The following is a 114,629-nucleotide window of genomic DNA, read 5'->3' as shown; positions in this document are numbered from 1 at the left end:
TCTTCCGAACACCTATGGTGAAAACACCGACCACAGGCTAAATTCCCAATTGTCATTCTGAGCGGCAGCGAAGAATCTGTACGGCTGGATACTACTGTACAGATTCTTCGTCCCTCAGAATGACAACGATATTATTGCTTCGCACCTCGTAATAGTAAGTTTGAAAAATTACATTAAATAAAAAAGGCGAAAGGTAATACACCTTTCGCCTTTCAGCTTTTATTAAGTTTTAAAGCTTAGTTTGCTTTAAATGCTTTTGCTTTTTTAACACCAAAGTGAGGTTTTCCTTGTGGATGTATTTCCGGAGAACCTACAAGGTCCATTGCGCAACGGAAACCAACTTCAGCACTTGACTCGTCCTCATCCATAAAACGGCGGGTTGCAGGGTTTAACCAGTAAGCCAAATCGTTCCATGAACCGCCTTTGTAAACTTTAGACTGATCGTGAACTAAAGTAGTTGTGCCATATAATACACGGTTTACAGTATCGCTATAACCTCTTTGATCGGCGTTATACGCTTTGCCAACTAAATCACTTCTAAGTGGCGCAGCTGCTGAATTTGCATTTGCAGGTTGTCCTGCTACAGTTGGAGCGCCACCTGTAGTTGCTGGAGGAGTACCACCTTGTGAAGCGATAAGCTCAGCATAAGTTAATTTTTTACGTGATGTAGCCGCATCCTTTATAGGGTGGCCGTATTTATCTTTAGCATAGATGCCTTTAACAGGGTCGGCTAAACGTTTGTTAGTATACTCGTTACCACGGAAAGGGTTAAAGTCATCAACTTCTTCGTATGAAGTTTGGCGATAGGTATCCTGTACCCACTCGTTAACGTTACCTGCCATGTTGTATAAACCAAAATCATTAGGTGGGTATGAACGTACAGGCGCGGTTATGTCGGCCTTATCATTCAAATAACCACCAACACCCGCGTTATCACCTTCGCCACGTTTAAAGTTGGCTAATATCATACCACGTGTTGCTTTTTTAGGTGAACGTACGCCAAGGCCATTCCAAGGGTATATTTTACCATCGTTAATGTTTTCAAACTGCGTATTTCCGGCCAATGCTAAAGCGGCATATTCCCACTCAGCTTCTGTAGGCAAGCGGTATGCTTGTTTCAAGATCCCATCCTCTAAACGTACAGGCCTAACAGATTTACCTTTTCCAGTAGTATTACCGGCGTTCAAATCAGGTAACATTTTTTTACCGTCGATGCCTGCGCCTCTGTATTGGCCATTCAGGTACATATCGGTATTGAATGGAGTTTGACCTGCCGGAGCAGCCGGAGCTTTACCTTTATTATCTTTAGCTGATGCTAATATGCCTTTTTGTTGCAAAATAAATTCGTTGGCACGGTCGGTACGCCATTGGCAGTAATCCTGCGCCTGATCCCATGATACGCCAACTACCGGGTAATCCTGGAATGCAGGGTGCCTTAAATAATTTTGTACGTAAGGCTCATTGTATGATAAAGGCCTGCGCCATACCAATGTATCTGGTAATGCATTATAATATAACTCGTGATCCTGAGGGAAAGTAACGCTTATCCAGTGCAGGTAATCTAACCAATCCTGGTTGGAAACCTCGGTTTCATCCATGTAGAACGATGGAATAGTTACACGCTGGCGAACATTGTTGTAGTCAAATGTTACATCCTGATCGGCACTGCCGCCCAAAACAAATGTACCACCCTCAATAGGAACAAGGCCCGGGCCCGGTGAAGGGTGGGTTTGGCGAAATTTGGTGTAACCACCGTTAGCCCTGTCATTATAAGGGATACCAGTTTTTTCAGACTGTTGCTTTTTCGAACAACTGCTTAACAAGGCTACAACACCCAACATCACAAAAGCAGTTTTAGTAAAAAGTATTTTCATATTTTTACAGTTATATTAAAGATTTTAGAAGTGTAAATTTAAAAACATTTGGGTAAAAAGCTAACTTTTATGCCCAACAGGTCAAATTAAAAAACCTATTTAGGCTTTTAAACGTAAAGAGTGCGAGATGTGTTACATTTACACAAATATTTTTGAGGCAAAAGCATTTATGCTTATGCTTGCATGCCCTAAATGTTTTTAAACAAAGATTAAACTTTAAAATGTTTCGATGATATTTTTTACTAAAAAAGGTCTGCTTGTTTCTGTTACGTTGTTATTGCCGGTTTTAACCTTTGCACAAACCACTTTAAATGGTAGTAATGGCAATGCTATCCCTATAGCAGTACCATCCTTAACCATATCTCCCGATTCGCGTTCAGGCGCTATGGGTGATGCCGGTGTAGCGCTTTCTCCTGATGTAAACGCCAATTACTGGAACCCGTCAAAATTAGCTTTCATACCCGACAATGATGTGGTAGGCGTATCATACAGCCCATGGTTGCGTAATTTGGCACCCGATATTAGTTTATCATACCTGAGTTTCGCGCATAAATTAGATGATCGTAATACTATAGGCGCATCATTACGCTATTTTAATATAGGTACTGTACAGCAAACCGGTAACGAAAATGAGCAGTTGGGCAATTTTACACCATCTGAGCTTGCATTTGATGTATCGCTTGCAAGGAAATTTGGCGATGATTTTTCATTGGGATTAACCTTGCGTTATATCCACTCTAATATATCCGATGGTTCTGCATCTACCCCAACACAAGGCGCGGGTAATGCGGTAGCTGCTGATGTATCTGCCTATTATACAAAACCTGATGGTAACGGAAATATTCTTTCACTTGGTGGCGATATATCAAATATAGGCTCTAAAGTAAGTTATTCTACCGCGGGGCCTGCTGAGTATTTACCTACCAATTTACGTGTTGGTGCAGCTAATACCTGGGCATTGGACGATTTGAGCACATTTACGCTAACTGCCGATATTAACAAACTTTTAGTTCCAAGCAACCCCAATAGCGATGTATCGGTTCCGGCGGGTATTTTTCAATCTTTTTCGGATGTTAGCGCTGCTGAAGAGTTTAAAGAGATCTACTATTCGGTAGGTGGCGAGTTTTGGTATAACCAGGTATTTGCATTGCGCAGTGGCTACTACTTTGAAAATAACGCAGTAGGCGGCCGTCATTATTTAACACTTGGCGTTGGTTTTAAATACAACGACTTCGGTTTCGATTTTTCATATCTGGCGGCCAGCCAGCAAAACAGCCCTTTGGCTAATACATTACGTTTTTCATTAACAGCTAGCTTTGGCGGTACTAAATAACAGTGGGAAAAATTAAAGTAGGTTTTGGGTTTGATGTACACCAGTTAAAGGAACAGCACCCTTTTGTTTTAGGCGGAGTTAATTTGGAGCATCATGCGGGGGCCTTCGGTCATTCGGATGCTGATGTGCTATTGCATGCTATTTGCGATGCCCTATTAGGCGCAGCTAATCTGCGCGATATTGGATTTCATTTTTCTAATACGGATGCAAGGTGGAAAGGCATTAGTAGCCTGGTACTATTGCAGCATGTAGTAGCATTATTAAAAGAGAAGAATTGGGGAATTGGCAATATCGATGCCATGGTTTGCCTTGAAGCACCCAAAATAAATCCACACATCCCGGCAATGAAGGTAAATATTGCCAAAGCCGCAGGTATCAGCGAAGAGGATATATCCATAAAAGCCACCACTAACGAGCAGTTAGGTTTTATAGGCAGAGAAGAAGGCGTTGTTGCCTACGCTGTTTGTTTGATAGAGCGGACGGAGCTAAATTGATTGGCGTCAACTTTGTTTGGGCTAAAGCCACGCTTCAATTCTCTTAATCCGTTGACTAAAGTCAACGGCAATGGTCACAAAAACAAGATTTAATATTCATTGCCGTCCCATTTATGGGGTGGATAGCCAAATAAAAAACGAGGGTTTAGCCTAAATATTAGCTAAACCCTCGCTTGAATTATTTTAATAATTATTAAAAATTAATTTTTCGGAGACGATTCCTTCATTGTTACTGTACCTGTACGTTTAACAGTGCCCCAACCACTAAGCTCACCTTTTAAAGCCCTGCGTATTGATTTAAACAATACGTAATACATTAACTGGCGCCATATAAAGCGTTGCGGGATGATGTAAAATAGCTTTCTGTAATCCTCTTTCTCCATCCAGAAAGCAATAACGCCTACAATAAAATCAACCACGATAAAGGCTACATAGTAAAACAATATTTTACCCGGATGACCGCCAAATAAACCGAATACCATCAGCAAATCGGCAATCGGCGAGAATAATGGTAGTATAATCTGGAATAATAAAATGTTAGGCATGCCTATCATTCCAAAGAATTTGTATTTCTTGTTAAACAAGGCATCCTTGTTTTTCCAGAAGCTTTGTATTACGCCAAAACTCCAACGGAAACGCTGTTTAAGCAGGATGCTTACTGTTTCAGGTGCTTCGGTATAAGCGATTGCATCGTCACAATTTTTAACGATATAGCCCGCTTTTAGTATGCGCATAGTTAAATCGCAATCTTCGGCCAGGGTATCGTAAGTAAATCCTCCGGCTTTATAAATTGCTGACTTGCGGAACGCGCCAATCGCACCCGGAACCACCGTAATACTATTGATCAGGTCGAATGCGCGCCTGTCCATATTTTGGGCGGTGATATACTCGATAGCCTGGAAGTTGGTGATCATGTTGTGTGTATTACCAACTTTTACAGTACCTGCCACCGCGCCAATTTCTTCATCAATGAAATAAGTCATCAAATGGAAAACGGCATCTGTTTTTAGCTGTGTATCGGCATCAATACAAACTACAAACGCGTTTTTCGCGTGCGATATGCCAAAGTTTAAAGCCGTTGCCTTCCCACCATTGGGTTTATCAAGTATATGCACTAAAGGGTTATCGCCAAAAGCTTTAGTTACAATTTCAAGCGTTTTATCCTTTGATCCATCATTAATAAAGATGATCTCAAAATCGGGATACTCAGTTTTTAGTAAGCTTTCAATGGTTTTTACAACGGTAACCTCTTCGTTATAACCCGGTACAATAATACTTACAGGTGGTGATTCAACATCTCCCGGCTTTAAAGCAGTATATTTTTTACTATCCGCATATTGCTTTACGGCAAGTATGCCAATTAATACAACCCTGCCCAATGCCAGGAATATAGCAGTAAGGAAAAGGTAGATTAAAAACCAATTAAGATAGAATGAACCGTTTACATAAATGTTGTAAAAGAAACCCACAAACCCGCTGTTTGCATCATCCTTAATAGGAGGCATTAATTCAGCCTTGGTTTTGTGCAATATATCGGCTATGGTAGTAAACTGGTAACCATGGCTTTTAAAGAAGTGGATAATCTCGGGCAAGGCTTTAACAGTTTGCTCACGGGTTTCGCCACCTGCGTCATGCAATAATAGGAATGATCCGGCATCTTTTTGCCTTTCCACACGGGCAATAATACTATCAGCAGTTACACCCGGATACCAATCCCAAGGGTCAATAGATTCACCAACGGTTATATAACTTTGCTGGCGTGCCATAGCTACCGGGATAATTTCGGCCAGTGTTTGCGGTTCCGCATCTGCATTATATGGAGGGCGGAATAAGATGGTACTGCGGCCTGTTACCGACTCAATAATACGGCGGGTTGCATTCAGTTCCAGGTTAACGCGTTCCAAACTGATGGTTGAAATATCAGGGTGATAATAGGTGTGGTTACCAATTTCGTAGCCTTCATCAAACTCGCGGCGTAATATCTGTATATTCTTTTCAGCCATTGATCCTACCACAAAAAATGCAGCGGGTACATGCTCACGTTTTAAAATATCTAATATACGCGGGGTATAATCAGGGTCGGGTCCATCATCAAAGGTTAAAACTATTTTGCCCGGCGCATAGCCATAGCGGCGTATAACATATTTGGTAGGCAGTTTAATGTATTGCTGGTTGGTTATTACATAGGTGGATGTATCTAGTTTTACATCAATTTGGCCGGCTACCGGGGTAGTTACCAAATCCAATACCTCGCCATCGCCGGTATAATCAATACGGTTATTTAAACCAACCTGCGTTAATCCTTTAATATCAACGCCTGTTTTTCTTAATGAATCAATAGATAAGTTCTTTTGGAAGAAAGTCCACAAACGCGGATCTTCTGAGCCTAAGCGCCATAAGGCCACACCGCCTGTTGCCCAATCATCCGCCATACGGATGATGTTAAAATTGGTAGCAGCATCGGTAAAGTAAACGGTATGGGTAAGGCTATCCTCGCCCAAATAACTGTAATGCAGGTTGGCAGAGCTCGGATCATAAGTGATCTTGCTTTTCATTTCCTGCGCGGTACTGATAGCCTGTTGGTAGCCTATTGTTTTACCTATACTTTTAGCAGGCCAGTCATAAGCGCCGCCCTGTATGGTTAAAATAACTTTTTCGCTTGGTATTTTAGAGCATACAGCATCCAGAATTTCCTCTACCCAATGCTGGTTTGAAAGTTCACCCGCATTGCTGTTTTCATCATGCTGGTCAATAGCCATAATGAAAAGGAAGTCATTCATAGCGGCCAATTTTACCAGATCGTACTGCTCATCCTCCGGTATCACATTTTGAGTAACCAGGAAGTTGTGTGCATGCAGGGTAGCATAAAGTTCTTTCTCAAACTCTATATAATTTGGGGTATTGCGGTCGAGGATATTGTCGAAATCAAGATCGATACCCTTGAAATTATATTTAGTTAATGCCCTTACAATACTGCCGATAAATTCGGTACGTGCTTTTTTGCTTTTTACAATACGGTCAACATCTTTAGTGTCAAAATCGCCGGTATTGCTGCTGTAGTTAATGTAATTTGAAATGGATATTAATACCGGTTTTTTATACCGTTTATTAAGCCTTATTAAGCCTGTATCAATACTAGAAGTAATGGTATCGGCATTTTGGGTGATGGAAAAGCCTTCACTCACCACCATATCCAGCTTGCTCATATGGTCGGCAAGTGAATTGTATGCCTGCGGATCCCATGGCATGTAAAAACCGGCGTTTATACGGTCTTTATTATTTGGCTGTTTAAGCTGATGCAAGCGTTTTGCACGCTCCATCTTTTTAATTTCGTTTACCTGTATGGTGAATTTTTTGTATTTGGCCGTCTTTTTCAGGGCCTCAATATTCTCCTTTGTTAAAGCTTTTGGTGCTTCATTTAAATTAGGAAGAGCTGGATACTGTTTTGATGTAATAGCAATTGCAGCAGCAACTAAAGCGCTGGCAAGTACCAATATTAATACACGGCTAACCCATTTAAAACGAAGCCACCGCCCCTTAGAATCAGCTTGAAAAACCTGCTTGTCTGACATTCAGTAAAAAAGTTTTAGGGAAAATTATTGAGTTGTGATTAGAGTTATATGCAATGCTAATGTTTATTTATGTGTTTTAACGGCATCAACGCCCGAAAAATCAACACCACATTTACAGTTGCTGCCGCAGCCTTTTTTTGCAGACAGGCTTTTATATACCATGCGGCCTACATAAAACAATGCGGCGGCAAACAATACAAGAACTATAATTACCTGGAAATTCATGTCACAAATTTAATACATTTTACATTATATATACGTACAGACAAACTAAATAGTATAAGGTTTACTTTTTTGTAAATGCCACAGTACCACCAACCCAGTCAAAATACTGATTATAACTCACACCAACTAGTTTTACTACTTACTACGGCTTAACCTTGCCGGGTTAATAGTACGGGTTGGCTTATCATCGCCGTTTGGCCACAAATATAATAACCTGTACTCAATTTTAGGCCGCCATCGGGCGGCTTGAATAATAGGTTCATAATTTACTTTTTGCTGTAAGATCCATCGTCCTTATTTGGGAAATAGCGGCCCTGCGATGTTGGTAATAATATCCCCGGATAATCCCTGTCGCCAAAAACAAGCATTTCCATATTATGATTCAGGTTAGGTAAATACCTGCGTGATATTTTTCGGTCAAATGAAAAAAAGATTACTGATGTAAGTTAAAGAAATATTTAATGAAAAAGAAATCTTACCGGCAATGGTTTATAAATACCTAACAAAATAGTTACAGCGTGAAAATGAAGGCTGAATTGCGTTATTGGCCATATTTAGTAGTAGTAATCAATTTGTTACAGGTTTGGGATTAACAATAGCCAAATGGGTGAGTTTAACTTACATAAAAGTCACAATAAGTTTAACTTACACCAACAATTTCAAAAGATGAAAAATCCTATTATTATCACAGTTTTTTTAGTGATGTCGTCTATATTAGCCAAGGCGCAAGTAAATCCAAGGCAGCAAGCAAAGGCCGATAGCATTATAAAGATCATTCCGGTTGGAGAAGGCCGGCATTCTTCCTTCCTGTATACTATTGGTGGCCAATTGGCAACCTCTGACGAAGTAAAGTTGCGACTACTGGCGTATGCACCTTCGGCACCCGACATATCCAAAGCAAAAACTGAGATCACCTGGGCACGGGTTTCAGGAGGGATATTTTTAGCTTCGTCGTTAGCCGCCACATTTGAGTTTATACACGAGAGTAAGCTTGACGGCACATCATCTGTTAACGGGCAGCCCACTTACCAGCACCATGACTTTACGGGCGCGTATGTGTTTACCGGTATTGCCACAGGTTTTTTAATTGCCGGGATAATGCACCTGGTAAATGCCAGCCACCATACCAGTAAAGCGGTTGGTATTTATAATGAACGCTTTCAATAAAAAAAGATTGTTAGCCCCGTTAAACGCCCTTAGTGAGGGCGTTTTTGTTTATAAAGCGGTGCCTAAGTTTTTTGGGCTGAGCGTTTGAGAAATAGTTTTTCTGTTGGTAATCTTTGTCATTATTACTCAATAAGTTGCAAACGCTTGAAATTCTCATATATTAAGCGTACCTTTGCGCCAAAATTAGAGGCGCATTTCAATGCAAAAAATAAGAAACATAGCGATTATCGCTCACGTTGACCACGGTAAAACTACTTTGGTTGATAAAATCCTACATGCTTGTTCAATTTTCAGGGACAACGAATCAACCGGTGAATTGATACTGGATAACAACGACCTTGAACGCGAGCGTGGTATTACCATCGTGTCAAAAAACGTGTCGGTAATGTACAAAGATGTTAAGATCAACATCATTGACACACCTGGTCACGCCGACTTTGGCGGTGAGGTTGAACGTGTATTAAAAATGGCTGACGGCGTATTGTTGCTTTGCGATGCTTTTGAAGGCGCTATGCCTCAAACACGTTTCGTAACACAAAAGGCTTTGGCGTTAGGCTTAAAACCAATTGTTGTAGTAAACAAGGTAGATAAAGAAAACTGTCGCCCTGAAGAAGTTTACGAACAAATATTTGAATTATTCTTCAACCTTGAAGCAACTGAAGAGCAACTGGATTTTCCGGTTATCTACGGTTCATCAAAACAAGGCTGGATGAGCACAGATTACAAACAACCTACTACTGATATATTCCCGTTAATGGATGCTATTTTGGCAAACATTCCACCGGCACCAATTAACGAAGGTACTTTGCAAATGCAAATCACTTCGTTGGATTATTCTTCATTCGTAGGTCGTATCGCTATTGGTCGTGTGGCTCGTGGTACTATCAAAGAAGGCATGGCGGTATCGTTGGTAAAACGCGATGGCAAGATTCAAAAAACAAGAATTAAAGAATTATACACTTTTGAAGGCTTAGGTAAGGTTAAAGCTACCGAAGTTAGTGCTGGTGATATTTGCGCGGTTGTAGGTATTGAAGGTTTTGATATTGGCGATACTATTGCTGATTTTGATAAACCAGAACAACTGGAAGTAATACACATTGATGAGCCAACAATGAATATGTTGTTTACCATCAATACTTCACCTTTCTTTGGTAAAGAAGGTAAATTTGTTACTTCACGCCACTTACGTGATCGTTTATACAAGGAAATGGAAAAAAACCTGGCGCTTAAGGTTGTTGAAACCGAATCGCCTGACTCATACCTAGTGTATGGTCGTGGTATTCTCCATTTATCAGTATTGATCGAGACCATGCGTCGCGAAGGTTATGAATTACAAGTAGGCCAGCCACAGGTTATCATCAAAGAAATTGATGGTGTTAAATGTGAGCCGGTTGAAACCCTGATTGTTGATGTACCGGGTGAAGTTGCTGGTAAAGTAATTGAGTTAGTAACACAACGCAAAGGCGACCTGTTAATTATGGAACCAAAGGGCGATTTACAGCACTTAGAGTTTGATATCCCTGCACGTGGTATTATTGGTTTACGTAACAACGTATTAACCGCTACCGGTGGCGAGGCTATCATGGCTCACCGTTTCAAAGCTTACGAGCCTTGGAAAGGTCAGATCCCGGGCCGTTTAAATGGTGTATTGGTATCAATGGATACTGGTAAAACTACTGCTTTCGCAATTGATAAATTACAGGATCGTGGTCGTTTCCACATCGATCCGGGAGTTGATGTTTACGAAGGGCAGGTTTTAGGCGAGCACATCCGCGATAACGATTTGGTTATTAACTTAACTAAAGGCAAGCAGTTAACTAACATGCGTGCATCAGGTAGCGATACCAACGTACGTATAGCACCAGCTATCAAATTCTCGTTAGAAGAATCAATGGAGTACATCCAGGCTGATGAATACATCGAGGTTACACCGCAAAGCATCCGCATGCGTAAAATATATCTGAATGAAAATGAGCGTAGAATTAACGCTAAGAAGTTTCAAGCTCAGTAATTAAAATATACTAAATACAAAAAGGGGCAAATTTATTTGCCCCTTTTTTTGTGTCTGGATATTTTAATTAAAAAAGGTAATGCTAGGTTTTCTTCAACTTCGATAAAAAGCTATTTACAACAATATTAATATCATCAGATAGCTTTAGGTAGTAAACAGACAGGCCGAAGGTTAATGTAATAAATGCACTTCGTACTATAATATCCACAATGTGATTACTCATTTGCGGGATGATTAAGGTAGACACGAAATACACCGCGACACCCACCAATAAGGCAATTGGGCTGCTCATGGTGAAAGGCTGCATTTTGTATACCTTGAGTATAAACAGGTACCTAAAAACGTTAAATATCAAAAACGTAACCGCCGCCGCAATGGCCGACCCCGTGATGCCATAATAAGGGATGAAAAGTAAATTACCACCTACAGTAACGCCTATCAGGAGTACATAAAAAAGCCCGTCGTACCTGTAATATTTTGAGGTACTCAGGATAACACCGTTTATGCCTGTTGCCGAATCAATTAAATTGCCGAGTGCAGTGAAAAATATCACATACTTACCCAATTGATATTTTTCGGGTAGATAGATAAAAAGATCATCAACGCAGGCCCAAATAATAATGAACAGGAACAGTGTTGTAATTAATTGATTGATGCAGCTCTTCTTATATACCGATTGAATGGTGTTCAGATCATTGGTTTTCCAGGCTTCGGCAATTACTGTTGTCGCGATGCTGTATAATGAGCGTACCGGTAAGGTAATTATAATGGCAACGTAGGATGTAATGGTATAAATACCGGTATCGGTCAGGCCAAATTTTTTGTTGATGATGTACTCGTCGATACTTTCAACAATTAAAGGGGATGAACCTACCATTAGTCCCCAAATGCTGATATTGATCAGGTTCCTGGTCATTTCCTTATCCAGTAAGGAGAAGTCGGGATTTAAAAAGAAATGCCCATCACGGATTAAACGAATGAGTAGCAATGCCGTTGGGAAAGCATTGGCAACCAGCCACAACACCATAAATGTTTCAAAGCTTATCAGCTTAAAATATATCAGCGCCAATGGTATAAATATGAATATACGCTTGGTAAACTCCTTTAACACCTTGCCTGATGTGGCATTGTACATTACCCTGGCGTACAGGTCGAATACGTTAAAGTATACCGTAAAAATGATAAGTGGTATCAGGTACCAGTAATACCTGTCGAACAGGGAAGAGTTTTTATGTTTGCTGCCGATGATCTGAGCTTTAAAAACATAAACCGAGATAATAAATATAATGGTGCCCACAAGCGCCACAATGCAAAAGAGAAACAGATAGCCGTGATGCTTTTTTTCTTCACTCCTGAAATAGGGAAAATATCTTGCCGTACCGCCAAAACCCAGCAACGCGAACTGGGAAAATAGCAAAGAGAACGAGAGTAATATCCCGGTAAGGCCAACCTCTTCAGCCGTTAAGGCATGCGGTTGTATAATAATCATCGACACAAAACCAATAACTATACCTATGTATGAATACATAGTGCCTTTTATTGTTTGCTGCTTTATAACTCCCATTTAATTATGGCTAACCGCCTGTATTAATAAAAAATGTACTTTTGAAAATCAATGCCAAAAATAGAAAATAAAACTTGTGCAATTACGGTTACTTACGGCAATCGATGGGGGCTGGTAAGCCAGATAATTGAGCGATTGCGCAGCCATAAATTCATAAGCCATATTGTTGTTGTAAATAACGGATCGACCTATAATGTTAAGGAAAAAATTGACGAGATAGGTGATGGCCGTGTGGTATTAATTGATCATGCAGAAAATCTGGGTTCGGCAGGTGGGTATCATCACGGTATTGCTTATGCGCATCAGCATTTAGATGATGATTTTGTTTGGTTACTGGATGATGATAATTTACCCGATAGCGATGCGCTTAATGTATTGCTGAATACCTGGGTTGACCTTGATGCTAAAGGCGATACTACAGCGCTTTTCAGTCTGCGAACCGACCGTGAAATTGATTCCAAATTCGCGCAGGGTGCCGATCCATATAAATACTATTTAATACCCGATGATTTTTTAGGATTTTCATTTTTGAAGATCGGTCATAACAAACTGGCTAAAATTGCTAAAAAGTTTAAAAAGAGCGAGGATTCATCAATCCCAAAAACTATCGCCCCAAAAGTTAGAATGCCTTACGTGCCTTACGGTGGCTTTTTTCTGCATAGGCAGATGATTGATAAGATTGGCTACCCCGACGAACGGTTTTATTTATATGTTGATGATGAGGAGTATACCTACAGGGTTACCCAAAACGGTGGAACTATTTGGTTAATACCCGCATCAAAGATCAGCGATATTGATACCACAGATGTAAGGGGGGATTATAAACCGGGTACCTTTTCGTCAAATTACCTTGACTTATGGGGTTTCAGGATGTATTACCGGGTGAGGAACAGTGTTTACTTTCATTATAAAACATCGTTAAAAAATGCGTTGGTATTCAATATTAATAAAGTGCTTTTTATAGGTAAATTGAAGGTGCTAAGTATCTTGTCATCCAAACAAAAAGAATACAAGAAATTTTTAGTAGCCGTTAACGATGGTTTAAACGGAAATTTAGGAAAAGCTAATCCAGAGAAGTTTTGAATTATAAGATCAGCATAATAACAGTTACCTACGGCGACCGGTGGGCTTTTTTAAGCCGGGTTATCGGGCTATTGTTAAAATATGAGCAGGTGGGTAATGTTATTGTGGTAAATAATGCTTCCGTTTATAACGTTAGTGAAAAGATTACTGCGTTAAATGATAGCCGTATTACTGTAATTAATAGCGGGGAGAATTTAGGCTCAGCAGGGGGATATAAAGCAGGGATACAATATGCGTTTGAAAATACTAATAACGATTTCTTTTTTCTGTTAGATGATGATAACCTGCCGCGCGAAAACGTAATACCTGACCTTTTAAAACAATGGAATATAATTGCAGGTGCTAATAATAAAAAAGCGCTGTTTTGCTTACGCGAAGACAGGGCACAGCACGTTAAAATTACCAAAGGCGAAGACCCGTACCGCTATTACCTGATGCCGGATAACTTTTTGGGATTTAGCTTATCGAGAGTGTTTAAAAATCAGTTTAATAAACTGCTGGATAAGTTTGACAAAAAAGGAGGAGAGCAACAACCCGCAGTTATTCCGTATGCGCCTTATGGAGGTATGTTTATGCATCGGAAGCTGATTGCCGAGATTGGCTACCCCAGCCAGGAGTTTTATTTATATGTGGATGATTCGGAATACACCTATCGTATCACCCAAGATGGCGGTAAAATATGGATCATCCCACAATGTGGAATTGAGGATATTGATAAATCGCAGGGGATAGGGTATAAGCCTAAGTTCATGCATTCGGCATTGCTGGATCAATGGAATTTCAGGATTTATTATCATATCAGGAATAGGCTGTACTTTTACTCAAGGGTTGCCGTGAAGAATAAGTCGATGTTCAATATCAATAAAACCTTTTACCTGACTTATTTAAAATTGGTGAGTATCATCAGCTCAAAACAAAAAGAGTATCAAAAACTGCTAGGTGCAATTAATGACGGCCTTGCAGGCAACTTAGGCAAGGCCGATGAAAGTAAGTTTTGAAATACTGCACTTATAATTTTACTTTCGCTACAATCAAATTTAGAATGGTGGACAATTAGCAAAAGCTAATACCGTTCTTTGTGTAAATCAACGCTACATCTATCTTTCAACATGCAAAACCTTGCACCTATTGCATTATTTGTTTATAACCGTCCCGAGCATACGCGTCGTACGCTAAATTCTTTACAGAAGAACCTGCTGGCAGATGAATCGCGCCTGTTTATATTTTCCGATGGTGCTAAAGCGCCTGCCGATCAGGCCAAGGTTGATGAGGTAAGGCAGTTGATAAGCGATGTTAGCGGGTTTAAATCGATTAAGGTTATTGAAGGTAAGCAGAATAAAGGTTTGGCCAACTCTATTATTGATGGTGTTACGCAGTTGGTTAAGGATTACGGCAAAGTGATTGTTTTTGAGGATGACCTATTATCATCTAAATATTCCCTGCAATATTTTAACGAGGCGCTGACTAAATATGCCAACGAAGAAAATGTAATGCATATTGGCGCTTACATGTTCGAATTGGGCGATAAAAAGCTGCCAGAAACTTTCTTCTATCGCATAGCTACCAGCTGGGGATGGGCTACATGGGCACGTGCATGGAAAGATTTTGAACCGGATGTCGATAAGTTGATGGGGCAGTTTGATAAACAAAAGATCAGCCGCTTTTCTATTGATGGCACCATGAACTTCTGGAAACAAATGCAGGAATTTAAAACCGGTAAAAATAATTCATGGGCTATACGCTGGTATGCCTCTATCTTTTTGAAAGGCGGTTTAACATTAAACCCATCAAATTCGCTGGTACATAATATCGGGCACGATGGCACGGGGGTGCATTCCAATATTGAGAATACCTACAAGGTTAAGATCTCGCAAAAAGTAGTTAAAAAATTCCCGACGGAAATAAAAGAAAATGAGCAGGCACACGAAGCCATCCGCAGCTTCCTGAAAAATCGTAAAGGCAGTTTGGTTAAACGTGGGATGGTGTTTATAAAACAGATGAGGATAAAGTATTTTACAAAGGCTAAATAGCTTCTTACAAGACTTACGAAGTTTTTAAAACTTCGTAAGTCTGCTTATTCATCTAATTACATTGTCGCCTTCACCACAATATAAGGTGATAAAGCCTTACTTTCAATCGGGATAATTTTGGTGAAAACCTTACCTGCTACCCATATCGCTTTTACTATTGATTTGGCTATTGCGCTTTGTTCAGATTTATTCTCGAGCCAAACGGTAAACTTGCCGTGGTAGTAAGATTCCACCTCTTTTAAGCCTAATCGCTTACAGGTTTCAGCAAGGAACGCCGGTTTCATACAGTCAATATAATGTTTGTCGTAATTCTCTTTGTCGAAATTCTTCTGCACCCAGCCATTAACACCGGTAAAGTTTGGCAAGGTGATGAACAAAGTGCCGCCAGGTTTTAAAAATTGCAGGTGTGTTTTAATGATGGAAGCGGTATCGCTAAAATGCTCTATCAAACCAAAAGAAAGCACCATATCATACTTTTCTTCGGGCGTATAGTTGAACAGATCAGATTCGATAATTTTGATGTCGCCATCTTTCAAACCGTTTTTGGTTAATAGTTCTTTGATTAAGCCTTCATGGATATAGTAATCAAAAAGCGTAGTGGATAGATTCTGATATTTTTTTAGGTAGACAGAATAATATCCTGGGAAGCCACCCAGTTCAATGGCGTTCTTGATTCCTTTTTCTTTAATCAGTCCAGCTAAAATATCGCCAAAAACATAATCAGGTTTTAAATAAAGAATCAGATTTTTTCTTGATTCCCAAAACGATTTCCAAAACGCGCGGTCGGTTAAATTCTGCTCCATTAATAAATAGCCTGTTTAGCTGATGTTCTCCTGTTTCTTTTCCAATATCCTTGCCGGGTTGCCCACAGCTACACTACCCGATGGGATGCTTTTTGTTACTACCGAACCCGCCCCAATGATCACATTATCGCCAACCACTATATCGCCAATAATACAAACATTGGCGCCAATATCAACATTATTGCCAATACGCGGACAGGCACTATAACTACCGTCGACTAATTTTTTGTGGCCGATGGTGGTTGAGTTCCGTAACGCACAGTTTTCGCCTATGATAACGCCCTGGTTAATTACTAAAGCGTGGCCGTGGTACAAACTTAGTCCTTTGCCAACGGTAAGCTTACGCGGCAGCTCAATGCCCCAAACCCAGTCTACCCAATAACGGTATAATAGTAGGTAAGGATATAATATCACCTTCAATATCATTGATCGGTTGATAAGCTGCGCCAACCTGAATAAAAACAGAACCAATTGTGCCTTAAAATTCTGCCGGTTTGCTTGCCGGTCCTGAAATAAATAAGCAAATATGTTCATTTTATGGCGATGTGTTTTATCTGCTATCAAAAGTAAAATATTTCAGCAATGTACCCATACAATATTTTGCGTGTGTAAAAGCAAATTTCTACTGGAACTTAAATAGTATTATACTTGCGTAGATGAAAGTTATCTTGATCAATACCTCTGATGCCGGTGGCGGCGCACCTGCTGCCTGCCTGCGCTTGTTGAAGGCGCTGGAAGGACAGGCGGAAATTGACGCGAAGCTTTTAGTAGAATATAAAAAGACCAATGAGGCAGCAGTAACGGGCATTATAACGAATGCCTGGGGAAGATTTAAGGCTAAATTTGATTTTTTATATGAACGATTACCTTTCATCGCTTTTCATGAGCGTGATAAAACCGTACGTTTTGCATTTTCTACCGCGAATGCGGGCTTCAGTATAAAAAATAATCCTTTGATTAGGGATGCTGATATTTTGCACCTGCACTGGACTAATTCCGGCTTTTTATCAATAAATGATTTGAAGGAACTGGTTAATTTAGGCAAGCCCATTGTTTGGACGCTGCATGATATGTGGACCTTCACTGGCGGTTGTCATTATGCGGGTGCCTGCAATCATTATATAAACCAATGCGGCGATTGCTATTTTTTGCAGGATGAAAACCCTGATGATATTTCGCACAGCGGATGGCTACGCAAAGTTGCCATGTATGCCGGTAATAAAAATATAACTTTTGTAGCTTGTAGCAGTTGGCTGGCCGGAGTAGCCAGGAAAAGTTCGTTATTAAAGAATTTTAATATCACCTCTATTCCAAATCCTATCGATACGGATCTATATTCGCCGAAGGATAAACTGGATATGCGTGAAAATTGGGGAATTAATCCATTTGCTAAAGTGATACTATTTGGCGCTGCCAATATAAACGACAGGCGCAAAGGGATAAGTTACCTGGTTGAGGCCCTAAACCATTTAGTGGTGGATTGCCCCGATAAAGGTTTGGTTGAGGTGGTGATCTTCGGGAAAAATAAGCACTTTGATGTGAGTCAGTTGCCGTTTAAAGTTGTTCAGCTTAGTTTGATCACATCGCAAACAGAGCTGGCGGAGATATACAGCCTTGCAGACGTATTTGTAACGCCGTCAATCGAAGATAATCTGCCTAATACTGTCATGGAGGCCCTGTCCTGTGGAACGCCCGTAGTGGCCTTTAATGTGGGTGGGATACCAGAGATGGTAGATCATCTGCAAAACGGTTATCTGGCAGAGTTTGAATCGGCGCATGACATGGGTAAGGGAATTTTCACCATGCTTTACGCGGATAATAAAGCCGAACTCTCAGCCAATGCAAGAAACAAGGTGCTGAATACTTTTAATAACGAAAAGGTAGCAAGTCAGTATTTGGAAATTTATAATTCGATATTAAATAATGGCTAAGGCTACACCCATACTTTCTGTAATTACCATCGTTTACAATAATGTAAAGGATATTGAGCGTACGATGTTATCGGTGCTTAATCAAACTTATACGGGTATTGAATATATTGTGGTTGATGGGTTATCCAATGATGGTACGATCGATATTATTAAAAAATATGAAAGTCGCATTACCAAATTCATCAGCGAAAAGGATGAGGGTATTTATGATGCCATGAATAAGGGTTTGGGTTTGGCGACAGGCGATTATGTGATCTTCATGAATTCAGGTGATGAGTTTTTTGATGCTGATACTGTAACTGCTGTTTTTGCCAGTGCCGATGATGCTGATATTTATTACGGCGAAACGGAGATGATTGATGACTCGGGGCGAAGCCTCGGTCAGCGCAGGCATAAAGCGCCGAAGCAATTTAACTGGCTTGGGTTTAATTTAGGGATGAGTATTAGTCACCAGGCTATTTATATTAAACGATCATTAATTGAGCCTTATGATCGCAAATACCAATTAAGCGCCGATATCGACTGGATCATCCGCGCAGCGAAAAAAGCCAAAAAGACTGTAAACGTTAACCGCTACGTGGCTAAATATTTGGTAGGCGGCATGTCAAAAACCAAACATCGCCAAAGCCTTGCCGAGCGTTTTGATATTATGAAACACCACTATGGTTTGGTGCCAACTGTTTTTAACCATTTTATTATTGCCGCTAATTTAGGCTGGTATTGGTTGAGGAATAGACGGACGAATGATTAATTAAATAATTGTCATTGCGAGGAACGAAGCAATCGCGAACTATGCAAGGTGGCTTTTCTTTGTGCGATTGCTTCGTTCCTCGCAATGACATAGTTAAAAGTGCGTTGTCATGCTGAGGTACTCGAAGCATAAGCGTAAAGGCCAGCCCACATGCTTCGAGAGCCTCAGCATGACAGCAGTAAATAACATTAAAACAAAAAATCTCTAAGCTGTATAGCTTAGAGATTGCTTCGTGCCTCGCAATGACGCGTGGTGAGTATATTGCAAGATTTAGCTAATTACGCTTTCTTCCCCTTCTTTTTTTCTTCAGGTTTGCCTTTTTTCTTGTTTTCTACATAAGCGGCACCACCTAAGGCAACTACCAATAGTATAGAACCGGCTAATGAAATATCCTCGCCAACATAGTATGATGCCGGGTGGAAAATGAACTCGATTTTGTGGTTACCTACCGGGATAACTGCTGCGCGCAATAGGTAATCAGCACGGAAGTAAGGTTGTTCCTGTCCGTCTATCAGCATTTTCCAGCCTTCTTTGTAGTATATTTCAGAGAATACGGCAACTTGCGTAGTTGTAGACCCGGTTTGATAAACTAAGTGCTCTGGCTCGTAACTGGTTAATGTGATGGTTGATGATGGATCAACGGCTAAGTTTTTTCCGTCGATCAGGCCCTTGTATTGTTTATCAACAATCGCCTCGTCTTTAGGGTCAAATGCGCTGATGGCCTGCATTTCCTGGTCGGCATTATCAACATATTTTACGCTTTTAACAAACCATGCATGACCACAGGCTGTTTCATTTGCCTGCATACCCGCTGCTTGTGTTTTTTGATCAGCAGTAATGATGTATTTGGTGTTTAGCATATCCAAAACATCGTGGTTCGTTGATTTGGTAAACTGGTTATCGATCAACTCATCATAACGTTTTAACTTGGCTGCGTGGTAGCCGCCAATACTCTTGTAAAAATAAGAAGTGTAGGCATTTGTGAAAGGGCTACCCATGCTCAGGTCTAGTACCCTGTAATCAGGATCGGGATCACGTAAAATGATCTGATCTACATCACGCAGTTTAAATGGCTGTTGATAATCTGCTTTTTCTACAAAATTATCGTTGTTCAGGTAACGTTTATCAACGCTCCAAAGATCAATCAACATCAACGCTATAAATGCAACTGAAGCTATTGTTAAATTTATCTTTTGTTTCAGGAATAACCATATAATACCAAATGCGATAATGATAAATATTAGTGAGCGCAAAGCATCGGCACGGAATAAAGCGATACGGTCGGTTACTAAAGCGCTGGCAATGCTGTTTGCATATGCACTGTCGCCCTGTAACGCTTGTGTAAGGCCTGTAACCAGATCCTGATGGTGGGCATTTTTGAAGCTGAAAAATACATCAGGCAGTGCTAATAGTATCAAAACAATACCACCAGTGATGTATAATGCCAATAATGATTTCTTTAAGATGTATGCCTTGTCGGTTGAAGTAATAACCTCGTTAAGGGCCAAAAATGCCATTATCGGGAAGCATAGTTCGGCGATAGCCAAAATAGATTCAACCGTACGGAACTTGTTGTACATCGGGAAGTAATTGAAGAACAAGTCGGATATGACAGGCCAGTTACCACCTAATGATAGCAGCATTACTAAAACAATAGTAGCTAACAGCCACCATTTTAACCTGCTGCGTACAATTAATAATCCCAAAATAAATAAGAAACAAACCGCTGCGCCAAAATAGAAAGGACCGCTGGTTGATGGTTTTTCGCCCCAATAGGTTGACACGCCCATGTTGCCTAATTGCTGCACGGTGCCTTCGGCTTGCTCTTGAGAAGCACCTTTTGCTTCAAATGCTTTTACCAGATTTGAGCTTGGAACATCTAAAGCAGACATTCCTGACGGGCCACCATACGCATTCGGGATTAGGAAGGTGATGGATTCACCTACGCCCTGGCTCCAGCCGTATGCATACTCTTTTGATAAGCCGCTGCTTGGTTCGGTTGTATGTTGTGTTAAGTTTGATGGGCCACGGTTACTTTCCTTTGCATACTCGGAGGTGGTCCACAGCATGGCTGCGTTTACCATTACTGCCAATATTACGGCGGCAACCAGGTAAATAATCGAGGTGCTGAATGGTTTAATCTGTTTGGTTTTTATGGCATTGTAAAGCTCAACTATCACCAATATTAATAACGCTATTAACAGGTAATAGGTCATTTGTATGTGGTTTGAGCGTATTTCCATTGCGAGGGCAAAGGCTGTTAATGAGCCTCCTAATAAATATTTGCCCCTAAAGGTGAGTATCACGCCCGCCACTATCGGTGCGAAAAACGCGATAGCATACATTTGGTTGGCATGCCCGGCATCTATCAAAATAAAATTATAGGATGAGAATGTGAAAGCTATTGCACCGGCAAGCGCGAGCCATGGGTTAAGTTTTAATACGCTAAATAATATATAAGCCCCTATTAAGCAAAGCAAAATGGTATCAACCGGGTTAGGGAATGTAGCTTTCATGCCTTCAACCACGTAGGTGGTGATGCTGTTAGGGAACGAGGTCCAGATTTGGTAGGTTGGCATACCGCCAAACATACTGTTGGTCCAAAGCGGGGCGTGGCCTGTTTTGGCACGTACGTCCATTATTTCTTTTTGGCTTCCCTGTGCTTGTACCACATCGCTCTGACTAAGGGATTTGCCCTGCATTATTGGTGTAAATACGTAGGCGAAAGAAATTACAATTAAAATTGCAACAATAATGAAGTGTATACTATTGCGCTTGAACCAGTTATTCATCTGAATTATTTAAAATTGGATATATATTCTTCAAAAATAGAAATTTGAACGAGAAAAGGAATTATAAATCGGCATAGCGTCAAGTAGTAAGATGCGGAAATCTATATAAATAATTATGCTTTTTGCATTGTGATTTTTTTCTTACGGTTTTCTAAATAGATTGCGCCGCCCAATGCCGCGATTAATAGGATAGAGCCGGCAAGTGAAATGTCTTCTCCTACATAGTATGATGAGGGATGAAAGATAAATTCAACCTTATGATTGCCTGCCGGGATTTGCGCTGCCCGCAATAAATAATCGGCACGGAAATAAGGTTGTTCTGTTCCGTCAATCAGCATTTTCCACCCCCGGTTATAGTATATCTCTGAAAAAACAGCGGTAGAACTTACAGCAGCAACACTTTTATAAATCATGTGATCGGGTGAGTAACTGGTAAGTTTAATTGACGCTGTGGTATCAATACTTGTTGTTTTTGGATTGATTAATGTGCTGTATTGCTGGTCAACAATGGCGGTATCTTTTGCAGAAAATGCCGAAATCGCATTCATTTCCTCGTCAGCATTTTTTACATATTTTACGGTTTTAACAAACCAGGCATTGCCGCATGCACCGGGGTTACGCTGGGCTACTAATGCTTGCGATTTTGGATCACTTGTTATAATGTATTTAGTATTAAGCGCATTTAGTACATCTATATTAACCCGCCTTGAAAACTGATTGTCAATAACTTCGTCAATCCGTTTTAAGCGTGCTGCCGAATAACCCCAAACCGACTTATGAAAAAAAGGAGTTATGAGATCATATTTGGGAGATTGGGTAAGATCAACAACCCTGTAATCCGGGTCTGGGTCGCGATCTATAGATTCATCAACGGGGCGTAACTGAGGTGTAACAGATGCTTGCGGATCACTAAAATTTTCATCTTTTAAATAGCGTTTATCTACTTGCCATAAATCCGCTAAAATAATTGCCATAAAGGCTATAGATAAAACTGTTATACTTATTTTTTGCTTAACAAATGCCCACAATAAGCCAAAAGCAATAATTATAAATATTAATGACCGTACGGCATCCGATTGCTCAAGATTAGTGCGATCCTTAATTAGTGCGTTTCCCACACTGGCTGCCATGGCGGCGTCGCCTTTTAATGCCTGTGTAAGCGAGGCTATGCCCGTTGCCTGATCGTTTGGTCTAAAACTTAGCAATAACCCTGGCAATATTATTAACACCACTGTAAGCCCTGCCGTAATATAAAATGCAAGCTTTATTTTTTGCCAGATGAATGCTTTATCTGTTGAAGTAGTTATTTCCTTTATAGCAAGTAATGCAAGTATTGGAAAACAAAAACCTGTAACCGCAAGTATTGATTCGACCGTACGGAATTTATTATAGAGTGGGAAGTAATTAAAAAACAAGTCGGATACGAGAGGAAAATTGCCCCCAAACGATAATAGCATGGTTAATATAACCGTAGCCAGCAGCCACCATTTTATACGATCTTTTACAACAAATAAACCCAGCACAAAAAGGAAACAGATAACAGCGCCGAAGTAGTATGGCCCGTAAGTAGAAGGCCTTTTATTGCCCCAATACATGGAAAGACCCGGAATGCCTCCTATTTGTTGTACAGCTTGCACCGCTTGGTCATCAGATGCACCTTTTGCAGTGAAAACCTTAGCAGTTTCTGAATTAGGATCAGTTATTTGTGTTACAGAGCCACCACCGGCGGCATTGGGTACCAAGAATGTAAAGCATTCAGCTACGCCCTGGCTGTATTGATAGGCATAATCCTTTGTTAGTCCGGTGCTGGCCTCTGCTGTTATTTGTGTTAAATTGGATTTTCCGCGGATAGAGTCGAGTCCGGTTTCATAGGTGCTCCATAATAACGATGCGTTTATTGCTAGCGCGATAAGAATGGCTCCGCCTAAAAATGCCATTGACTTTAAAAATTGGCCAGTGATTTTATTTTTTATTGCATGATAAAGCTCAATGCCTGCAAGCAGCAAAATAGCTAATAACAAATAATAGGTCATTTGAACATGGTTCGACCTTATTTCCATTGCTAAAAACAAGGCAGAAAGTGAGCCACCTAACCAATATTTACCCCTTAATGTTAAAATGATACTTGCCAGTATAGGCGCAAAAAAAGCAATTGCAAATGCCTGGTTAGCATGGCCTGCAACAAGTAAAATGATATTATAGGATGAAAATGTAAACGCAAAAGCGCCAGCGGCAGCCAGCCAGGAATTAAGTTTTAAAACACAGAACAGAAAATATGTGCCTAGTAATAAGATGAGTACGGTATCTATAGGATTGGGAAAAGTGGACTTTAAAGCACTAACAATATGAGTTGTTATATTATTAGGATAAGGAGCCCATATTTGGAAAGTTGGCATACCTCCATATATTTGATTAGTCCATAAAATGGTAGTATCCTTTGCCCTGTAATCGTTTATTTCCTTTTGGGTAGATTGCGCGCCCATCACATCGCTTTGGCCCAAAGTTTTCCCCTGGAAAGCAGGTGTAAAGTAAAAGAAGCAAATTGCTAAAAAGAGAGCTGCCACGGCAAAGTGAACGCCATTGCGCTTGAGCCAGTTATTCATAATGGGGTTTTAAAATGAGCATGCATCTTCAAAAATAGAAATTTGAATGAGAAAAGGAATTATAAAAGCCAGCTGCGGAAGTTAAGTTTTTAACATATTTTGTAATAATAGATCATTTGTGGTTGGTTCGGGAGCTATCTTAGCATATCAATTACACAGCTTATGCTTTTCCATTTCCGAGATAAATTTCCACTGTTAAATCCTTACTGGGATAAATATCTGGAATACCAGCAGCGACTGGAACTCCCGGCAAAAACAGTTTTACTGGAAGAAGGAAAAGTTTCCGGGCAATATATTTTTATTGAGAAGGGTTGCGTTCGCTTGTTTTTTAATAATGATGGGAATGATAAAACAGTGCAGTTCTTTTTTGAAAATGAAGGCCTTACATCGTTCGAGAGCTTCATCAATAATGCGCCGAGCGCGTTCACTATTGAAACGATAGAACCATCTGTTGTTTATCTATTACCTAAACAATACGTTATCCAATTGATGGATGAGTTAAGCCATGAGCCCGATTTTTTGAAAATGATGATGCAATTGTCGTCAATGCGGCAAACCCATTATATTAATGAGTTTGTTTCCTTTATCAGGGATACGCCCGAAGAACGCTATCAAAAACTGTTAACCGATAGGTCGCACATAGTGCAGCGGGTGCCTCAGCGCTATATTGCCTCATACCTGGGGGTTAGCACCGTGCATTTAAGCCGTATAAAAAGTAAACTGGCAAAAGGTAAATTACATTTTTAAACTTGATAACATATGTTATCGTTAGGGGGCTGTTTGCTGATCTAATTTTGTCTTAACAAAAAAGAAAGCAAATGAAAGCAGCAGTAATGTATCAAAAAGGAGAATTGCCTCAATATGTAGATTTCCCTGAGCCAATAGCTCAAAATAATGATGAAATAGTAGTTACGGTAAAAGCAGTTGCCATTAAGCATCTGGATAAAAGCCGCGCCAGCGGTAAGCACTATTCAAGCGATGCGCCAGTAAGCAGCGGCAGGGTAGTGGGCGGCGATGGTGTTTGCCTGCTTGAAGATGGTACAAGAGTGTATGGCATGGCTGTAGAAGGTATGCTGGCCGAAAAGGCGATCATCCATAAAGATAGGATAGTAAAAATACCTGCCGCGTTGGATGATGTTACCGCGGCAGCATTACCGAATGCGGTTATTGGCGCAGCTATGGGTTTGCATTTCAAAGCTGATATTCAGCCCGGAGATGTGGTGCTGGTTAATGGCGCTACCAGTTTTACCGGCAGGGTTGCCGTACAAATTGCCAAACACTATGGCGCGAAAAAAGTGATCGTAACAGGCAGAAACCAGGAGTCGCTTAATGAGTTGTTGGAGCTTGGCGCGGATGAGATTGTTTCAGTAGGGCAAAGTGATGACGCATTTATCGCGCAGCTTAAAGCAATCCATACGAAAACACCGATAGATGTGATTATTGATTATTTGTGGGGGCATACCGCGGAAATGATATTGGGTTGTATAAAAGGCGATGGTTCATTTACTAACAGGATAAGGTATGTGTCTGTCGGCAGTATAACCGGGGATATTATCCAGTTATCTGCCGCTAATATGAGAAGTGCTGATCTTCAGTTAACAGGGGCGGGGCTAGGCGCATGGTCAAGAAAGCAGGTTGGTTTGCTATTATCAGAAATACTCCCCGAAATGTTTCAATTGGCGGTAGAGGGAAAACTTAAAGTAGAGACCATTGCCGTTAAGATGGAAGATATTGCTGAACTGTGGAAGCTGGATATTCCCGGTGGAAAGCGGTTGGTGGTAACTATTTGAGAGGCTGTTTAAAAAGGATTGGATGTTGTTTTTATAAACGAATCGTCATTGTCTGAACCTGAATTTATTGAATTAAAGAATTTTCAGAATTCAATAAATTCTAAAAACTCGAGTTCAGACAACTTCATCTGCACATTTGCATATTCGCACATTAAATAATCTGTAACAAAAGATATCAATCGTTTGTCATAAAAACAACGTACATCATAACAAAACAATTTTACCGTTATAATCTTATATTTGTACGCTTAACTTAATACAATGGGAGAACTATTAGACTTTCTGATAATTATAATCGCAGTATTATACCTGATCAGAGTGGTAGTGCGTATGTTGTTGCCTATGCTTTTTCAAAAAGTTGTGAATAAAGCGCAACAACAGCAACAAAACTATCAGCAAAATTATACAAACACTAAAAAACCCGAAGGCGTAAAGGTTGATTATATACCACAAACTCCAAAAAGCAAGATCCCTGATTCTGAAGGTGATTTTATTGATTACGAGGAGATAAAATAACATGCTGCCGCCCGAGCTTTATAAACGCAGGCATTACGGTACGCCGCAATCTATACTGCTTCTTATTGCAAATTTTACGGTATTTACGGTATCGGTTTCACTTTTTGCAAGCGGAAAAACTGTAAATAGTTTTTTTTGGGTGGCGATGGGGCTGCTTGCTATTTACAATTTTTTCAATATCCGTAAGGATCGGGAGGAATACAACCGCTTTCGCATAATCGCTTATGTGCTCAGCATTGTAATCATGATAGCGCTATTCTTCATTTTTCGTGCTAAAGCATATTAATTAGCCCGGGTAACATAATTGAAAAACCATGTCATTGCGAGCGACGAAATTGTCTGAACTCGAATTTTGGGAATTTGTTGAATTTTTAGAATTCTGGAAATTCTTTAATTCAATAAATTCAGGTTCAGACAATGACGATTTGGCTTTGTGTTTACCGGAATTAATTATTTTTTCTATTGCCTTCCGAATCGAAAATGGTTTTTAAATAGACGTTCGTAAAAATCAATGATAATATTGGCACTAGTAATAATGAAATAATAAAAAGAATAGTGAATGCTGCTTTATTAGATGGATTAATAATTATTATAATGATTTTTTGCGCTATTAGTATAAGGCTCCCAATAAATAAATATTGGGCAAACTTTTGATTGCCTTCTTTCCAAGTATCAATATTTCTCATTGATAGATTTGTTCTAGACCCATAAGATGAATTGATTTTAGATGGAGGGAATTTAATGATGACTATACTTAAAATCAACAATAAACTACCCATTATAAGTTGAATTGTGTTATAATCCATATTAAGCAATAACTGTTAATGTAATATTATTAAAAAAAAACTTTCATCCGCACATCTGCATATTCGCACATCTGCACATTAATTAAATTTTTCCTCCATCATTTTTTCAAGTGCAAACATTTCGTCGCGCAATTTGGCGGCTAACAGGAAATCCATGTTTTTGGCTGCCGCGAGCATTTCTTTTTTAGTGTTTTCTACGGATTTTTTCATATCGGCTTTGGTCATGTATTGAACAATAGGGTCTGCCGCCAGGGTTATCATTTCATCCTCAATATAAGCTTTTTGCACACCACCTTTAAAGTCCATTACAGATGTTTGCTCAATAATTTCTTCGCGGGATTTGCCTACGGTTGTTGGTGTAATGCCATTTTCAGTATTGTAAGCAATTTGTTTATCGCGGCGACGGTCGGTTTCTTCCATTGTTACCCGCATAGAATCAGTGATCTTATCAGCATACATAATTACCCGGCCACGATCATTTCGGGCGGCACGGCCTATGGTTTGTATCAATGCACGTTCCGAACGCAGGAAGCCTTCCTTATCCGCATCTAAAATAGCTACTAATGATACTTCGGGTAAGTCTAAGCCTTCGCGCAATAAGTTGATGCCTATTAAAACATCAAACTCGCCAAGGCGTAAGCCTCTTAATATCTCCACTCTTTCCATCGTTTTTACTTCGGAGTGTATGTAGCGACATTTGATGCCGAGGCGGTCCATGTATTTGGCCAATTCTTCGGACATGCGCTTGGTGAGCGTGGTGACCAACACACGATCGCCCATTTTAACGGTTTTATCTACTTCTTCGAGCAAATCATCCACCTGGTTAATTGCCGGGCGGACTTCGATCATCGGGTCCAATAATCCCGTTGGGCGTATCACCTGTTCAACCACCACACCTCCTGATTTTTCCAACTCGAAATCTCCCGGCGTTGCGCTTACATAAATAGTTTGCGGCGCTAAACTTTCAAACTCCTGAAAGTTTAGTGGGCGGTTATCCATGGCAGCAGGCAAACGGAAGCCATAATCAACCAATGATATTTTGCGCGACCTATCACCGCCATACATGGCCCTAACTTGTGGTATGGTTACGTGGCTTTCGTCAATCACCATCAGGTAATCCTTTGGGAAATAATCCAGCAAACAGAACGGCCTTGCACCCGGTTGGCGGCCGTCAAAAAAGCGCGAATAGTTTTCGATGCCAGAACAATAACCGAGTTCTCGTATCATTTCGAGATCGTAATTAACCCTTTCTTCCAAGCGTTTTGCTTCTAAGAAACGACCGTCGTCAATAAATTGTTTTTTGCGGGTTTCCAGTTCCTCCTGTATCGCCCATATGGATTGGATGAAACGTTCGCGCGGGGCAACGTATAGGTTGGCGGGATAAACCACCATGTGTGTCATTTTTTCGATGGTTTTGCCGGTGCCTACATCAAATGTGCTTAATTCCTCAATATCATCCCCAAAGAAAGAAACACGGTAAGCGTGGTCCATATAAGCAGGGAAAATATCAACTACATCACCTTTAACCCGGAAAGTTCCGCGTTTAAAATCGGCTGTGGTGCGGGAGTATAAGATCTCCACCATGCGGTGCAGGAAAGCATTGCGGCTGATGCGTGTACCCACCGCGAATTTGAATACCGAATTAGCAAAATCCTCGGGGTTACCCATACCATAAATGCAGGAGATGGACGATACCACGATTACATCGCGCCTGCCCGACATCAGGGCCGATGTAGTGCGTAAACGGAGCTTTTCAATCTCCTCGTTTATCTGTAAATCTTTTTCAATATAGGTATTTGATGAGGGAATAAATGCCTCGGGCTGGTAATAATCGTAATAGGAAACAAAGTAGTTTACCGCGTTCTCCGGGAAAAACTGCTTGAATTCGCCGTATAGTTGTGCGGCAAGTGTTTTGTTGTGACTTAATATCAACGTAGGGCGCTGCGTTTGCTGTATAACGTTGGCAATGGAAAACGTTTTACCAGAGCCTGTTACACCTAATAGCGTTTGAAATGTTTCATTATTATTCACACCTTCAACCAACTGCCGGATCGCTTCGGGCTGGTCGCCGGTGGGTTTGTATACTGACGTTAAATTGAAATCCATAGACTTTTATAAAGGTACAAAATAGTGCTTAGTTAATCAGTTACCAGTGGTTAGTTTACATTATGATAACGCTTTCGGATTTGTAATGTTCCGTTTGATTTTTGCAAAGTAAATGAGGGGGAGTGACATCTGTATGTCAGTAGGGGGAATTAAAAATTGGAGAGGTTACTCACCCCGACTACGCTTCGCTGGTCGACCCTCTCTTCGCCTGAGGCGGAAAGAGGGTAAGAAAAGGGTTTTTGCCCTCTTTCCTGCGAAGCAGAAGAGAGGACAGGTTGAGCGGCTGAGCGAAAACCGGGTGAGTCGATGCGCCAATGTGTTAACGCCGTTGACTCACCCCGACTGCGCTATACTGTTCGACCCTCCTTCGTCTGCGACGGAAAGAGGGTAAGAAGATTATCATACTATTTGTTTTTTTTGAAGGATTGATATTTAACGATCATTAATTCAATCAATAAGCCATCTAAAATTGTACCTATAGTACCACCAGCGAAGAATACACCCGGATTTGATAAAGAATGATATATATATCGGTGAATAAATATGCAGGATAAAAGATTAAGTGTAGCACCCATCCGGCAAGTAAAAAAGGCAGTTCGTTCCCTGTGCCGGTTTCTTCATAGGCAAAGTATACAAAGAAGGCGAAAATTGCTACGGAAGCTATTGTTGAACATGATATTAATAACCGTATGTAATTTATTTTCAAGTTGTAGCTTTGCATGGTTACCCAATTCCGTATTAACATTATGGTATCGGGATCTAATATATAGAATTCAAAATGAAACACTACCGCCACATTTTCTTCGACCTTGACCATACCATTTGGGATTTTGATAAAAATGCCGAGGAAACTTTACAGGAGCTTTATGTGATACATGGGCTGGATAAAATAGGGCTAACCTCGGCTGATGCTTTTATTGAAACGTATACCCGCAACAACCATAGCCTATGGGCGCAGTACCATATGGGTAAGATTACCAAGGATTATTTACGTGAGGCAAGGTTCAGGACTACATTTTTGGATCTGGGTGTTAAGCCGGAGTTGATACCGGTTGGTTTTGAGGATGAGTACGTGAAATTATGCCCTACCAAAACTAATTTATTCCCGGATGCGCATGAGGTGTTGACTTATTTGAAAAGAAAGTATACCATACACCTGATCTCGAACGGGTTTAAGGAATCGACAGAAATAAAGATTGCCGGAAGCAATATCAGTCATTATTTCGACCAGATTATTATATCAGAAGCGGTTGGGATTAATAAACCCAACAAAGCCATATTTGAGCATGCCCTTAACCTGGCCGGAGCTGTAAAGGATGAAAGCATTATGATTGGCGATAGCATTGAGGCCGACATCCGCGGAGCGTTAAATTTTGGTATGGATGCCATTTATTTTAACCCAATGCAATTGCCTAAGCCTGATGATGTGCCTGCGCAGATAAATAACCTGAAAGAATTAATTGGCCTCCTGTAATCAGGAAAAGGCCATGTATGTATTCAAGTTGGTTTGCAGCTGATTGGCTTTGCTTAATAATGATTTATTAAGTATGAATGCATCGGTATTTATAGGCTTGCTGATTAATTTGTCTTTGTATATATCTTTAAACCGGGAGTATTTCAGCGACAGATGCCAGTGGGTTTTTAGGAAGGAGCAAATATGATCGTCTTTAGTATTTAGCAATGAATAATTGATCATTACGTAAGCAGACTCAGGCAGCGTTTTAATGTTTTTCAGGATCTCTTCGTTGTAGGCAATCCAGATCTTTAAATAATCTTCGGCCTTTTGATTGTATAATTTTTTCAGCCTGCGTTTTCTGCGGAGAACATTCCATACTAACCTGTCGAAATAGCCGCGCGCTAAGTATTTCTTTTCAATAAATACAAAATCACGCTGTAATAATGAACTTACTACTGATTGGTAATCCCTTACCACAATCAGGTAGCGGGCATCTGGTAATAGTTCTTTATAAGTATCTAAGAATAGACAGGTACGAGGGTCTTTCCAACCCCACTGCGGGTAAAGCGCGTTTTTAACCCTGATAACGCTTTTTAACTTTTCGCGGTGATATAACGATACATCAATATTATGCTCATCAGTAAGCCCGGTTGGGGGCAGGTGATTGTCGTTTAGTATCTCTTCGTGTAGTTTTAAAAACTCAATATCTTCGTAATGCCCGTCTACATTTCCAACTCCGGCTGGTAAAAAATTTTCGCCCAACTGTAAGCCGCACTCGCTTAACCAATGTGTAATTAGCGATGTGCCTGAACGGTGCATTCCCGCGATAATTAAAGTTTTATTTTGCATAATCGGTTTTAAAATGAAACATTAAATTTTTATCAGGCTTAGGGGCAGCATGACATTTCTTTGACTATAATAAATGAGAAAAGTTTAATCTCATTCTAATAAGTTTGTAAAAGATCATATTGATCCAAAACTAAATTATATATGCTAACGGATTTGTAACGTGTTGATTACAAATTGGTTTGTAACTGTTTCATTACAATTATAGACTATTAAATCCATGGATTTAATAGTCTATAATATTGAAAAGTCTGGCTATCAAGGAATAAATGCCAACCTGACGGATGATCAGCGGTTGGCATTTATGGGATTGTAATATTGAAGATTATTTTTTTAGGCCGATTTCGCGTAAGCGTTCGTCTAAATATTCACCGGCTGTGGTATCAGTGTATTTTTTAGGGTGTGCTTCATCAATGCATGATGGTAGGCAAGCCAAACTCATTCCCGATTTTGGATGCAGGAAAAACGGTACAGAGTAACGTGAGTTTTTCATCTGATCTTTCGGTGGGTTAACCACACGGTGCGTAGTTGATTTTAATTTGTTGTTGGTTAAACGCTGCAGCATATCGCCAACATTTACTACCAAATCCTCGCCAAAAGCAGTAACCGGGAACCATTCATTATCACGGGTTAACAGCTCCAGGCCATCAGCACTTGCGCCAATTAATAGGGTGATCAGGTTAATATCCTCATGGGCACCTGCACGTACCGCGTCATCAGGCAAAGCATCCGGATTAGTTATCGGGAAATAGTGCAGCGTGCGGAGTATGGAATTGCCTTCTTTAACCTTATCCTCAAAATAATCTACAGGCAGGTTAAGGTAAGTAGCTATGGCGCGTAATAAATGTATACCGGCCTGTTCAAGCCTTTTGTAAACTTCCTGCGTGGTTATATTAAAGTCGGGTAATTCGGTTACGAAAATATTATCCGGGTAATCCGCTTTTAATGGCGAGTCGTTACTTACGGTTTGGCCTATCTGCCAAAATTCCTTCAGGTCCGGGGTTTTAAAACCTTTGGCAGTTTCCTTGCTTTTGCCGGTGTAGCCACGCTGACCTGCAAGATCAGGTATTTCGTATTTTAGTTTGGTGTCTTCGGTGAGAGCGAATAACGATTTTACCTCTATATAAAGCTTGTCTATTAAAGCTTTGCTTAAACCGTGGTTTGTAATGGTTACAAAACCTGTCTCGTTAAAGGCTTTTCCAATTTCGTCAGAAAACTGTTTGCGCTCCTGGTCGGTGCCATGTATATAGGCGTTCAGATCGAGCCTGGGTATGTTTACTTTATTCATAACTATTGCCTGATAATAGATGGTTTATTTAATGAGGTAAATTATACTACAATTATAAGGCATATTAAAATACGTATGAAGAATTTTTAATAACATTTAAAACATTTATTAATTTAAACGTTTACTACATGTTAAGTATTGAAACAAGATTGTTACAAAAGAATATAATCACATGAAAACTTTAAAAGGAGCCCTTACGATAAGCATGTTCTCGCTTGCGTTTATGCTGTTTATGCCTAATAAGGGTAAGGCACAGGACGGATATATATCAGACCAGGAATTTTATGATCAATTAGCACCTTATGGTACCTGGGTACAGGATGATTATTATGGGGATGTTTGGATACCTAATGTAGATGAGGACTTTAGGCCGTATGCCACCAATGGCTACTGGGCACAAACAGAATATGGCAATACCTGGGTATCAGATTATCCATGGGGCTGGGCAACCTTTCATTATGGCAGGTGGCATTTTGATGATTATTATGGATGGGAATGGATACCGGGCCACCATTGGGCACCAGCCTGGGTTAGCTGGCGCCATGGCGGTGGTTACTATAGCTGGGCACCGTTAGATGCAGGTATATCCATCAGCATATCAATAGGTGGTGGTTATAATGCGCCCAATAATTACTGGGTGTGCGCGCCTGAACGTTATATGAACAGCCCGCGGATATACAATTATTATGCACCGCATACCCAGGTGGTAAATATTATACGTAACACCACTATAATTAATAATACCTATGTGTATAACAACCAAACGTATGCAACAGGCCCGCGCCCTGCAGATATTCAGCGTATTACACGCCGACCGGTTACTGTTTACAAGATTAACAATGCCAGCAGGCCCGGCGCAGCAAGTGTGGGGCATAATGCTATAAATATTTTTAGGCCGGCAGTTAACCAAACCGCTAATGCACGCCCGGCAAGGGTGGTAAATGCCCAGGCTTACAGGCAGGCAAACCCCAATGCAGGCATAGGCAGAGCAGGTGGCGTGGCAAATAATCGTGCTAACGCGCAAAAATTAGCAACGGTTGCACACAGCACCAGGCCTGATACAAAATTTGTAAATGTACACCCTGCGCCAATACAAAGTAAAGTTGGACCTGAAAATGGCCGCCCGGCACAAGGTGGTGCCAGGCCATCCCTGCCTTCAAATACCAGTGCACCGGGAAGAAATCAGGCTCATGGGCCACAAAAACAGCAACAACCAGCGGCAAATAATCGCCCGGCAACCAATGCGCCTAACAGGGGGCAGCAACCAGCTGTTGTAAAACCAGCTCAGGAGGCGCAGCATCAGCAACAAGCACATCAGGGTCAACAACAGGCGGAACAAAAGCAACAACAAGCCCGTCAGGTTCAGCAACAGGGGCAACAAAAGCAGCAACAGGCTCGGGAGCAACAACAGCAGGCTCGTCAGGTACAGCAGCAGGCGCAGCAAAAACAGCAACAAGCTCGTCAAGTTCAACAACAGGGGCAACAAAGACAACAACAAGCTCAACAGCAGCAGCAAAAGACTCAGCAACAAGCGCAGCAAAGGCAGCAACAGGCCCAACAACAACAGCAGGCCCGTCAACAGCAGCAGCAAGCTCAGCGCCAACAACAACAGGCTCAGCAGCAACAGCAAAGAGCGCAGCAGCAACAACAACAAGCGCAGCAAAGGCAGCAACAGGCTCAACAACAGCAACAGCAAGCCCGCCAACAGCAGCAAGCTCAGCACCAGCAGCAGCAAGCACAACAGCAGCAGCAAAAGGCTCAACAACAGGCACAGCAAAGGCAGCAGCAAGCTCAGCGTCAGCAGCAACAGAAGCAACGCCCGCAGCCTAAGCCCCAACAACAGGATCAGCATTAAGCGAATCCTGATAACAGTGTTAGCATAAGCGCTGAATAAAATTGAATATCCCAAACCTGTAATATTATTTATAGGTTTGGGTTTATTGTTTTATATGAAATTGATTTGTTTTTATAGATGGAGTGCATTTGCACTTTTAGTGGCATTGATGCCGGTATTCAGCTGCGGACAAAGTGTTAAAAATGATAATGCTAAAAATGCTAATGGAATTGTTTTTATTGAAAACTCATGGATTGAAGCTTTGCACCAGGCCCAATTACAAAATAAATACATTTTTGTTGATGCTTATGCTACCTGGTGCGGGCCGTGTAATTTGTTAAAGAACACCACCTTTAAGGATAAAAAAGTAGCGGAGTTTTATAACCAAAACTTTATAAACCTATCGATGGATATGGAGCGTGGGGAAGGGCCTGATCTGGCTAGTCAATGGGGGATAACTGCTTACCCTACTTTAATCGTTTTCGACGCTAACGGTAAACCGGTTTTTGGTACGATGGGTTATATGGGGGCTAAAGATCTGATGAAGTTTGGGAAGCAGGCTTTGAGTAAAACTGCTAATTAGGTGTGGTAATATGCTGTTAGAATGCAGATAGTAAATTAGACTTAAGTTTGAGCATAGTAATAATCAAATATGCAATAAGTGATTAATCGAAAAATGAAAAAATTTAATGGGCGCTCGATTATTTGGGTTTGTTTACTTGTAGTTTTTTATGCTGCATCAAGAATGATTTACACTGCAATACATGACCCTCAAACCACTACAAAAACCCAAATAAGAAGTTATGATAATTTATTTGCCAAACAAATACAAGGTCAATTACGATTTTATTCAACTATAATAAGCGAACATAGGCAACCCGAATCACTTTACATTTACAATGGTAAATATCACATTATTGTTTATAGTGTACTGCTATCACATGCTTTAAAAATTGGAAACATTGTTAACTATACCAATGAGAGTAGTAGGATTAATATAAATGCCATTTATAATGATCGTTTTGGGCTTAATTATGAAATGAATATAAGAGTAGGTAATACAGACACAATATCAAAAGTAAATTTTAAGTTTGATGGAGATTTAATTAAACCCATTGCCCAAAACGACAGTTTACTTTGTTATTACTACAAATTTAAAACGTTTTCTTTAAGCTATAATAATCAAGATGACACGTATGACATTATTGCTAAGGCCAATGATTCGGCAATCCCCGCAAATATAGAATTCATAAGGAAGGGCAAAATATTATATATATTAATATTAACCACGGCTAATGGGACGGAACAAATGCCACCTGAGTTATTATATAATATTACAAACGTTTAGAAGGGCAAATCAGTTGTAGAAACCTGGATGTATTAGTAATGTGAGTTACAGGATTGGCTATGAATTAATATAAACAGGGCACATCAATATATTTTTGAGAAATTTTTAGCATAAAAAAGGCCGAAACACTCTCGCAGTCTTTCGGCCTACATCTACCTATGAAAACAACCCTTTTGTAAGGGACGCTGATATTAATTCAAAGGCAATGCCAATTGCCCGAAATGTTAGTTTGAACCGGGTACCTTGTTTGTTAAGCAACAGATTGTTTTTGCGTGTAGAATTCCTACCAGTTGTTTGGGAAATTTTTTACACAAATTGGGAATATAGGAATTGAAAATACTACGTTAAATATACCGCGTCTTCGTCGCCGTTTTCGGTTAAAAAAACGTCAACACGCTCTTTTAAAACGGTAGATAGGGCCATGCCTGCGTAATCAGTAGTTATCGGAAAATTCTTGTGGTTACGATCAATCAAAACAGCGGTACGCAGCTTTTTTAAACGCACATCAATAAATACCCCAAAGCCATAAGCCAGTGTTTTGCCTGAGTTTAGCACATCATCCACCAAAATAACCGCTTTATCTTTACAGTCATCTACATTAAAATTAATGTTTGATTTAAGGCTGCTGCTTTGTTTATCCAGTTCGATGGTTAGTAGCTTACTTTTAAAGGGCGCTATCTGGTCTAATATCTTCTTTAGGCGTTCGGCAATGTGGTTGCCACGTGGTAAAATTCCTGCTATCAGTATTTCTTCCTCGTCAAAATTATCCTCCAAAATCTGGTAGGCAATCCTGTCGATCTTTTGCTGCATTTGATGCTGGTTAAGAATAAGAAGTTTTTTATCTGACATGATACTTTAGTTGAATGTTAGAAGTGATTTTAATATTCAAATATATTTAACGGCTAAGGTAGAAATTAAGTTTTAAAGCATAAAGTGAGAATTGAATGGCGTAGAAACACACCCCTGCTGCCGCAAGTCTTTCGCGCCCTCTCGAGAGGGGAATTTGAAAATTTTCTTAATCTTTAACGTACGGGAAAAATACAAAGTTGGCGCCTTCGGGTACTATCACAAAAATGCACATAAAGTCTTCGGGCTTTTTATAAGTATCAATAAAGCGTTGTTTAAGCTCTTTTTTGATGATGCCACGCTCCATGAACTCTTCCAGTGTTGAGGCATTGATGCTCCAGTCGCTGTTGATATCGTCTTTATCCAATATCATTTCGCCTAAGGCTACTTCATGCTGGTGGGCTACGAAGATGGGGTATCTGGATAATCCTTCTACCATAATTTCAATAGCCACTTCTCGGATTGATTCGTTAAATAGCTTCAAATCTATCTCCAGACTTAAAAGCGGGCTTTCCTTGTCTTTTCCGTTATTATCGTTTAGCAGTTCTTCGGGTTCCATATTGTCTGAACCAGGATTTAACGGATTAAACCGATTTTCCTGATGTTTTGCAAATTTACTAATCTATTAATTAACTCTAAGTTGTCTGAACCAGGATTTATAGGATTAAGCCGATTTTCCTGATGCTTATAAAATCAATTATTTCTAAGCATTAACAATACCACATTTTCTACGTGCTGGGTATGGGGGAACATATCAACCGGTTGAATTTTAACCGTGTCGTATTTCTCTTTTAGTACCAGCAAATCGCGGGCTTGTGTGGCGGCGTTGCAGCTTACGTATACAATTTTTGGCGCTTCAATTTCCATCAGGCGGGCAACCACATCGGGGTGCATGCCTGCGCGCGGTGGGTCGGTGATGATCACATCTGGTTTGCCATGTTCGGCTATAAAGTCGGCTACCAAAACATCCTTCATATCACCTGCATAAAATTTGGTATTGGTGATGTTGTTGATGGCGGAGTTTATTTTGGCATCTTCAATAGCGGTTGGTACATACTCAACCCCAACAACTTCTTTCACCTGGCTGGCAATAAAGTTGGCTATTGTTCCGGCACCTGTGTACAAATCATAAACCAGTTCGTTACCGGTGAAGCCTGCAAAATCGCGGGTTATCTCGTACAAGCGCTTTGCTTGTGCCGAGTTGGTTTGATAAAACGATTTCGCGCCTATACGGAAACGGATTCCGTTCATTTCTTCGTGGATATATTCCGGCCCGCGGAAAGCGATAACCTCCTGATCAAAAATGGTGTCGTTCTTTTTTAGGTTGACGATGTACAATAGCGAAGTTATTTGCGAAAAAGTATCGCCAACAAAATTCATCAGTTTAGTAATCTCTTCCTCGGTAGGGTAGGCAAAAACCACGATCACCATCAATTCGCCGGTTGATGAGGTGCGGATAATTAGGTTACGCAAAGCACCTGCATGGCCTTTTAAATCGTAATAAGAATAACCCTCGCGTTTAGCAAACTCATCAATGCTGTTGCGGATAGCGTTTGACGGATCGGCCTGTAAGTAGCAGTGGTGTACATCCAAAATTTTATCAAACCTGCCGGGAATATGGAAACCCAGGGCATCCATATTGATATTATCATCTGGTTTGGCCTCACCATCCATCAGCCAGCGTTTGTTGCTGAATGTGAACTCGAGCTTATTGCGGTAATATTTATCCTCGGGCGAAGCCACAATAGGCATCATCCCGGTTATATCAATTTTAGCTAAGCGGGTTAAGGCATCTTCAACAGATTTTTGTTTGAACTTTAACTGTGCGTCGTAGCTCATGTGCTGCCATTTACAGCCGCCGCAGGTGCCAAAGTGTTCGCAGAAAGTTTGCACCCGATATTCGGATGCTCTTTTGAGGTTGAGGATACGGCCCTCGCCGAAATTCTTTTTGCTGCGGTAAACCAACACATCGGCAATATCGCCGGGGATGGCTTTCTCTACAAAAAGTACAAATTCGTCGGTTTTGCCAACGCCTTTGCCCTCTTCGGCAATGTCGATTATCTCAACGTCTTCAAAAATTTTATCGGGTTTGTTTCTGTTACCTCTGCTCATAAAGCTGCAAAGGTAATATTTTGATTTAGGACTTTGGAATTTCGATTTCGGATTTGATATACTGAGTAAACTGCTTTGTAAGCTACAGACATAAAACGCCTAAATAGGCAATGCTTAATTATCGATAATTCTATCATAATTTGTTTTCTTTTGGCGCAATTGATTGCGTTTAAGGAAAAGTTCGGTTAATGAATTAATCTCTGTATTAACCACTTTATTAACCGTTTTGTTAATACCCAACACCTATTCTTGCTAAGCGAAATCCCAGATACGCGCTAAACCAGCTTTATATAAAGCAAATAATAATAAACCAATTCACTAACCTATAATTTATGAAACAAACCTTTATTATGAAAAAACTGATCTGCACTTTACCGCTTACCTTATGGTTTGCTTGTATGGGCTGCGCTAAACCTTACCACATGCCGCCACCGCAAACATTAAAACCGGTACCAACTACTAAACCCGTGAATTTTACACTAAGCGATGCCAGTACCGCTTATACTGCTTTCAACAAATATTTTTATAATCCTACTGCAAAGCTTTATTACAGTACTACCGACAAAAGTGCACTGGGTGCTATATGGACACAGGCCATTTACTGGGATTTGGCGATGGATGTTTACCAGCGTACAAATGATACTGCCCAACTTAAAATGGTAACTGATATATACGCGGGCGGAGCAAATCAATATGATAACTATAACTGGAATAATACTACCACGTGGTTTATTTATGATGATATGATGTGGTGGGTTACTGCTTTAGCCAGGGCCAATCAGCTTACAGGAAATGCGGCTTATCTGCAAAATTCAATTGCGGGGTTTAACCGTGTATGGGCTGGTTCATACGACCCGGTTGAAGGGGGGATGTTTTGGGATTTTGTGCATAGTGGCAAAAATGCATGCATTAATTATCCCACAGTTATAGCAGCTGTGCGCTTGTATCAAATCACTAAGGATACCAGCTATCTTGTAAAAGCAAAATCAGTATACGCGTGGGCAAGGGCAAACTTGTTTAATGCAACTAACGGTGAGGTAGCCGACCATAAGATAGGTGATGGCGCCCCGGGGTATCAGGATTACACGTATAATCAGGGCACTGCTATCGGCGCCGGGGTTATGCTTTATAAAGTAACTAATGATACTTCTTACCTTGCTGATGCTAAGCTGGCTGCCAATTATACCCAAAATAGTATGTGTGTTAATGGGATATTACCTGCCGAAGGGGATTTTAATGAACAAGGTGTGTTAAAGTCTATTTTTGGACAGTATATAATGATGCTGATAAATGACGGGGGGCAAAAACAATATTTACCATGGATACAGCAAAATATTAATACAGGCTGGACCAATCGCGATAAAGCCCGCAATTTAACATACCGGTCTTATGCGGTTGCATGCCCAACGGGTGAAATACAATCGTACGAAGCGAGCAGTGTGGTAACAATGATGCAGATTTGCCCGCCATCTAATTGATTTCCACAATTGCGCTCATTTGTAACGTGTGCAAGTAAGGTAATATTACAGCAATGACGTGCGTGGTGGTTAATACTTATGACTTTCCGCGTTAGGGAAAGAAACGGATACCGGCCAATCGAGGGCCTTTACGCTTAAGTACTCGTGCAGTATAAGCGTACAGCCCGGGCCGGAGGTAACACCCTAACCTTCATTTTAAAGCCACCAATTGTTTGAATTATACAAGCATTGGTTTGATATGCACAAGCTATTACTCACAACATAAGCTGACATTTGTATCATGAAAAGTAAGATGATGAACGCAAAAAAAGTATGGTATGTTACCGGCGCATCAAAGGGTTTAGGCTTGTCGCTGGTGAAAAAGTTATTGGCTGAGGGGTATAGGGTTGCGGCTACTTCGCGGTCGGCTGCGCAACTGCTGGATGCTGTTGGTGTGAATGAGGATTTTTTGGCTTTGGAGGTTAACCTGGCTGATAATGATTCTATCTGGGAGTCGGTACAAAAAACGTATAAGCATTTTGGTAGTATTGATGTGGTGGTGAATAACGCGGGCTACGGTATTGGCGGCGCGGCAGAGGAATTATCGGACAAAGAAATTAAGGACAGTTTTGATATTAACGTTTTCGCGACCATTAATGTGGTGCAGCATGTGCTGCCGTTTATGCGTGCGCAGGGTTCGGGTAGTATTATTAATATTGCCTCGATAGCGGGTTTCGCGGCAGCTACAGGTTGGGGTATTTATGCGGCTACCAAATTCGCGGTGGTTGGTTTTAGCGATGTATTGGCTGAGGATGTGCGTGATTTAGGCATTAAGGTAACGGTTGTTGCGCCGGGTGCTTTCCGTACGGAGTTTTTGAGCGGAGAGTCGCTGGTGGTATCTAAAAATAAGATAGATGCTTACCAATCGGTTAGGGATTCGCATGCGCGTTACCAAACCATGAATGGCGTGCAGGCAGGCGACCCGGATAAAGCGGCTGAAGTTTTTATAGCTTTGGCTGAAAACCCCAACCCGCCGGTACGTTTGTTTATGGGGACAGATGCTTACAACAGGGCTAACGCGAAGTTAGAGTTGATAAAATCTGAATTAGAGCAATGGAAGGAATTGTCCTTCATTACTGATTTTTCGGGTTAATTGAGGAAAACAAGTGTCATTTCGACCGTAGGGGGAAATCTTCTGCGACTTGTATTTGAAGAAGATTTCTCTCTCGTACCTCGTTCGAAATGACAATGGGGATAAAGAGGGATTTATCACCAAATTGTTTTAATTTAGTAATATGGCAATCACAGAAACCCTCGAAGAATTTTATCAGTATAAATTTGATAAAATGCCTTGCGACCTGAATATGGACACGGGGCATTTTAATGTTTTCAATATGGACGATACCCGCAAAAGCGGGGTCACGCCTAAATATGCACGGCGCGATTTTTATAAGATTTCGCTGCTGCGTGGTGAAAATATTTTTCATTATATGGATAAGAGCGTGGAAGTGTCGGGTTCGACACTGATGTTTTTTAACCCGTTGGTGCCTTATAAATTTGAACGGGTTGACGAAGAGAGTACAGGTTACTTCTGTATTTTTAAGGAAGCCTTTTTCAGCGACCATATCCGTAGCCAGGTTAAACACCTGCCTATGTTTGTGCCGGGTGCGAAGGCGACTTATAGTTTGAGTGCTGTGCAGGATGAGCAGATCACCGAGATCTTCAAAAAAATCACCTCGGAGATTGCCAGCGATTACCCTTTTAAGTATGACCTGATCCGCAGTTATATTATGGAGATGGTGCATTTCGCGCTAAAAATGCAACCATCAGAAAGTTTATACCAATATGCTGATGCCAATGCACGGATAACCGCTGTGTTTAATGATTTGCTGGAGCGGCAGTTCCCGATTGAATCAACTTCGCAACAGCTAAAAATGCGCTCGGCGAAGGATTATGCCGAGCAGCTTTGTGTGCATGTGAACCACCTGAACCGCGCCATCCGGGCTACCACCGGCAAAACCACTACCGAGCTTATTTTTGAGCGGATAGTGATCGAAGCCAAAGCTTTATTGCTGCATACCAACTGGAACATTGCCGAGATCAGCAATTGCCTTGGGTTTGATGAGCCCGCTCACTTTAATCATTTCTTTAAAAAGCAAACCAGCGCTACGCCATCTTCATTCCGGTTGTGACCCGCTAATTATGCTGATGAGGTAATTGATCGCCCCCGGCGAATGTAATGCGGCTGTCGATTCTAAAGTTATGGCCGCGATTTCGGATGCTCTTTTGCGCATTTGCTTTTCGTAAGCGGCAATCGCTGATTTGGTATCGGTATAGCTATCGTTCAATAAACATTCTGCTAATTCTACTGCATCCAACATAGCCATGTTCACACCTTCACCGGCGTAGGGTGGCATCAGGTGGGCGGCATCGCCCAGCATAGTTAGATTTGGTAGGGCTTCCCAGGTTTGGTCGAGCGGCATGCAGTATTGGGGGCGGGGAATGAATTTGGGTTCGGCGTTTTCAAATACTTCCTGCCATACTTCATCCCATCCTGTAAATTCCTGTTTGAACCAGGCTAATACCTGCGCTTTATCGTTAAAATCTATCCCGCTATTCTTGCTCCAGTTTTCGGTGGAATTAAAGCCCGGGTAAAAGGTCATGCTGCCATCACCTTTGGAGCTTACGATGAATGATTTAGAATCGCCCATGGCAAATATTTTGCCATCATTTAGCAGCTTATAAATTTTAGGACTGGCTACTTCTGCGTTGTAAACCGCACCTTCAATGGCGGTCATCCCGGCAAAGAATGCTTTGATGGGGGTGATATAAGGGCGGATTTTTGAGTTCGCGCCATCGGCACCAATTACAATATCTGCAATGGCGGAAGTCCCGTTTTTAAAATGGAGTTTCCAACCATTGCCTTCTGGGGTTAACGATACAAAATTGCTATCCCAAACTACCGTATCGGGCTGTAATGATTCGAGCAGGATTTTGCGGAGTGGGCCACGATCAATTTCTGGGCGGTTGGTTTCTTCGCGTGGGGTGGCATCATCATCCCACAAAATATTGGCATCTTTATCGGCTATGCGCAGGGCATCCGCGCCGGGGCGGTAGTTGGCATTGAAGGCGTCCATTAGCCCGGCTTGATGTAATGCGTGTAAACCTGATTCTTCGTGCAGGTCGAGCGTGGCACCTTGTACACGGGCATCTTTGTTGAGGTCGCGGTCGTACACTTTTACGTTGGCACCATTCATCTGCAGCAGGCGGGCAAGGGTTAAACCACCAGGGCCGCCGCCTACTATAGCTATTGTTTTATTGTTGATTGAGCTCATTGCTTTTATTTTTTAGGTATGAGGATGCCTTGAGTTACTGCCTCGCAGCATGCTAAAATGGTTTCGGGGGTGATGATTTGTTGGGGGCGGGTTTGGTAGTCGAAATACTCGGCAACCAGATCGAGTATTGGCGAAAATAACAGTGCCCGGTGTATTTCCTGCGGGAAATCTTTAATAATACCAGCCTCTACATTCAACGTTAAAAATTGGTGTATCGGCCCAAAAAAATCCCCTTCCTTAATATTCTTTTGCTGAAAGGCGCGATTTAATAAAGGCGATGCTTTGCCATGTTGCAGCAGCGCGAAAGCATGGCGGTTATTGATCAGATAATTAAAACCGTTTAACCAAAGTTTCTGCACGCCTTCCGCGAAGGGCGCAGCGGGATCGAAATTCTTTAATATCGCTTTTTCGTATGCGCCTAATACTTCTTCAATAAAAAGCTTTACCAACAGGTCTTCCTTGTTCTCGTACTTAATATAAATGGTACGGGGCGAAATGCCTGCGGCCTTAGCCAGCTTTTGCATGCTAAGGTTTTCCAGGCCTTCATCGGCTATGATTTGCAGGGCGATGCTGCGGATGGCTTCTTCTTTTATTAGGTTTTTAGGGCGCATGATACAAAAGTAAGTAAACGTTTGCTTACTTACAAAATATATTTCTGTCGTGCCTATTAGGGAAAGCTTTTGGGAAGGAAATTTAATTATCAGACTTGGTCTTTATCGCGTCCCACTCGTACCTTTTTTGTTAATACCTATTAGCGTAACGTCAATAGGATCACCGGGATTAATTTTTACGTTGATGGAGCCATCTTTATTAAGAGGTACCAATCCGTATGATGGTGTGCTCATGGATTATTTATCATTTACCGCCGTATTGGCAACAGACGGGCTGATGAGTGGTTTGAGTGTAATAATAGTCAGGTTAACGGCTATTACGGTTAAAATAATTTTGGTGTAGGTGTCAGTTTTCATGCGTTTGTTTGTTGAATAAGGTTAAGGTATAAATATAGGATTACTTGCTTTGTTAGTCAAGTTTTGGTTAAACTAGAATCTATTAAAGCCCCGGCACTAATTATTATAGGCGACCGGGATGTTATAGAACCAGAGCACTCCATCGAAATGCATAGGCCGCTAACCAACTCAGAATTAGCCATAATCCCAGGCGTACACGGTGAGTATATCGGGGAAATAACAACACTAAAATCCGGCTCTAACGAGGCAAGATATTACGTCAAGGCCAATCCAAAGATGGGTCGACGGTTCAATTTGATACCAGCACGTTAACTTCGGATATGTATTATGTGCATATTATTTATGGTAGCACTGTAATTGAGAAAAAAGTGATTGTATCGCATTAAAATTTACATATTAAACCCTGTCACCTAGCCTTCATTACTATCCCCACAACCGCAAGCGTCCCGCTTGTGGTTGTGGGATTTTTTTTGCATCGTTATAATTGCTTTGCATATTTACCACAAGCGGGACGTATGCGGTAGCAAAGCTCAGTTATTAAAGGTGCTTTAATGCTTAAAATTATAATGATAAATATTAAATTGAATTGTGAACCGTTCTATAGTTTCGCGATTAAGCCCTAACCTGAAAGTATTGAAAATAAAAATATTTTACACCTTAAAACTATTGCTGCTGATCACATTATTTGGATTGGCTGGTAAATGCGCTTATGCGCAGGATAAATTTGGCGGGCGGATATTTGAGAACCACACCCGGATTGCCCTGGGCGGTATTGTAGTAGAAAATTTAAGATCGCAGGAGAAAACGGTTTCTGATGCTAACGGAATATTTGTTATCGGTGCAAAAATTAGCGATCTGCTTTTGTTTAGTGCAGCAGCTTATCATAATGATACCCTGTATATAGCCAACCTAAACTACCTGTATGTATTCCTTAATTTGAGAAGCAGGAACCTGAACGAGGTTGATGTAACGCAGTCGGAAATTAAAACAGGTAAGCTTACATTGCCGGAGACTACAGGGCCGCTTAATAGCAAAACTGTACTATACCAAACTGACGACGCTGTAAAAAATAATGTAGGTGGCATAAAAATTATGCTGAATGACTCGAAAGGCTATCAAAACAAAAAGTTAAAGCAACAGCAGATTGGTATTGATGAAGCGGAAAAAGATAGGATCGCCAAGATCTTTAGCGATGAAAATATACAGCAGTATGTGCCTATAAAAGGGCAGGAACTTCGGAATTTCATTATACTTTATACCCCGGACCTCAAGACTTATAACAGCAGCGGTTTTAATTTGATCTTGTACCTGTCATCTTCATACAAAGCGTTTTGCAAGATCCCGGTTGAGAAGCGACAATCGGCTGATTTTTTAAAGATTAGTGGTAAGTAGCTGTGGCGGTTAGATGAATTTGCGATACTACAAAGTGAGTTGTCATGCTGATTTCTCGAAGCATAAGCGTAAAGGCCTGCCCGCATACTTCGAGAAATCAGTATGACAGCCACCCCGCGTTAACATTTATCAAAATTATTGCGAGGAACGAAGCAATCTATATGCTGTACAGGGGAGTCTGCAAACTCGCTCTGCCTTTGTAGAGATTGCTTCGTTCCTTACAGCAATGACAATGGTGTTTAATTTATGAACTTTTGGGGGTTAAAAGCTGATATTTTGTTGAAAAATGGCAAAAAAATGATGTGAAACGGGTGTTTTTTGATGTTTTTAGGGCTTAAATCGAGTGTTTTTAGGCTAAAAATAGCTTAAATAGACGAGTAAAAACGGCCTTTTTATGGTTGTTATGGACGTTTTTGGGTCTAAAAGTGTACCAATTGTACCAGGTGTTTCATATGTGCCGTGGTACAGTACGGGCGCTTTTGGTCGCTTATAGAACACACCCCCTGCCTCTCTCGAGAGGGGAACTTGCCTTTATTTGATAATTTTTACGGGTTTTTTGTGCTCATCGATAGCTACCAGGGCGAAGCTGCCGTGTACGGCGAGTTCGCGGCCTTCGGCATACATTTGCTCTATGTAAATCTCTACGGTTACCTTGAGGCTGGTGTTGCCTACATGGGTTACACGGGCCACAAGCTCCACAAAGGTGCCTGCCGGGATGGGCTTCTTGAAGTCGATCTTGTCGCTGCTTACGGTAACCATCACCTGCCTGCTGAAGCGTGTGGCGGCAATAAAGGCAACTTCATCCATCATGCGCATGGCTTCGCCGCCAAACAGGGTATCGTAATGGTTGGTGGTGTTGGGGAAAACGGTTTTAAAAATGCGGGTTTCGGATGCGTTGATTCTTTCTTCTAAAGTCATGATACAAGTTTAATAAAACATGCAGGAATTATCCCTGCATGTTGGTGTTTATTTAGCTGATGGTTTCGCTAATAGCGGCACGCATTTCTTTGGTGACTGATAATGCGCGGGTAGCCCAAATTTTGTGTTAGTATTTTTTTAAATGATTAAATAAATTAAACCTGTTAAAAGCCCTTTAGCTAAACTTCAATAAAATGCCTGTGGATGAAAAAAGTGGGAGGTGCATGGAGTGGGGGGTGCGTGGAATTATTCGTACCCAATAAAAAACAAACCATAACCTGACCAAAAGCTTCATACCGCGAAAGCATTGTCAATTCAGTATATGGCAGGTCTCCTGACTTTGTAACATTTTTGCCGCCCTTCCCATCCGTTAGTTAACGGACAGTGGACAATTATTGGCAAAAACCTTTTGTGTTACTTACAGTTGCGCGACAGCTCGTGATTTGCACACGATTCCCTATTAATCTACAATTAAGTAAAACCTATACCGGTTGATGAAGAAATAAAGTAAACAACTTACATCGGGTGTAAAGATAAGTAATAGGAATGAGTTTTATGGGGCATTCCCACTATCCAGCGGGCCGGGCTTTGCAGGGCTGCGCTGCGGCCCTCCTCCGTCGGGCTAACCCCCAATGTCATTAAGTTAAGCCCCACCTAAATCCTCCCCGGTAGGGAGGACTTAAAAAAACAAACGCGGGCGAAGCTAAAGTCTCCCCTTCCGGGGGAGATTTAGAGGGGGCTATATGCTTGGCGCCCCCTTAACTTAATGACATTGGGCTAACCCCCGCCTATCGCAGGCAGGCTTACAATCCCTAATGCTGTAGTTAACGCATTTAGTTATAAAAACAACTATTTCGTTTTAATTAAATTCGAAATAATAATAACATATTATGGTAAACATTTATGGGGTAATTGTGTTTACTGAGCCTGTGGTACAATAAATTCCACAGAAATTAGTCTATTAATTAATGATTAACAGTATGATAACAGTATGATAAAAAAGACGGTGCTAATTATTGAAGATGATCCCGGTATTTTGGAAACGATTGAGCTGATATTGTCAGGCATGAATATCCACGTGATGAGCGCCCCCGAAGCACTTGAAACCAGCGAAGTTTACGCGCTGGCCCCCGATCTTATTATTCTGGATCATTGGTTACACAAAAAATTGGGCGGCGACTTGTGCCTTGCCCTTAAAACAGATCCTCATACTAAAAAGATCCCTATTATTATGATATCGGCGGATTTGAATATTGCTAATGTGGCCCGTTACAGTTTGGCTGATGCCTACCTCGCTAAACCTTTTGATATAGATGAATTGGTAAATCTTACACAGAAATACCTGGACGAGAGTGTGAATGTTTAAATGAAATGCTTGCGCAAATATATATTGTTAGCTGATTACAAATACTTAATCGGTATAAACCTTTAAACGCCCGTTACAAAGGAGTGAGAGCGAGGCTCAAAATCGGCCACCTCTACCAAGGGGGGTAAATGCATGCTGATTAACTTTTCAGTATTCGCTTTATAATAAACTTTCAGATCATCGTTATAAACGGTTTTTATTGCCAAATCATTGGCAACCATCCATTGTAATACCAGGTAAACACTTGAGCGGCTTATACTGCTGCAATAAGCGCCTATTTTATATAACAACAGGTCAATATCTGTATCTGTGTTTAAAGCTAATATCTGCGCTATGATATACTTTTTTTTAAGTGAGAGTGGGTAACCTTGCTGAGTAAAATAGGTTAGCAATGATTGGGGAAGATCGGGTAACGGCTGATAATAATATGTGGTCATGGGGTATAAAATTGATGAGTGAACGTATACAAAGTTCAGTTTTATTGATAATCTTATACTTGTACTAATTTGATATTAACTTGTATATTTATAGCATGAGCAGGTTAAAGCAATACGATACCTTACTAGTCAGCGATTTTGAAGAGATGGTTTATCACCTGCCTGTTCACGCGCATACTTATTATGAGCTGGTGTACATCTATTCAGGCAATGGGGTGCATGTACTTAATGACATCAGTATGCCTTATAGCGCTGGTGATCTGTTTGTGATATCGCAGGAGGATCAGCACCATTTCCGGATAAATGAAATTACCCGGTTCATTATGATCAAGTTTACGGATAGCTATTTTAAGCATCAGAGCCATACATCTTTTAACGAATCCTTTACCATAGTGCCCGAACTGGTGATGCGACAAAAATTATTAAAAGAGATTAAACTTGAGTTTGAGGAGCCGTATAAAACAATATTGCACAACGCTATAGACAATATTATTTTATACAATAAATATAAAAACCCAGCATCATCGCCTTTTGTGTACCAGCAATTGCTATCGATTTTTGGGTTGATAAAAGAGGTTATCCTAAAACTTGACGAGCGCATTGATAATGGTTTGCCAAAAAAGGAAGCGCTTATTTCATATCTGCACGAAAATATTTACGATCCGCAAAAATACCAGGCCAGGCATGTGGCGGAGCATTTTAATATATCCATAAATTATTTCAGCGGTTATTTTAAACGAAACTTTGAGATCACTTATCGCGATTACATCAACAACTACCGTACAAAGCTTATTGAAAAGCGAATAAACAGCGGGCAGGTTAATATGAAACAAATAGCCGCCGAATTTGGCTTTACTGACGAAAGCCACCTATCAAATTACTTTAATAAGCACCATAAATCAAGACCTTCCGTTTTACGGAAACGGGTGTTGAAATTGGCGGAAACGACTTAATCAACAGCTCTGTCAGATTTACGAAGTTTTTAAAACTTCGTAAATCTTATTTACTTCAATTAGGCGGTTAGGCCTTTGCGCTCATACTTCGACTACGCTGCATGACGGCCCCGTTCTTTTATCATTTCAAGCCCTAATTACCGCCATTAATTCTTCTGCCTCATCAATAGTCATTACTATTTGGGTGGTGGTGATGGGTTTACGGTACAGTCGCTCTATTTGTATAGGTTGGGTGAAGGTGAATAGGATGTTTACACGGTTTTTCATAAGTCCGCCGTTGAAGCAGGATGGGGCGGGTTCAAAGCTGTCGGTTACTTTTTGGGTGGAGGCGATGTTACTGGTATCGACCAATGCACGCCAGCGGAGGCCGGTGCGGAGTAATATTTGATCTTGCAGGATAAGCACAGGGCTTTGGATGATGGCGGCGAAATCGCCGATGAGGAATAGGGTGCCGTATATGCTGAGGATGGTTACGATAAATGCGGTGATGTGGCTGTAATGTAATAAGAACAGGTGGAAGGCAACCAGCTCAATAGCGCAAACAGATATGATTACCCCGAAAAGGCTGGCATAAGCAATTTCTCGGTGGATGCTGAAGCGGTGGGATGCGGTTATGGCCGGTTGTTTCTTCCAGAAGAAGAGGCCGAAACATAATATGGTAAGTTCAGAAGCGATTATTTTTATCGCGGTGGTATTGCCCATTACGGTGGCCATGCTTTGGGGCAGGTTGTAGGCTACATCGGGCAGGGTGGCTTGCAACTGGCAGTATTCGCGCCTGATATGCCTGATTTTGCTGAGGGTGTAGATGAGCAGGGTAACTTCGGGCAGGGCGATCAATTCGCGTAGCTGCAAAATATAGTGGCGTTGATGGGCAGGCAGAATAAGATAGGCTACCGTGCAGCAACAAGTTATAACCAATAAGATACTCCACTTACGCAGTTTAAGCGGACGGATCACCAAAAAATACCATGCAACCGGGAATGTAATCACCATATCGAACAGGAAACCGCTGGCTACCGCGTCCTGATGAAGCGGGGCGACTTTGTGCATGAGGAATAATCCGATTGCAAGGATACAAAGTGCGCTTAATAAAGCGAACCAGATGTTTTTGTGTACGGCGGCGGGTGATATTGTCATTGCGGTGATTGTTTCGGTACCCTCCAAATTTCGGGAATTAAATTGGTAATAGTGCTGACAGAGGTTTGTCAGCAGGGAGAATTTATTGGATTCAGCCTGTGGTGGGTATTTTTATCATAGGAGATATTCGGAAAAATCAAAGGGGGGGGCATACTGAGCGTAGTCGAAGTATGTGGGCGGGCCTCTGCGCTAACCCTTCGACTATGCAGGATGACAGCCACTACACCTAACTCAAGTACTACTGTGCAGTACAACTATTAAATAGTGATGGCAGCTTTAACCAGGTAAGGGAGTATCTCTTTTTGAAAGGATACGAAGTTTTTGCGTATATCGGAATCGCTAACTGAGGTAAATGCGAAGCTGAAAACGATGCTTTTGCTGCATTTAACCAAAAAACGTAGTTTTTGCAAGTAAGCTTCGTGCTTGCGGATGCCGTTTAACTGCGAAAAGGCATGGATCAACAAGTCCTCCAATTCGTTTGATAATCTTTTAAGGAACTCCTGCGAGTTGGTTGATTCACGAATGAAATCCCAGCCGATGAATTCGTTACAGATGGTGTAGGAAAGGCGACAGGTCTTCATGATCAGGTTGTTAAGCTGCGCTTCTTCGCCCATGTCGGCGGTGTTAACGTGTATCAAATCGTCAACACTTACTTTGATATAGTCCATTAATAGGGCGTGCAGAACAGCCTCTTTACTATCAAAATACTTGTAAATAGTGGCTTTGGCAATTTTGGCTTTCTTAGCTATCTCGTTAACGCTGGTTTTATGGTAACCGAACTTTCTGAAGAGCTCCTGAGCAGCCCGTTTAATACTTTCCTTTATTTTATCAGCTTCCATGCATCAGTTTGATACAAATATCTCATAATTAGCGACAGTTACATAATATGATTTAAGTGAATACGTAGCAGGAGCTTTAACGGGGCTACCATCGGCCAGTGAAAACTTTGATCCACTGCATGGGTCAGTAACCGTTAAGTGGTCAGAGTCAAGTGTTACCGCGCATTTTTTTTCAGGTTGATAACTGCTGCAACGGTCATAAGCTGCATAGCTGCCATCGGGCTCATGATACAGGATTATGCCAGCTACACCATAATTCGCCAAAAATACTACACCGCCACCGGCTGTAAGTCCCGCCAGGCGGGGATCTGTTAACGGGGCTTCAAAATTTACGGCCACATTTGGAATGGGGTCGGAGTTTTTACCGCATGATGAAAACAGTACGGCCATAGTAGCAAATGCGTAAATTAACTTCATATTATCTCTGTTTGGAATTGTTTTAAGAAACGAACATCGTTCTCAGAGAATAAACGCAAATCACGTATAACATATTTTAAGTTGGCAATTCTTTCTATACCCATGCCAAAAGCGAAGCCGGTGAATTTCTTACTGTCTATCCCGCAGTTTTCCAATACATTAGGATCAACCATGCCGCAGCCTAAAATCTCTACCCAACCGGTGTACTTACACATATTACAGCCTGCGCCTTTACAAATGGTGCAGGAAATATCCATTTCTGCCGATGGTTCGGTGAATGGGAAGTACGATGGCCTGAAGCGTACTTTGGTGCCTTCGCCATAAAGCTCCTGTACAAAGTGGTATAGTGTCTGTTTCAAATCGGCAAATGATACATTTTCATCTACATATAAACCTTCTACCTGGTGAAAAAAGCAGTGTGCACGTGCTGAAATAGCCTCGTTACGGTAAACCCTGCCCGGCATAATAGCGCGGAACGGTGGCTTGCCCATCTCCATCATACGTACCTGTACCGATGAGGTATGCGTGCGCAACGCAATATCATCCTGACCGCTATTCTTTTTAATGAAGAAGGTATCCTGCATATCACGTGCGGGGTGTTCTTCAGGGAAATTAAGGGCAGAGAAGTTATGCCAATCATCTTCAATTTCAGGGCCTTCGGCAACTACGAAACCTAATCTTTTATAAATATCGATGATCTCGGTACGCACCAAAGTAAGCGGGTGACGAGAGCCAAGGTTTAAACCATCACCGGGAAGTGTAAGGTCGACTTCTGACTTCGAAGTTGACACTTCAGAAGTAAGATTTTCTTTCAGATCATTATATTTTGCTTCGGCCAGTTGTTTAAACTGGTTAAGTACTTTACCGAAAATGCGTTTCTCTTCAGGCCCGACTATTTTAAATTCTTCGAACAGATCTTTGATCAATCCTTTGGTACCTAAAAATTTGATACGGAAGGTTTCCAACTCATCAGCATTAGCCGGTGAAAAAGCGTTGATCTCAGCGGTATATTGGTCTATTTTTTCTTGCATTATCTTAAAACAAGCAATTTATATAAATTATTAAACTATTGTCATTGCGAGGTACGAAGCAATCGCACGTACGCAAGATGGTTATGTAAAGTTCGCGATTGCCACGCTATCGCTCGCAATGACATAAGGGATTATTTTAACACTCCTAATTCTTTACCTACTTTGCTGAATGCGGCAATAGCTTTATCCAGATGCTCCAGTTCGTGCGCGGCAGATATTTGTACGCGGATACGTGCCTTGCCTTGTGGTACTACCGGATAATAAAAACCGATAACGTAAATACCTTCATCAAGCATTTTAGCGGCAAATTCCTGGGCTAATTTAGCATCATAAAGCATAACCGGTACAATGGGGTGTACACCCGGTTTTATATCGAAGCCCACTTCCGTCATTTTTTTGCGGAAATAAAGTGTGTTTTTTTCCAGTTTATCACGCAGATCTGTGGTTTTACTCAACATATTCAACACCGCTATGGAAGCGCCGGTAATAGCAGGGGCAAGTGTATTAGAGAATAAGTACGGGCGTGAACGCTGGCGCAGCATATCAATAATTTCTTTTCGGCCCGAGGTAAAACCGCCTGATGCACCGCCTAAGGCCTTACCTAAAGTGCCGGTAATAATGTCGATTTTACCCATTACGTTATGATGCTCATGCGTGCCGCGACCAGTTTTACCCATAAAACCTGAGCAATGGCTCTCATCTATCATCACCAACGCATTATATTTTTCGGCCAGCTCACAAATTTTATCCAGCTGGGCAATGGTTCCATCCATGCTGAATGCACCATCGGTAACGATGATGCGGTGGCGGCAAGAGGCTGTTTCCTGTAGTTTAACTTCCAGATCAGCCATGTCATCGTGTTTATAACGCTGGCGTTGGGCTTTGCATAAACGTACCCCATCAATGATGGATGCGTGGTTCAACTCATCAGATATGATAGCATCCTGATCGTTGAATAAAGGTTCAAAAACACCGCCGTTAGCATCAAATGCCGCGGCGTAAAGTATGGTATCTTCGGTGCCTAAAAATTCAGCTATCTTTTGTTCCAGTTCTTTATGTATATCCTGCGTGCCGCAAATAAAACGTACAGACGATAGTCCGTACCCATGCGTGTCCATCACAGCTTTAGCAGCCTCAATAACTTCGGGGTTTGATGACAGGCCCAGGTAATTGTTGGCGCAAAAGTTTATTACTTCTTTGCCGCCTTGCACGGTAATATCAGCGCCTTGCGGCGAGGTAATAATGCGTTCGCGTTTGTATAGCCCGGCTTTTTCAATCTCGGCAAGTTCCTGCTGCAAAACGGGTTTTAAGGTGTTGTACATAATAAATTTATCAAAGAGTGCAAAATTAAGCATAAACCCGCAAAACGCCAGTTTAAATTCATCTTAAAAAATATATTACACGCTTAATCAAACATTTATAGCGGTAAATCCATTTTATGAGGGACTACCATGAAGAAAAAACTACTATTTGTTTTTATAACACTGCTTACTTTTAAGGCATCAGCTCAACAATATATACTTTCGGGCAGAGTAACCGATGCTCAAAACCACCCCATATCTTTTACTTCGGTTTATATACGCAACACTACTTATGGCACAACCGCTAATGAGAGCGGCAGCTATCAGTTTAAGTTAAATCCGGGTACGTATCATGTTATTTATCGTTTTGTAGGATATAAGGAACGGGTTGAAAGCGTAACTATCGTCAACCGCAATATGGCACATAACGTGCAGTTGGAAGATGAGATTTTTAACCTGAAGACAGTGGTTGTACAAGGCAAGCGCCTTAAAACAGATACTGCCGCGAATGATATTATGCGCCGGGTAATAGCCAAACGCGAATATTACTTAAACGAAGTTCAGGAATATTCTGTAGCGGCTTATGTTAAAGGTGTGCAACGCCTATTGGGCGCGCCAAAGGCCTTTATGGGCAGGCAGGTGCGTAACACGCTCGATCTGGATTCGCTTGGCAGGGGGATTTTATTTCAAACAGAATCTATTTCAAACTTCAACTTTCAGCAACCAAATAGAATAAAGGAAGTTACTATAGCGACTAAAACAGTTGGCTTAAACCCAACATTCGGCTTTAATAAAGCATCAGATCTGCAGGTTAATTTTTACAAAAATATATTTTACCTAAACGGCGTAAGCGACCATGGATTTGTATCGCCGGTGGCTTACAACGGATTTAAATATTACAAGTATAAACTGGTTGGTACCACTAATGAAAATGGGCGCGTGATTGATAAGATACAGGTTGCGCCAAGGCTGGATCATTCAGCTACATTTAAAGGCAATATTTATATTCTGGAGGGCGACTGGCGTATTTATAGTGTTGATTTGATGCTGACTAATAAAGATAATGGCCTTAGTTTTATTGATACGCTGGAGGTTAGTCAGCAATACATACCCATAACAGATAGCGTTTGGCAGCCCGTATCGGCACAATATACCTTCTCGGGCAAAGTATTAGGGTTTAAATTTGGGGGATATTATGATGCTATTTATAATAACTATAACCTAAAACCTAATTTTCCGGATCGCTACTTTACAGGGGAGATATTAAAATATGATACTGCGTCAAATACAAAAGATTCAGCATATTGGGCATCCAAGCGTCCTATTCCCTTAACCTGGCAGGAGCAAAGGGATTATTATAAAAAAGACAGTGTAAGCAGACTTAAACGATCGAAGGCTTATCTCGATTCTGCCCAGCATTCCAATAACAGGTTGTTGATTCTGCCATACATCGTATTTGGGCACAGCTCTACCTATAAAAGCGGTCGTGATTCTGTTTACCTGTACCCCTTTATTCAAACATTCTTTTATAACACAGTTGAAGGATATGGATTAAATCTTGAAGCTAAATACTCCCACAAACTCAATGATTTTCAATCATGGGATGCCACGCCTAATGTTCGCTATGGCTTTTCCAATAAAATGTTTACCGCTAATATTAATGGCGATTATAATTACGACCCGTTCCATAACGCCAAGTTTTTTGGTGGTTTTGGCAGCGATATTTTGGATTTGAATAATGTGGGTACGCGGTCGCTGTATTTTAATACTTTAAGTACGCTATTAAGCGAGCGTAACTACGTTAAATATTATAAATCGAAGTATGGTAACTTTGGTTACCAGCGCGAACTTGCCAATGGTGTTTTGTGGACAACCAGTTTAAGTTATGCTGACCGTACCCAATTATATAATACCTCATATAACCACATCGAAACTTTTAGCAACAGGCAATATACCTCAAACAACCCGCTGAAATCAGATATTCCCGGCGTTCCGGATGCCCCGGCGGACGACCGCTCCGTATTGTTCCCCGAGAACCAGGCGCTTACATTTTTCACCTCGTTCAGGTTATCGTTTGATCAGCAGTATATTACCACGCCTACACAAAAAATTAACTTACCATCAAAATACCCGGTTGTTACGGTAAGCTATCGCCAGGGTATAAATAACCTGTTAGGGTCTGATGTTGATTATAGCTTCGGATCATTAAACATCGCCCAAAGCGCAATCCCGATAGGGGTGTTTGGTTATTCATCATTCTCGGTAACTGCCGGAGATTTCTTTAATAATAGCAAAATTTATTTCCCTGATTATAATCACTTTTTAGGTAACCAGGGTACCACTTTCGATCCTACCTATGTCGGTAGTTTCCATTTCCTGCCTTTTTATACTTTTAGTACTGATAATGCATTTATAGAAGCGCATTACCAGCATAACTTCTCGGGAGTGTTATTAAATAATATACCATTCCTGCGTAAGCTCAAACTGGAAGAAATTGTGGGTGCCAACTATTTAACCGAAAAAGGCCAACTGAATTACTCCGAGTTTTATGTAGGCTTACAGCGATTGATCTTCCGGATTGATTACGGCGTATCTTACGAAGGGAGCCAGAAATACATACAGGGGATTAGGATATTTTATGGTATAAGGTAAATGATTTCGGATTTTAGATTTACGATTTTAGAATTGTAATTCGCTTGTCCTAAGTTAGTAGCTGCACAAATTCGAAATCGAAAGTCCGAAATCACAAATCAAAATATTATCTTTGCACTTCATTTAACACCGTTTGCAGCGGCATCAATGGATTATGACAAAGTATAAAACACTACTCTATTATTGTTATTCAACAATAGCGGATGCGGAGCAATTTGCTACCGATCATTTAAAATTTTGTAAATCTCTGGGTTTAACCGGGCGTATTATTGTGGCCGAAGAAGGCCTTAATGGTACCGTATCAGGCCCTGCTGATAGCTGTGAGCAATACATGGAGACGCTTCATGCAGATCCTCGTTTTGCTAACATCGATTTTAAGGTTGATGAGGTAGAAACGCCATCATTTGTAAAAATGCATGTGCGTTATAAATCCGAGATTGTGCATTCAGGTTTGAGAAATCCTGAGATCATCGACCCAAAAACAAAAACAGGCAAGCACCTTGACCCGAAAGAGTTTATGGAGATGAAAAACCGGGATGATGTTATTGTGCTGGATGTACGCTCAAACTACGAACATAATTTAGGTAAATTCAGCAACGCCATAACCCTGGATATTGAAAATTTCCGCGATTTTCCGGCGATGATCAATGAGCTGGCTCAGTATAAAGACAAAAAAATATTAACCTATTGCACCGGTGGCATCAAGTGCGAAAAAGCATCGGCCCTGTTATTGCACGAAGGGTTTAAAGATGTATACCAATTACATGGTGGCATCATAAAATACGGTAAAGAAGCAGGCGGTAAGGATTTTGAAGGTAAATGCTATGTATTTGACAACCGTTTATCGGTTGATGTAAATAGCGTTAACCCGGTGACCATATCTAAATGCTATAACTGCGGTGCTACTACCGATAAAATGATTAACTGTGCCAACCCCGAGTGCAACGAGCATTTTACCCAATGCGATGAATGCGGTACAAAAATGGAAGGTTGCTGTAGTGATGAGTGCCAAAGCCATCCGCGTAAGCGTGTGTATGATGGTACCGGTTATTATGTAAAAGTTCCGCAGCCGGTAAATGTGGCTAAAAAGGAATTGAAACTACAGGATTAAGCATATAATTTTATATTTACGGTAATTAAAAAAACATCTTTTGCTCGCCGGCGTTAAAGTATTCGGCTCTATAAAGATCATTGCCTTAATTAAACTTATTTGTATGCACAAAAATATCAGCGCCACACTTCTTGTTATTATGCTTTTTGCTTTGCCATTTTTCTCTAAAGCACAGTTAAGCAAACCAAATTATGAGCGTGGCATATATACCGCTAAAGGCGATACTTTACCTTATCGTATCTTATTTCCAGAAGGATTTGATCCGGCAAAAAAATACCCGCTGATTATTGTTCTGCATGGTTCGGGTGAGCGCGGTAACGATAACCAGGCCCAGTTGGCACATGGCAGCGATTTGTTTTTAAAGGCTGATGTTCGTGAGCAGTTCCCGGCAATTGTGGTGTTTCCGCAATGCCCGGCTAATGGTTTTTGGTCGGATGTGATTTTTAAGGCAGATACTAATGGCAATAAATTCATTTTCCCAACTGATGCCAAACCAACCAAAGCCATGGCAGCACTGATGGGAATGGTTGATGAGTTTTTAGAAAAACCTTTTGTAAATAAACACCAAGTATACGTTGGTGGCCTCTCTATGGGCGGTATGGGTACATTCGAGATCATCGGTCGCGAGCCTAATGTATTTGCGGCGGCCTTCGCCATTTGCGGCGGAGATAATACCCTGAACGCGAAAAAATATGCTAAAAAAGTACCGTTGTGGATATTCCATGGTGAAAAGGATAAAACAGTTTCGGCTGATCACTCCATTGTTATGGTTGAGGCTATTAAAGCCGCCGGTGGCCAGCCTAAGTTTACCCTATATCCTAACGATGACCACGATAGCTGGGACGATGCTTTTGCCGAGCCACAATTATTGCCTTGGTTGTTTTCGCATAGTAAATAATAGATTTTTAATTCTCAAACATCCTTGTCATTCTGAGCGGAGCGAAGAATCTGTACGGTGTAAACTACTTTACAGATTCTTCGCTGTGCTCAGAATGACAGTATAAACAAAATATTCCCGTTTTTTTTACTTAATCTTTGTAAGGTTTTGATCCGTTTGCCGACCAAGCAGTATCAAAACATTATGATTAAAATTAAATGAGCGCCGAAAGCAATCAATTAGATCCGCATACCTGGGTAAAATCGCATGCCGATTACTTGTATGCCTATACCATAAAACGAATTGCTGACGAAGAACAGGCTAAAGATCTGGTGCAGGAAACCTTTTTAGCGGCCTTAGAAAAAGTAGACCGATTTGAAGGCAAAAGTTCCGAGCGTACCTGGTTAACCGCCATCCTGAAAAATAAGATAATCGACGTTTATCGCAAAAAGTCTTCAGGGTTAAGGAAAGAAACTGAGGTAGCAGAGCATGAACAGGAAGATTTTTTTGATCAAGCTGATGGCCATTGGCGATCAGCACATGCACCACAGATTTTCGGAATAGAAGATGTGGATCACCTGGGCAATAAGGAGTTTAATAGCATACTGCAAATGTGTTTACAAAAGCTACCGGCGTTATGGATGGCGGTTTTCACCATGAAACATATAGATGATGCTGATACCACACTGATATGTTCGGAATTAAAGGTTACCCCATCAAATTTTTGGGTAATTATTCATCGTACCAAGCTTAATCTGCGGGCGTGCCTTCAACGGAATTGGGAATAAATTTTAAGCTATGAGCCAGTTAAAAAAGATACAGTACAATTGTAAGAAGGCCACATTTCTAATCGAAAAGAAAATGTTGAGTCGTATTACTTTTCGCGAGCATATAGAACTGCGCATACACCTGATGGGCTGCTCGGTTTGCCGTATATATGGCAAACAAAGCCGTATTATAAATGATATGGTTCGCCAGCTTTTTAAAAGCTCGATGCCGGGTGAAGTTAAATTAGACGATAGCTTTAAAAAGGAATTGCAGGAGCGTATCGAGATCGAACTAAATAAAAATTAAATAAACTGTAAGGTTCGTAAGTTGAGGCCGACTAAATGTGTGAATATCAAAATAAAAACACACATGAAAATCAACGTAAAAAAATCATTATTATCAGTAGCCGCTATGGCAATTTTATCACTTTGTTTAACTATCAATGCTAACGCATCGGCAGTACATACAGTTGCTGCTAGCGATACTGGCAAAATGAGTAAGATGAGCAAAATGAGCAAGCCTTCGAAAATGAAAGCTAAAAAAATGGACAAGATGAGCAAAATGAGTAAGGATAGCTCAAAAATGTCGAAAATGTAAGGGTTGTTGTTTAAAGATGAAGAGGGTGGATTAATTCCCCCTCTTTATTTTATATTTGTGATCATCTCCCTGATTGCAATCCACATCACGTATGAAAAAATTACTTGTTTTATTCTTGTTATGCAGCTCTACTGCAACGTTTGCACAACAAACCAATACCCAGACCCATGAGTTTGCTATAGTCGGCAAGGTTAAAGTAGGATCTATTATTACAATGGATTCTTTGAACAGCTATCCGCTAAAAACCATTGGGAATATTAAAGTTACTGATCATACCGGGGCTTTTAAACACCAGGATGATCAACTAAAAGGAGTTTTACTGAAAGATATTCTGAACCATTCGCAATGGTTGCTTACGCCGCATTTATTCAGTAGCATGTATTTTACCTGCGTGGGAGCCGATGGCTATAAAGTTGTTTATTCGTGGAATGAGTTGTTCAATACCGAAATAGGGGATAACGTATATATTGTGATGGAGAAGAATGGTATAAAAGCCGATCAGCTAACCAGCAGTATCCAAATGGTGTCCATGCTCGATTATAAAACCGGAAGAAGGTACTTGCATAATCTGGATAAAATTGTGGTGAGTATCGCGGAGTAAACTTAATCTGTAAGGGTACAAAGTTATATCCGACTAAGTAATAAAAATCTTTATGAAAAAAATATTACTAATTGCTGTTACTACATTTCTCTGTTTAAACGCAGTAGCCCAAACAGGTTTAAAAAAAGGTGAAACTGCCCCTGCATTTACAGCGGTTGATAACACGGGGAAAGCCCTTAATCTTAAAGCATTATTAAAAAAGCATAAAGCCGTGGTGCTGTTTTTTTATCGCGGACAATGGTGCCCGTATTGTAACAAACAGATTAGCCATTTGCAAGATTCATTGCAGCTATTAACGGCAAAAGGTGCTTATGTTATTGGTGTTACTCCTGAAACAGGTGAGAATATCAACAAAACAATTGATAAAACGCACGCCTCGTTCTCTATCATTCAAGACAAGAACTATACCATTATGAAAGCTTACCAGGTTAATTATGTGGTTGATGGCGCCATGCTGGCCAAACTAAAAAATTATGGGGTCGATCTGGAAAAGAATAATGGTAATACAGATCACGTTTTGCCAGTACCGGCAACTTATATAATTGATCGCTCGGGCAAAATTATTTACGCTCACGTTGATAAAGATTATACTAAACGCCCACCGGTTAGTGATTTGTTGGAAGCGTTGAATTAAATTCCGAAACCCAAATTGTCATTCTGAGCGCAGCGAAGCAATCGCAAACAATACAGAGCGGTTCTGCTTATGTGCGATTGCTTCGTTCCTCGCAATGACAATTAGAAAAGTTATCGCTCCGTATCTATGTCCAACTCCCCATCGCACAACCCCTCCAACTCCTGAGGATTATGAGTTACAATCAAAACAGTCAATCCTAATTCCGTAAATAAAACCTTTAGCTCGCTAATCAGAACCATTTTCATCTCATGATCGAGTGCTGAGAAAGGTTCATCCATCAACAATAATTTAGGTTTGATAGCCAACGCACGCAGGATGGCTAAACGCTGCTGTTGCCCGCCGGATAGGTGTTCTGGTTTATGCGTGGTTAGCGTTTCTAATTTACCAATCTTTAACAAGCGATCGATCCATTCTACATCCTTTGTGGCATATTCCAAATGCTCGCGCACCGTCATGTTTGGGAACAGCGCATAGTTTTGAAATACAAAACCAACCATTCTTTTTTGCGGCGATAGCGTTGTTTTGGTGGATGCGTCCAACCAGGTAATGCCATCAACTTTAATAATACCTTTTTCGGGAGTTACCAGTCCAGCAATGATTTTCAAAAGCGTTGTTTTTCCCGCGCCGGATGGTCCGTGAATTTTGATGATACTGCCATTAGCAAACTCCCGGTTTACCTTTAACCATTGCTGCCCGCTGTAGGCCTTCAGTTTTTTTTCAATGTTGATGATGATCATTCCAGCGGACTTTTAGCTTGTGTTTTGTTGAAGATGAATACACCGATCACTAAAATAAAAGTAATGCAAAATAAGATAAGCGAGTACGTATTGGCCGCCGAATAATCCATATTCTCTACCGAATCATAAACCGCAATGGATGCTACCCGTGTAACATTTGGGATGTTTCCACCGATCATCAGCACCACACCAAATTCGCCTAATGTGTGCGCGAATGTGAGCACCATCGCCGTGAATAATGATGGTTTTATATTAGGCAGCAGTACCCGGAGAAAAGTTTCGCGTTCGCTTTTACCCAGGGTGTAGGATGCTTGTGATAATGATGCCGGTAGTTGCTGTAATGCTGATTTTATAGGCCCCATCATAAACGGCATGCTGTAAATAACAGATGCCAGCACCAATCCCTGGAAAGAGAATACAAACTGCAGGTCAAATGTGTCATGCAACCATTTGCCCACCCCATGCTGCGGACTAAACGCCAGCAACAAATAAAACCCCAATACCGATGGCGGCAAAACCAAAGGCATGGTTATAATAGCCTCGATAATGATCTTGAAGAACGAGCGTCCTTTGGATAACCACCACGCCAGCGGCAGGCAAATAGCAAGCAAAATTAGCGTAGTAATGCATGCCAGCTTTAGTGTGAGCCAAATTGGGGTTAAATCCATTTACTCTACAATATAGCCATATTCCTTAAATGTGCGTTTGGCATCAGCACTCAAAATAAACTGATAAAATTTCTCGGCGTTAGGGTTGGCCTCGCCATGTTTTAATACCACAATTCCCTGTTCAATAGGCGAGTAGGTTTTTGGGTCGATTGCTCTCCAATAAATTTTTTGCTTGCCTTCAATATCCTTTACCAAAGCCTGGGTAGTAAAACCAACATCAACCGAACCTGTGGTGATATAAGTGTTCACCTGCGATATACTTTCACCTATAACGATTTTGCTTTGTATCTCGCTCAAAATACCTTTTAACTTTAATGTTTCAGTGGCGGCTTTGCCGTATGGCGCGATTGTCGGGTTGGCAATAGCTACCTTTTTAATGGCCGGGGTAAGTAGCATGCGTTCCCAGTTATCAAACTCAATATCCTTATTACTGCAAATAATTAAACTCCCTTTTGCGTAAACAACAGGCTTTTTAGAGGCAAATCCACTAGTGTATAATTTCTGCGGGAAATCCATATCGGCAGATAAAAAAACATCAAAGGGGGCGCCGTTACTTATCTGGGTGGTTAAGTTGCCCGATGAACCTACAATGGGCTCAACAATAACACCTGTTCTTTTGGTAAAATCAGCCCCTAATACTTTTATTACTGATTGCAGGTTAGCAGCCGCGGCAACCTTTAAAGTTTGCGCAAATGATGAGACCGTAATTAACAGGCAACTAACTACCAAAGCAAGCCGTATATGTAATTTTAATTTCGTTAAAATATTCATTTTATAGGTATTGTAAATTAATGCTAATATAAATACTAAGCGTTGTATTTAGGAAAGTATTTAGCTTTGTGTTAACATAGATTAATAACCATCATCAAAACAAAATTGTTCTAACATTGTAAATAAGCTAATCAACAAAACCCATGAAAAAACTCATCCTCTTCGCGTTTATTATTTGTAGTAGTGCCATAGCATTTGGCCAAAGTAATATGGCATGCTGCAGTAAACCATCGGCCACAAAACAATTTGCTATGCTGGCAAATGATAAAAGGTTTGTGATGTCGCACCCGACTCCAAAAACAATACATTTTCAAAGCAGTATAGGCAAAGCTATAACTTATAGTACTCCCGATGGCAAAACGGCCGATGCGTATGAGTTTAAAGCAAAAACACCTACCAATAATTATATTTTAGTAGTTCATGAGTTTTTTGGTTTGAATGATTTTGTGAAGAAGGAATCTGAAGATATATACAACGATTTGGGCAACGTAAACATCATCGACCTTGATCTATACGATGGCAAAGTTACCGCAGATCGCACTGAAGCCGCCAAATTAATGCAGGCAGTAAGGGATGATCGTGCTATTGCGATTATAAAAGGTGTTATCGCTTACGTTGGGCCTAAAGCACATATTGCCACTTTAGGTTGGTGCTTTGGTGGTGGATGGAGCTTACAAGCCACCTTATTAGCTGGTAACCAGGCCGTGGCTTGTGTAATGTTTTATGGCATGCCCGAGCAGGATGTAAACAAACTTAAAACACTGCATACCGATGTATTGGGTAATTTTGGTAATCAGGATGCGTGGATCAATCCGAAAGTAGTAGCCAAATTTGCTGCCGATATGAAAGCAGCCGGTAAAAAATTATATCTGCACCAGTACGATGCCGGTCATGGTTTTGCCAATCCAAGCAGCCCAACTGCCAATAGCACCGCCGCAGCCGATGCGTATGAAAATACCATTGCTTTTTATAAGGTGCGACTTAAATAATTTAGTTGATGGTTCATAGTTCATAGTGGAAGTAGTTTCCAGTCATGAACTATGAACCATCAACTTTTTGTAACATTGCAAAAAAACTCGTACCCCTTGTTAACCAAAGCCGCTAAAAAATTATTTTCTCTCCTGATTAAAGTCGGGATACTTGTTTTGGCTCTGGTTTACATCTATCATCAGTTTATTGAAAAAGGCGATAGCTTAAAACGATTTCAACAACTGGTTAATCATATCAGTCAGCAGCAAGTTACTATCACCATGTCGGCAATTGTGCTGCTGATGTTAGTAAACTGGATACTTGAATCCATCAAGTGGAAATACCTGATCAACAGGGTTCAAAAAATTTCAATTTGGCAATCTATCGAAGCCGTTTTTTGCGGTTTGACTTGGGCCATATTTACCCCCAACCGCCTGGGCGAATATGCGGGGCGCGTATTGTTTTTGCCCAATCGTAAACGTATACACGGCGTATTTGCCATGGCCGTAGGCGCATTCGGACAAAGCGTTATAACCAATGTACTTGGCGCATGCGCGCTGATGTGGTATTTATATACATACTCACATTTAAACATCTATATCTACATCTGGATATTTGTTTCAGCCATAATATTTATGGTGTTTTTCCTGGTATTGTTTTTTCATATCCAATGGATAGTAAAGCTACTGGATTACATCCCTTATGTGAAAAAATATCACCGCTTTTTCGACATCATGGGCCGTTATACCAAGCCGGAGTTATTCAAAATAATGGGATTTTGTATGGCGAGGTTCGCTGTATTCTCGTTTCAATATTACCTGGTAATACACCTGCTGATACCCGAAATGCCTGTGGTTAAAATGATGCTGATGGTGCTGATATTATTCTTTGTGCAATCGGCTCTGCCATCGTTGGATCTGCTGGATGTTGGCGTACGCAGCGCTACCGCAAGCGTACTTTTCGCGCATATTACTACCCAATCGTTGGCTGTTGTAGCGGCAGTTTCATCAATTTGGCTGATAAATTTAATTATTCCCGCTATTTTAGGCTCCGTATTTGTTTTTAAACTGAAATTCTTTGATCGTAACGTATAGTATTATCTCTCTATCGCTAACCGGCTTGTACCTGTTAGTACTTATTTATTTGATAAAAGGCTGGTCGAATTTAAAACGGCCTAAACTGGATGTAGTTGATTTTAAAACCAAAGTAACCGTGCTCATCGCTGCCCGTAATGAGGAGGAAAAAATAGCCCTAACTATCGATGATATTTTAGTGCAGGATTTCCCCAAACACCTGATGGAAGTTATTATTGTTGATGATCACTCTACCGATCGTACAGCAGATATTATCCGCAGCTATGCCCCACAAGGCATCAAGCTATTACAATTGAACGAGGATAAGCCCCTCAACTCCTACAAAAAGAAAGCAATTGCCGAAGCCATCAACCAATCAACCGGAGAGCTAATGGTGGCTACCGATGCCGATTGTCGCATGGGCCCGCAATGGCTATCATCCATTGTGAATTATTATGAAACCCGGAACCCGGTAATGATCTCGTCCCCGGTAACCTATTTTGAGGAGAAAAGCCTGTTTGAAAACCTGCAAACTTTAGAGTTTGGTTACCTGGTAGCCATGGGCGCGTCGTTCATTGGTAATAACAAGGCATCAACCTGTAATGGCGCTAATTTCGCTTATCGTAAGGATGTGTTTTACGAGGTAGGAGGGTTCAAAGGCATTGATGAACTAGCATCCGGTGATGATGAACTACTACTGCAAAAAGTAGCTGAAAAATATGCTGATAAAATCGCCTTCCTGAAGCTACCCGAAGCCATTGTATACACTCACGCTAAGGCAAACTTAAAGGAATTCTTAAACCAGCGCCGCCGCTGGGCATCCAAATCTACCAAGTATAAAGACAAAAAAATAGTGGCCCTTGCCGTAGGTATCTGGTTGTTTAATGTGCTGATACTGGTAAACGGTATACTAAGCTTTTTTGATGTCAGGTTCTTCTACCTGTTCCTGCTGCAATATGGGTTGAAGTTCATCTTCGAGGCCATATTCCTGCTGCCGGTAACGGCGTTTTTTAAGCGCAGGGGGCTGATATGGTTGCTGTTCCTGCTATCGCCCATACACATCGTTTACTTTGTGTATGTGGGCTTAATTGGCAACACCAAAAAGTACGTTTGGAAGGGCAGGACGGTTAGGTAACCCTGCCGTACTGTACCACGGTACACATGAAACAGTTGGTACATTTGAAACACTTTCAGCCCCAAAAACGCCCTAAAAGCCCCTAAAAAGGCGGTTATTACATGCCAAATTGAGCCGTTTTTACCCCAAAAACACCCAAAATATGCCCTAAAAACATCAAAAAACACACGTTTTTCACTGTTTTTATGCCATTTTTTAACAAAAATTATAGCTTTTAACCCATAAAAGCACCCTATTTTGTTGGGTTTATGCGTGTTTCTGTACCAAAATCACCACCATGCAAATCAGTTCCCCTCTCGAGAGGGGCAAGGGGTATGTTCTTCACCATGCCAGCTTTTTTGCTACCGCAAGCGCTTGTGGCAAACATGCAAGTATATAATAAGTTCAATAGAAAAGCATAAACCACAATCGGGACGCTTGCGGTAGCGGGAGAATTTTAGCAACCAATTTGGAAATGAAAGATATGCATGTATATTTATACTAATATACTTATCCTATCACATGATCCTAAAAAAAGTCAGTATTAAAAATTTCAGGTCAATAAAAGAACTGGACGTTGATTTCTCAAATAATAGCTTTAGAATATTAGTCGGTAAGAATGAAAGTGGAAAGACTAATATTCTGAAAGCACTTTCATTATTAGCTCCAGACATTGAGCCATCAGATGAAGATATAAGGGAGCCTCTTCCAGAAGAAAGGTCGATAGTTGAAGCGTATGTTAGGTATATTTTTAATTTAAATCAGGAAGAAATTCAACAGGTATACAAAAATATTTCTGCCACTATATATTTAAAAAATAGAGACAAGAAAATAATAACAGACGGCAAGTCAGAATATACTTTATTAGAATTTTGTAAACTTCAATATGAAGGTTTGTATAGAATAAACATTTTAGATAAATCAAAAGCATATTCATATTGGACATTAGACTCAAAATTTAAGCTTTTAAACTTTATAAAAAAAAACAAGAGTTATATTAAGCCTAATGCGACAGAAAATATTACAGTTGACAATGCTTTATTTATCGATACAGAAGGAGTTGAAAGTATTATCGCCGAAAGTTATACAACAGCGAATATTTCGGAACTTCATACATTGATAGGTTCTGAAATTAAGCAGATTGTGAAAGCGAAAATTCCAACACTTATGTATTGGCAATATGATGAATCAAATTTACTGCCGGCAACTATTAATATAGATGAATTTGCTGCTGACCCTGATACATGTATACCGTTAAAAAATCTTTTTAAGATTGCCGGAATAAAAGATATTACAAAAGAAATAACCAATGCTCAGGTTGGCAGTAAAAATAAAATACGTAATTTATTAGATAGAGTAGCCGATCACGGAACTAAACATTTTAGAGCTGTTTGGAAAGAATATGATTATATATCATTCTTTTTATCTCCTAATGGAGAGGAAATTGATGCTGGGATTAAGGAGAAAAATAATTTTAGTCTAAATCAAAGAAGTGATGGATTTAAGCGTTTTGTGACATTTTTATTAATGTTATCAGTAAATGATAAAAACAAAGATCTTTCTAACACAGTGATTGTAATAGATGAACCTGATATGGGATTACATCCATCAGGTGTACGAAGTTTAAGGGATGAATTGATAAACATCTCGAAAAACAATTATATTTTAGCAAGCACCCATTCGATATTTCTTATAGATAAAGAAAACATTTCCAGGCATTATATTGTAAAAAAAGTTGAGGAAGTAACTCAATTAGAAATAACGCAAGAGGATAATATTATAGAAGAAGAGGTTTTATACAAAGCTTTAGGATATAGCATTTATGATCAGCTTAAAGAAAAAAATATCTTATTTGAGGGCTGGAGAGATAAAAAGCTCTTTAAAACAGCATTGAAACATCTTACAAAGGAAAAAGCTGAGCTTAAAGATGCATTAAATAAGATTGGAATTAGTAGCGCCACTGGTGTGAAAAGCATAAAAAATATCACTCCAATATTTGAACTTACAAATAAAAAATGTATAGTCATAAGTGATAATGATAAAGCTGCTATAGAGAAACAAAAAGAATTTAAAAAAGAGCGTATTTATGGTGTTTGGAAAAGATATAATGAAATTTATTCTAATGCCTCCATCATTACTGGAGAGGATTTTTTAACATCTGAACACATAGGAAAAGTTGTAAATAAACTAAAAATCGACAATCCTCTGTTACTTACAAATCCGGTAATTGAATCAAATGTTGGGATTTTAGCTGAAATACAATCATGGGTTAAGTCGAACGGGATAGTTGATAATCAAGATATTTCAAAGATATTGGAACAATTCAAAAATCTTATTTTTGATACCTTTAAAGGGACGGATACAAAAAATGACTACTTTTTATTTCTTGAACAATTAAAGGATAGCGTAAATAAACTGTAATACCCTTCTGCTGGCACACGCGGAATGGGTGCGACAGCAAGGGTATTATATTCGCCACATCCCAATTAAATTCATGAAATTAGTGGCTAATGCCCGAGCTCACCCCATCCCAACGCACCTGGAAAACATTTAAACGCAATAAATCTGCTATGGCGGGTTTAGTGTTTATCATCATCACCGCGTTGGTTGCCATATTGGGCTATCTCATCATGCCCGATTCCACGCCCGATGCCAATAACATGGCTATCCAGCTCAGCCTCAAAAAACCGGGATCTAAATTCATGTTCCTCAATATCCGTAAATCGGAGCCTGTAGATACCGCCAGCATCTTCACCAAAATGCTATCGGGACAAACCAGCTTTTATCATGAAATACCCATAACCGGTTACTACTTCGCCAAAGATTCCATCTACATCAACCAATATATCGGCGATGAAGATAAGCCCGAAAAAAAAGCTTACAGTATTGTTGAAGTCGCCACCGGGCAAAAGCATGCATCTGCCCAAATAAGCAATCTCTCCGTATTAAAAAACCAAATCGTTAGCAAACAGATCACACGCAAAACCTTTTGGTTCGGTACCGATATTTATGGGCGCGATATGCTGAGCAGGCTGTTACTAGGCACACGGGTATCTTTATCTGTCGGTTTAATGTCGGTACTCATCAGTATGTTACTGGGTGTAAGCATCGGCGCGATCGCGGGCTACTTTGGCGGTTGGCTTGATGCCTCGTTAAGCTGGCTGATGAACATACTTTGGGCATTGCCAGCCTTGTTGCTGGTTATTGCCATATCGTTTGCATTGGGCAAAGGTTTATGGGAAATTTTTGTAGCTGTTGGCCTTTCCATGTGGGTTGAGGTAGCCAGATTGGTAAGGGGACAAGTGATCAGCTTAAAACAGGTGGAATACGTTGAAGCAGCACGTTCAATGGGTTTTGGTAATGCACGTATTATTATCAGGCATATTTTGCCTAATATTATCGGGCCAATTCTGGTGCTGGCGGCATCAAATTTTGCTACGGCTATATTGCTGGAGGCCGGGCTTAGCTTCCTGGGTTTCGGGGCGCAACCGCCAATGCCAACATGGGGTAGTATGATCCGGGAAAATTACGCTTATATTGTGATGGATGCGGCGTATTTAGCAGTGCTGCCGGGGCTCGCCATTATGTTTTTGGTTTATTCTTTTAATCTGGTAACCACCGGTTTGCGCGATGCTTTTGATATTAAATCTCAAAATACACGAATTTGAAAATTATTCTTTATTTTAGGCTGTTCTGTTTATAAACTATATGATCTTTAACCCCCACGCTTCTCTTCTGTTAAAACAAAAAAATGAATGGAGGCTTTTATTAATATTAAACAATCTGTTAATGGTATCTTTGACAGGTAATTCATTAAACACAGGGGTGTCTGAAAATTTAAACCTTATCTATACTGCCCAATAAATGCAAAATATCGATAAGTCTGGCGAAGATGAACTGATTAGATTACTGCTTAAGAGGCAGTCGGAATTAAACTCGCTGCTCGAAGTAACCAGGGCCATCAATAAAAACATAGCTACACCAGTATTGGTGCAAATGCTCGAGGTTATTTTGCAGAGTTATCTGCAAGTAGGGAAATTCAGGTTTTTGATTGAGGATGATGAAAATTTTATCTGCATATCAAAGTATGGCGGCGCCATTGAACCGGTAAGTGTATTGCATCGCATTTGCACCGATCTAAGCAAATTTAAAACAGCCACTCCGGTTGCTAGCCACTCCGACCCGATACTAAAAACATACGATTACTTCATCCCTATCTACCATAAAAACAAGGCGCTTGCTTACGCGTTTATAGGCGATTTCAACAGCTCGCCCGAGATGTTGAACAACGACCTCAACTTTATACAAACCCTTATAAATGTGGTGCTGGTTGCGCTCGAAAATAAACGTTTATTCAGGGAGCGTTTACAAACAGAACGTTTTGAGCGCGAGATGGAGCTTGCCGTTGAGGTGCAGAATATGCTGGTACCCATCCGGATACATAAAGATGATGGCGTTGAGATTGATGCCCGGTATCTGCCTCACCAAAATATTGGCGGCGATTATTTCGACTTTATCCGCCTGAACGAGGATGAATTTATCTGGTGCATAGCCGATGTTTCGGGAAAAGGGATTTCGGCCGCATTGCTGATGGCTAATTTTCAGGCCAGTTTGCATGCCTGGGCCACGGTGGAGGACGACCTGACCAATATTATTGAGCGCCTTAATAAAATTGTACTCAACAATACCAAAGGCGAACGCTTTATTACGCTCTTTTTAGCCAAATACAATCAAAAAACACGTTTACTTAACTATATAAATGCCGGTCACAACCCCGCGATTTTATATTCAAATGGAGAGGCTATCCCGCTTAAGTTAGGTACTACTATGATAGGTGCTTTTGAAGAGCTGCCATTCTTAAATCAGGGCGAAATAGATATTGATCCCGGTAGTTTGATATTCAACTATACCGATGGCTTAATGGACTACGAATCACAAGGCCCCAAAAGCTGGAACGAGGAAAAGTTGTTAAAATTTGTGTTACAGCACGGCAACGCGTCGCCCGATAGTTTCAACCAAACCCTGCTCGAGCATGTTAACCATGTTACAAAAGGAAAGGCTATTGATGATATTACCTTGCTTACGCTACGGATATTTTAGAACACAATCTCTACCATTTCGTTTTGAGCAGGACTGAGAAGAGCTCTCGTGCGGCGAAGCAGCAAACTAATCAACCTTAAGTTATCCTTGAAAAGGCCCACCAGGCACTCCCCAACCCCATTTAGGCATAGGTATATCCGTTGGTTCGGTGATGTTATCCATATTTGAATTGATGACGGCAATTCGCGTTCCCCATTCCAGATAAGCTAAAAATGCCGAACGAAATTCGGGGTCGTCGGGGAGTTTTAACTCGTCGGCAGTTTGTAGCAGCAGTTCCATCCAGCGCTGGCGGTGCTGTTGGGTAAGGTGTTTTGAAAGATGGTGGCGTATCATTTCGAAATGGCTACCCTCACTTTCGCTATACAATTTAGGGCCGCCCAGCACCTCGGCCACAAAATGAGCTACATGCAACCGGTGCTCTGGTGACATATGCTTAAAAACTGGTTCCAATATATCGTCAGCTAATACCTTATCATAAAACTTATCAAACAGTTCTATAAATATGGGCATTCCCCCCGCCCATTCGTAAAGCGAAGGAATAGGTTTATTATCCATCATGGTCTTATTTTTTTAAATATAGTTATGAATAATAAAATCGCCTAATAAATTGATGATTCGTCAACCCAAATCTTATAATTTATTTTTCATTCTTGTGCGCTTCTTACATTCGTTTGCAAAGAAAAAGGAACGCAAGAAAGGAAGGAAATTGGACTTGTATTTTTCACCTCTTTGTCGCGCAGCGAAAGAGAGAGTCGGCCAGCGAAGCGTAGCCGGGTGAGTAATTTTTCCTCACATCTTTTCCACACCCCTAAATCCTCAATTTTAAAAAACGGATATTTGAAAAACTAGCTGTTGATGTTATTAGCAAGATACCAATTTGATTTGATTGAAGCCGGATGCGATGAAGCTGGTCGTGGGTGCCTTGCCGGGCCGGTATTTGCTGCCGCGGTAATCCTTCCGCATAACTTTGAGCACGAATTGCTAAACGATTCTAAGCAATTATCTGATAATGTACGCTACCAGCTCCGTAAAGAGATAGAGGAAAAAGCGATTGCTTATGCCATAGCCTCGGTTGATAATGTGGAGATAGACGAGATCAACATCCTGAACGCTTCTTTTTTAGCCATGCACCGTGCTATTGATAAACTGCATTTGAAACCCGAATTCTTAATTATCGACGGTAACCGCTTTAATAAATATCAGGACACGCCCCACCAATGTATTGTGGAGGGCGATGCCAAGTATTTAAGTATCGCGGCGGCATCTATATTAGCCAAAACCTATCGCGATGATTACATGAAGCAAATTGCCGAAGAACATCCTGAATACAACTGGCACACCAATAAAGGCTATCCAACCATAAAACACCGTAATACAGTATTGGAATTAGGTTTTACGCCATATCATCGCCGTACTTTTACAGTAAGCAAGCCGCAATTAACTATTTTTCCCGAGGGACTTTGATATAGTCGTTACAGATGGTATTTTTGTTGGAAACCAATTAAGTTTGAAGATACTTATTTTAGCTCACCGTGTTCCATTTCCGCAAAATGGCGGATACCCGATTGTGGTATACAATACCATTAAAGGCCTTGTTAACCTGGGGCACGAGGTATCGTTGGTGGCGTTAAATTCCAAAAAAAATTACCACGAACAACCTAACGACGATGTGATAAGCAAGATAAACTATCGTGCTTATGATATTGATACGCGGGTATCGGTTTTGGATGTGGCTGTTAACCTGTTCAGTAAAACATCTTTTAATATTGATAAGTATTACGATGCCGAATTTGAGCGCCAGCTGATGCGCGAGGTGCGTATAAATAACTATGATATTGTGCAGTTTGATGGGCTGATGGTATCGTTGTACTTAAACGCAGTTCGTAAAAGTTGCAATTCAAAGCTTATTTACCGGGCGCACAATATCGAAAATCAAGTATGGCAGCGTTTGGCTGGTCAAAAGAATGACCCGTTTAAAAAGTCGTATTTAAGGATGCATGCCAAGCGCATTAAAAAATTCGAGTTGGAGCAACTTAATAAAGTAGACTCAATTATTGTATTTACCGAGCAAGATAAAGCCACCATGTTATCGTATGGTACAGAAACACCTGTAAATGTATTGCCGGTAGGTTTAAATCTGGAACAGTATAAACCCGATTATACCAAAACCGAGGTGCCAAGTCTGTTTTTTCTAGGTTCGCTGGATTGGTTGCCTAACCGCGAAGGCATTGAGTGGTTTCTGGAAAATTTCCACAAAGAACTAACCAACGGCGACCTCCCCGTTAAATTTTATGTGGCAGGTAATGATATTCCCGAGCGTTTTGATGATTACGAGGTGATGGGCAAGATTTTTATCCCCGGCGAAGTTGATGACGCGCTCGAGTTTGTGAATAGTAAATCCATAATGATCGTACCGCTGTTATCCAGCGGAGGGGTGAGGGTTAAGATTGTTGAGGGGATGGCCATGGAAAAATGTATTATCTCCACATCACTCGGTGCCGAAGGAATTAATTTTACGAACGGCAAGAATATATTAATAGCCAATAATGCCGACGAGTTTTACGATGCCATAAAACGCTGCATAACCGACGAAGAGTTTTGCCGCAGTGTTGGTTTAAATGCCCGCGAGCTTATAGAGCACCAACACGATATAAATGTAGTCACCAGTAAGCTTTTTAATATATATGAGCGTTTGCTGCCTGTGGGAGTAAGCTAATTTTATTACTTTTGACGGCAATTGACCCAATTCATGAAAAATACCGCATTAACTGATATTCATATAAAAGCAGGCGCCAAAATTGTACCCTTTGCCGGTTACAATATGCCCGTACAATACGCCGGAATTAACGCTGAACACGAAACCGTACGCAAAGCCGTAGGCGTGTTTGATGTAAGCCACATGGGCGAATTTATTTTAAAAGGCGATCACGCTATCGACCTGATACAAAAAGTGAGCAGTAACGATGCTGCCAAGCTTTATGATGGCAAAGTGCAATATTCTTGCCTGCCAAACGAAGATGGTGGTATAGTTGATGATTTACTGGTTTACCGTATCGACGAAAAAACCTACATGCTGGTTGTTAACGCATCCAATATCGATAAAGACTGGGATTGGATCTCTAAGTACAATACCTGGGGCGTTGATATGAAAAACATATCCGACCGCACATCGTTGCTAGCCATCCAGGGCCCTAAAGCGGCCGAAGCGTTGCAAAGCCTTACCGATATTGATCTGCCATCAATGGAGTACTATACCTTTAAAAAAGGCAAGTTTGCGGGTATTGATAATGTTGTTGTTTCGGCAACAGGTTACACCGGTGCAGGTGGTTTTGAGGTTTATTTTGATAACGAACACGCTGAACACATATGGAATGCCATATTTAAAGCAGGCGAACCATTTGGCATAAAACCAATAGGCTTAGGTGCCCGTGATACCTTACGTTTAGAAATGGGTTTCTGCTTATATGGTAACGATATTAATGATACTACATCGCCACTAGAGGCTGGTTTAGGCTGGGTAACCAAGTTCACTAAGGATTTTGTTAATTCAGATGCTTTGCAAGCACAAAAGCAACAAGGCGTAAGCAAAAAGCTGGTTGGTTTTGAAATGATAGACCGCGGCATCCCTCGCCACGATTACGAGATTGTTGATGCCGACGGGAATAACATCGGTACCGTAACTTCAGGTACGCAATCGCCATCATTGCAAAAAGCAATCGGTATGGGCTACGTTAAAAACGAGTTTGCCAAAGAAGGCGCTGAAATATTCATCAGCATACGTGATAATAAAGTAAAGGCAAAAGTGGTTAAGCCACCTTTTTATAAATAACCCCCTAACCCCCTGAAGGGGGAATATTTTATTTAAAAGATATGTTTAACAATCATGCTGATCAAACTCCCCCTTCAGGGGGCCGGGGGGTAGACGTTTGCTTAACCCCTGCGCTTATCCCTCTTTTTGATGTAGAGAACTATATTGTAGTAGTTATCGATATTTTCAGGGCCACATCATCTATCTGTTACGGCATTGAAAATGGCGCAGAGGCTATAATTCCGGTATCAGAAGTTGAAGAATGCCTTGCCTATCAGGATAAATTCGCCGACTATATGCTAGCCGCCGAACGTAACGGTGAAGTAGTAGCAGGTTTTGATTTTGGAAATTCGCCATTCTCCTATACACACGAAAAAGTATCGGGCAAAACCATAGTGCTTACCACCACCAATGGCACCCATGCTTTGCAGCGATCTATCAAAGCAAAAAAAATAATCATTGGCTCGTTTCTCAACCTTACCTCGGTTTGTAATTGGCTAAAAGATCAGCAGGAAGATATATTGCTGGTTTGTGCCGGATGGAAAAACAACTTCAACCTGGAAGATACGCTTTTTGCCGGAGCGGTAGCAGATCAATTAAAACCAGCCGGTTTTATATTGGATGACGCTGCCATAGCTGCTTATGATCTTTTCCAGATCGGGAAAAATGATATTTCAGCCTACCTCAAAAAAACATCGCACAGCGAACGCCTCAAAGCATTAGGTATTGAAGCCGATATTGAATTTTGTTTGCAGATGGACTTGACCACCGCTATCCCTATTTTACAAGGAGATAAACTAGTTAAATTGATATAAAGGGTGGGGTGTCATGCTGAGGTACTCGAAGCATGAGCGTAAAGGCCTCTGCCCACATGCTTCGAGTACCTCAGCATGACACCCTTTTTAAGTCTTTCGAATACCAACCACAGGCTGAATTTTATTTAACAAAAAGAATTTAAAACCACTACATTTACTTTGTGAGCATAACCAAAGAGCATAAGCACCTAAACGCGATATTTGATAACTACCGCGCCCAAATCGATTCCATCCCTGATGACCAATTCGACGAAACACCACCACACGGTGGCTGGAGCTATGCCGAAGTTTACTCGCACATTATGCAGGCTACTATGGGAGCAACTATAGCATTGGAGCGTTGTACCCATCAGTCGGATAAGCCTAACACAGGTAAAGCTAGCTTAATGGGTAAAATGGTATTGCTTTTTGGCCGTTTCCCACCGGTTAAAATTAAGGAACCTCAATCTGTCAGTTCAAAAATGCCGGCAGTTAAAATTAGTAAGGAAGAAGCCCGCAACCTCATCATCAAATGCCGCAAGCGGATGGACGAGATGGTTCCTTTTACTACGGATAAATTAGCTATCCGTAGGGTTAAACATCCTCGTTTGGGCATGTTCACGGCCGCGCAATGGTTTAAATTTATCCGCATCCACCTGGCGCATCACCTCAAACAACTCGACCGCATAAAAAAAGATTTTTCAGCAAGCTAAACCATTGATATTTAACGAAGTCTTAACACTATAGTAACTTATCAGTTTTACCTTTGTTAAAAGCTTTTAAATGGATTTTGAATATTCATACATGGTTGTAATCGCTTTACTGGCAATGCTTGCCGTATTTTATTTCAGCCCTTACGAACTAAAAGTAAGTGAAGAAGAAGACAACGAATAACAGTTGGCTTAACTCACCAAACACCATTTACCGATATTCATTACCGGCAGGAACATTAACCCCCAAATTTTCATGGCAAAACGCGAAGTTGATATCGTAGTAATATCCGACGTGCATTTAGGTACCTATGGGTGCCACGCGAAAGAACTGCTTAAGTACTTAAAAAGCATCAAACCCAAAATGCTGATACTGAACGGCGATATTATTGATATATGGCAGTTCAGTAAATCGTACTGGCCCGAGGCGCATATGAAAGTGATACGCCGCATACTGAAATTTGTTACCGAAGGCATACCGGTTTATTACCTAACCGGTAACCACGATGAAATGCTGCGCAAGTTTGCCGATTTCAACATGGGATCGTTTCAATTGCTCAACAAAATAGTTTTAAATATAGATGGTAAAAAGGCCTGGATATTTCACGGTGATGTATTTGATGTTACCATGCAACATTCCAAATGGCTGGCTAAATTAGGCGCTGTAGGCTATGATACGCTTATTTGGTTGAATAGTGTTACCAATTGGGTTTTAACCGCTATGGGGCGCGAGAAAATGAGTTTCTCCAAAAAAGTAAAAGCCAGGTTTAAAGATGCGGTGAAGTTCATTAACCAGTTTGAGCAAACCGCGGCCGATCTGGCTGTCGATAAAAACTATCAGTATGTAATTTGCGGCCACATTCACCAGGCCGAGATCAGGAAGATAGAATCAACAGAAAAAAACGGTAGTGTGATCTACCTGAATTCAGGCGATTGGGTGGAGAGCCTAACCGCGCTGGAATACCACGACAAAAAATGGAAAATATTTAATTACAGACCCGAGGATTTTATTAAAGATGATAACGAAGATGATAAAACCGATGCCGAGGACCTTGATGCCAAGCTGGATGTAAAAAGCTTATTAGAAAGATTCAGACAAGAGCCATCATAATTATTTGATTAAGCAAAAATGAACTTTTTATAAAAAAAGAGAGGGGTGTCATGCTGAGCGTAGTCGAAGTATGAGCGTAAAGGCCTTTGCCCACATACTTCGACTACGCTCAGCATGACACTTTTCTCTTTACCGTCAGCTAAAGCAGATGGTAATAAATTACAATCAATCATTGCCGTTGGCTTCAGCCAACGGATGCGCAATTATATTATTAGGCTTTAGCCAAAAAAATAGCGACAATTTTGATTTGCACCCTTTTGAATTTGCCTCATGCCATTTTTTGTTGCTAACTTGAGCGCGCATTCATCAGCATGAAAATACTATACGCTATACAGGGTACAGGCAACGGCCACATCAGTCGCGCACGCGAAATTGTGCCGCTTTTGCAGCAATATGGAGATGTTGATCTGCTAGTTAGCGGTACACAGGCCGAGGTGAGTTTGGCGCAGCCTCTCAAGTATAAATTTCATGGGTTTAGCTTTGTTTTTGGCACTAAAGGCGGGGTTGATAACTGGGCAACATTTAAAATAATGAACCTGCCGCAGTTATGGCGCGATATGCATAGCCTGCCCTTAAAAGATTACGACTTGATTATTAATGATTTTGAGCCGGTAAGCGCCTGGGCATGCAGGTTGCAAAAAATACCATCGGTATCATTAAGCCATCAATGCTCGTTTGTATCGCCAAATACACCACGTCCGCAAAAATGGAACTATGCCGAGTGGCTGTTTAAGTACTATTCGCCAACTACATATCATGTAGGCTTTCATTTTGAGCGTTATGCCGATTTTATCCATACCCCGGTTATCCGCAGCGAGATCCGTAATATGGAAACATCAAACAACGGGCATTACACCGTTTATCTGCCCGCGTATGATGATAAAACATTACTTAACCACCTGAGCAAAACAGATGTGGAATGGCACATCTTCTCCAAACGACAAAAAGAAGCAACCCACATAGGTAATGTACATATATGCCCGGTAAATAATCAGGAGTTTAATAAAAGCCTGGCCAGTTGCGCGGGGTTGCTAACCGGTGGTGGTTTTGAAGGACCTGCAGAGGCCTTGTTTTTACAAAAAAAGGTATTAATGATACCAATGACCGGCCAGTATGAGCAACGTTGTAACGCCCTCTCGGCATCAAAGCTGGGTGTGCCTGTTGTTAACGAGATTGATGGCCATTTCAACAACCATATTGCCAATTGGCTTAACGATGATAAAATAATACAGGTAAACTTTCCGGATGAAACCGCTGCTATAGTAGAGAATCTGGTGAAAAAGTATGCGAGGTAAATTGTCAGGAGGTACAATACCAAACTCTACCATGTCATTGCGAGGTACGAAGCAATCTCATGCTATACAGAGCAGCTAAGCATAGTTTGCGATTGCTTCGTACCTCGCAATGACAATAGTTTTATCATTTTTAAATAGTTTATAAGCATACGATTTTAGCATAAGCGGTTTTTCTGCTAATATTGCTCCCTTAACAACAATATTTGATGATCAGTATCTTCAGGAGGTTTAATCCGCTTAACGCTTTATGGCTTTTAATACTGTTGGTTGTACTGCGTATTGGCTATTTATACAATGCGCCTGCTAATATTGAGTTTACGTTTGTTGAAACATTTGCCCGCACATTAGTGCCTTTAGCCTATGAGCATATGTTTTCGCCTGCTGCTAACATATTTATAGCCGCGATATTGGTATTTATACAAGCGTTGCTGCTTAACTTTTTAGTAAACAGGTATAATTTATTAGGCAAGTCAACTTTTTTGCCTGCATTAATGTATATAACCGTATCGGGCTTATTTACGCCGTTCCTGGTTTTAAGTCCGCCGTTGATCTGCAATTTTCTGGTGATATGGATGCTGTATAAGCTGTTTGACCTGTATAAAGGCGAGAGCGCATTATCAACCACTTATGATCTGGGGATGATCGTAGCCCTCGGTACGCTGATTTATTTCCCGTTCATCTTTTTTTTCCTGGTGATATGGATAGCGCTTATAATTTTTAGATCATTTAACTGGCGCGAGTGGATTGCCGGTATTATTGGTTATGCTACGGTGTTTTTCTTTTTAGCAGTGTACTACTACCTGCATAATCAATTTAGCGAATTTTATAAAATATGGCTGCCGCTGGGTACCAAGTTTCCTGATCGTATAAATATAACCAACTATTACAACTACCTGGTACTTATCCCGGTAATAGTAATATTGGGGCTGTGTTTTGTGAAGCTGAGGCAAAATTTCTTTAAAAGTTACGTACAGATACGTAAATCTTTTCAGCTGTTGTTTTTTATTTTTATGGTTGCCGCCTTATCATTTTATGTGCGGGCGCAGTTTAATTTAAATCATTTTTTATTGTGCACCATACCTGCCGCGGTGTTTTTTGCCTACTACTTTTTGCACGGCAACCGTAAATGGTTTTACGAAACCTTATATCTTTTGCTGTTTATCAGCATCATATACTTTCAGTTTAACACTTTTTAACTATTAAATTCGTTCATATTTCAGCTGTTATATTAGTTTTGTAACATGAAGTTTGGAGTAGTAATTTTTCCTGGGTCCAATTGCGACGAGGATATCATTTATACATTAGAGCGATTAACTGGCCAGCCGGTAGTAAAACTATGGCATAAAGACCATGATTTACAGGGTGTTGACTTTATAGTTTTGCCGGGAGGTTTCTCTTTTGGCGATTATTTACGCTCAGGCGCTATCGCCCGTTTCTCACCCATAATGACCGAGGTTATCAAGTTTGCTGAAAACGGCGGCTATGTAATGGGCATTTGTAATGGTTTCCAGGTATTAACCGAAGCAGGTTTATTGCCGGGAGCGCTTTTACATAATCAAAACCGCAAATTTATTTGCCGCAACATCTACTTAAAAGCCGAAACTTCAAACTCGTTACTTACCGCGCAGATCGATCCGCAAAGAGCGCTTAAAATCCCTATCGCCCACGGCGAAGGAAATTATTTTGCTGAGGCTGATGTATTGCAAAGCTTAAAAGATAACGACCAGATATTATTCAGGTATTGTGATGATTCGGCTTTAGTTACCGCTGATGCAAACCCGAATGGTTCTTTAGAGAACATCGCGGGTGTTTGTAATATCAAACGTAACGTATTCGGCCTGATGCCTCACCCTGAACGTGCTGCCGACAGTTTGTTGGGCAACGAAGACGGTTTAGCTATTTTCGAATCTATATTGGCATTGGTTAAGGCCTAATGGCAAACCTGGTTATTGATATAGGTAATACTAATACAAAAATTGCTGTTTTTGAGCAGGATGAATTAGTGCATATCACCCATTATCATGATCAGGATATAAAAGTTCAGGATATACTGATTGATTATAATATTAGTAAAGCCATTATATCTACGGTAAAAAATGAGCATACAGGTTGGGAATCGGTATTGAAGGAAAAAATCAAAGTGATCTATTTTAATACTGGAATGACAACAGGTATCAAAAACCATTATCTTACCCCCAAAACTTTAGGGTCCGATCGTTTGGCTGGTGTTATAGGCGCGGCTTATGCCTATCCCGGTCAAAATAGTTTGGTAATAGATGGCGGAACCTGTATAACTTATGATTTTGTGGATAGTGATTTAAATTATTCGGGCGGCAGTATATCACCGGGATTAAAAATGCGTTATAAAGCATTAAATTATTATACATCTGCTTTACCTGTAGTTAATGAGGATAGCACCTTTAATAAAATAAGTGGTAATAATACCCAAAGCGCTATAACATCTGGCGTGCAAAACGGCATAAAATACGAGCTTGAAGGTTTTATAACAAGCTATAAACAACATAAAAACGAACTTAATATTATACTAACAGGAGGCGACGGTATTTTTTTTGATACCCTGTTAAAAAATAGCATCTTTGCCCCCCATATTAAAAATGAGCCCTACCTGGTTCTTAAAGGATTAAACGCAGCCATAACAAAGCATAATGATTAAATTTACTAAACTATTTATAACGTTTTTACTTGCTCTTACAGTTTTCCGGGTAAGTGCACAATCAACAGCTACTACCAGCTCACCGTATTCGCAATTTGGTATCGGTACCCTTGATCAAATGGCATTACCGCAAACATTAGGTATGGGCGGCTTAGGTGCAGCCATTAATAACTTTAGCGGTTATTTTAACTTAAACCCGGTTAACCCGGCAAGTTATGGCAGCCTGCGTTTAACAATTATTGATATTGGTATATATGGCAGTTCTACCAGCCTTAGCCAAACCGGGCAGCCAAGCCAATCTAATGGTAATTTCAGGTTAGATCACGTTGCGTTTGCATTCCCTGTATCTAAAAAATCGGCCCTCAGTTTTGGCTTGCAGCCTTATAGCGAAATGGGTTATAGCTACAAAACCACAAAAAAGAATTTCGGTACCGGTAATGTTATCGATACTAATGCTGTTAATTATCTATACAATGGTCAGGGCGATTTATCTAAAGCTTATATTGGTTATGGTTTCGGTATAGGCAAGCATTTGTTATTGGGTGCCAATGCATCTTACATATTTGGCAACCTGCATCAATACAGCTCAACAGAAATACCAACCTTATTCAGCACGGTAAACTCTCGTGTTGAAGATAGTTATGCTATTGGTGGTGCAAGCTATGATATAGGTGCCCAGTATACCATTGACTTTAGCGATAGCAAACATTTAATATTAGGTTACTCAGCTACATTAAGCTCTAACCTAAATAGCCAGCATACGAATATCGTAAGTCAGTATACTTATGATGATCAGGGTAATGAAAATGTGGCTTCTGATACACTTTCTGAAACAAAAGATCCTAAAGCAAAACTGCGCTTGCCGTATATAGGCCGCTATGGTATAACATTTGTAAGTGATAATAAATTTTTAATCGGGGCAGAATATAGCCAGGGTAACTGGTCGCAATTAAATATACCCGGTGTAACAGGCCAGGATTACCAAAATAGTAAAACCTATAATTTAGGTGGCCAGTTTACGCCAGATGCTAATGCATTATCAAACTATTGGGCAACAATTGATTATCGTGTAGGAGTTATATATAACCAATCATACGTTGATGTGCAAACGGGTAACTCTAACACAAATATTACTGATAAAGCAGTTACCTTTGGTTTAGGCTTGCCTTTAAGGCCGGGTTATGCCAGTTATTACAAAATAAATTTTGCTGCCGAAATAGGTACACGTGGTACCCTGGCTAATGGCCTTGTAAAAGAGAATTATGTTAATTTTCATTTATCATTCGCGCTTAACGACAAGTGGTTCAAAAAATATAAACTTGATTAATTGAACATGTTAAGTCGGTCAAAACTTCTGTCAAAATTATTTTGGCCGGCAATTGTAACAGGTATCATGCTGTTTTCAGCCTGTGAAAATGACATCAATAAAGTACGTGAGCTATCAGCAAATCAGGTTAATGCCGATGTTGATACTATACACGGTGTTGATATAATTTACAGCGATTCTGCAAAAGTACGTGTTCGTGTGTTAGCTCCTTTGTTATTGCAGTATCACGGTAAAAAACCCTATGACCTGATGCCTAAAACTGTTAATGTTATTATTTTTAATAAAATAGATCTGAGCCAGATGGGTACCCTCACGGCAGATACAGGTATACAAAGCGATGATGATAATAAGTTGGAGTTCCATAAGAATGTGGTTGCCAAAAACGCAAAAGGCGAAACCTTTAAATCAGACGAGCTGATCTGGGATAAAACCTCCAAAACAATACACTCTGATAAGGTTGTTCAAATTAGAATGGCCAACGGAGATATAATGAACGGTACCGGCTTTAAAAGCGACCAAGCACTGGCTCATTGGACCATGACACAGTCAACAGGCATATTTAATGTAACCGATGCGCCAACGCAATAATTAACAGCTTTTTGACTATTTTTTTTTCTATTAAAAAATTTTACTAAAAGTTGTATCTTGCGCCTCTTTTTGGAGTACTAATAATATTATATAATTTTTTTTATGGGAATAATGGGTTTTTTGCGCAACCGGATGGGGATGATACTAGTCGTCGTTATTGGTTTTGCAATGTTTGCTTTCATCGCAGGCGAGGTTATACATTATGGCGGTTCGTTTTTTCATGGTGACAACACCGAGATGGGCGAAGTTAACGGCGAAAAAATCGCTGTTGATGAGTTTAATAAACGGGTTGACCAGAATACGGCCAACTTCCAGGCACAATCTCATCAAACTGAGATGACACCGCAAATCACCAGCTACATACAGGAATCAACCTGGAGCCAGGAGCTAAACGAAAAGATCCTGAACGCTGAGATGGACAAATTAGGCTTGGTTGTAAGCGACGATGAAAAACGTTCGTTAATCCAGGGCGATAGCCCAAGCCCGCAAATTGTACAGGCATTCGGAAACCCGCAAACCGGCCAGGTTGACAGGGCGAAGCTTAATAACTTTTTAAGCAATATATCCGCAGCTAAAAATGATGATCCAATGCTGATTCGTTGGAACGATTTTGTTGGTCACATTGTTGATGATAAACGTTCAGAAAAGTACTTGGCATTAGTATCAAACGGTTTATACGTAAACGCGCTCGATGCACAGGATGACTATGAAGCCAAAAACAAATTGGTTAATTTTAAATATGTAAAACTTGATTATACATCGATACCTGACAGTAAGGTTACGGTAACTGATGATGATTACGAAACGTACTATAACGACCATAAAGGCGAATTCAAAAATCCTGAAGAAAACAGGAGCATTGAATACGTTATATTTAACTCGGCTCCATCAAAAGAGGATTCGGCAGTTGTAAAAACAGAGGTTGATAAATTGGCACCTGGATTTAAAGCCAGCACCAATGATTCGCTTTTTGTTGAGGTAAATGCCGATACAAAAACACCACTTGCATTCCAGCGAAAAGGTCAGCTCGATCCAAAAATAGATTCTATTATGTTTGGCGCAGCTAAAGGCTTTGTTTACGGTCCTTATTTATCAGGCAACAGCTACAAACTTTCTAAATTGGTTGATGAGCAGGTAGGTCCTGATTCGGTTAAGGCAAGGCATATTCTATTGCCAATTACCAGTACTCCTGAAAAGGCATTGGCTACTGCTGATTCAATCAAAAAATTAATTGAAGGTGGTAAATCATTTGCTGATTTAGCTAAGATGTACTCAGTTGATAAAGGATCTGCCGATAAAGGTGGCGAACTTGGAACTTTTGGCCGTGGCAGCATGGTGCCAGCATTTGAAGATGCGGTTTTTGAAGGTAAAAAAGGCGATATAAAAATTGTTACTTCACAATACGGTGTACGTATCATCGATATTGAAGACCAAAAAGGTTCATCAAAAGTAGTTAAGGTTGCTACAGTGGATAAATTGTTAACAGCAAGTTCTGCAACGCAATCAGCGGCTTATAGCAAAGCGCAGGCATTCCTGGGCACATTAAGCGGCGATAATTTTGACGATCAGGCAAATAAAGCAGGTTTAAAAATTGTTCAGGCTCCTGATTTAAACCCGATCGCATCAACATTTAATACCATCACCAGTGGCCGCGAAATTGTACGTTGGGCTTATAAAGCAAGCTCAGGCGATTTCTCCGACCAGGTATTCACCAGCGGCGACCAGTATGTGGTAGCTCGTTTAACACAAATTAACCCTAAAGGTACATTACCTTTAAGCGCTGTTAAAAAGCAAATAGCACCACAAGTACTTCTTGCTGTTAAAGGCAAAGCGCTTGCCGATAAATTGCAATCAGCAGTTAGTGGCGCATCAAATATCAATCAGGTAGGTCAAAAAGCAGGTTCACCTGTTGTTCCTATACAGAATATAGTTTTTGCTAACCCGGTAATCCCTGGTTCATCAGCAGAATATAAATTAATAGGTACTGTATTCGGTTCGCAGCCGGGTAAAATATCTGCTCCTGTTATAGGCCAGTCAGGTGTTTATGTGTTTACTGTTGATAATTTCATTAAACCTGCACCACTTGCAAATGCCTTAAGGCAGAAACAGGAATTGGGCCAGGCTTTATTGCAACGTTCACAACAAGGTATATTAGAAGCACTGAAAGATAAGGCGAATGTAAAAGATTACAGAGTTAAGTTCTTATAACCAAATTAAAAGTAATTTTGTATCCGGGATCAGCGTTAAGCTTTTCCCGGATTTTTTATTTAATAGGATTAGATTGTAGATTGTCATCTCGACCGCAGGGAGAGATCTTCTACAATTAACATAGCGGACTTACAGGGCGAAGAAGATTTATCTCTTCGTTCGAAAAGACAAGGGTGTAGAAACCGAAATAAAATATAGGATTATGGACATTCAGGAAAATATAATCAATAAAGTAGCGCAGAGTGGTTTGGTAACGCTCGATCCGGCTTCTTTCTATCCGCAAGGCGAACGTGTGTTGTATGATATTAAAGATAACCTGTATATGGAGCTTATCCTCCGCGAAAAGGATTTCCGTGAGTTTGTAAAAATGCACGACTGGGTACAGTATGCCGGTAAAAATGTAGCCATAACCTGTACTGCCGATGCTATTGTACCTGCCTGGGCGTATATGTTAATTGCTAATAGGCTGGCACCACATGCCAGTGAAGTTGTTTTTGGTGATTTAGAGCTGTTAGAAACGGTTTTGTTTATAAAAGGTATATCTGGTGCCGACCTTGAACAATATCGCGACCAGCGCATCGTTTTAAAGGGCTGTGGCGACATACCTGTACCGGTATCAGCCTATGTTGAACTGACGAAAAAATTAACGCCTATAGCCAAGAGCCTGATGTTTGGCGAACCATGTTCTACAGTGCCTATTTATAAAAGGAAAGATTAGTCTTAAGTCGAAAGTCTTGAGCCGAAATACAAAGCGCAGGCCTGTGCGATACCTTTCCTTGGAACAGGGAAAGGAGGAGGATAGGGTAAAATATGCGACGGGCTTTAAAGCGATTTCCGACTTACAATAGACTAGTATCACCCCATAAATGAAAAAATACTTTTTAACCCTATTACTTATTACCGGTTCTATCAGCCTAACCTTAGCCCAGGAGTTAACCATGGTTAACGACCCAGTTTTTAAAGTAGGTGAACAATTAAGCTACCGTTTAAAATACGGTTTCTTCACCGCTGCCGAGGCCGATCTTAAGGTTGAAAACACTGACATCAAATACAATGGCCACCCGGCTTACCATATCGTTGTTGAAGGTAAAACTGCCGGCTCGTTTGATGTTTTTTATAAAGTACGTAACCGGTACGAGAGTTATGTGGATCAAAAAACCTTATTACCTTATTATTATGCCGAGAACCGCCACGAAGGCAACTGGAACCATAGCGATAAGGTGACCTTTAATCATGAAACCGATAAGATAACGGCCAATAAAGGTACTTATCCGTATACAGGCAAGGTATTTGATTTTGTATCGGCTTATTATTTTGCCCGTACCATTGATATATCAAAAATGCACATTGGCGATAAATTTGAGTTGAAGTATTTTTTGGATGATGGCATCAACTCGTTAGGGATAACTTATGTGGGTAAAGAAAAGGTAACTTGCTCAATGGGCACATTCAATTGCCTTAAGTTTAACCCAACTATTATTCCGGGGCGTATATTTAAAAAGAATAGTAAGCTATATTTGTGGATTACTGACGATGACAACCGTATACCTGTAAAAGCGCAGGTTGAAGTTATTTTGGGCAGTATAACCATGGATTTGACGGGAGCTAAGGGGCTTAAATTTCCGTTAAATGCAATAAAGAATTAATTATGATGATTGAAGTAGGGAGTGTATTGGTACACGAGGATGTAGTGAAAAATAACTTTGTGTGCAATTTAAGCAAGTGCAAAGGTGCTTGTTGTTTGGAAGGCGACTCGGGCGCGCCGTTAAATGCAGACGAGTTAGATATCCTAAAAGAGATCTACCCAAAGGTAAAACCATACATGAACGCCAAAGGTATCGCGACTATTGAAAGAGTAGGTACCCACGTTACCGATTTTGAAGGCGATTATACCACCCCATGTGTTGATGTAAATAAAGAATGCGCCTACGTGGTATTTGAAAATGGCATCACCAAATGCGCTATCGAAAAGGCTTATGAGCACGGCGACATCACCTGGAAAAAACCAATCTCCTGCCATTTATACCCTATCCGTATCACCAAATACCCTGAATTCGATGTGCTGAACTACGACCGCTGGAGCATTTGCAGCCCGGCCTGTACCTTCGGCGATGAATTACAAGTACGTGTACATGAGTTCCTGAAAAACCCACTCATCCGTAAATATGGCGAAGAGTGGTATGAGGAGCTGGAGGACGCTGTGGCGAATTTGTAGAATTGATTTCTATTAACTTATTTATATATTTAAGCCACCTAATAGGTGGCTTTTTTGTTTATATGAGGCTATCAAATAATAATATCATTGGCTTGTCAATAATTATTTTAGGAATTGGTATGCTTATTTTGGGAGCGTCACTTTTTACTTATCGAGGTAACGGGTTAAGTCCTATAATAAGTAAGTTAGGAATGTATTCTTTCTTCTTGTGGTTGCCGACTATCATCGTTGGATTTATAATAACCCTTTCAAAAAAGAAAAATTCAAACTAATAAGCTGTTTAAAAACCATGTCATTGCGAGGAACGAAACAATCGCACGTAGAAAAGCGGTCTTGCACAGTTCGCGATTGCTTCGTTCCTCGCAATGACATGCTTTGCATTTTTAAACAGTTTGTAAGAACAATACCCGCCTTTTGCAATTAAATCTCTAATATTGTAACATACTTACCGTGGTATAATAATATTATTAATGAAAACAGCTCTGATAACAGGTATTACCGGGCAGGATGGCGCATATTTAGCAGAGTTTTTGCTAAAGAAGGGCTACATGGTGCACGGTATCAAGCGTAGGGCATCATCATTCAATACAGATCGTATCGATCATCTCTACCACGATCCACATGAACCTAATGTTAAATTCAAGCTGCATTACGGCGATTTAACCGATTCTACCAACCTGATCAGGCTTATACAGGAGATCCAACCTGACGAGATATATAACCTTGCCGCCCAAAGTCATGTAATGGTAAGCTTTGATACACCCGAATATACCGCCAACGCGGATGGGATAGGGGTATTGCGGATACTGGAGGCGGTACGTTTATTAGGCTTAGGCAAAAAAACAAGAATATACCAGGCCTCCACATCCGAGCTTTATGGTTTGGTACAACAGGTGCCACAAAGTGAAACCACACCGTTTTATCCACGCTCGCCATATGCGGTGGCTAAAATGTATGGCTACTGGATCATCGTAAACTATCGCGAAGCATATAATATGTATGCCTGCAATGGTATACTCTTTAACCATGAAAGCCCTGTACGTGGCGAAACATTTGTTACCCGGAAAATTACCCGTGCGGTATCAAAAATAGCTTTAGGTTTGCAGGATGTTTTATACCTCGGTAACCTATCCGCGCAACGGGATTGGGGCCACGCCAAAGATTATGTGGAGGCCATGTGGCTGATGCTGCAGCAGGATAAAGCAGAAGACTTTGTAATAGCAACCGGTATAACCACTACCGTTAGGGAATTTATAAAAATGGCTTTTTTAGAGTTAGGTATCGAAGTTGAGTTCAGCGGCAAGGATCAAAACGAAAAAGGCGTTATTATTGATATTGACGAACAAAAGGTTACTGAATTGGGTTTAAACCCTGATGCCTTACGGTTTGGCCAAACCGTAGTTAAGGTTGATCCGAAATATTTTAGGCCAACCGAGGTTGATTTGTTAATTGGAGATGCATCAAAGGCAAAACAAAAATTAGGATGGCAGCCAAAATATAGCTTGCAGGCCTTAATAAGTGACATGGTAAAGTCGGACCTGCACTTGGTGAAAAGAGACGACTATTTGAAAAAAGGTGGTTATAAAACACTTAACTACTTTGAATAAAATATTAAATATGAAAAGAATATTTACAAGCATTATATTATTACTATCTATTATTGGCGTTGCACGATCTCAGTCGGAGTATATGCCATATTCTTATCAGTCGTACCAAAAATTTAATGCTATCGAATATTCAACCTCAACCAATGAGCATACTTCGTTTAAGCCTTATATTATCGACTCAGTAACTAAAGTTCGTTATGATTCATTGATGAATTATAATGCCGATGGTAAACAACATAGCTGGGGTTACAATAAACTATTTAACGAGCATTTGATCGACATAAAATCAGCAAACAGTACCTTTTATGCTGACTTATTGCCAAACTTTACCATGGGTAAAAACTTATCCGACGCTAAGGAAAGCACCTCATTAGTATCATACGGGGCTCAAATTGGCGGTACGGTAGGCACTAAATTATATTACTATGCCAGTTGGTACGGCAACCAGGGCGATTTCCCGGCTTACGAAACCAATTATATCAACCAAACCGGTATTATCCCCGGCGAAGCAAGGGCTAAAGTTTATGGCCTAAACAACTACGACTGGCAATATTACACCGCCGTTATATCCTACACACCAAACAAGTATTTAAACATTACTGCCGGTAACGATAAAAACTTTATTGGTGATGGTTACCGCTCACTTTTTCTATCTGATTACATATCACCTTATCCATTTTTTAAATTAACAGGTACTTTGGGTAATGTACAATACACCGCCATGTGGGCTCATTTCGATGATCCGGATGATTTGGATGCCAGTGGTAGTCCCCGCCAAAAATGGGGTGTTTTTCATTATTTTGATTGGAACGTTAGTAAAAAGCTTTCCTTTGGTTTCTTTGATTCAGTTATTTGGTATGATAAGGATGACGAAGGACATGAACGCAGCTTTGATGTAACCTACTTAAATCCTATTACCTTTTTACGCCCGCTTGAGGCATCAAATGGCTCACCTGATAACGCTTTGATTGGCTTTACAGGAAAATATAAATTAACCAATGGTATTACAGGCTATGGGCAATTCATGCTTGACGAATTTCAGGCCAAGCAGTTCTTTACTGATGGTGGCAGCGCCCGTAATAAATATGGCTACCAGTTGGGTATAAAAGGCGCGAATATGTTTGGTGTAAAAGGCTTAAATTATTTGTTGGAAACCAACAATGTTAAACCATATACCTATTCTGAACGTGGCCCTATCCTAAGCTTTACAGGTAATGGCGCACCGTTGGCACATCCTTGGGGCGCTAACTTCAGGGAGTTGGTTGGGCAGTTAAACTACAGCTACAAAAGATTTGATTTTTCAGGAGAGGCTGATTACGGGCATTACGGACAAGACCCTTTAAACGGGTTGGATTATGGCATGGATCCATATCAGGACTATACCACCCCCGCTAAACTGGAGGGTAACTACATTGGTCAGGGTGTAACAACCAACATGTATTACCTGGAAGGAAAAGTAGCCTACGTACTTAATCCCAAATACAACCTAAGGATAGAGCTTAGCGCCTTATATCGCGATGAAAAGAATGTGGATTATGATGATAAAACCACCTTGTTTACCATCGGTATCCGCAGCTCATTCCGCCAGATATACGATGATATAGCTGCACCTAAAACGCATTAATGTGGTGAGTAGTTTATTGGTTGATTAGTGAATGGTTGAGAAACCACTTAACTTAATCAACTATTCACCAATTAAGAGTGAGTGGCTAGGAAACCACTTAACTTAATGAACCAATCAACCAATTAAGAAGCAATCGTATGCGCTTTGCGTTTACCCGCTATGGCTTTAACTTTCACGGCAATTGATGTGGCATCATAACCGCATTCGGCCCATAGTTCGGGTTGTTCGCCGTGTTCAATAATATGGTCAGGGATACCCAGGCGAACTACATCAGCTTTGTATTTGTTATCAGCCATAAATTCAAGTACCGCGCTGCCCATACCGCCTTCCAGACAGCCGTCCTCAACAGTAATTACTTTATTGAATTTCTTGAAAACATCATGCAGCAAAGCTTCGTCCAAAGGTTTTACAAAACGTAAATCGTAATGGGCGGGGTAATAACCTTCGGCGTTTAAATCGACAGTAGCTTTTACCACTTCGTTGCCAATGGTTCCTATAGTTAGTATGGCAACTTCTTCGCCATCGCATACCTTGCGGCCTTTGCCAACAGGGATGGCTTTCATTGGGCGTTGCCAATCAACCATAACACCGTTACCTCGCGGATAACGTATTACAAACGGCCCCATATCGTCCTGCTGTGCAGTAAACATCAGGTTACGCAGTTCTTCTTCATTCATTGGCGCGGATACCGTCATATTCGGGATACAACGCATGTAAGCCAAATCATAAGCGCCATGATGTGTCGGCCCATCGGCACCGGCTATCCCGGCACGATCCAGGCAAAAAACAACATTTAGCTTTTGTATAGCCACATCATGTATCACCTGGTCATACGCCCGCTGCATAAAGCTGGAGTATATATTACAAAACGGAATCAATCCCTGCGAAGCTAATCCTGCAGAAAATGTTACTGCATGCTGCTCGGCAATACCCACGTCAAATGCACGGTTAGGCATCGCCTTCATCATCAGGTTTAATGAACATCCTGATGGCATTGCCGGGGTAATGCCCATTATTTTAGGGTTTTGCTCGGCAAGTTCTATTATAGTATGGCCAAAAACATCCTGGTATTTTGGAGGTTGAGGCTTATCATATTTAGTCTTTTTTATTTCGCCGGTTATCTTATCAAACAAGCCGGGTGCATGCCATTTGGTTTGGTCTTTTTCAGCCAAAGCATAGCCTTTACCTTTGGTGGTAACACAATGCAATAGCTTTGGCCCCGGTATATCGCGCAGGTCTTTTAGCACTTTAACCAAATGTTCTACATCATGCCCATCTATCGGGCCAAAATAGCGGAATTGTAGCGCCTCGAAAAAATTACTGCGTTTAAGCAAGGTTCCCTTAATGCTTTTCTCAATCTTCTTAGCGAATTTAAAAGCATCCGGCCCCATTGCCGATATTTTGGTTAGCACCGTAGCAATATCATCCCTAAAACGATTATAAGGCTTTGATGTAGTAATATCGGTCAGATATTCCTTCAAAGCACCCACGTTAGGGTCAATAGCCATGTTGTTGTCATTCAGGATAACCAACAGGTTTGAGTTTTCGATACCGGCATGGTTCAATGCCTCAAAAGCTATACCTGCAGTCATGGCGCCATCGCCAATAACGGCTACGTGCTGTCTGTCGGTTTCGCCTTTATATTGCGACGCAACGGCCATGCCTAATGCCACCGAAATGGACGTAGAGGAGTGCCCAACGCCAAACGCATCATAAATACTTTCAGAACGTTTAGGGAAACCGCTGATTCCTTTATAAATACGGTTGGTATGAAACTGATCGCGGCGGCCGGTTAATATTTTATGGCCGTAAGCCTGGTGGCCAACGTCCCAAACTAGCTGATCATAAGGGGTGTTAAGTACATATTGCAGGGCCACGGTTAATTCAACAACACCTAAACTCGCGGCAAAATGGCCGCCATTTACCGACACTACATCTATAATATATTGGCGTAATTCCTGACAGACCTGCTCGAGCTGGTCCTCTGTAAGTTGCTTTAGATCAGAGGGGTATTGTATGTTTTGAAGTAAATTTCCGGCGGGTACCTGCATTGCCATTCTTAACAGTATTTTAACTTACAAAGTAAGTTATTTAATTCGGAAAATAGATATAAGTTAACGTAATAATTGTTTTGTGGACTTTACTCACCCGGCCACGCTTCGCTTGCCGACTTCTCTATCGCTGCGCGACAAAGAGGTGAAAAAACAAGTCCATTTCCCTCTTTGCCGCTTGCGGTCAATGTCATTAAGTTAAGCCCCACCTAAATCCTCCCCGGTAGGGAGGACTTAAAAAAACAAACGCGGGCGAAGCTAAAGTCTCCCCTTCCGGGGGAGATTTAGAGGGGGCTATATGCTTGGCGCCCCCTTAACTTAATGACATTGCCCTACGGTACGGTATTTATTTCGTTTTATTTTTCTACCAACATGTAACCCCTACGCGGTTTTAGGCTTAACTTAATAACATTGCGCTTGTGGCAGAGAGGGTGGTCGAGCGAAGCAAGACCGGGTGAGTTTCTGCGAGGTGATTAATAAACATTTCTTTTTCTCTCCAATTAACTTATTTTTGGTTGATGACAATAGTAGAAGAAGGCTTTGAAATTAAATTGACCCAGTTTGAAGGGCCGTTTGATCTGCTGCTTTTTTTTATCGAGCGCGATGAGCTGAATATTCATGATATTCCCATTGCCAAAATTGCTGATGATTTCCTGACTTATCTGCACCACATGGCTACCCTGAACATGGAGGTTGCCAGCGAATTTATTTTTGTAGCCGCTACGCTGATGCGCATCAAGGCTAAAATGTTGCTGCCGCGATTTGAGGTTGATGCGGCCGGTAACGAGATAGACCATAAAGAAGACCTGATACGCAAACTGATCGAATACAAAAAAATAAAAGAGGTTTGCGAAGAACTTCGCCCGTATGAGGATGAACGTTTTAAACAAGAAAAACGTGGCAATATAGCATACGATCTGGAGCAGGTAGAGAAAGTGCCTTTGCCGGGTGACGAATTGCAAGAGCTAAGTCTGTACAGACTAATGATGGTTTATGACCGCCTCAACAAAAGTTATGAGTCGCGTGAGAGGCAGGTTACCCATACGATTGTCCAATACCCTTACACCATCGAAAAGCAAAAAGAGGCCATTAAGCAGTTATTGAACATCAATAAAATGCTCGATTTTAAATCAATCGCCGGTAACTCCGATAACAAAGTTCACTTCGTATACAATTTTTTAGCCATGCTGGAGATGCTGCAACAGGAGCTAATTAAAATAGAAGTAGGGTTGGGCTACAACAACTTTTGGATAGCGGCGAAGGAAATTCAATAATTCAATTCTACACTCTTTTTGTCATTCTGAGCGGTAGCGAAGAATCTCAAAACTTTGCTCGCCAATATGCATAGGTGATAGATTCTTCATTGCATTCAGAATGACAATCAAACGAAGAAACAAATAACATTATTTAACATATTGGCATTAAGATAATTACTGATTGTGTTGCACATTTGTAACAACCAAAATATTATCATCATGCTTAAAAGCTACATTAAAATTGCCTGGCGAAACCTTTGGAAGAACAAAGCTTTTTCTATCATCAATATTTTCGGTCTTTCAATAGGCATAGCTTTTAGTTTGCTGATAGGCGCATATGTTTGGGGCGAGTTGCAGGTAAACCGCCAATTAAAGGATGCGGATAATCAATACATCATCCAAAGTAAATGGAAAGACCCCAATATGGGCTTTGTAATTGGCAGCTCCGCGGAGTTACCCAAAGCGCTTAAGGAAAGCTATCCGGGCTTAGTTACTAATTATTACCGGTTTGACGGTATAACCACCAACGTATCAAAAGGAGATAAGCATTTTCGTGAAACGGTACAGGTAGGCGATAGCACTTTGCTTAATATGTACGGTTTTAAATTGCTGCAAGGCGATGCGAATACCGCGTTAAATGACCCTTTTTCGGTAGTGATCACTTCGCAAATGGCGATGAAATATTTTGGCCGTACAGATGTAGTTGGGCAATTGCTGAATTTTGAGAGTTTTTCAGGCGATAAACACGATTTTACCGTTTCGGGGGTATTGGGAGATATTTCGCAAAACTCCGTTACTGCCGTAAGCACCCGCAATATTTCTGACTTCTTTGTTAATGCTGATGCTGCCAAATATTTCAAAAGAAATTTAAGTGGTTGGGATAATACCTATATCGTAGATTATATCGAACTGAAAAAAGGCATAGATCCCAAGGCCGTTGAAAAGGCTATGATTGCCTTGCTTCACAAAAACGCTTCTGAACAGGTCAGCAAAAATTTAACGCCCTACCTGGTTGCTTTAAAGGATTATAATATGATTACTGAAGGCGGCGTAGTTAAAAAAATGACCTATACATTGTCCTGTATTGCTTTGTTTATTTTGTTGATGGCAATCATCAATTTCGTAAATATTTGTATTGGCAGGGCCTCGGGGAGAATGAGGGAAATGGGTATACGTAAAGTAATGGGTGGCTTGCGAAAACAGCTGATATGGCAGTTTCTGGCGGAGTCGACTCTAATTGCTATGATAGCAACACTGGTGGCTTTAGGAATATACCTGTTAGCGAGGCCTTTTTTTAGCAATGTATTAGGCAAAGAGATTACCGGTTTATTTAGTTTTCCATTATATTTTATTCCGCTACCATTTATGGTTGCTTTGTTAGTTGGCTTGTTAGCAGGAATTTACCCGGCACTTGTATTATCGGCCTTAAAAGCTGTCGACTCCCTGAAAGGAAAACTATCTTCAGTAAAAGAAAGTGTATTATTCCGCAAAACGCTGGTGGCTTTTCAATTCACTATAGCGGCTATTGTTTTTATAGGCGCGATTGTTATTTCGCAGCAGATCAGCCTGTTCTTTAGCAACAATTTAGGCTATAATAAAGATTATGTGATCTATTCGCAAGTACCAAGAGATTGGTCGCCAAAAGGTGTCCAAAAAATGGAAGCGATTCGATACCAACTTTCACAAATGCGCCAGGTAGGCAGCATCACCTTATCTTACGTAATTCCAGATGGCGCAAACGGTGGTAATTACCAGGTTTACCGCCAGGGTGCAAACCCGTCACAAACTATAGTAGCACAAGGGTTAACCGTTGATAATCAATACGCTTCAACCTATAATATTCCGTTAAAGGCTGGGCAGTTTTTTAAACCTGTTTTTAACCTGGCAGATAGTAGCGATGTGGTGATCAACGAAACAGAAGCAAAAGCGTTAGGGTTTAAAAATGACGCTGAAGCCATTGACCAAAAAATAATGTCGCCGGGTTACCCTGTTGCATCTATCATTCGCGGCGTTACTGCTGATTTTCACTTCGGATCGATGCAGGATAAGATACTTCCAATCACATTTAATAATGTTAATTATAGTACTTATTACCGTTACTTCTCTATCAAGTTGAAACCGGGTGACATACAACAAAACCTGTCTGCCTTACAAAAAAGATGGGCCGAGCTAATGCCGGGAGCCCCATTTGAATACAAATTTATGGATGATGCGCTTAAACAGCTTTATGCTACAGAATTACAGCTAAAAAAAGCAGCCTATATTGCCACCGTTTTAGCTTTGATAATTGTTTTGCTTGGTGTACTAGGTTTAGTATCGCTAAGTGTTCAAAAACGTACTAAGGAAATCGGTATCCGCAAGGTATTAGGTTCGTCTGTTGCAGGTATAACTTCACTTTTTTTGAAGGATTTTTTAGGCGTGATCATGATAGCAGGGGTAATCGCTTGTCCGCTTGCTTATCTGATTATGCAAAAGTGGCTGAGCGGATATGCTTACAGGATAAGCATATCGCTTTCGCCTTTTGTTTTTTCGATAGCCTTATTAACAGTTATAACCGCATTTCTTATTATGCTGCAAACGATAAAGGCTGCTTTCGCTAATCCGGTAGAAAGTTTGAGAAGCGAGTAGTTAAAGAAATCGAAGTTTTTAAAACTTCGTAAGTCTGACAAATTCTTTCCCCACCTTGTCATTCTGAGGAACGAAGAATCTGTACTGGGGTAAACTACTTTACAGATTCTTCGTTCCTCAGAATGACAAAGCCAATAAAATACATGCAAGGCAGGAACACAAATTCCTGCCTTTTTTGTTTAATAATGGCTAACATCTAATTACTTAACTATCAAAAAAGAGGATTTTTTGCTAACTTAGCGGCGTTTTTAACCCATCGCATGAAAAGAGACAAACTAATATTTAAGCTGTTAGACGAAGAGCAACAACGCCAGGAAGAAGGTATTGAACTAATCGCATCTGAAAACTTTGTAAGCCGGCAGGTAATGGAAGCTGCAGGTTCAGTAGCAACCAATAAATATGCCGAAGGCTTACCAGGTAAACGCTATTATGGTGGCTGCCAGGTGGTTGATGAAATTGAAACTATTGCCATTGAGCGCGCTAAACAATTGTTTAACGCGGAGTGGGCAAATGTGCAACCACACTCAGGCGCACAAGCTAATGCGGCAGTAATGCTGGCATGCCTGCAGCCAGGCGACAAAATATTAGGTTTCGACCTTTCACATGGTGGTCACTTAACCCATGGTTCAGCAGTAAATTACTCAGGTAAATTATATGACCCTCATTTTTACGGAGTTCGTAAAGACACAGGTTATGTTGATTATGACCAGCTTAAAAAGGTTGCCTTAAAAGAAAAACCCAAAATGATCATTTGCGGTGCTTCGGCTTACTCGCGTGATTGGGATTACGAATTTATACGCAAAGTAGCTGATGAAATTGGCGCGCTTGTTTTGGCTGATATTTCGCACCCTGCAGGTTTAATAGCACGCGGTTTATTAACAGATCCGCTGCCGCATTGCCATATAGTTACTACAACTACACATAAAACATTACGCGGCCCGCGTGGCGGCCTGATTTTATTAGGTAAAGATTTTGAAAACCCATGGGGCATCAAAACACCAAAAGGCGAAATTCGCATGATGTCTAATTTATTAGATATGGCCGTTTTCCCGGGCATACAAGGTGGCCCGCTTGAGCATATCATCGCGGCAAAAGCTATTGCCTTCGGCGAAGCTTTGAGTGAGGACTACATGAAGTACATAATACAGGTTAAAAAGAATGCATCAGCTATGGCTAAAGCATTTATTGACCGTGGTTATGAAATTGTGTCTGGTGGAACCGACAATCATTTGATCCTGATCGATCTGCGCAATAAAAACGTTACCGGTAAAGCAGCTGAGAATGCTTTGGTTACTGCCGACATCACCATCAATAAAAACATGGTGCCTTATGATGATAAATCACCATTTGTTACCTCTGGAATACGTGTAGGTACAGCGGCTATCACCACCCGTGGTATGAAAGAAAAACACATGGAACACATTGTGGAGCTGATAGACGCGGTTATCGCGGACCCGGAAAATGAAAATTCAATCAAAAAAATACGTAAAAGGGTACACAAATTGATGGAAGATTTTCCCTTATACAAGCATAACAAGGCGTTGGATTAAAAATCTAAAGTGACCAAAACAACAACTTCTTCGGGTGATGAGAATGAACGCTTAACGGCGCTAAATTCCTACAATGTACTTGATACATTGCCCGAGAAGGAGTATGACGCGATAACACGCTTGGCATCTTATATATGCCAGGTTCCTATTGCCCTTATTTCATTAATTGATGAAGGCAGGCAATGGTTTAAGTCAAAAGTTGGGTTAGATGCAGCTGAAACGCCACGCGCTGATGCTTTTTGCCACTACACCATTCTTGACGATAAAATACTTGAAGTAAATGATGCGCTTGAAAGCGACTTATTTAAAAATAATGTATTAGTAACCGGTGCGCCTAATATCAGGTTTTATGCAGGCGCACCGCTTATTGACCCCAACGGGCATCACTTAGGCTCCCTATGTGTTATTGACCGTGTCCCCAGAAAACTTACCGACGAACAAAAAGATGCCCTGCGCACACTTGCTGATGAAGTAATGTCGCATCTATTATTAAAAAAACAGAAAGAGGAGCTTGAAGCATCCCTAACGGTCCACAAAGATTTTTACCGCTTATTTAACAGTTCGCCCGAGATTCATTTGATTGCCGACAGAGACTCCAACATTGAATTGATAAACGATGCGATAGAAAGCGTGTTAGGTTACACACCACAACAGGCCATTGGCCAATCGTTATGGCAATTTGTTGTTGGCCAGAACCGTGAGCAATTTGTACCGACTATTGAAAAAGCAATAACATCTAAGCGAGCATTTGAGATTGAAACCGAAACAGTTACAGCTGATAATCAGGTAAAGTGGATAGGTTGGTGCGCAATTACAAAAGAAGGTAAATGGTATGCCAGCGGCCGCGATATAACTTATCAGAAGAAGTTGTTGGCAGAGCTTGAACAATTGTCGCTTGTGGCCAGTAAAGTTCACAATGGGGTGGTTATAAGTAATGCTGATGATCAGATAATCTGGACAAATGAATCGTTTGAGAAAATAACAGGATATAACTTAAACGATGTAAAAGATAAGCGTTTACGCGATGTGCTAAACGGAATACCCACTCCTGAACAGAAACAAAAATTAGATTTAGCTATTAGCAAAAAAGAGTCGTACCAGGCTGATTTGTTGGTATGCCGTAAAGATGGTAAGTCGATCTGGGTCTCTGTAATCAATTCGGTTGTGCATAATTCCGAAGGCAAAATTGATAAGTTCATCCGTATAGTAGTAGATATTACATTGCGTAAGAATGCGGAAAAAGAGCTTGATATATTGTCATTCGCGGCCCGCAAATCACCAAGCGGTACGTTAATACGTGATAAAGATGGCAAAGTGATCTGGATGAATGAGGCGCTGGAACGTATATTGGGTTACACGCTGGATGAAATGCGAGGAAAAGCCCTTGGCAAAAGACTGATGGGTAAAGACAGCAATGTCGAAGATTTTAACAAAGCGGTAGAGGCAGTTAAGCAAAAGAAGCCTTATGAACTTGAACTGAAAATATATCGCAAGGATGGCACCCCAATTTGGGCATATTTATCAAATAGCCCGCTGCTGAATGAAATGGGTGAGGTTGAGCGCCAAATAACAGTAGCTGTTGATATTACTGAACGTAAAACTGCCGAGGAACAATTAAAGTTACTCTCATTAGTAGCCAGCAGCACCACCAGCGGGGTTGTTATAAATAACCGCAACGGCGATGTGGAGTGGATAAATAGTGCATTTGAGAAAATTACCGGGTATAATATAAATGATGTTAAAGACAAGCATTTGGGCGATACCTTAAAAGGAGAGCTTACCGATGTGTCGATTATTGAACGGGCCCGGCGGTTATCTCAAAATAAACAATCCTTTGAGGTTGATTTGTTGGCTTATCGAAAAGATGGGCAACCGTTATGGATCTCCGTAATAAACTCGGTTATTTTAACTCCGGAGGGTGAGGTTGATAAATATATTGAGGTTATTATCGACATCACCTCAAAAAAGAAGATTGAGCTGGAGCTGATCTCGGCTAAAGAACAGGCCCTGCAATTAAACAGGGCCAAGGATATGTTTATATCTGTAATGAGCCACGAGATACGCACACCTTTAAACGCGGTTATCGGTATGTCGCGTTTATTGATTGATAATGATCCTTTAGAATCACAAAAGGAAAACCTGGATATACTTAAATTTTCAGCAGAAAATTTAATGACCCTGATAAATGATGTGCTTGATTTTACCAAGATAGAAACAGGCAACATTGAGTTAGAAAAAGCTGAGGTTAATCTGCGCGAAATGGTTCATCGCGTGGTGAATTCTATGCAATACAAGGTAAGTGAAAACAACATCTACCTAAAAGAAACAATTGACGGGGCTCTCCCGGAGTTTATTATAGCAGATAGCGCAAGGCTGGTACAAGTACTTTTAAACCTGGTAAACAATGCTATTAAATTTACAGACAAAGGTGGCGTAACCATAGATTTAAGGGTTTTAGAGGAAACCAACAGTAATATTCGCATACGATTTGCGGTTACTGATACCGGTATTGGGATAGCAAATGATAAACTAGGCACAATATTTGAGTCGTTCAAACAAGCTGAAGCAGATACCACCCGAAAATATGGCGGTACAGGTTTAGGCCTCGCGATCAGTAAACGTTTAGTTGAGTTACATGATTCAAGAATAAACGTTGATAGTGTTTTAGGGCAGGGATCAACCTTTTGGTTTATTATTACGTTTAATAAAGCTAAACATCATACCAATATCACTAACGACAAAATGGAAATAGGACTTCGCTTAAATATACTTGTAGTTGACGATAATCAGATTAACCGGATATTGGTTAATAAAGTACTGCAAAAATGGGGTGCCCAGGCTGATTTTGCCGAAAATGGCGAAGAAGCTGTTGAGAAAATTGTAAGCAATATGAACTATGATGTTGTATTAATGGACATACATATGCCTGTTATGGGCGGGCTTGAAGCCACCCAGCTTATACGCGCCAAACCTGAAGCTTACTTCCAACAATTACCTATTGTTGCATTAACTGCATCAATGCTTAACAGTGAAATTAACCAGATGGATAGCGCCGGCATGAATGATTTTATCCTAAAACCATTCGACCCTAAAACACTGTTTGAGAAACTGAGCAGATACCAGAAAGTGTAATTTATTGAGGTAAGTCCAACCTTAACTAAATTATTCCGCATAGGCGATGGTAGCAATACTTAGCCTTACACCATCAATCTTTAGCAACTCCACAGCACAAGCTTCAAGTGTTGAACCGGTTGTTACAATATCATCCACCAATAAAATGTGTTTGTTTTTTAGTTTTTCAGGGTCAGTGATCATGAAAACTTCCTGCATGTTCTCAAACCGGGTAAAGCGCCCTTTTTTCGTTTGAGTTTCCGTAGCGCGGGTGCGTATCAGGCTGGTAACATCAACCACTGCGTTTAGTTTATGTGCCAACCCATCAGCAAAGCAGGTGCTTTGGTTATAGCCTCGCTGCTTCAGTCGCTTTTTGTGCAACGGGACCGGAATAATAACATCCGCCGAATAAAAAATCTCATTCTTCACCAACTGTACCCCGGCAATATTACCCACCGCATGCCCTATTTGCTGCATACCCTTATACTTAAGATGATGCACCAGGTTCTGCACCTTACCACCTTTAGTAAAGTAGTACAATGCATAAGCTGCCTGTACATTAACCTTACCCCAAAATTGGCGTGCCACAATATTATCAGGCTGTAAATGGAAATTAGTAAGCGGCAAACTATACTGGCAACTAGTACAAATAACATGCTCATTAGCCATCAAAGCCTCCCCGCAAGCCGGACAAAGCTGCGGAAAAAGCAACCCAACAAAATCAGCAATATAACTGCGCGATAATTTCACGCAATGAAATTAGGAAGAAATTTAAAGAATAAAAAGTTCTTCCTATTTGTCATTCTGAACGCAGTGAAGAATCTATCGATAGACTCATCGTTTGTAAATTGGCGGATAGATTCTTCGTTCCTCAGAATGACAAAAGGAATTATTGGATTTATTCCTGAACAGACGCCGCTTTATCCTTAATTGCCAATTGCCCGCAAGCAGCATCAATATCCTTACCGCGGCTGCGGCGCAGATGGGTATTTACACCCTGACTCTTCAGGTAATCAGCAAATTTCTCAATCTTATCCTCACCTGCGTTAATAAAGTTGGCGAAAGCGATAGGGTTATATTCAATGATGTTCACTTTGCAGGGCAGGTGCTTGCAAAACTTGGCCAATTCAATGGCATCCTGTATGGTATCGTTAAAACCATCAAAAACAATGTACTCGTAAGTAACCGGGTTTTTGGTTTTGGCGTAGTAGTATTTCAGGGCTTCTGCTAATGCTTTTAACGAGTTTTGCTCATTTATCGGCATTATGGTGTTGCGTTTTTCGTCGTTTGCAGCATGCAAGCTAAGCGCAAGGTTAAATTTCACCTCGTCATCTCCTAGTTTTTTAATCATTTTGGCGATGCCTGCGGTTGATACCGTGATTCTTTTCGCAGCCATGTTCAGGCCATCTTCGCTGGTGATCTTCTCAATCGAGTCCATCACATTTTTGTAGTTCAGCAAAGGTTCGCCCATACCCATGTAAACAATATTGCTTAAAGGGATGCCATAATTTTCTTGTGCTTGTTTGCTAATGAGCACTACCTGATCATAAATTTCATCGGGATTTAGGTTGCGTTTGCGCTCCATATATCCTGTAGCACAAAATTTACAGGTAAGGCTACATCCCACCTGAGAGGATACACAAGCCGTCATTCGGCCGGGAGTTGGAATTAAAACACCCTCAATCAGATGCGCATCGTGTAAAATAAAAGAATTTTTTATAGTTTTATCAGCACTAAACTGTGAGTTGTTAATTTTGACATTATTTATTACAAAATTATCATCCAGCTTAGTACGCAGCTCCTTTGAAATATTGCTCATATCGTCAAAAGAAAAACATGACTTTTTCCAAAGCCATTCGTAAACTTGTTTCGCCCTAAAGCCCTTTTCTCCCATTTGGGTAAAGTGCTCTTGCAAGGTTTGCAGGCTTATATTACGGATGTCTATTTTTTCTTTTATGGTGCTCACTTTTGCAAAGGTACTCAATTAAAAAAAATGTTGCTTTTTTTAAAGTCATCTTTTTTATTTAATTAGTAAACAATAACTTAAAGTTAATTGTATTTTTATTAAATGATCGGAACAGGTTTTAAAAAAGGTATATCAAGATGCTAAGTTTTATTTAATGAAAAGTTTTACTGCCGATTACGTTTTTCCTGTTTATGCCGATCCTATTAAGAATGGAGTTGTTACTGTTGATGAGGGTGGAAAGATTCTCTCTGTCTCGGATTCAGCATCAGATGCCAGTCCCCCACCCGAAAAATTAAGCGGTATTATTTGTCCCGGTTTTATTAATACCCATTGCCATCTGGAACTTTCGCACATGTTGGGGAAAGTTCCCACCAAAACAGGCCTGGTTGATTTTATCAAAGAAATAACCAAACAACGGGGCACTACCGATAGCAGCCTGATTACTGCCGCTGCCGAGAAGTCTGATAATGATATGTATGAAAACGGTATTGTAGCCGTTGGCGATATATCAAACAACAACAGCACCATAGCCGTTAAAGCTAAAAGCAAATTACACTACCATACCTTTGTTGAAATTTTCGGCTTTTTACCCGATAAGGCCGACGAGCTTTTTGAGAAAGCATTAACGCTGATGGAGGAGTTTAAGCCGCAATCAGTTTCCATAACACCACATGCGCCATATTCGGTATCAAAGGAGTTATTCAGGCTGGTTAAAAAATATTGCGAAACGCACAACAACCTGCTGAGCATCCATAACCAGGAGTGTGATGATGAAAATAAGTTTTTCAGGTATAAACAAGGCACGTTTACAGAGCTGTATGAATACTTTGGTATGGATATAAGCCACTTTAAGCCACAGGCCCGTAACTCCATGCAATCCATAGTTCCGCTTTTAACCAATAAGCAAGAAATATTATTTGTGCATAATACCTGCACAAATTTAAAAGACATTTATTTCCTTAAACGTTTCGACCGTAAAATAAACTGGTGCTTTTGCCCCAATGCCAATCTTTATATCGAACAAAAATTACCTAAGATCGATCTTTTTGTTGGTCAGGGCTTTAACATCACCCTGGGTACCGATAGCCTTGCATCAAACCATGGCTTAAGCATTTTAAGTGAAATGCAAACCATACAGCATAAATACCCGGCTATCAGTACCGCTAAATTAATGGAATGGGCCACTATAAACGGCGCCAAATTTTTAGGTATCCACGAAGAAAAAGGAACATTAGAAACCGGCAAAACCCCCGGCCTAAATTTAATAACCAATGTTAATGGCCTAAATTTAACACCCGAATCAAAAGTTAAACGGTTAATTTAATCCCATGCTTTTAAAAATCAGGTTTGTTGTTCTATTGCTGACCATTTGTACTGTTTGCAAAGTATCTGCCCAAAACAACCCTGTAGTTAAAACTGATAAGGGGTACATCCTCGGTTTAACAGAAAATAAAATACAGGTTTTTAAAGGCATACCTTATGCCGCGCCACCAGTTGGTAACTTAAGGTTTATGCCGCCTGCCGGTCACTCCTCATGGGCCGATACTTTATCTGCAACAAAATTTGGACAGGTAGCCACGCAAACATCAGGCAATAAAATAATAGGTTCCGAAGATTGCCTTTCATTAAATATCTACACCCCAAAAGCCGATAACCATAAACGCGCGGTAGTAGTTTGGGTACATGGCGGCAGCATGACCAGCGGCTCAGGCAAAGGAATGAACGGCCACGCTTTTGCTGATAAAGACGATATTGTTACCGTCACCATTAATTATCGTTTGGGCGCATTCGGGTTTTTGTATTTGGGCGATGTTAATAGGCGTTATGCCGAATCCGGGAACTGTAGTGTGCTGGATGTGATCGCGGCTTTAAAGTGGATCAACAAAAATATTCCAGCTTTTGGCGGCGACCCACAACGTGTAACCATCATGGGCGAATCGGCAGGGGCGAAGCTCATCAGTGCTGTACTGGTATCGCCACAATCAAAAGGATTGTTTAGTCAATACATTGCTGAAAGCGGTTCGGTGCAATGCATCAGGGATACCGTAACCGCTAAAAACGAGCGAATGCGCATTTTGCACCAGATGGGCCTTGGTCCACATGACGCTTTGAAGCTGTTAACGATGCCCGCTGATTCTATCATGAAGATACAGGGTATTGTTTGCGAAGGTATTGGCGGTAATTCCTTCTTCGGCCCGGTTTATGATGGCGAAGTGATTAAAGAGGATGGTTATAAATATGCTGCAAGTGACCGCTTCCCACGTATAAAAGCGCTCATCGGTACAAACGAATATGAAGCGGCATTGTTTTTTTACCGTAATGAAGATTTGGATAGAAATAACGCTGCTTATTTAAGATCATTATTTGGTGACGATTACCCGATGGTTTATGCCAAATATCATCAGCAATTAAAAACAGATTCGCCTTATGCGGCCGGGGTAAAAGTACTTACGCAATACATGTACCAAATGCATTCGTACCGCTTTGCAAAAGTACTGGTGCAAAATAACATCCCGGTGTGGGTGTATCGTTTTAAGTATGACGATGGCAAACCCTTCGGCGCCAGGCACGCCCAGGAACTACAATACATCTGGAATACCCGCGATGTAAATTCAATAACCGATAGCGCCAAAAAGCAACTAACCATTAACATGCACGGCGCCTGGGTAGCGTTCATCAAAACAGGAAATCCCAACATCGCCACCTTACCGCAATGGCCCGGCTATAACAGCAATACCCGCCAAATAATGGCGTTTGATACTACTGATAAAGTGATCGGCTTGAAAGAAGTGTATAATGATACAAATTTCCCTTCACAGGTGTTTATGCTGAAATAAGGTCTTGTTTCTGTAATATCATTGCAGCCGTACAAGAATCAAATTGATTTACCATCAAAACATTCCTATTTTTGGCGGAACATAGCCCCACCCAACCCTCCCCGGAAGGGAGGGCTTTAAGATTAATAAAGTAAAACAAAGTAAAGTCTCCCCTACCGGGGGAGATTTAGAGGGGGCTTAGATTATGAAACATCTCGATATAACTATAAAAGGCAAAGTACAAGGCGTATCCTTCCGCATGTCAACCAAAGCCGTTGCCGACCAGCTTGGTGTTTGCGGCTATATTAAAAATGCCGATAACGGAGATGTATTGATTGCTGCCGAAGCTAAAGGTGCATTGCTTGATATGTTTTTAGATTGGTGCAACGAAGGCCCTGAAAAAGCCGAGGTAACCTCCGTTGAGTCGCATGAAGGCGAATTGAAAAACTATCGTAATTTTGAGGTAGTGAAAAAGAACTTTTTGTGGTAGAAAATACCTTTAAATCGCAGGAAAAACCATTGTCAACAGCTAAAAAATTCGCGGGTCAAACCGCAGTATACGGTATAAGCACCATTGCCAGCAAGGTGCTGATTTTTTTTCTTACCCCAATTTATACAAGGGCTTACGTAACTGCTGCGTATGGTGTTATTACTACGTTATATAGCTATATATCCATCATTAACGCCTTGTTGGCATTCGGGATGGAAACCACTTTTTTCCGTTACCTTAATAAGCATCCTGATAACAAACAACGGGTTTACAACAATGCTTTTGCTTCGATATTTGTAGTAACGATATTGTTCCTGCTGTTTACTATCCCGTTCGCCGGCTGGATAGCCAGCTATGTTGACGTTAACCACACAAAAAATTTAGCAACCAAGGGGCTACTCCCACATACCATTATAGGCACTACTTATGCCGATTTCCTTAAATACGTTTATATCTGCCTTGCTATAGTTATTGTGGATGCATGGTGTGCCATCCCTTTTGCCAAGCTTCGTGCCGATGGTAGGCCTGCGCGCTATGGCCTCATCAAGCTGGCAAGCGTGCTTATCTTTGTTAGCTTCAATTTAATATTTATTTATGTTGTTCCGTTTTGGTTGAGTCATAATTTAGTTGGTTCTGCATGGATCAGCCAATGGTTTACCCCGAGATGGGTGGGCTATGTTTTTGTTTCCGAATTGTTATCGAGCATTGTAACGCTTCTGCTGTTATTACCCCAGTTATTGCAAATCAGGTTTAATTTTGATCGGGAAATGTTGCTCAATATGTATCGTTACAGCTGGCCTGTCCTTATCGCCAATTTATCTTATATAGTTAATGAAAACATGGATAAGATATTGCTGGGCAAGTTACTGCCTGCAAATATCAGCCTGCACGATGTCGGTATTTATGGTGCCTGTAGCAAAATAGCGGTGTTCCTCAGTATATTTGTAAATGCCTTTCGCCTTGGCGCTGAGCCATTCTTCTTCAATCACGCCAAAAATAAAAATGCCACGCAGACCTACGCCCGTATCATGGACTATTTCGTAATCACAGTATGCGTAATTTTCGTAGGCTTAATCGCGAATATCGACTGGCTTAAATATTTCATCAACAGAACTTATTGGGTCGGTTTGGCAGTAGTTCCACCATTGTTATTCGGTTACGTTAGTTTAGGCATATACATGAATTTGTCAATCTGGTACAAACTGTCTGATCAAACCAAATATGGCCTTTATATTTCCGGTATCGGCGCTATTTTAACCATTGTATTGAATATAATCTTTATCCCCAAATATAGTTATATGGCATCGGCCTGGGTGTCGTTAATTGCTTATACCGTGATGATGATACTGTCGTACATTTGGGGGCAAAAAAATTATCCAATTCCATACAATCTTAAAAAAAACCTCGCCTACATCGTTTCATCCATCATTATCGTTTACTTTATAACACGGATTAACGGTAATTACGCACTTACAACATCCGGAAGCACAGCCACACATGCTCCGGTTGCGTTTGACAAAGGGTTTTTTATTGGTGATGGGCTACTATTAGGCTATATTTTGGTTGCATTTTATTTTGAACGCGATAACTTAAGGGCTATATTTAAACTATAAAAAACAACTTTAAGAAATCTCCCCTGCCGGGGGAGATTTAGAGGGGGCTACTATGATTATAAGAGTAATAAACAAATCAAAAAACAGCCTGCCGGCTTATGAAACAATGCATGCCGCAGGTATGGATCTTCGCGCTGATGTGGAAGCAACTGTAACCCTTGCGCCAATGGAACGTAAACTGATACCTACAGGCCTGCACATTGAGCTGCCTGAAAGTTTTGAGGCGCAGATACGCCCGCGCAGTGGTTTGGCGTTTAAGCACGGTATAGGTATTGTAAATTCGCCGGGTACTATTGATGCTGATTATCGCGGCGAAATAAAAGTGCTGCTAATCAACCTTTCAACCGAAGTATTTGAAATAAATACCGGCGACAGGATTGCGCAAATGATAGTGGCGAAACATGAAAAGGTGGATTGGGAAGAAGTAGAGGTTTTAAATGAAACTTCGCGCGGAGTTGGTGGTTATGGTCATACAGGGGTTAGTTAATTAAATGAAAATCAGGCTGCTTACATCTACATTATTAATAATGCCGTTTTTTGCTTTGGCACAAAGTAAAACAACTGGTAGTGGGGCAATTATAGCCTCTGCGAGGCAAATGAGTCAGATGGATAGCCTGATGGTTAAACAGCTCTTCTACTCGGCTATGGAAGCCAAGGTGACCGAAAACTATAGTCAGGCTGCCGAAATGTTTAACCGCGTTTTACAAATGGAGCCCTCAAATGATGCCGCCCTATACCAGCTTGCCGAGTTAAAAGTGAGTAAACAAGATTTTACCAGCGCCCAGGGATTGCTGGAAAATGCTGTTGCTGTAAACCCCAACAATAAATGGTATTGGCTGGCGCTTACCGAGTGTTACGAAAAGACCAATAACGCTATAAAGCTGGAAGGCGCGTTTAAGCAACTGATCAGGATTGATGCGGACGATACCGATTATAGAATGGATTATGCCCGGGTCCTTTACTACGAGCAAAAATATGATGACGCGTTAAACGTTTACGACCAGATTATAAAAATGAATGGTGGCATGGATGATAACGTGCTGGCTGGCCGCCAAAAAATATATTTAAAACAAGGCAAAATAGATCAGGCTGCTGCTGAAGCACAGCAAATGATAGACGCTAATCCGTCAGAAATAAGATATTCCCTGCTGCTTGCCGAGCTTTATAACTCCAATAATTTTGAGGACAAAGCGCTTAAGGTTTTACAAACAGCGGGGAAGGCAGATCCCCAAAATCCACAAGTGCATTTAGCTTTGGCTGATGTTTATCGGGAGCAAAAAAAATATGAGGATTGCTATAATCAAATCGAACTAGCATTTCAAAGCCCTGATCTGGACATCGATCAGGAAATAAAAATAATTTCCGGATACATCCCCAAATTTCCGGATGCTAACGCAAAAGCCAGTGCATTGGAGTTAAGCAAAACAATCACAGTGGCGCACCCCGATGATTATAAAGCCTGGGCCATGTACGGCGATATGCTTGCCCAGAATGAAAAACTTGCTGATGCCGAAAACGCTTATCGCAAATCAATAGTTATTGATGCACAGCATTACGAAGTATATGATCAGCTGGTAAGGATAGAGATTAGTAATAGCGAATACGATGCCGCCATAAAAGATGGCGAAAACGCGTTATCCTATTTCCCAAACCAGGCCTGGATGAATTACCTGGTAGGCATCGCGTATTCACAGCAAAAAAATTACGATAAGGCTATAAGCTATATAAAAACAGCAACGTTATTAGCCTCGGATGATAAGGACCTGTTATCATTAAGCTATTCATCACTCGGCGATTGCTATCACGAATTGAAAGATAACAAGAATTCTGACGATGCTTATGATAAATCCTTGAGCTATAATCCTGATAATGCCTTCTCTCTGAACAATTACGCGTACTATTTATCGTTAAGAGGTGAGCAATTGGATAAAGCGGCGCAAATGTCGGCCCATTCAAACGAATTGCAGCCAAACACGGCGTCGTTCGAGGATACTTATGCATGGATACTCTTCAGGCAAAAAAAGTATGCCGATGCCAAAATTTGGATTGAGAAGGCCATTTTACACGATAAAACAAATAGTGCTGTACAAACAGAACATTATGGCGACATAATGTTTTACTTAGGCGATACCGATTCCGCTGTTGCCAGCTGGAAAAAAGCTAAGGCCCACGGTGAGCAGTCGCCTATATTAGATAGAAAGATAAATGAAAGGAAATACGTTGAATAAGGTTTTGATAGCTTGCTGTTTGCTGGCCGTAGTTAGTTGCAAGGCGCGTAAAATAACCACTGCTAATACTGCAGTAGCAAAACATCCCAGTAGGTTAGCGATCGAACTTAATGATATTCGTTCACATCAACTCATATTCGATACTTTTTCGGGTAAAGCACGCACCAGTTTGGATATAGGTGGCAACAAGAACGATGTTACCATGAATATCCGCATCGCCAACGATAAAAAAATATGGGTATCCATAACCGCTCTGTTAGGTATCGAGGTTGCGAGGGCAGTTATTACTCCCGATAGTGTGATGATCATCAACCGCTTGCAGGGCCTCTACGTTAAAAAGCCATTTAGCTTTATTTACGCTTATACCAATAAGCAAATTAATTATAATATGCTGCAAGCCTTGCTAATTGGTAACGCGATGCCAGCCTTGCTAAATGGCGATGCAGCGTTAGATACAACAAATAACGCCGTTACGTTAAGTGGTAATCTGGAGGATATAGTTTACCGCTTAATGCTTAATACCGATTTGCGGGTTACTCAAACCAATTTAGATAACCATAATCAGGGCGTATCGTTGCAGGTGAGCTATAATAATTTTATACAATCGGGCACGCAAAAGCTACCATCGCAAATAGATATAGCTTCTGTAGCAAAAGATAAAAAAATACAGGTTAATTTGCATTATGTTAAGGTTGACCTTAACCAGGCACAGGATTATCCATTTAGTATCCCGTCGAGCTATTCACCCCAAAATTAAATTATATTTTTGTGTGGATAACAGGCAGGATGATAAACTTGCTGCTGAACACAAACATATTCCCAAATACGGATGAGATCTTTTAAAATATTATTATTCCTGATTTTTGTTTTTGCGGCGATAGGGGCCCATGCCCAAAGCAGCTCTGAACTGAAGCACCGCCGCGATAAACTGAATGAGGAATTACAGGAGTTAAATACGGAGTATCAGCAAACTGCCAGCAATAAAAAAAGCACGCTGAAGCAACTGAACATCCTTAAAGCACAGATAAACCTGCGCGAAGAAAAGATCAGTAACATCAACTCCGAAATAAGAAATTTAGATAATCAAATCTCAGAGAGCAATAATTCCGTACGTAGTTTACAAAGCCAGTTAAGCCAACTTAAAAAGGAATATGCGGCAATGATTATGTTCGCGTATAGAAACCAAAGCGCTTACAATAAGCTAATGTTTATTTTTGCTTCGCAGGATTTTAACCAGGCTTATAAACGTTTAAAGTATTTACAGCAATTTGGTACCTACCGTGAGCGCCAGGCAAATTATATTCAAAGCACTGAAAAGGACCTGAATGTTAAGATTGTTGAGCTAGATAAAACAAAACAGGCAAAGGGTGATTTGCTGAAGGATCAGGAGAAAGAAAAACAAACGCTGGGCGATGAAAGAACCACGCAGGTTCAAGTAGTTGTTGGCCTGTCTAAACAAATAGGGCAGCTTAAGCAGCAGCAAAAAGATGTTCAGCGTAAAATAGCTGCAACAAACCGCGAGATTGACGCGGCGGTACGCAGAGAGATTGAAGAAGCTAGGCGCAAGGCCGAAGAAGAAGCTAAAGAAGCAGCAAGATTAGCTGCGGCAAAAGCGAAAGCCGAAAACAGGGAAGTGGTAGCACCTAAAAGGGCGGCGATAACCAAAGTATCAAGCAATAGCGAGGTATTGAACGCTACGCCCGAGGCCGCCAGGTTATCAAACGACTTTTTGGGTAACCGCGGCCGGTTACCATGGCCGGTTGCCAATGGCATGATAACACAGGGCTTTGGTGTTTATTATACGCCCGAGAATATTAAAAGCGAAAGCGATGGCGTTGATATAAAAAGCAACCCCGGCGCATCGGTTAGGGCGGTTTTTGAGGGAGATGTAATTAAGGTGGCCGATATTAGCGGTACTTATTTGGTGCTGATAAGGCATGGTGAATACTTTACCGCTTACTCTAACCTAAGGTCGGTTAGTGTTGCGAAAGGTGATAAAGTAAGTACCAAGCAAAGTATAGGAACAGTGGCTACGGATTCATCAACAGGTGAGGCTAATGTACACTTTGGTTTATACAAAGGTGTTACAGCGGTTAACCCTAAACTATGGCTGGCGCCAAATTGATTTGAAACTTTGTAATATTAAAATTGTTTATATTTGTAGATTAAAATAGAGAAGATATGTTTAGTCAAGTTTTTTTATTTTTCGAGTTTACCGCACCAGAGATAATGCTTATCCTGTTTGTAGTTTTGCTTTTATTTGGAGGCGAAAAACTTCCCGGACTTGCTAAAGGTTTAGGTAAAGGCATCCGCGAATTTAAGGATGCATCAGAAGGTGTAAAACGCGAAATAACCAGCCAGATAGATACTTTCCAGGCTAAAAAAGAAGCAGAAACAGCTGCGCAAAACCCGGCAACAAACCCGGTAAGCGATGTGCCTGTTGCACCAACTGAAGCCCCGGCCGTTGTTGAGCATCATGATACCGTACCGGTTGCCGAAATAGGATCAATAGCGGCGGTTGAGCCGGTGAAAAATACCATACCCATTGCAGAGCC

100 protein-coding genes and 1 riboswitch (1 of these 101 cut by a window edge) are annotated in these 114,629 nt (G+C 40.8%); of the genes, 68 read left to right on the top strand and 32 right to left on the bottom strand.

Annotated elements, in window-relative coordinates; genetic code table 11:
* Window positions 1-236: 236 nt before the first annotated feature.
* Window positions 237-1,874 carry an SUMF1/EgtB/PvdO family nonheme iron enzyme gene (locus GSQ74_RS03005; RefSeq protein WP_158989894.1) on the bottom strand — a complete coding sequence of 546 codons (1,638 nt, stop codon included), beginning with the start codon at window positions 1,872-1,874 and terminating at the stop codon, window positions 237-239.
* A 229-nt stretch (window positions 1,875-2,103) separates the two neighbouring features.
* Here GSQ74_RS03005 and porV point away from each other — a divergent pair, with 229 nt between their 5' ends.
* Window positions 2,104-3,207 (top strand): type IX secretion system outer membrane channel protein PorV, encoded by a 1,104-nt coding sequence (porV, locus tag GSQ74_RS03000; protein WP_158989892.1) that lies wholly within the window; start codon window positions 2,104-2,106, stop codon window positions 3,205-3,207.
* A 2-nt stretch (window positions 3,208-3,209) separates the two neighbouring features.
* Window positions 3,210-3,701 (top strand): 2-C-methyl-D-erythritol 2,4-cyclodiphosphate synthase, encoded by a 492-nt coding sequence (gene ispF, locus GSQ74_RS02995; RefSeq protein ID WP_254060796.1) that lies wholly within the window; start codon window positions 3,210-3,212, stop codon window positions 3,699-3,701.
* A 200-nt stretch (window positions 3,702-3,901) separates the two neighbouring features.
* Here the strand turns inward: ispF and GSQ74_RS02990 are convergent, their stop codons facing one another.
* A complete protein-coding gene (locus GSQ74_RS02990; RefSeq protein ID WP_158989890.1) occupies window positions 3,902-7,273 on the bottom strand; it encodes a glycosyltransferase in 3,372 nt (1,123 codons plus the stop codon).
* A gap of 63 nt (window positions 7,274-7,336) precedes the next feature.
* Window positions 7,337-7,498 (bottom strand): FeoB-associated Cys-rich membrane protein, encoded by a 162-nt coding sequence (locus GSQ74_RS02985; RefSeq protein WP_158989888.1) that lies wholly within the window; start codon window positions 7,496-7,498, stop codon window positions 7,337-7,339.
* A gap of 666 nt (window positions 7,499-8,164) precedes the next feature.
* On the opposite strand from GSQ74_RS02985, the gene GSQ74_RS02980 reads away from it, so the two are divergent.
* Both GSQ74_RS02980 and typA read left to right on the top strand, forming a co-directional pair.
* Entirely contained in the window at window positions 8,165-8,665 is a 501-nt protein-coding gene (locus GSQ74_RS02980; protein WP_158989886.1) for a hypothetical protein, read from the top strand.
* Window positions 8,666-8,864: 199 nt separating this feature from the next.
* Window positions 8,865-10,676: a translational GTPase TypA gene (gene typA, locus GSQ74_RS02975; RefSeq protein WP_158989884.1), complete on the top strand. Its 1,812-nt coding sequence runs from the start codon at window positions 8,865-8,867 to the stop codon at window positions 10,674-10,676.
* Between the two features lie 82 nt (window positions 10,677-10,758).
* Here the strand turns inward: typA and GSQ74_RS02970 are convergent, their stop codons facing one another.
* Window positions 10,759-12,240 (bottom strand): lipopolysaccharide biosynthesis protein, encoded by a 1,482-nt coding sequence (locus GSQ74_RS02970; protein WP_158989882.1) that lies wholly within the window; start codon window positions 12,238-12,240, stop codon window positions 10,759-10,761.
* 51 nt (window positions 12,241-12,291) lie between these two features.
* Here GSQ74_RS02970 and GSQ74_RS02965 point away from each other — a divergent pair, with 51 nt between their 5' ends.
* The 3 genes from GSQ74_RS02965 to GSQ74_RS02955 all read left to right on the top strand — a co-directional run bounded on the left by GSQ74_RS02965 (window position 12,292) and on the right by GSQ74_RS02955 (window position 15,353).
* Window positions 12,292-13,323 (top strand): glycosyltransferase, encoded by a 1,032-nt coding sequence (locus GSQ74_RS02965; RefSeq protein ID WP_158989880.1) that lies wholly within the window; start codon window positions 12,292-12,294, stop codon window positions 13,321-13,323.
* Window positions 13,320-14,321, top strand: coding sequence for a glycosyltransferase (locus tag GSQ74_RS02960; protein ID WP_158989878.1), 1,002 nt, complete (start codon window positions 13,320-13,322; stop codon window positions 14,319-14,321). The genes GSQ74_RS02965 and GSQ74_RS02960 overlap by 4 nt, the downstream gene beginning before the upstream one ends.
* A gap of 111 nt (window positions 14,322-14,432) precedes the next feature.
* Window positions 14,433-15,353 carry a glycosyltransferase gene (locus GSQ74_RS02955; protein WP_158989876.1) on the top strand — a complete coding sequence of 307 codons (921 nt, stop codon included), beginning with the start codon at window positions 14,433-14,435 and terminating at the stop codon, window positions 15,351-15,353.
* A gap of 56 nt (window positions 15,354-15,409) precedes the next feature.
* On the opposite strand, the gene GSQ74_RS02950 is transcribed toward GSQ74_RS02955, so the two are convergent.
* Entirely contained in the window at window positions 15,410-16,156 is a 747-nt protein-coding gene (locus GSQ74_RS02950; protein WP_158989874.1) for a bifunctional 2-polyprenyl-6-hydroxyphenol methylase/3-demethylubiquinol 3-O-methyltransferase UbiG, read from the bottom strand.
* Window positions 16,157-16,171: 15 nt separating this feature from the next.
* Window positions 16,172-16,690, bottom strand: a complete 519-nt coding sequence (locus GSQ74_RS02945) for a serine acetyltransferase (RefSeq protein ID WP_158989872.1) — start codon at window positions 16,688-16,690, stop codon at window positions 16,172-16,174.
* A 122-nt stretch (window positions 16,691-16,812) separates the two neighbouring features.
* On the opposite strand from GSQ74_RS02945, the gene GSQ74_RS02940 reads away from it, so the two are divergent.
* Entirely contained in the window at window positions 16,813-18,087 is a 1,275-nt protein-coding gene (locus tag GSQ74_RS02940; protein ID WP_158989870.1) for a glycosyltransferase family 4 protein, read from the top strand.
* Window positions 18,080-18,838 (top strand): glycosyltransferase family 2 protein, encoded by a 759-nt coding sequence (locus tag GSQ74_RS02935; RefSeq protein ID WP_158989868.1) that lies wholly within the window; start codon window positions 18,080-18,082, stop codon window positions 18,836-18,838. The genes GSQ74_RS02940 and GSQ74_RS02935 overlap by 8 nt, the downstream gene beginning before the upstream one ends.
* Window positions 18,839-19,116: 278 nt before the next feature.
* Here the strand turns inward: GSQ74_RS02935 and GSQ74_RS02930 are convergent, their stop codons facing one another.
* Window positions 19,117-21,630: a YfhO family protein gene (locus GSQ74_RS02930; RefSeq protein WP_158989866.1), complete on the bottom strand. Its 2,514-nt coding sequence runs from the start codon at window positions 21,628-21,630 to the stop codon at window positions 19,117-19,119.
* A 113-nt stretch (window positions 21,631-21,743) separates the two neighbouring features.
* On the bottom strand, window positions 21,744-24,233 hold the full coding sequence (locus tag GSQ74_RS02925) for a YfhO family protein (RefSeq protein ID WP_158989864.1): 2,490 nt from the start codon (window positions 24,231-24,233) through the stop codon (window positions 21,744-21,746).
* A gap of 162 nt (window positions 24,234-24,395) precedes the next feature.
* Here GSQ74_RS02925 and GSQ74_RS02920 point away from each other — a divergent pair, with 162 nt between their 5' ends.
* The 4 genes from GSQ74_RS02920 to GSQ74_RS02905 all read left to right on the top strand — a co-directional run bounded on the left by GSQ74_RS02920 (window position 24,396) and on the right by GSQ74_RS02905 (window position 26,825).
* A complete protein-coding gene (locus GSQ74_RS02920) occupies window positions 24,396-24,980 on the top strand; it encodes a Crp/Fnr family transcriptional regulator (RefSeq protein WP_158989862.1) in 585 nt (194 codons plus the stop codon).
* A gap of 71 nt (window positions 24,981-25,051) precedes the next feature.
* The gene (locus GSQ74_RS02915; RefSeq protein ID WP_158989860.1) at window positions 25,052-26,023 is read left to right on the top strand and encodes a zinc-binding dehydrogenase; all 972 of its coding nucleotides are present in this window, start codon (window positions 25,052-25,054) and stop codon (window positions 26,021-26,023) included.
* A gap of 261 nt (window positions 26,024-26,284) precedes the next feature.
* Window positions 26,285-26,539, top strand: coding sequence for a DUF4834 family protein (locus GSQ74_RS02910; RefSeq protein ID WP_158989858.1), 255 nt, complete (start codon window positions 26,285-26,287; stop codon window positions 26,537-26,539).
* A 1-nt stretch (window position 26,540) separates the two neighbouring features.
* Window positions 26,541-26,825, top strand: coding sequence for a hypothetical protein (locus GSQ74_RS02905; RefSeq protein ID WP_158989856.1), 285 nt, complete (start codon window positions 26,541-26,543; stop codon window positions 26,823-26,825).
* A gap of 160 nt (window positions 26,826-26,985) precedes the next feature.
* On the opposite strand, the gene GSQ74_RS22960 is transcribed toward GSQ74_RS02905, so the two are convergent.
* Window positions 26,986-27,318 (bottom strand): SdpI family protein, encoded by a 333-nt coding sequence (locus GSQ74_RS22960; protein ID WP_371724286.1) that lies wholly within the window; start codon window positions 27,316-27,318, stop codon window positions 26,986-26,988.
* A gap of 105 nt (window positions 27,319-27,423) precedes the next feature.
* Entirely contained in the window at window positions 27,424-29,451 is a 2,028-nt protein-coding gene (gene uvrB, locus GSQ74_RS02895; protein WP_158989852.1) for an excinuclease ABC subunit UvrB, read from the bottom strand.
* A 778-nt stretch (window positions 29,452-30,229) separates the two neighbouring features.
* Between uvrB and GSQ74_RS02890 the strand changes: the two genes are divergently transcribed.
* Window positions 30,230-30,925: a YjjG family noncanonical pyrimidine nucleotidase gene (locus GSQ74_RS02890; protein ID WP_158989850.1), complete on the top strand. Its 696-nt coding sequence runs from the start codon at window positions 30,230-30,232 to the stop codon at window positions 30,923-30,925.
* On the opposite strand, the gene GSQ74_RS02885 is transcribed toward GSQ74_RS02890, so the two are convergent.
* The gene (locus GSQ74_RS02885; RefSeq protein WP_158989848.1) at window positions 30,926-31,756 is read right to left on the bottom strand and encodes a sulfotransferase; all 831 of its coding nucleotides are present in this window, start codon (window positions 31,754-31,756) and stop codon (window positions 30,926-30,928) included.
* 322 nt (window positions 31,757-32,078) lie between these two features.
* The gene (locus GSQ74_RS02880) at window positions 32,079-33,041 is read right to left on the bottom strand and encodes an isopenicillin N synthase family oxygenase (RefSeq protein WP_158989846.1); all 963 of its coding nucleotides are present in this window, start codon (window positions 33,039-33,041) and stop codon (window positions 32,079-32,081) included.
* 172 nt (window positions 33,042-33,213) lie between these two features.
* Here GSQ74_RS02880 and GSQ74_RS02875 point away from each other — a divergent pair, with 172 nt between their 5' ends.
* The 3 genes from GSQ74_RS02875 (at window position 33,214) to GSQ74_RS02865 (ending at window position 36,223) form a co-directional block, all read left to right on the top strand.
* Entirely contained in the window at window positions 33,214-34,896 is a 1,683-nt protein-coding gene (locus GSQ74_RS02875) for a DUF6600 domain-containing protein (RefSeq protein ID WP_158989844.1), read from the top strand.
* 94 nt (window positions 34,897-34,990) lie between these two features.
* The gene (locus GSQ74_RS02870) at window positions 34,991-35,458 is read left to right on the top strand and encodes a thioredoxin fold domain-containing protein (protein WP_254060795.1); all 468 of its coding nucleotides are present in this window, start codon (window positions 34,991-34,993) and stop codon (window positions 35,456-35,458) included.
* A 93-nt stretch (window positions 35,459-35,551) separates the two neighbouring features.
* Window positions 35,552-36,223, top strand: coding sequence for a hypothetical protein (locus GSQ74_RS02865; protein ID WP_158989842.1), 672 nt, complete (start codon window positions 35,552-35,554; stop codon window positions 36,221-36,223).
* 339 nt (window positions 36,224-36,562) lie between these two features.
* Here GSQ74_RS02865 and GSQ74_RS02860 read toward each other — a convergent pair whose 3' ends face one another.
* The 3 genes from GSQ74_RS02860 to rlmD all read right to left on the bottom strand — a co-directional run bounded on the left by GSQ74_RS02860 (window position 36,563) and on the right by rlmD (window position 39,181).
* Entirely contained in the window at window positions 36,563-37,072 is a 510-nt protein-coding gene (locus tag GSQ74_RS02860; RefSeq protein ID WP_158989840.1) for a phosphoribosyltransferase family protein, read from the bottom strand.
* Window positions 37,073-37,238: 166 nt separating this feature from the next.
* Window positions 37,239-37,628: a hypothetical protein gene (locus GSQ74_RS02855; RefSeq protein WP_158989838.1), complete on the bottom strand. Its 390-nt coding sequence runs from the start codon at window positions 37,626-37,628 to the stop codon at window positions 37,239-37,241.
* Window positions 37,629-37,762: 134 nt separating this feature from the next.
* Window positions 37,763-39,181 (bottom strand): 23S rRNA (uracil(1939)-C(5))-methyltransferase RlmD, encoded by a 1,419-nt coding sequence (gene rlmD / locus GSQ74_RS02850; protein WP_158989836.1) that lies wholly within the window; start codon window positions 39,179-39,181, stop codon window positions 37,763-37,765.
* 332 nt (window positions 39,182-39,513) lie between these two features.
* Here rlmD and GSQ74_RS02845 point away from each other — a divergent pair, with 332 nt between their 5' ends.
* From GSQ74_RS02845 to GSQ74_RS02835, 3 genes are all read left to right on the top strand, one after another.
* A complete protein-coding gene (locus tag GSQ74_RS02845; protein WP_158989834.1) occupies window positions 39,514-40,659 on the top strand; it encodes a glycoside hydrolase family 76 protein in 1,146 nt (381 codons plus the stop codon).
* Between the two features lie 280 nt (window positions 40,660-40,939).
* Window positions 40,940-41,791, top strand: a complete 852-nt coding sequence (locus tag GSQ74_RS02840; RefSeq protein WP_254060794.1) for an SDR family NAD(P)-dependent oxidoreductase — start codon at window positions 40,940-40,942, stop codon at window positions 41,789-41,791.
* A gap of 142 nt (window positions 41,792-41,933) precedes the next feature.
* Window positions 41,934-42,830, top strand: coding sequence for an AraC family transcriptional regulator (locus tag GSQ74_RS02835; RefSeq protein ID WP_158989832.1), 897 nt, complete (start codon window positions 41,934-41,936; stop codon window positions 42,828-42,830).
* Here GSQ74_RS02835 and GSQ74_RS02830 read toward each other — a convergent pair.
* From GSQ74_RS02830 to GSQ74_RS22845, 3 genes are all read right to left on the bottom strand, one after another.
* Complete coding sequence (locus GSQ74_RS02830; RefSeq protein WP_158989830.1) at window positions 42,816-43,973, bottom strand: NAD(P)/FAD-dependent oxidoreductase; 1,158 nt, start codon at window positions 43,971-43,973, stop codon at window positions 42,816-42,818. The genes GSQ74_RS02835 and GSQ74_RS02830 overlap by 15 nt on opposite strands.
* A gap of 5 nt (window positions 43,974-43,978) precedes the next feature.
* A complete protein-coding gene (locus tag GSQ74_RS02825) occupies window positions 43,979-44,584 on the bottom strand; it encodes a TetR/AcrR family transcriptional regulator (protein WP_158989828.1) in 606 nt (201 codons plus the stop codon).
* A 102-nt stretch (window positions 44,585-44,686) separates the two neighbouring features.
* Window positions 44,687-44,818, bottom strand: a complete 132-nt coding sequence (locus tag GSQ74_RS22845; RefSeq protein WP_256366252.1) for a hypothetical protein — start codon at window positions 44,816-44,818, stop codon at window positions 44,687-44,689.
* Between the two features lie 711 nt (window positions 44,819-45,529).
* On the opposite strand from GSQ74_RS22845, the gene GSQ74_RS02820 reads away from it, so the two are divergent.
* Window positions 45,530-46,333: a hypothetical protein gene (locus GSQ74_RS02820; RefSeq protein WP_158989826.1), complete on the top strand. Its 804-nt coding sequence runs from the start codon at window positions 45,530-45,532 to the stop codon at window positions 46,331-46,333.
* Between the two features lie 531 nt (window positions 46,334-46,864).
* On the opposite strand, the gene GSQ74_RS02815 is transcribed toward GSQ74_RS02820, so the two are convergent.
* Entirely contained in the window at window positions 46,865-47,251 is a 387-nt protein-coding gene (locus GSQ74_RS02815) for an acyl-CoA thioesterase (RefSeq protein ID WP_158989824.1), read from the bottom strand.
* A gap of 306 nt (window positions 47,252-47,557) precedes the next feature.
* Window positions 47,558-47,752, bottom strand: a riboswitch (cobalamin riboswitch).
* A 490-nt stretch (window positions 47,753-48,242) separates the two neighbouring features.
* Between GSQ74_RS02815 and GSQ74_RS02810 the strand changes: the two genes are divergently transcribed.
* Window positions 48,243-48,617, top strand: a complete 375-nt coding sequence (locus GSQ74_RS02810) for a two-component system response regulator (protein ID WP_158989822.1) — start codon at window positions 48,243-48,245, stop codon at window positions 48,615-48,617.
* A 62-nt stretch (window positions 48,618-48,679) separates the two neighbouring features.
* On the opposite strand, the gene GSQ74_RS02805 is transcribed toward GSQ74_RS02810, so the two are convergent.
* Window positions 48,680-49,054, bottom strand: coding sequence for a hypothetical protein (locus GSQ74_RS02805; RefSeq protein ID WP_158989820.1), 375 nt, complete (start codon window positions 49,052-49,054; stop codon window positions 48,680-48,682).
* A gap of 95 nt (window positions 49,055-49,149) precedes the next feature.
* Between GSQ74_RS02805 and GSQ74_RS02800 the strand changes: the two genes are divergently transcribed.
* Entirely contained in the window at window positions 49,150-50,007 is an 858-nt protein-coding gene (locus GSQ74_RS02800) for an AraC family transcriptional regulator (protein ID WP_158989818.1), read from the top strand.
* 126 nt (window positions 50,008-50,133) lie between these two features.
* On the opposite strand, the gene GSQ74_RS02795 is transcribed toward GSQ74_RS02800, so the two are convergent.
* The 5 genes from GSQ74_RS02795 to kbl all read right to left on the bottom strand — a co-directional run bounded on the left by GSQ74_RS02795 (window position 50,134) and on the right by kbl (window position 54,753).
* Entirely contained in the window at window positions 50,134-51,144 is a 1,011-nt protein-coding gene (locus GSQ74_RS02795; RefSeq protein ID WP_158989816.1) for a hypothetical protein, read from the bottom strand.
* Window positions 51,145-51,401: 257 nt separating this feature from the next.
* The gene (locus GSQ74_RS02790; RefSeq protein WP_158989814.1) at window positions 51,402-51,983 is read right to left on the bottom strand and encodes a TetR/AcrR family transcriptional regulator; all 582 of its coding nucleotides are present in this window, start codon (window positions 51,981-51,983) and stop codon (window positions 51,402-51,404) included.
* 3 nt (window positions 51,984-51,986) lie between these two features.
* The gene (locus GSQ74_RS02785; protein ID WP_158989812.1) at window positions 51,987-52,400 is read right to left on the bottom strand and encodes a hypothetical protein; all 414 of its coding nucleotides are present in this window, start codon (window positions 52,398-52,400) and stop codon (window positions 51,987-51,989) included.
* Complete coding sequence (gene pheS, locus GSQ74_RS02780) at window positions 52,397-53,431, bottom strand: phenylalanine--tRNA ligase subunit alpha (RefSeq protein ID WP_174236900.1); 1,035 nt, start codon at window positions 53,429-53,431, stop codon at window positions 52,397-52,399. The genes GSQ74_RS02785 and pheS overlap by 4 nt, the downstream gene beginning before the upstream one ends.
* Before the next feature lie 131 nt (window positions 53,432-53,562).
* Window positions 53,563-54,753, bottom strand: a complete 1,191-nt coding sequence (kbl, locus tag GSQ74_RS02775) for a glycine C-acetyltransferase (RefSeq protein ID WP_158989810.1) — start codon at window positions 54,751-54,753, stop codon at window positions 53,563-53,565.
* Window positions 54,754-54,882: 129 nt separating this feature from the next.
* Between kbl and GSQ74_RS02770 the strand changes: the two genes are divergently transcribed.
* From GSQ74_RS02770 to GSQ74_RS02735, 8 genes are all read left to right on the top strand, one after another.
* Window positions 54,883-57,384 carry a DUF5686 and carboxypeptidase regulatory-like domain-containing protein gene (locus GSQ74_RS02770; protein WP_158989807.1) on the top strand — a complete coding sequence of 834 codons (2,502 nt, stop codon included), beginning with the start codon at window positions 54,883-54,885 and terminating at the stop codon, window positions 57,382-57,384.
* A gap of 154 nt (window positions 57,385-57,538) precedes the next feature.
* A complete protein-coding gene (locus GSQ74_RS02765) occupies window positions 57,539-58,495 on the top strand; it encodes a rhodanese-related sulfurtransferase (protein ID WP_158989805.1) in 957 nt (318 codons plus the stop codon).
* Between the two features lie 103 nt (window positions 58,496-58,598).
* Window positions 58,599-59,393 carry a dienelactone hydrolase family protein gene (locus tag GSQ74_RS02760; protein WP_174236899.1) on the top strand — a complete coding sequence of 265 codons (795 nt, stop codon included), beginning with the start codon at window positions 58,599-58,601 and terminating at the stop codon, window positions 59,391-59,393.
* A gap of 197 nt (window positions 59,394-59,590) precedes the next feature.
* Entirely contained in the window at window positions 59,591-60,160 is a 570-nt protein-coding gene (locus GSQ74_RS02755) for a sigma-70 family RNA polymerase sigma factor (protein WP_158989803.1), read from the top strand.
* 10 nt (window positions 60,161-60,170) lie between these two features.
* Window positions 60,171-60,446: a hypothetical protein gene (locus GSQ74_RS02750; RefSeq protein ID WP_158989801.1), complete on the top strand. Its 276-nt coding sequence runs from the start codon at window positions 60,171-60,173 to the stop codon at window positions 60,444-60,446.
* 63 nt (window positions 60,447-60,509) lie between these two features.
* Window positions 60,510-60,737, top strand: a complete 228-nt coding sequence (locus tag GSQ74_RS02745; RefSeq protein ID WP_158989799.1) for a hypothetical protein — start codon at window positions 60,510-60,512, stop codon at window positions 60,735-60,737.
* 91 nt (window positions 60,738-60,828) lie between these two features.
* The gene (locus GSQ74_RS02740; protein ID WP_158989797.1) at window positions 60,829-61,338 is read left to right on the top strand and encodes a hypothetical protein; all 510 of its coding nucleotides are present in this window, start codon (window positions 60,829-60,831) and stop codon (window positions 61,336-61,338) included.
* Window positions 61,339-61,390: 52 nt separating this feature from the next.
* Window positions 61,391-61,972, top strand: coding sequence for a peroxiredoxin (locus GSQ74_RS02735; RefSeq protein ID WP_158989795.1), 582 nt, complete (start codon window positions 61,391-61,393; stop codon window positions 61,970-61,972).
* 110 nt (window positions 61,973-62,082) lie between these two features.
* Here the strand turns inward: GSQ74_RS02735 and GSQ74_RS02730 are convergent, their stop codons facing one another.
* Genes GSQ74_RS02730 through modA form a run of 3 tightly spaced genes read right to left on the bottom strand, consistent with a single transcriptional unit; the run spans window position 62,083 to window position 64,148 of the window.
* On the bottom strand, window positions 62,083-62,709 hold the full coding sequence (locus tag GSQ74_RS02730; protein ID WP_158989793.1) for an ATP-binding cassette domain-containing protein: 627 nt from the start codon (window positions 62,707-62,709) through the stop codon (window positions 62,083-62,085).
* On the bottom strand, window positions 62,706-63,377 hold the full coding sequence (gene modB, locus GSQ74_RS02725; RefSeq protein WP_158989791.1) for a molybdate ABC transporter permease subunit: 672 nt from the start codon (window positions 63,375-63,377) through the stop codon (window positions 62,706-62,708). The genes GSQ74_RS02730 and modB overlap by 4 nt, the downstream gene beginning before the upstream one ends.
* On the bottom strand, window positions 63,378-64,148 hold the full coding sequence (gene modA, locus GSQ74_RS02720; protein WP_158989789.1) for a molybdate ABC transporter substrate-binding protein: 771 nt from the start codon (window positions 64,146-64,148) through the stop codon (window positions 63,378-63,380).
* A 143-nt stretch (window positions 64,149-64,291) separates the two neighbouring features.
* Here modA and GSQ74_RS02715 point away from each other — a divergent pair, with 143 nt between their 5' ends.
* The 6 genes from GSQ74_RS02715 (at window position 64,292) to GSQ74_RS02690 (ending at window position 72,404) form a co-directional block, all read left to right on the top strand.
* The gene (locus tag GSQ74_RS02715) at window positions 64,292-65,137 is read left to right on the top strand and encodes a dienelactone hydrolase family protein (protein ID WP_158989787.1); all 846 of its coding nucleotides are present in this window, start codon (window positions 64,292-64,294) and stop codon (window positions 65,135-65,137) included.
* A 51-nt stretch (window positions 65,138-65,188) separates the two neighbouring features.
* A complete protein-coding gene (locus GSQ74_RS02710) occupies window positions 65,189-66,211 on the top strand; it encodes a lysylphosphatidylglycerol synthase domain-containing protein (RefSeq protein ID WP_158989785.1) in 1,023 nt (340 codons plus the stop codon).
* A complete protein-coding gene (locus GSQ74_RS02705; protein ID WP_158989783.1) occupies window positions 66,195-67,325 on the top strand; it encodes a glycosyltransferase in 1,131 nt (376 codons plus the stop codon). The genes GSQ74_RS02710 and GSQ74_RS02705 overlap by 17 nt, the downstream gene beginning before the upstream one ends.
* A 501-nt stretch (window positions 67,326-67,826) precedes the next feature.
* Entirely contained in the window at window positions 67,827-69,725 is a 1,899-nt protein-coding gene (locus tag GSQ74_RS02700) for an ATP-dependent endonuclease (RefSeq protein ID WP_158989781.1), read from the top strand.
* An 89-nt stretch (window positions 69,726-69,814) separates the two neighbouring features.
* Window positions 69,815-70,972 (top strand): ABC transporter permease, encoded by a 1,158-nt coding sequence (locus GSQ74_RS02695; protein ID WP_158989779.1) that lies wholly within the window; start codon window positions 69,815-69,817, stop codon window positions 70,970-70,972.
* 196 nt (window positions 70,973-71,168) lie between these two features.
* Entirely contained in the window at window positions 71,169-72,404 is a 1,236-nt protein-coding gene (locus tag GSQ74_RS02690) for a PP2C family protein-serine/threonine phosphatase (protein WP_158989777.1), read from the top strand.
* An 81-nt stretch (window positions 72,405-72,485) separates the two neighbouring features.
* On the opposite strand, the gene GSQ74_RS02685 is transcribed toward GSQ74_RS02690, so the two are convergent.
* Window positions 72,486-72,962 carry a group II truncated hemoglobin gene (locus GSQ74_RS02685; protein ID WP_158989775.1) on the bottom strand — a complete coding sequence of 159 codons (477 nt, stop codon included), beginning with the start codon at window positions 72,960-72,962 and terminating at the stop codon, window positions 72,486-72,488.
* 297 nt (window positions 72,963-73,259) lie between these two features.
* On the opposite strand from GSQ74_RS02685, the gene GSQ74_RS02680 reads away from it, so the two are divergent.
* From GSQ74_RS02680 to GSQ74_RS02595, 18 genes are all read left to right on the top strand, one after another.
* Window positions 73,260-73,868, top strand: coding sequence for a ribonuclease HII (locus GSQ74_RS02680; protein WP_158989773.1), 609 nt, complete (start codon window positions 73,260-73,262; stop codon window positions 73,866-73,868).
* Between the two features lie 43 nt (window positions 73,869-73,911).
* Window positions 73,912-75,120 carry a glycosyltransferase family 4 protein gene (locus GSQ74_RS02675; RefSeq protein WP_158989771.1) on the top strand — a complete coding sequence of 403 codons (1,209 nt, stop codon included), beginning with the start codon at window positions 73,912-73,914 and terminating at the stop codon, window positions 75,118-75,120.
* Between the two features lie 33 nt (window positions 75,121-75,153).
* Entirely contained in the window at window positions 75,154-76,233 is a 1,080-nt protein-coding gene (gene gcvT, locus GSQ74_RS02670) for a glycine cleavage system aminomethyltransferase GcvT (RefSeq protein WP_158989769.1), read from the top strand.
* A 41-nt stretch (window positions 76,234-76,274) separates the two neighbouring features.
* Window positions 76,275-77,027 (top strand): 2-phosphosulfolactate phosphatase, encoded by a 753-nt coding sequence (locus tag GSQ74_RS02665; protein WP_158989767.1) that lies wholly within the window; start codon window positions 76,275-76,277, stop codon window positions 77,025-77,027.
* Between the two features lie 161 nt (window positions 77,028-77,188).
* Window positions 77,189-77,719 (top strand): DinB family protein, encoded by a 531-nt coding sequence (locus tag GSQ74_RS02660; RefSeq protein ID WP_158989765.1) that lies wholly within the window; start codon window positions 77,189-77,191, stop codon window positions 77,717-77,719.
* A 253-nt stretch (window positions 77,720-77,972) separates the two neighbouring features.
* The gene (locus GSQ74_RS02655) at window positions 77,973-78,827 is read left to right on the top strand and encodes a UDP-2,3-diacylglucosamine diphosphatase (RefSeq protein ID WP_158989763.1); all 855 of its coding nucleotides are present in this window, start codon (window positions 77,973-77,975) and stop codon (window positions 78,825-78,827) included.
* A gap of 311 nt (window positions 78,828-79,138) precedes the next feature.
* Window positions 79,139-80,122 carry a glycosyltransferase family protein gene (locus GSQ74_RS02650; protein WP_158989761.1) on the top strand — a complete coding sequence of 328 codons (984 nt, stop codon included), beginning with the start codon at window positions 79,139-79,141 and terminating at the stop codon, window positions 80,120-80,122.
* 206 nt (window positions 80,123-80,328) lie between these two features.
* Complete coding sequence (locus tag GSQ74_RS02645; RefSeq protein ID WP_158989759.1) at window positions 80,329-81,318, top strand: DUF6427 family protein; 990 nt, start codon at window positions 80,329-80,331, stop codon at window positions 81,316-81,318.
* A 45-nt stretch (window positions 81,319-81,363) separates the two neighbouring features.
* Entirely contained in the window at window positions 81,364-82,056 is a 693-nt protein-coding gene (gene purQ, locus GSQ74_RS02640; protein WP_158989757.1) for a phosphoribosylformylglycinamidine synthase subunit PurQ, read from the top strand.
* Window positions 82,056-82,796 (top strand): type III pantothenate kinase, encoded by a 741-nt coding sequence (locus GSQ74_RS02635; RefSeq protein WP_158989755.1) that lies wholly within the window; start codon window positions 82,056-82,058, stop codon window positions 82,794-82,796. Before purQ ends, GSQ74_RS02635 begins: the two co-directional genes overlap by 1 nt.
* Window positions 82,789-84,123 carry a hypothetical protein gene (locus GSQ74_RS02630; RefSeq protein WP_158989753.1) on the top strand — a complete coding sequence of 445 codons (1,335 nt, stop codon included), beginning with the start codon at window positions 82,789-82,791 and terminating at the stop codon, window positions 84,121-84,123. Before GSQ74_RS02635 ends, GSQ74_RS02630 begins: the two co-directional genes overlap by 8 nt.
* 66 nt (window positions 84,124-84,189) lie before the next feature.
* The gene (gene lptC / locus GSQ74_RS02625) at window positions 84,190-84,711 is read left to right on the top strand and encodes an LPS export ABC transporter periplasmic protein LptC (protein ID WP_158989751.1); all 522 of its coding nucleotides are present in this window, start codon (window positions 84,190-84,192) and stop codon (window positions 84,709-84,711) included.
* Between the two features lie 102 nt (window positions 84,712-84,813).
* The gene (locus GSQ74_RS02620) at window positions 84,814-86,919 is read left to right on the top strand and encodes a peptidylprolyl isomerase (protein ID WP_158989749.1); all 2,106 of its coding nucleotides are present in this window, start codon (window positions 84,814-84,816) and stop codon (window positions 86,917-86,919) included.
* 202 nt (window positions 86,920-87,121) lie between these two features.
* Window positions 87,122-87,637 (top strand): DUF2480 family protein, encoded by a 516-nt coding sequence (locus GSQ74_RS02615; protein WP_158989747.1) that lies wholly within the window; start codon window positions 87,122-87,124, stop codon window positions 87,635-87,637.
* Between the two features lie 148 nt (window positions 87,638-87,785).
* Window positions 87,786-88,565 (top strand): DUF3108 domain-containing protein, encoded by a 780-nt coding sequence (locus GSQ74_RS02610; RefSeq protein ID WP_158989745.1) that lies wholly within the window; start codon window positions 87,786-87,788, stop codon window positions 88,563-88,565.
* A gap of 5 nt (window positions 88,566-88,570) precedes the next feature.
* Entirely contained in the window at window positions 88,571-89,134 is a 564-nt protein-coding gene (locus tag GSQ74_RS02605; RefSeq protein ID WP_158989934.1) for a DUF3109 family protein, read from the top strand.
* 470 nt (window positions 89,135-89,604) lie between these two features.
* Window positions 89,605-90,741 (top strand): GDP-mannose 4,6-dehydratase, encoded by a 1,137-nt coding sequence (gene gmd / locus GSQ74_RS02600; RefSeq protein ID WP_158989743.1) that lies wholly within the window; start codon window positions 89,605-89,607, stop codon window positions 90,739-90,741.
* 10 nt (window positions 90,742-90,751) lie between these two features.
* Window positions 90,752-92,365: a gliding motility protein RemB gene (locus tag GSQ74_RS02595; protein ID WP_158989741.1), complete on the top strand. Its 1,614-nt coding sequence runs from the start codon at window positions 90,752-90,754 to the stop codon at window positions 92,363-92,365.
* Between the two features lie 122 nt (window positions 92,366-92,487).
* Here the strand turns inward: GSQ74_RS02595 and dxs are convergent, their stop codons facing one another.
* A complete protein-coding gene (dxs, locus tag GSQ74_RS02590) occupies window positions 92,488-94,416 on the bottom strand; it encodes a 1-deoxy-D-xylulose-5-phosphate synthase (protein ID WP_158989932.1) in 1,929 nt (642 codons plus the stop codon).
* Between the two features lie 518 nt (window positions 94,417-94,934).
* Here dxs and GSQ74_RS02585 point away from each other — a divergent pair.
* From GSQ74_RS02585 to GSQ74_RS02570, 4 genes are all read left to right on the top strand, one after another.
* A complete protein-coding gene (locus tag GSQ74_RS02585; protein WP_174236898.1) occupies window positions 94,935-95,690 on the top strand; it encodes a ScpA family protein in 756 nt (251 codons plus the stop codon).
* Between the two features lie 201 nt (window positions 95,691-95,891).
* A complete protein-coding gene (locus tag GSQ74_RS02580; RefSeq protein WP_158989739.1) occupies window positions 95,892-98,300 on the top strand; it encodes an ABC transporter permease in 2,409 nt (802 codons plus the stop codon).
* Window positions 98,301-98,560: 260 nt separating this feature from the next.
* A complete protein-coding gene (gene glyA / locus GSQ74_RS02575) occupies window positions 98,561-99,850 on the top strand; it encodes a serine hydroxymethyltransferase (RefSeq protein ID WP_158989737.1) in 1,290 nt (429 codons plus the stop codon).
* Window positions 99,851-99,859: 9 nt separating this feature from the next.
* The gene (locus tag GSQ74_RS02570; RefSeq protein WP_158989735.1) at window positions 99,860-102,982 is read left to right on the top strand and encodes a PAS domain S-box protein; all 3,123 of its coding nucleotides are present in this window, start codon (window positions 99,860-99,862) and stop codon (window positions 102,980-102,982) included.
* Between the two features lie 30 nt (window positions 102,983-103,012).
* On the opposite strand, the gene GSQ74_RS02565 is transcribed toward GSQ74_RS02570, so the two are convergent.
* Together GSQ74_RS02565 and rlmN are read right to left on the bottom strand one after the other, a co-directional pair.
* Complete coding sequence (locus tag GSQ74_RS02565) at window positions 103,013-103,711, bottom strand: ComF family protein (RefSeq protein WP_158989733.1); 699 nt, start codon at window positions 103,709-103,711, stop codon at window positions 103,013-103,015.
* A 148-nt stretch (window positions 103,712-103,859) separates the two neighbouring features.
* Entirely contained in the window at window positions 103,860-104,927 is a 1,068-nt protein-coding gene (gene rlmN / locus GSQ74_RS02560) for a 23S rRNA (adenine(2503)-C(2))-methyltransferase RlmN (RefSeq protein WP_158989731.1), read from the bottom strand.
* A gap of 154 nt (window positions 104,928-105,081) precedes the next feature.
* Between rlmN and GSQ74_RS02555 the strand changes: the two genes are divergently transcribed.
* From GSQ74_RS02555 to GSQ74_RS22725, 9 genes are all read left to right on the top strand, one after another.
* Entirely contained in the window at window positions 105,082-106,251 is a 1,170-nt protein-coding gene (locus tag GSQ74_RS02555) for an amidohydrolase family protein (protein WP_158989721.1), read from the top strand.
* A gap of 4 nt (window positions 106,252-106,255) precedes the next feature.
* Window positions 106,256-107,764, top strand: coding sequence for a carboxylesterase/lipase family protein (locus GSQ74_RS02550; protein WP_158989719.1), 1,509 nt, complete (start codon window positions 106,256-106,258; stop codon window positions 107,762-107,764).
* Between the two features lie 184 nt (window positions 107,765-107,948).
* On the top strand, window positions 107,949-108,233 hold the full coding sequence (locus GSQ74_RS02545; protein ID WP_158989717.1) for an acylphosphatase: 285 nt from the start codon (window positions 107,949-107,951) through the stop codon (window positions 108,231-108,233).
* A complete protein-coding gene (locus GSQ74_RS02540) occupies window positions 108,227-109,846 on the top strand; it encodes a lipopolysaccharide biosynthesis protein (RefSeq protein ID WP_254060793.1) in 1,620 nt (539 codons plus the stop codon). The genes GSQ74_RS02545 and GSQ74_RS02540 overlap by 7 nt, the downstream gene beginning before the upstream one ends.
* Before the next feature lie 16 nt (window positions 109,847-109,862).
* Window positions 109,863-110,333, top strand: a complete 471-nt coding sequence (gene dut, locus GSQ74_RS02535) for a dUTP diphosphatase (RefSeq protein ID WP_371724285.1) — start codon at window positions 109,863-109,865, stop codon at window positions 110,331-110,333.
* 4 nt (window positions 110,334-110,337) lie between these two features.
* Complete coding sequence (locus GSQ74_RS02530) at window positions 110,338-112,074, top strand: tetratricopeptide repeat protein (protein ID WP_158989714.1); 1,737 nt, start codon at window positions 110,338-110,340, stop codon at window positions 112,072-112,074.
* Window positions 112,052-112,831: a DUF4292 domain-containing protein gene (locus GSQ74_RS02525; protein ID WP_158989712.1), complete on the top strand. Its 780-nt coding sequence runs from the start codon at window positions 112,052-112,054 to the stop codon at window positions 112,829-112,831. Before GSQ74_RS02530 ends, GSQ74_RS02525 begins: the two co-directional genes overlap by 23 nt.
* Window positions 112,832-112,903: 72 nt before the next feature.
* A complete protein-coding gene (locus GSQ74_RS02520; RefSeq protein WP_158989709.1) occupies window positions 112,904-114,199 on the top strand; it encodes a murein hydrolase activator EnvC in 1,296 nt (431 codons plus the stop codon).
* Window positions 114,200-114,255: 56 nt separating this feature from the next.
* Window positions 114,256-114,629, top strand: the 5' portion of a protein-coding gene (locus GSQ74_RS22725) for a twin-arginine translocase TatA/TatE family subunit (protein ID WP_254060792.1). Its footprint extends 79 nt past the window's final position; 374 of the gene's 453 nt are visible here — the first part of the coding sequence; the start codon lies at window positions 114,256-114,258; the stop codon falls past the right edge of the window.

Origin of the sequence: Mucilaginibacter sp. L196, from assembly GCF_009765905.1 — a bacterium.
Lineage (GTDB): Bacteria > Bacteroidota > Bacteroidia > Sphingobacteriales > Sphingobacteriaceae > Mucilaginibacter.
The sequence above is the reverse complement of the archived record's forward strand: the minus strand, read 5'-3'. Positions and strand labels throughout refer to the sequence as shown.

Bases quoted from the DNA above. Each gene is read 5' to 3' on its own strand.
- GSQ74_RS02685 (WP_158989775.1), bottom strand. From the start codon at position 72,962: ATGATGGATAATAAACCTATTCCTTCGCTTTACGAATGGGCGGGGGGA.
- GSQ74_RS02830 (WP_158989830.1), bottom strand. From the start codon at position 43,973: ATGAGCTCAATCAACAATAAAACAATAGCTATAGTAGGCGGCGGCCCT.
- GSQ74_RS02690 (WP_158989777.1), top strand. From the start codon at position 71,169: ATGCAAAATATCGATAAGTCTGGCGAAGATGAACTGATTAGATTACTG.
- GSQ74_RS02860 (WP_158989840.1), bottom strand. From the start codon at position 37,072: ATGTCAGATAAAAAACTTCTTATTCTTAACCAGCATCAAATGCAGCAA.
- GSQ74_RS02840 (WP_254060794.1), top strand. From the start codon at position 40,940: ATGAAAAGTAAGATGATGAACGCAAAAAAAGTATGGTATGTTACCGGC.
- GSQ74_RS02610 (WP_158989745.1), top strand. From the start codon at position 87,786: ATGAAAAAATACTTTTTAACCCTATTACTTATTACCGGTTCTATCAGC.
- GSQ74_RS02965 (WP_158989880.1), top strand. From the start codon at position 12,292: ATGCCAAAAATAGAAAATAAAACTTGTGCAATTACGGTTACTTACGGC.
- GSQ74_RS02735 (WP_158989795.1), top strand. From the start codon at position 61,391: ATGAAAAAAATATTACTAATTGCTGTTACTACATTTCTCTGTTTAAAC.
- GSQ74_RS02800 (WP_158989818.1), top strand. From the start codon at position 49,150: ATGAGCAGGTTAAAGCAATACGATACCTTACTAGTCAGCGATTTTGAA.
- GSQ74_RS02815 (WP_158989824.1), bottom strand. From the start codon at position 47,251: ATGACTTTAGAAGAAAGAATCAACGCATCCGAAACCCGCATTTTTAAA.
- GSQ74_RS02825 (WP_158989828.1), bottom strand. From the start codon at position 44,584: ATGCGCCCTAAAAACCTAATAAAAGAAGAAGCCATCCGCAGCATCGCC.
- typA (WP_158989884.1), top strand. From the start codon at position 8,865: ATGCAAAAAATAAGAAACATAGCGATTATCGCTCACGTTGACCACGGT.
- GSQ74_RS02795 (WP_158989816.1), bottom strand. From the start codon at position 51,144: ATGACAATATCACCCGCCGCCGTACACAAAAACATCTGGTTCGCTTTA.
- GSQ74_RS02680 (WP_158989773.1), top strand. From the start codon at position 73,260: ATGTTATTAGCAAGATACCAATTTGATTTGATTGAAGCCGGATGCGAT.
- purQ (WP_158989757.1), top strand. From the start codon at position 81,364: ATGAAGTTTGGAGTAGTAATTTTTCCTGGGTCCAATTGCGACGAGGAT.
- GSQ74_RS02890 (WP_158989850.1), top strand. From the start codon at position 30,230: ATGAAACACTACCGCCACATTTTCTTCGACCTTGACCATACCATTTGG.
- kbl (WP_158989810.1), bottom strand. From the start codon at position 54,753: ATGTACAACACCTTAAAACCCGTTTTGCAGCAGGAACTTGCCGAGATT.
- gmd (WP_158989743.1), top strand. From the start codon at position 89,605: ATGAAAACAGCTCTGATAACAGGTATTACCGGGCAGGATGGCGCATAT.
- GSQ74_RS02710 (WP_158989785.1), top strand. From the start codon at position 65,189: ATGAACCATCAACTTTTTGTAACATTGCAAAAAAACTCGTACCCCTTG.
- modA (WP_158989789.1), bottom strand. From the start codon at position 64,148: ATGAATATTTTAACGAAATTAAAATTACATATACGGCTTGCTTTGGTA.
- GSQ74_RS02835 (WP_158989832.1), top strand. From the start codon at position 41,934: ATGGCAATCACAGAAACCCTCGAAGAATTTTATCAGTATAAATTTGAT.
- GSQ74_RS03005 (WP_158989894.1), bottom strand. From the start codon at position 1,874: ATGAAAATACTTTTTACTAAAACTGCTTTTGTGATGTTGGGTGTTGTA.
- GSQ74_RS02955 (WP_158989876.1), top strand. From the start codon at position 14,433: ATGCAAAACCTTGCACCTATTGCATTATTTGTTTATAACCGTCCCGAG.
- porV (WP_158989892.1), top strand. From the start codon at position 2,104: ATGATATTTTTTACTAAAAAAGGTCTGCTTGTTTCTGTTACGTTGTTA.
- GSQ74_RS02810 (WP_158989822.1), top strand. From the start codon at position 48,243: ATGATAAAAAAGACGGTGCTAATTATTGAAGATGATCCCGGTATTTTG.
- GSQ74_RS02635 (WP_158989755.1), top strand. From the start codon at position 82,056: ATGGCAAACCTGGTTATTGATATAGGTAATACTAATACAAAAATTGCT.
- glyA (WP_158989737.1), top strand. From the start codon at position 98,561: ATGAAAAGAGACAAACTAATATTTAAGCTGTTAGACGAAGAGCAACAA.
- GSQ74_RS02605 (WP_158989934.1), top strand. From the start codon at position 88,571: ATGATTGAAGTAGGGAGTGTATTGGTACACGAGGATGTAGTGAAAAAT.
- GSQ74_RS22845 (WP_256366252.1), bottom strand. From the start codon at position 44,818: ATGAGCACACCATCATACGGATTGGTACCTCTTAATAAAGATGGCTCC.
- GSQ74_RS02925 (WP_158989864.1), bottom strand. From the start codon at position 24,233: ATGAATAACTGGCTCAAGCGCAATGGCGTTCACTTTGCCGTGGCAGCT.
- GSQ74_RS02865 (WP_158989842.1), top strand. From the start codon at position 35,552: ATGAAAAAATTTAATGGGCGCTCGATTATTTGGGTTTGTTTACTTGTA.
- GSQ74_RS02940 (WP_158989870.1), top strand. From the start codon at position 16,813: ATGAAAGTTATCTTGATCAATACCTCTGATGCCGGTGGCGGCGCACCT.
- GSQ74_RS02915 (WP_158989860.1), top strand. From the start codon at position 25,052: ATGAAAGCAGCAGTAATGTATCAAAAAGGAGAATTGCCTCAATATGTA.
- gcvT (WP_158989769.1), top strand. From the start codon at position 75,154: ATGAAAAATACCGCATTAACTGATATTCATATAAAAGCAGGCGCCAAA.
- uvrB (WP_158989852.1), bottom strand. From the start codon at position 29,451: ATGGATTTCAATTTAACGTCAGTATACAAACCCACCGGCGACCAGCCC.
- modB (WP_158989791.1), bottom strand. From the start codon at position 63,377: ATGGATTTAACCCCAATTTGGCTCACACTAAAGCTGGCATGCATTACT.
- GSQ74_RS02740 (WP_158989797.1), top strand. From the start codon at position 60,829: ATGAAAAAATTACTTGTTTTATTCTTGTTATGCAGCTCTACTGCAACG.
- GSQ74_RS02870 (WP_254060795.1), top strand. From the start codon at position 34,991: ATGAAATTGATTTGTTTTTATAGATGGAGTGCATTTGCACTTTTAGTG.
- GSQ74_RS02730 (WP_158989793.1), bottom strand. From the start codon at position 62,709: ATGATCATCATCAACATTGAAAAAAAACTGAAGGCCTACAGCGGGCAG.
- GSQ74_RS02935 (WP_158989868.1), top strand. From the start codon at position 18,080: ATGGCTAAGGCTACACCCATACTTTCTGTAATTACCATCGTTTACAAT.
- GSQ74_RS02755 (WP_158989803.1), top strand. From the start codon at position 59,591: ATGAGCGCCGAAAGCAATCAATTAGATCCGCATACCTGGGTAAAATCG.
- GSQ74_RS02845 (WP_158989834.1), top strand. From the start codon at position 39,514: ATGAAACAAACCTTTATTATGAAAAAACTGATCTGCACTTTACCGCTT.
- GSQ74_RS02790 (WP_158989814.1), bottom strand. From the start codon at position 51,983: ATGGAAGCTGATAAAATAAAGGAAAGTATTAAACGGGCTGCTCAGGAG.
- GSQ74_RS02760 (WP_174236899.1), top strand. From the start codon at position 58,599: ATGCACAAAAATATCAGCGCCACACTTCTTGTTATTATGCTTTTTGCT.
- GSQ74_RS02715 (WP_158989787.1), top strand. From the start codon at position 64,292: ATGAAAAAACTCATCCTCTTCGCGTTTATTATTTGTAGTAGTGCCATA.
- GSQ74_RS02520 (WP_158989709.1), top strand. From the start codon at position 112,904: ATGAGATCTTTTAAAATATTATTATTCCTGATTTTTGTTTTTGCGGCG.
- GSQ74_RS02615 (WP_158989747.1), top strand. From the start codon at position 87,122: ATGGACATTCAGGAAAATATAATCAATAAAGTAGCGCAGAGTGGTTTG.
- lptC (WP_158989751.1), top strand. From the start codon at position 84,190: ATGCTGTTTTCAGCCTGTGAAAATGACATCAATAAAGTACGTGAGCTA.
- GSQ74_RS02555 (WP_158989721.1), top strand. From the start codon at position 105,082: ATGAAAAGTTTTACTGCCGATTACGTTTTTCCTGTTTATGCCGATCCT.
- GSQ74_RS02585 (WP_174236898.1), top strand. From the start codon at position 94,935: ATGACAATAGTAGAAGAAGGCTTTGAAATTAAATTGACCCAGTTTGAA.
- GSQ74_RS02855 (WP_158989838.1), bottom strand. From the start codon at position 37,628: ATGGAACCCGAAGAACTGCTAAACGATAATAACGGAAAAGACAAGGAA.
- GSQ74_RS02765 (WP_158989805.1), top strand. From the start codon at position 57,539: ATGACAAAGTATAAAACACTACTCTATTATTGTTATTCAACAATAGCG.
- rlmD (WP_158989836.1), bottom strand. From the start codon at position 39,181: ATGAGCAGAGGTAACAGAAACAAACCCGATAAAATTTTTGAAGACGTT.
- GSQ74_RS02885 (WP_158989848.1), bottom strand. From the start codon at position 31,756: ATGCAAAATAAAACTTTAATTATCGCGGGAATGCACCGTTCAGGCACA.
- GSQ74_RS02580 (WP_158989739.1), top strand. From the start codon at position 95,892: ATGCTTAAAAGCTACATTAAAATTGCCTGGCGAAACCTTTGGAAGAAC.
- GSQ74_RS02645 (WP_158989759.1), top strand. From the start codon at position 80,329: ATGATCAGTATCTTCAGGAGGTTTAATCCGCTTAACGCTTTATGGCTT.
- GSQ74_RS02985 (WP_158989888.1), bottom strand. From the start codon at position 7,498: ATGAATTTCCAGGTAATTATAGTTCTTGTATTGTTTGCCGCCGCATTG.
- GSQ74_RS02950 (WP_158989874.1), bottom strand. From the start codon at position 16,156: ATGGAGCAGAATTTAACCGACCGCGCGTTTTGGAAATCGTTTTGGGAA.
- GSQ74_RS02880 (WP_158989846.1), bottom strand. From the start codon at position 33,041: ATGAATAAAGTAAACATACCCAGGCTCGATCTGAACGCCTATATACAT.
- GSQ74_RS02595 (WP_158989741.1), top strand. From the start codon at position 90,752: ATGAAAAGAATATTTACAAGCATTATATTATTACTATCTATTATTGGC.
- GSQ74_RS02630 (WP_158989753.1), top strand. From the start codon at position 82,789: ATGATTAAATTTACTAAACTATTTATAACGTTTTTACTTGCTCTTACA.
- dxs (WP_158989932.1), bottom strand. From the start codon at position 94,416: ATGCAGGTACCCGCCGGAAATTTACTTCAAAACATACAATACCCCTCT.
- GSQ74_RS02550 (WP_158989719.1), top strand. From the start codon at position 106,256: ATGCTTTTAAAAATCAGGTTTGTTGTTCTATTGCTGACCATTTGTACT.
- GSQ74_RS02650 (WP_158989761.1), top strand. From the start codon at position 79,139: ATGAAAATACTATACGCTATACAGGGTACAGGCAACGGCCACATCAGT.
- GSQ74_RS02785 (WP_158989812.1), bottom strand. From the start codon at position 52,400: ATGAAGTTAATTTACGCATTTGCTACTATGGCCGTACTGTTTTCATCA.
- GSQ74_RS02665 (WP_158989767.1), top strand. From the start codon at position 76,275: ATGTTTAACAATCATGCTGATCAAACTCCCCCTTCAGGGGGCCGGGGG.
- GSQ74_RS02875 (WP_158989844.1), top strand. From the start codon at position 33,214: ATGAAAACTTTAAAAGGAGCCCTTACGATAAGCATGTTCTCGCTTGCG.
- GSQ74_RS02750 (WP_158989801.1), top strand. From the start codon at position 60,171: ATGAGCCAGTTAAAAAAGATACAGTACAATTGTAAGAAGGCCACATTT.
- GSQ74_RS02655 (WP_158989763.1), top strand. From the start codon at position 77,973: ATGGCAAAACGCGAAGTTGATATCGTAGTAATATCCGACGTGCATTTA.
- pheS (WP_174236900.1), bottom strand. From the start codon at position 53,431: ATGCAAGAAAAAATAGACCAATATACCGCTGAGATCAACGCTTTTTCA.
- GSQ74_RS02695 (WP_158989779.1), top strand. From the start codon at position 69,815: ATGCCCGAGCTCACCCCATCCCAACGCACCTGGAAAACATTTAAACGC.
- GSQ74_RS02980 (WP_158989886.1), top strand. From the start codon at position 8,165: ATGAAAAATCCTATTATTATCACAGTTTTTTTAGTGATGTCGTCTATA.
- GSQ74_RS02920 (WP_158989862.1), top strand. From the start codon at position 24,396: ATGCTTTTCCATTTCCGAGATAAATTTCCACTGTTAAATCCTTACTGG.
- GSQ74_RS02745 (WP_158989799.1), top strand. From the start codon at position 60,510: ATGAAAATCAACGTAAAAAAATCATTATTATCAGTAGCCGCTATGGCA.
- GSQ74_RS02805 (WP_158989820.1), bottom strand. From the start codon at position 49,054: ATGACCACATATTATTATCAGCCGTTACCCGATCTTCCCCAATCATTG.
- GSQ74_RS02545 (WP_158989717.1), top strand. From the start codon at position 107,949: ATGAAACATCTCGATATAACTATAAAAGGCAAAGTACAAGGCGTATCC.
- GSQ74_RS02905 (WP_158989856.1), top strand. From the start codon at position 26,541: ATGCTGCCGCCCGAGCTTTATAAACGCAGGCATTACGGTACGCCGCAA.
- GSQ74_RS02945 (WP_158989872.1), bottom strand. From the start codon at position 16,690: ATGAACATATTTGCTTATTTATTTCAGGACCGGCAAGCAAACCGGCAG.
- GSQ74_RS22960 (WP_371724286.1), bottom strand. From the start codon at position 27,318: ATGGGTAGTTTATTGTTGATTTTAAGTATAGTCATCATTAAATTCCCT.
- GSQ74_RS02525 (WP_158989712.1), top strand. From the start codon at position 112,052: ATGAAAGGAAATACGTTGAATAAGGTTTTGATAGCTTGCTGTTTGCTG.
- GSQ74_RS02930 (WP_158989866.1), bottom strand. From the start codon at position 21,630: ATGAATAACTGGTTCAAGCGCAATAGTATACACTTCATTATTGTTGCA.
- GSQ74_RS02530 (WP_158989714.1), top strand. From the start codon at position 110,338: ATGAAAATCAGGCTGCTTACATCTACATTATTAATAATGCCGTTTTTT.
- GSQ74_RS02970 (WP_158989882.1), bottom strand. From the start codon at position 12,240: ATGGGAGTTATAAAGCAGCAAACAATAAAAGGCACTATGTATTCATAC.
- GSQ74_RS02990 (WP_158989890.1), bottom strand. From the start codon at position 7,273: ATGTCAGACAAGCAGGTTTTTCAAGCTGATTCTAAGGGGCGGTGGCTT.
- GSQ74_RS02700 (WP_158989781.1), top strand. From the start codon at position 67,827: ATGATCCTAAAAAAAGTCAGTATTAAAAATTTCAGGTCAATAAAAGAA.
- GSQ74_RS02770 (WP_158989807.1), top strand. From the start codon at position 54,883: ATGAAGAAAAAACTACTATTTGTTTTTATAACACTGCTTACTTTTAAG.
- GSQ74_RS02910 (WP_158989858.1), top strand. From the start codon at position 26,285: ATGGGAGAACTATTAGACTTTCTGATAATTATAATCGCAGTATTATAC.
- GSQ74_RS02620 (WP_158989749.1), top strand. From the start codon at position 84,814: ATGGGAATAATGGGTTTTTTGCGCAACCGGATGGGGATGATACTAGTC.